Origin of the sequence: Planctopirus hydrillae (assembly GCF_001707835.1) — a bacterium.
Taxonomy (GTDB): Bacteria; Planctomycetota; Planctomycetia; order Planctomycetales; family Planctomycetaceae; genus Planctopirus; species Planctopirus hydrillae.
The window spans coordinates 57,672-173,014 of the sequence record NZ_LYDR01000039.1 but is presented as its reverse complement, the minus strand read 5'-3'; the positions used below and the strand labels follow the sequence as shown (position 1 = coordinate 173,014).

82 protein-coding genes (2 of these 82 cut by a window edge) are annotated in these 115,343 nt (G+C 54.3%); 44 read left to right on the top strand and 38 right to left on the bottom strand.

What is annotated here, in order from left to right; all coding sequences use genetic code 11:
• The 3 genes from A6X21_RS03840 to pilM form a co-directional block, all read right to left on the bottom strand.
• Window positions 1-178, bottom strand: the 5' end (the start) of a protein-coding gene (locus A6X21_RS03840) for a hypothetical protein (protein WP_068846177.1). 1,943 nt of this gene lie to the left of the window's left edge; 178 of the gene's 2,121 nt are visible here — the first part of the coding sequence; the start codon lies at window positions 176-178; its stop codon lies off the left edge, out of view.
• A gap of 105 nt (window positions 179-283) precedes the next feature.
• Window positions 284-2,026, bottom strand: a complete 1,743-nt coding sequence (locus A6X21_RS03835; protein ID WP_068846176.1) for a hypothetical protein — start codon at window positions 2,024-2,026, stop codon at window positions 284-286.
• Between the two features lie 117 nt (window positions 2,027-2,143).
• Complete coding sequence (gene pilM, locus A6X21_RS03830; RefSeq protein ID WP_068846175.1) at window positions 2,144-4,405, bottom strand: type IV pilus assembly protein PilM; 2,262 nt, start codon at window positions 4,403-4,405, stop codon at window positions 2,144-2,146.
• A gap of 1,059 nt (window positions 4,406-5,464) precedes the next feature.
• Between pilM and A6X21_RS03820 the strand changes: the two genes are divergently transcribed.
• On the top strand, window positions 5,465-8,503 hold the full coding sequence (locus tag A6X21_RS03820) for a glycoside hydrolase family 38 N-terminal domain-containing protein (protein WP_068846173.1): 3,039 nt from the start codon (window positions 5,465-5,467) through the stop codon (window positions 8,501-8,503).
• Window positions 8,504-8,915: 412 nt separating this feature from the next.
• Here A6X21_RS03820 and A6X21_RS03815 read toward each other — a convergent pair whose 3' ends face one another.
• Together A6X21_RS03815 and A6X21_RS03810 are read right to left on the bottom strand one after the other, a co-directional pair.
• Window positions 8,916-9,344, bottom strand: coding sequence for a carboxypeptidase-like regulatory domain-containing protein (locus A6X21_RS03815; RefSeq protein WP_068846172.1), 429 nt, complete (start codon window positions 9,342-9,344; stop codon window positions 8,916-8,918).
• A 128-nt stretch (window positions 9,345-9,472) separates the two neighbouring features.
• Complete coding sequence (locus tag A6X21_RS03810) at window positions 9,473-10,411, bottom strand: DUF1559 domain-containing protein (RefSeq protein ID WP_068846583.1); 939 nt, start codon at window positions 10,409-10,411, stop codon at window positions 9,473-9,475.
• Between the two features lie 854 nt (window positions 10,412-11,265).
• On the opposite strand from A6X21_RS03810, the gene A6X21_RS03800 reads away from it, so the two are divergent.
• The 15 genes from A6X21_RS03800 (at window position 11,266) to A6X21_RS03725 (ending at window position 30,721) form a co-directional block, all read left to right on the top strand.
• Window positions 11,266-12,096, top strand: a complete 831-nt coding sequence (locus A6X21_RS03800) for a diacylglycerol/polyprenol kinase family protein (protein WP_068846170.1) — start codon at window positions 11,266-11,268, stop codon at window positions 12,094-12,096.
• A gap of 172 nt (window positions 12,097-12,268) precedes the next feature.
• Entirely contained in the window at window positions 12,269-13,282 is a 1,014-nt protein-coding gene (locus tag A6X21_RS03795; protein WP_083233384.1) for an ABC transporter ATP-binding protein, read from the top strand.
• Between the two features lie 69 nt (window positions 13,283-13,351).
• The gene (locus tag A6X21_RS03790) at window positions 13,352-15,070 is read left to right on the top strand and encodes an SLC13 family permease (RefSeq protein ID WP_068846169.1); all 1,719 of its coding nucleotides are present in this window, start codon (window positions 13,352-13,354) and stop codon (window positions 15,068-15,070) included.
• 301 nt (window positions 15,071-15,371) lie between these two features.
• On the top strand, window positions 15,372-17,180 hold the full coding sequence (locus A6X21_RS03785; protein ID WP_068846168.1) for a zinc ribbon domain-containing protein: 1,809 nt from the start codon (window positions 15,372-15,374) through the stop codon (window positions 17,178-17,180).
• A 265-nt stretch (window positions 17,181-17,445) separates the two neighbouring features.
• Complete coding sequence (gene ftsH, locus A6X21_RS03780; protein WP_068846167.1) at window positions 17,446-19,590, top strand: ATP-dependent zinc metalloprotease FtsH; 2,145 nt, start codon at window positions 17,446-17,448, stop codon at window positions 19,588-19,590.
• A gap of 228 nt (window positions 19,591-19,818) precedes the next feature.
• Window positions 19,819-22,467 carry an MMPL family transporter gene (locus tag A6X21_RS03775; protein ID WP_068846581.1) on the top strand — a complete coding sequence of 883 codons (2,649 nt, stop codon included), beginning with the start codon at window positions 19,819-19,821 and terminating at the stop codon, window positions 22,465-22,467.
• Window positions 22,468-22,596: 129 nt separating this feature from the next.
• Entirely contained in the window at window positions 22,597-23,754 is a 1,158-nt protein-coding gene (locus A6X21_RS03770; RefSeq protein ID WP_240490152.1) for a M24 family metallopeptidase, read from the top strand.
• Window positions 23,755-23,975: 221 nt separating this feature from the next.
• Window positions 23,976-24,479, top strand: coding sequence for an acetyl-CoA carboxylase biotin carboxyl carrier protein (gene accB / locus A6X21_RS03765; RefSeq protein ID WP_068846166.1), 504 nt, complete (start codon window positions 23,976-23,978; stop codon window positions 24,477-24,479).
• 282 nt (window positions 24,480-24,761) lie between these two features.
• Window positions 24,762-26,108, top strand: coding sequence for an acetyl-CoA carboxylase biotin carboxylase subunit (gene accC, locus A6X21_RS03760; RefSeq protein ID WP_068846165.1), 1,347 nt, complete (start codon window positions 24,762-24,764; stop codon window positions 26,106-26,108).
• A gap of 117 nt (window positions 26,109-26,225) precedes the next feature.
• Window positions 26,226-27,260: a 6-phosphofructokinase gene (locus A6X21_RS03755; RefSeq protein WP_068846164.1), complete on the top strand. Its 1,035-nt coding sequence runs from the start codon at window positions 26,226-26,228 to the stop codon at window positions 27,258-27,260.
• A 157-nt stretch (window positions 27,261-27,417) separates the two neighbouring features.
• Complete coding sequence (larB, locus tag A6X21_RS03750) at window positions 27,418-28,272, top strand: nickel pincer cofactor biosynthesis protein LarB (protein WP_068846163.1); 855 nt, start codon at window positions 27,418-27,420, stop codon at window positions 28,270-28,272.
• The gene (locus A6X21_RS24535; RefSeq protein ID WP_068846162.1) at window positions 28,272-28,502 is read left to right on the top strand and encodes a hypothetical protein; all 231 of its coding nucleotides are present in this window, start codon (window positions 28,272-28,274) and stop codon (window positions 28,500-28,502) included. The genes larB and A6X21_RS24535 overlap by 1 nt, the downstream gene beginning before the upstream one ends.
• Window positions 28,442-29,134, top strand: a complete 693-nt coding sequence (locus A6X21_RS23600; protein ID WP_165603673.1) for a DUF2752 domain-containing protein — start codon at window positions 28,442-28,444, stop codon at window positions 29,132-29,134. The genes A6X21_RS24535 and A6X21_RS23600 overlap by 61 nt, the downstream gene beginning before the upstream one ends.
• A 287-nt stretch (window positions 29,135-29,421) precedes the next feature.
• Window positions 29,422-30,348: an ABC transporter permease subunit gene (locus tag A6X21_RS03730; protein WP_083233381.1), complete on the top strand. Its 927-nt coding sequence runs from the start codon at window positions 29,422-29,424 to the stop codon at window positions 30,346-30,348.
• A gap of 85 nt (window positions 30,349-30,433) precedes the next feature.
• On the top strand, window positions 30,434-30,721 hold the full coding sequence (locus A6X21_RS03725) for an FmdB family zinc ribbon protein (RefSeq protein WP_068846159.1): 288 nt from the start codon (window positions 30,434-30,436) through the stop codon (window positions 30,719-30,721).
• Window positions 30,722-30,772: 51 nt separating this feature from the next.
• On the opposite strand, the gene A6X21_RS03720 is transcribed toward A6X21_RS03725, so the two are convergent.
• Together A6X21_RS03720 and A6X21_RS03715 are read right to left on the bottom strand one after the other, a co-directional pair.
• Window positions 30,773-31,414 (bottom strand): RsmD family RNA methyltransferase, encoded by a 642-nt coding sequence (locus tag A6X21_RS03720; protein ID WP_068846158.1) that lies wholly within the window; start codon window positions 31,412-31,414, stop codon window positions 30,773-30,775.
• Window positions 31,415-31,536: 122 nt separating this feature from the next.
• A complete protein-coding gene (locus tag A6X21_RS03715) occupies window positions 31,537-32,319 on the bottom strand; it encodes an FHA domain-containing protein (protein ID WP_131818179.1) in 783 nt (260 codons plus the stop codon).
• Between the two features lie 456 nt (window positions 32,320-32,775).
• Here A6X21_RS03715 and A6X21_RS03705 point away from each other — a divergent pair, with 456 nt between their 5' ends.
• A complete protein-coding gene (locus A6X21_RS03705) occupies window positions 32,776-33,096 on the top strand; it encodes an HU family DNA-binding protein (protein WP_013108338.1) in 321 nt (106 codons plus the stop codon).
• 610 nt (window positions 33,097-33,706) lie between these two features.
• Here A6X21_RS03705 and A6X21_RS03700 read toward each other — a convergent pair.
• Window positions 33,707-33,931 carry an RNA-binding S4 domain-containing protein gene (locus A6X21_RS03700; protein ID WP_068846155.1) on the bottom strand — a complete coding sequence of 75 codons (225 nt, stop codon included), beginning with the start codon at window positions 33,929-33,931 and terminating at the stop codon, window positions 33,707-33,709.
• A gap of 236 nt (window positions 33,932-34,167) precedes the next feature.
• On the opposite strand from A6X21_RS03700, the gene A6X21_RS03695 reads away from it, so the two are divergent.
• The gene (locus tag A6X21_RS03695) at window positions 34,168-34,767 is read left to right on the top strand and encodes an anthranilate synthase component II (protein ID WP_068846154.1); all 600 of its coding nucleotides are present in this window, start codon (window positions 34,168-34,170) and stop codon (window positions 34,765-34,767) included.
• A gap of 515 nt (window positions 34,768-35,282) precedes the next feature.
• Here the strand turns inward: A6X21_RS03695 and A6X21_RS25310 are convergent.
• Window positions 35,283-37,355, bottom strand: coding sequence for a vWA domain-containing protein (locus A6X21_RS25310; RefSeq protein ID WP_068846153.1), 2,073 nt, complete (start codon window positions 37,353-37,355; stop codon window positions 35,283-35,285).
• A gap of 724 nt (window positions 37,356-38,079) precedes the next feature.
• A complete protein-coding gene (locus A6X21_RS03680; RefSeq protein ID WP_083233380.1) occupies window positions 38,080-39,087 on the bottom strand; it encodes a TPM domain-containing protein in 1,008 nt (335 codons plus the stop codon).
• Window positions 39,088-39,393: 306 nt separating this feature from the next.
• Between A6X21_RS03680 and dprA the strand changes: the two genes are divergently transcribed.
• Window positions 39,394-40,500, top strand: coding sequence for a DNA-processing protein DprA (gene dprA, locus A6X21_RS03675; protein WP_068846150.1), 1,107 nt, complete (start codon window positions 39,394-39,396; stop codon window positions 40,498-40,500).
• Window positions 40,501-40,535: 35 nt separating this feature from the next.
• On the opposite strand, the gene A6X21_RS03670 is transcribed toward dprA, so the two are convergent.
• Window positions 40,536-43,031, bottom strand: coding sequence for an efflux RND transporter permease subunit (locus A6X21_RS03670; protein WP_083233419.1), 2,496 nt, complete (start codon window positions 43,029-43,031; stop codon window positions 40,536-40,538).
• Window positions 43,032-43,416: 385 nt separating this feature from the next.
• Here A6X21_RS03670 and aroB point away from each other — a divergent pair, with 385 nt between their 5' ends.
• From aroB to A6X21_RS03640, 5 genes are all read left to right on the top strand, one after another.
• Window positions 43,417-44,541 carry a 3-dehydroquinate synthase gene (gene aroB / locus A6X21_RS03665; protein ID WP_068846578.1) on the top strand — a complete coding sequence of 375 codons (1,125 nt, stop codon included), beginning with the start codon at window positions 43,417-43,419 and terminating at the stop codon, window positions 44,539-44,541.
• 632 nt (window positions 44,542-45,173) lie between these two features.
• On the top strand, window positions 45,174-46,637 hold the full coding sequence (locus A6X21_RS03655) for an efflux RND transporter periplasmic adaptor subunit (RefSeq protein ID WP_068846148.1): 1,464 nt from the start codon (window positions 45,174-45,176) through the stop codon (window positions 46,635-46,637).
• On the top strand, window positions 46,634-49,882 hold the full coding sequence (locus tag A6X21_RS03650) for an efflux RND transporter permease subunit (RefSeq protein ID WP_068846147.1): 3,249 nt from the start codon (window positions 46,634-46,636) through the stop codon (window positions 49,880-49,882). The genes A6X21_RS03655 and A6X21_RS03650 overlap by 4 nt, the downstream gene beginning before the upstream one ends.
• A 224-nt stretch (window positions 49,883-50,106) precedes the next feature.
• Entirely contained in the window at window positions 50,107-50,349 is a 243-nt protein-coding gene (locus A6X21_RS03645) for a type II toxin-antitoxin system prevent-host-death family antitoxin (RefSeq protein WP_068846146.1), read from the top strand.
• A 2-nt stretch (window positions 50,350-50,351) separates the two neighbouring features.
• Window positions 50,352-50,762: a type II toxin-antitoxin system VapC family toxin gene (locus tag A6X21_RS03640; RefSeq protein WP_068846145.1), complete on the top strand. Its 411-nt coding sequence runs from the start codon at window positions 50,352-50,354 to the stop codon at window positions 50,760-50,762.
• Between the two features lie 142 nt (window positions 50,763-50,904).
• Here A6X21_RS03640 and A6X21_RS03635 read toward each other — a convergent pair whose 3' ends face one another.
• The gene (locus tag A6X21_RS03635) at window positions 50,905-52,260 is read right to left on the bottom strand and encodes a 3-keto-disaccharide hydrolase (protein ID WP_068846144.1); all 1,356 of its coding nucleotides are present in this window, start codon (window positions 52,258-52,260) and stop codon (window positions 50,905-50,907) included.
• Window positions 52,261-52,413: 153 nt separating this feature from the next.
• On the opposite strand from A6X21_RS03635, the gene A6X21_RS24240 reads away from it, so the two are divergent.
• The 4 genes from A6X21_RS24240 to A6X21_RS03620 all read left to right on the top strand — a co-directional run bounded on the left by A6X21_RS24240 (window position 52,414) and on the right by A6X21_RS03620 (window position 56,206).
• Window positions 52,414-52,614, top strand: a complete 201-nt coding sequence (locus A6X21_RS24240) for a hypothetical protein (RefSeq protein WP_131818178.1) — start codon at window positions 52,414-52,416, stop codon at window positions 52,612-52,614.
• An 18-nt stretch (window positions 52,615-52,632) separates the two neighbouring features.
• Window positions 52,633-53,427, top strand: a complete 795-nt coding sequence (locus A6X21_RS03630) for a class I SAM-dependent methyltransferase (RefSeq protein WP_068846143.1) — start codon at window positions 52,633-52,635, stop codon at window positions 53,425-53,427.
• Window positions 53,428-53,724: 297 nt separating this feature from the next.
• Window positions 53,725-54,894, top strand: a complete 1,170-nt coding sequence (locus A6X21_RS03625) for a UDP-2,3-diacylglucosamine diphosphatase (RefSeq protein WP_131818177.1) — start codon at window positions 53,725-53,727, stop codon at window positions 54,892-54,894.
• A 109-nt stretch (window positions 54,895-55,003) separates the two neighbouring features.
• Window positions 55,004-56,206 (top strand): BtaA family protein, encoded by a 1,203-nt coding sequence (locus A6X21_RS03620; RefSeq protein ID WP_068846141.1) that lies wholly within the window; start codon window positions 55,004-55,006, stop codon window positions 56,204-56,206.
• Window positions 56,207-56,416: 210 nt separating this feature from the next.
• On the opposite strand, the gene A6X21_RS03615 is transcribed toward A6X21_RS03620, so the two are convergent.
• Window positions 56,417-57,583, bottom strand: coding sequence for a BPSS1187 family protein (locus A6X21_RS03615; protein ID WP_083233376.1), 1,167 nt, complete (start codon window positions 57,581-57,583; stop codon window positions 56,417-56,419).
• A 117-nt stretch (window positions 57,584-57,700) separates the two neighbouring features.
• On the opposite strand from A6X21_RS03615, the gene A6X21_RS03610 reads away from it, so the two are divergent.
• On the top strand, window positions 57,701-58,585 hold the full coding sequence (locus tag A6X21_RS03610) for a 3'-5' exonuclease (RefSeq protein WP_240490151.1): 885 nt from the start codon (window positions 57,701-57,703) through the stop codon (window positions 58,583-58,585).
• A gap of 288 nt (window positions 58,586-58,873) precedes the next feature.
• On the opposite strand, the gene A6X21_RS03605 is transcribed toward A6X21_RS03610, so the two are convergent.
• The gene (locus A6X21_RS03605) at window positions 58,874-60,220 is read right to left on the bottom strand and encodes a hypothetical protein (protein WP_068846140.1); all 1,347 of its coding nucleotides are present in this window, start codon (window positions 60,218-60,220) and stop codon (window positions 58,874-58,876) included.
• 440 nt (window positions 60,221-60,660) lie between these two features.
• Here A6X21_RS03605 and A6X21_RS03600 point away from each other — a divergent pair, with 440 nt between their 5' ends.
• The 3 genes from A6X21_RS03600 (at window position 60,661) to A6X21_RS03590 (ending at window position 63,856) form a co-directional block, all read left to right on the top strand.
• Window positions 60,661-61,152 carry a thiol-disulfide oxidoreductase DCC family protein gene (locus A6X21_RS03600; protein ID WP_240490150.1) on the top strand — a complete coding sequence of 164 codons (492 nt, stop codon included), beginning with the start codon at window positions 60,661-60,663 and terminating at the stop codon, window positions 61,150-61,152.
• Between the two features lie 158 nt (window positions 61,153-61,310).
• Complete coding sequence (locus A6X21_RS03595; RefSeq protein ID WP_068846139.1) at window positions 61,311-62,288, top strand: 3-keto-disaccharide hydrolase; 978 nt, start codon at window positions 61,311-61,313, stop codon at window positions 62,286-62,288.
• Window positions 62,289-62,545: 257 nt separating this feature from the next.
• On the top strand, window positions 62,546-63,856 hold the full coding sequence (locus A6X21_RS03590; protein WP_068846138.1) for a Gfo/Idh/MocA family protein: 1,311 nt from the start codon (window positions 62,546-62,548) through the stop codon (window positions 63,854-63,856).
• A gap of 164 nt (window positions 63,857-64,020) precedes the next feature.
• On the opposite strand, the gene dnaN is transcribed toward A6X21_RS03590, so the two are convergent.
• The 11 genes from dnaN to A6X21_RS03540 all read right to left on the bottom strand — a co-directional run bounded on the left by dnaN (window position 64,021) and on the right by A6X21_RS03540 (window position 78,926).
• Window positions 64,021-65,154 (bottom strand): DNA polymerase III subunit beta, encoded by a 1,134-nt coding sequence (dnaN, locus tag A6X21_RS03585; RefSeq protein ID WP_068846137.1) that lies wholly within the window; start codon window positions 65,152-65,154, stop codon window positions 64,021-64,023.
• A gap of 187 nt (window positions 65,155-65,341) precedes the next feature.
• Window positions 65,342-66,244 carry a hypothetical protein gene (locus tag A6X21_RS03580; protein WP_068846136.1) on the bottom strand — a complete coding sequence of 301 codons (903 nt, stop codon included), beginning with the start codon at window positions 66,242-66,244 and terminating at the stop codon, window positions 65,342-65,344.
• A gap of 257 nt (window positions 66,245-66,501) precedes the next feature.
• A complete protein-coding gene (locus tag A6X21_RS03575) occupies window positions 66,502-67,329 on the bottom strand; it encodes a BPL-N domain-containing protein (protein ID WP_315851664.1) in 828 nt (275 codons plus the stop codon).
• A 53-nt stretch (window positions 67,330-67,382) separates the two neighbouring features.
• Window positions 67,383-68,354 carry a DUF1559 domain-containing protein gene (locus A6X21_RS03570; RefSeq protein ID WP_068846134.1) on the bottom strand — a complete coding sequence of 324 codons (972 nt, stop codon included), beginning with the start codon at window positions 68,352-68,354 and terminating at the stop codon, window positions 67,383-67,385.
• A gap of 84 nt (window positions 68,355-68,438) precedes the next feature.
• Complete coding sequence (locus A6X21_RS03565; protein ID WP_068846133.1) at window positions 68,439-69,410, bottom strand: DUF1559 domain-containing protein; 972 nt, start codon at window positions 69,408-69,410, stop codon at window positions 68,439-68,441.
• 692 nt (window positions 69,411-70,102) lie between these two features.
• A complete protein-coding gene (locus A6X21_RS03560) occupies window positions 70,103-70,816 on the bottom strand; it encodes a zinc ribbon domain-containing protein (protein WP_068846132.1) in 714 nt (237 codons plus the stop codon).
• A gap of 19 nt (window positions 70,817-70,835) precedes the next feature.
• On the bottom strand, window positions 70,836-71,009 hold the full coding sequence (locus A6X21_RS24530; RefSeq protein ID WP_165603672.1) for a hypothetical protein: 174 nt from the start codon (window positions 71,007-71,009) through the stop codon (window positions 70,836-70,838).
• 112 nt (window positions 71,010-71,121) lie between these two features.
• On the bottom strand, window positions 71,122-74,727 hold the full coding sequence (locus tag A6X21_RS03555; RefSeq protein WP_068846574.1) for a PVC-type heme-binding CxxCH protein: 3,606 nt from the start codon (window positions 74,725-74,727) through the stop codon (window positions 71,122-71,124).
• A 286-nt stretch (window positions 74,728-75,013) separates the two neighbouring features.
• Window positions 75,014-76,459, bottom strand: a complete 1,446-nt coding sequence (locus A6X21_RS03550) for a hypothetical protein (protein WP_068846131.1) — start codon at window positions 76,457-76,459, stop codon at window positions 75,014-75,016.
• Window positions 76,460-76,553: 94 nt separating this feature from the next.
• Window positions 76,554-77,549 carry a DUF1559 family PulG-like putative transporter gene (locus A6X21_RS03545; RefSeq protein WP_068846130.1) on the bottom strand — a complete coding sequence of 332 codons (996 nt, stop codon included), beginning with the start codon at window positions 77,547-77,549 and terminating at the stop codon, window positions 76,554-76,556.
• Window positions 77,550-77,675: 126 nt separating this feature from the next.
• Window positions 77,676-78,926 (bottom strand): cytochrome-c peroxidase, encoded by a 1,251-nt coding sequence (locus A6X21_RS03540; RefSeq protein WP_083233417.1) that lies wholly within the window; start codon window positions 78,924-78,926, stop codon window positions 77,676-77,678.
• 1,028 nt (window positions 78,927-79,954) lie between these two features.
• Here A6X21_RS03540 and hisS point away from each other — a divergent pair.
• Both hisS and A6X21_RS03530 read left to right on the top strand, forming a co-directional pair.
• The gene (gene hisS, locus A6X21_RS03535; RefSeq protein ID WP_369009485.1) at window positions 79,955-81,280 is read left to right on the top strand and encodes a histidine--tRNA ligase; all 1,326 of its coding nucleotides are present in this window, start codon (window positions 79,955-79,957) and stop codon (window positions 81,278-81,280) included.
• A 12-nt stretch (window positions 81,281-81,292) separates the two neighbouring features.
• Entirely contained in the window at window positions 81,293-81,655 is a 363-nt protein-coding gene (locus tag A6X21_RS03530) for an SUI1 family translation initiation factor (RefSeq protein WP_068846128.1), read from the top strand.
• Between the two features lie 566 nt (window positions 81,656-82,221).
• Here the strand turns inward: A6X21_RS03530 and A6X21_RS23590 are convergent.
• Both A6X21_RS23590 and A6X21_RS03520 read right to left on the bottom strand, forming a co-directional pair.
• A complete protein-coding gene (locus A6X21_RS23590) occupies window positions 82,222-85,857 on the bottom strand; it encodes a cytochrome c biogenesis protein (RefSeq protein WP_083233375.1) in 3,636 nt (1,211 codons plus the stop codon).
• Window positions 85,858-86,067: 210 nt separating this feature from the next.
• On the bottom strand, window positions 86,068-87,231 hold the full coding sequence (locus tag A6X21_RS03520; RefSeq protein WP_131818176.1) for a hypothetical protein: 1,164 nt from the start codon (window positions 87,229-87,231) through the stop codon (window positions 86,068-86,070).
• 944 nt (window positions 87,232-88,175) lie between these two features.
• On the opposite strand from A6X21_RS03520, the gene A6X21_RS03510 reads away from it, so the two are divergent.
• Window positions 88,176-88,505 (top strand): hypothetical protein, encoded by a 330-nt coding sequence (locus A6X21_RS03510; RefSeq protein WP_068846571.1) that lies wholly within the window; start codon window positions 88,176-88,178, stop codon window positions 88,503-88,505.
• Between the two features lie 109 nt (window positions 88,506-88,614).
• On the opposite strand, the gene A6X21_RS03505 is transcribed toward A6X21_RS03510, so the two are convergent.
• From A6X21_RS03505 to A6X21_RS03490, 3 genes are all read right to left on the bottom strand, one after another.
• Complete coding sequence (locus A6X21_RS03505; protein ID WP_068846125.1) at window positions 88,615-89,307, bottom strand: hypothetical protein; 693 nt, start codon at window positions 89,305-89,307, stop codon at window positions 88,615-88,617.
• Window positions 89,308-89,452: 145 nt separating this feature from the next.
• Window positions 89,453-90,202, bottom strand: coding sequence for a 3-keto-disaccharide hydrolase (locus tag A6X21_RS03500; protein ID WP_068846570.1), 750 nt, complete (start codon window positions 90,200-90,202; stop codon window positions 89,453-89,455).
• 388 nt (window positions 90,203-90,590) lie between these two features.
• Entirely contained in the window at window positions 90,591-92,138 is a 1,548-nt protein-coding gene (locus A6X21_RS03490; RefSeq protein WP_131818175.1) for a C45 family peptidase, read from the bottom strand.
• 396 nt (window positions 92,139-92,534) lie between these two features.
• Between A6X21_RS03490 and A6X21_RS03480 the strand changes: the two genes are divergently transcribed.
• A complete protein-coding gene (locus tag A6X21_RS03480; RefSeq protein WP_068846121.1) occupies window positions 92,535-94,166 on the top strand; it encodes a sensor histidine kinase in 1,632 nt (543 codons plus the stop codon).
• A 44-nt stretch (window positions 94,167-94,210) separates the two neighbouring features.
• Here the strand turns inward: A6X21_RS03480 and A6X21_RS03475 are convergent, their stop codons facing one another.
• The 3 genes from A6X21_RS03475 to A6X21_RS03465 form a co-directional block, all read right to left on the bottom strand.
• Window positions 94,211-95,545, bottom strand: coding sequence for an HD domain-containing protein (locus A6X21_RS03475; RefSeq protein WP_068846120.1), 1,335 nt, complete (start codon window positions 95,543-95,545; stop codon window positions 94,211-94,213).
• Window positions 95,546-95,738: 193 nt separating this feature from the next.
• Window positions 95,739-96,680: an FAD-dependent thymidylate synthase gene (thyX, locus tag A6X21_RS03470; protein WP_068846119.1), complete on the bottom strand. Its 942-nt coding sequence runs from the start codon at window positions 96,678-96,680 to the stop codon at window positions 95,739-95,741.
• Between the two features lie 96 nt (window positions 96,681-96,776).
• Window positions 96,777-97,109 (bottom strand): ArsR/SmtB family transcription factor, encoded by a 333-nt coding sequence (locus A6X21_RS03465; protein ID WP_068846118.1) that lies wholly within the window; start codon window positions 97,107-97,109, stop codon window positions 96,777-96,779.
• A gap of 492 nt (window positions 97,110-97,601) precedes the next feature.
• Here A6X21_RS03465 and A6X21_RS03460 point away from each other — a divergent pair, with 492 nt between their 5' ends.
• From A6X21_RS03460 to A6X21_RS03445, 4 genes are all read left to right on the top strand, one after another.
• On the top strand, window positions 97,602-99,311 hold the full coding sequence (locus A6X21_RS03460) for a UDP-N-acetylmuramate--L-alanine ligase (RefSeq protein ID WP_131818174.1): 1,710 nt from the start codon (window positions 97,602-97,604) through the stop codon (window positions 99,309-99,311).
• Window positions 99,202-100,080: a UDP-N-acetylmuramate dehydrogenase gene (murB, locus tag A6X21_RS03455; protein ID WP_068846116.1), complete on the top strand. Its 879-nt coding sequence runs from the start codon at window positions 99,202-99,204 to the stop codon at window positions 100,078-100,080. The genes A6X21_RS03460 and murB overlap by 110 nt, the downstream gene beginning before the upstream one ends.
• A 348-nt stretch (window positions 100,081-100,428) precedes the next feature.
• Window positions 100,429-101,817: a hypothetical protein gene (locus A6X21_RS03450; RefSeq protein ID WP_068846115.1), complete on the top strand. Its 1,389-nt coding sequence runs from the start codon at window positions 100,429-100,431 to the stop codon at window positions 101,815-101,817.
• A 69-nt stretch (window positions 101,818-101,886) separates the two neighbouring features.
• The gene (locus A6X21_RS03445) at window positions 101,887-102,906 is read left to right on the top strand and encodes a D-alanine--D-alanine ligase family protein (protein WP_068846114.1); all 1,020 of its coding nucleotides are present in this window, start codon (window positions 101,887-101,889) and stop codon (window positions 102,904-102,906) included.
• Window positions 102,907-102,960: 54 nt separating this feature from the next.
• Here the strand turns inward: A6X21_RS03445 and A6X21_RS03440 are convergent, their stop codons facing one another.
• The gene (locus tag A6X21_RS03440; protein WP_068846113.1) at window positions 102,961-104,418 is read right to left on the bottom strand and encodes a protein kinase domain-containing protein; all 1,458 of its coding nucleotides are present in this window, start codon (window positions 104,416-104,418) and stop codon (window positions 102,961-102,963) included.
• Window positions 104,419-104,496: 78 nt separating this feature from the next.
• Here A6X21_RS03440 and A6X21_RS25470 point away from each other — a divergent pair, with 78 nt between their 5' ends.
• The gene (locus A6X21_RS25470; protein ID WP_068846112.1) at window positions 104,497-104,751 is read left to right on the top strand and encodes a ferredoxin family protein; all 255 of its coding nucleotides are present in this window, start codon (window positions 104,497-104,499) and stop codon (window positions 104,749-104,751) included.
• 124 nt (window positions 104,752-104,875) lie between these two features.
• Here the strand turns inward: A6X21_RS25470 and A6X21_RS03430 are convergent, their stop codons facing one another.
• Window positions 104,876-106,183, bottom strand: a complete 1,308-nt coding sequence (locus tag A6X21_RS03430) for a Gfo/Idh/MocA family protein (RefSeq protein WP_083233373.1) — start codon at window positions 106,181-106,183, stop codon at window positions 104,876-104,878.
• Window positions 106,184-106,584: 401 nt separating this feature from the next.
• On the opposite strand from A6X21_RS03430, the gene A6X21_RS24525 reads away from it, so the two are divergent.
• From A6X21_RS24525 to A6X21_RS03405, 3 genes are all read left to right on the top strand, one after another.
• Window positions 106,585-107,661: a hypothetical protein gene (locus A6X21_RS24525; protein ID WP_165603671.1), complete on the top strand. Its 1,077-nt coding sequence runs from the start codon at window positions 106,585-106,587 to the stop codon at window positions 107,659-107,661.
• Window positions 107,662-107,936: 275 nt separating this feature from the next.
• Entirely contained in the window at window positions 107,937-108,644 is a 708-nt protein-coding gene (locus A6X21_RS03410; RefSeq protein WP_068846108.1) for a response regulator transcription factor, read from the top strand.
• A 55-nt stretch (window positions 108,645-108,699) separates the two neighbouring features.
• On the top strand, window positions 108,700-110,478 hold the full coding sequence (locus tag A6X21_RS03405) for a sensor histidine kinase (RefSeq protein WP_068846107.1): 1,779 nt from the start codon (window positions 108,700-108,702) through the stop codon (window positions 110,476-110,478).
• Between the two features lie 22 nt (window positions 110,479-110,500).
• On the opposite strand, the gene A6X21_RS23580 is transcribed toward A6X21_RS03405, so the two are convergent.
• The 3 genes from A6X21_RS23580 to A6X21_RS03390 all read right to left on the bottom strand — a co-directional run.
• A complete protein-coding gene (locus A6X21_RS23580) occupies window positions 110,501-113,101 on the bottom strand; it encodes a chromosomal replication initiator protein DnaA (protein WP_083233372.1) in 2,601 nt (866 codons plus the stop codon).
• 611 nt (window positions 113,102-113,712) lie between these two features.
• Window positions 113,713-114,684: a GNAT family N-acetyltransferase gene (locus tag A6X21_RS03395; protein ID WP_068846106.1), complete on the bottom strand. Its 972-nt coding sequence runs from the start codon at window positions 114,682-114,684 to the stop codon at window positions 113,713-113,715.
• Window positions 114,681-115,343, bottom strand: the 3' end of a protein-coding gene (locus A6X21_RS03390; RefSeq protein ID WP_131818172.1) for a HEAT repeat domain-containing protein. The gene runs 969 nt beyond the window's last position; only the last 663 of its 1,632 coding nucleotides appear in the window; the start codon falls outside the window, past its right edge; its stop codon occupies window positions 114,681-114,683. Before A6X21_RS03390 ends, A6X21_RS03395 begins: the two co-directional genes overlap by 4 nt.

The following is a 115,343-nucleotide window of genomic DNA, read 5'->3' as shown; positions in this document are numbered from 1 at the left end:
CGATATTCGTTTTCGAATTGGTGGCCTTCTTGATGATCTCATCCGGCGATTTCTCTGTCCGGCTCCAGGAGGTGGTTCCCCACACTCCTAACACCAGCAGGCCAATACCGGCCAATGCGATTTTCTCGCCATGATCGACCAGCAGCGATTTGAAATTCAAACCTTTGATACCTGCCATGGGATATCCCCTTGATCTTCAAAAACAATGTTCGCTGAAAAGTTGTCTGCTCGATAGTTGCTGGCGACGTTCTATCAAAGTTCAAAAACGAACCGACGTACAGGCTTAAGTTCCACCGGCTGGTGGAGCAGCAGGCACGGTTTCTCCAGTTGGTGCCGCTGGTTCAGCGGCTGGGGTGACTGGTACTGCAGGGGTTGCAGGTGCCGCTGGCGTTGCAGGGGTAGTGCTCGCTGGCGGAGTCGCTGCGGGATCTGCCGCTGCGGGATCTGTTGGTGCGGGATTAACAGGTGCTGCCGGTGTGGCGCCATCCACCGGGGAGGGTTCCGCTGGTGCCGGATTCGTCATTTCCGGAGTCGTCGCTTCGGTACCTGCCGGGGTTTCAGAAGTGGCTGGTGCTGCTGGTGTTGCCGTGGAATCTGCAGATGTCGCTGCTGCTGCGTCAGGGGCTGCCTGGGGCGGATTGTAAAGCGTGAAGTAACCGGCAATCACAACTTCTGCGATATTCGGATCAGTGAGTGCCGTTTGCAGAGCTGCATTCGCCGCCTGAATTTTGTTCATCAGCATCGGATTGTTGGCATCCTGGGGATTAATGCCCTGAGGCTGTGTCAGGAATTCCGGGGGAACACTGTTCGCTCCTCCGCCAGTGATCCCTTCGGATGCTGTTCCAAACGTAGGCGAAGAGCCGCCAAAACTCCCGGCTTCAGCGCCATAACTCGGCATGCCTGAGGCTCCGCCGCGGGCAAAGTTGCCGTCCTCATTTTTGCGAATCATCTGCACACGAACGATTTCCACTGGCCAGACAGAGCGTTCGTTACTGGTCAACTCCGCGATGAAATCGGGAATGCGGCGGTGATCCATCAGCACGGAGAGATAAAATCCTCGCGTGCGAAAGGGTGCTCCTTCATCATCATCAATATAACGGCGAGCGGCTGCCATCTGCGGAGCCCCGTCACCCAGCGCGGAGGGATCAGCGGCAAAAGAATCCGCCGATGATGAGCTGCCATTCAGGCCACCTTCGCCACCGGCTGAGCCAAACTCTTCCTTAATGGGGAAATCGGCACTGGCGGGTGGGGCAATCTTGCCACCACGCCCGCCACCTCCACTGGAAAAAGCATCGCCACCCATCGCCATGGGTGGGGAATAACCCTCGCTACTACCTCCTGATGGATCGCCACCCGCGGCGGGAGCATCAATCGGTTCACCACGCTTACCACCCATCAACTGGAGTTTCAGAATCTGATGAATGGAAGCATCCAGCCGATTGTTAGTCGTTTCACCCCCATTGAGTTGAGTGATCGTGCTCAGGAGCGAATCCAGGAGCCAGAGATCTTCCTGGGCATCCCACATTTCTTTCGAGGTGGGGGGCAGATCGCGCCAGTATTTCACCGGCATGGCCTGCAGCGGGAAGACAACGACGCCTTCGCCCGTCTGTGCATTAAAGGGGCGAACCTTCTGCCAGACAGAGGCAATGTCGGATGGTGAACTGGTGCGATAGATATCCCGGGCCAGAGGTGCAAATTCGCCGCGATAACCTGCTTCATCCGCATAGGGCTGAATATTCTTGGGCCATGCCATTTTGGCCCGCTGTTGATCCCAGAGCATCGTACGGGCGAGTTCGACCTGACGCTCCTGATAAGTGTTGATCGTCGAGAGTTTGTTCGAGTAATCCGCACTGGGGATATTTCCCTTGGGGATCTTGTCTTCAGCGTCTTTGATTTCTTTTGTGCGTGTAACAATTGTCGTCGCCAGTGAAGACGACGCCATCCACCAGCCAGCGAGACTTAAAATCACGACCAGCCCACTGAGGATCCAGAAGCGATTGCGAATGATGGGTTCCAGTTTTTCCATATCGATCTCCGCACTATTCATGGTCACAAGAAGTGACTTGGCGCTGTTCTTTGTTCGATCAATCCGCGTTCAATAAATTCGTTCGATTTCAATCGCCAGTTTCAAGTCGTATTTAAATTAAACCGCCGGCGGTGTCTGTGGTGTGGCTGCCGGGGCCTGACCATCCTGCGGTGCTGCTGCGGGATCGACTGGTGGAAGAGCTGGATCGACTTTGGGTCGATCTTTTTCAGGAGTCGGCTTCCAGACAAACTGCACGACAAAGTTCGTCATATGAATCTTGCGAGGCGTATTGATTTGCTCCGGTGGCAACTGCGTATCGATCACACGGCCTGTCCCTGTCCCGGGAATACCTGTCCCGGGAATACCAGGGCTGGGAATTCCCGGACTGGAAATTCCACCCGGTGTCGGTGGGGAATAGCTCGACTCGGCACCGGAACCGCCGGGATTGAATCCCGGCTGGAAGCCAGGCCTCAGGCCGCGAGCCGCACTGCTCGCACTGGCCATATCGGGACGACCCATCGGGTAGTAATCGATGAGCACGAAGGGATCCGCTTTGACAGTCGCGTAACTGATCCCGAGTTGACCGACAGGAGTTTCAATCACCTGACCTGTGACCGCATCTTTGCGAGTCACCTTAAAGCTCTGGAGATTTTTCAGCAGAGTATTCACGACATACCCTGTTCCCTGGCCTTTGACAGGATCTTCCGGTGCATGGTGAAAATGCACCCCATGCAGGGTGAAGACATACCCCGGGCCAGTGGGCCCTGTCTTGCGTGCCTCAGTTTTATCAAAGGGCGAAAAATATTGAGGTGAGACCTTCGCTAATTGAGCGTTATCGTTGTACCAGGTTGCCAGATCATCGTATTTTTTGGATGTCACTGACTTCAGCGAAATGCGGTTCATCAGCTCAATGCGGGTCTCATCGAGCTGTTCGGCACTTTCATCCCGGGGCAGGCATTCATCAATCGCCTTGTAAAGTTCCAGCCAGTTCGCACGGGAATCGAGTGCTTTGACCAGCTTTTCGCCACGCTCTTTAGCAGCCGCATTGCGACTTTCCTGTGCCTTGTAATCGCTGTCGAGCTTGGCGGCGTATTTGGCAACTTCATCAGCCTTGGTCTCAGCACCACCAAAGCGGCTCTTGCTCACCGATTGGGCGACACTGCCATAACCCGCCACTGATGTGGCCAGTCCGAAGAGCAGCACGGCAGCGGTGGCCACTGCCCAGGGCTTTTTGCGGCGAATCTTCCTGGCCACCACAATTTCGGGTGGCAAGAGAGAAGTATGAATCTGCGTCTGCCCGAGAAGCTGAAGGGCCAGTCCATAGGGTCCTGTGAACGTCAGAATGTTATCATGGAAGAGGGGCGCTGTCAGGACACTGTCGCCCACAGAACTCGGGAAGGTGTCGATTTTCTCGACTTCGTAGTTGAGGTTCTGCTGGAGAAATTTGGCCAGACCAGCCAGCTTGAAGCCATTTCCCAGACCGACCAGCTTCGTGATCTGAGCCGAACGATTCACGCTCGAAAAGAAGCCAATTGACCGCTGGATTTCGTTGACATAGTCGTTGAAGACCGGCCGCATGGCCTGAAAGACAGCCTTGGGATCAGGTGATTTTGTGGCGTTGCATTTGAGATGTTCGGCCTTGGCAAACGTGAGTTTCATTTCCCGCGTCAATGCCCGCGTGAAATGATTACCGCCAATCGGCACATTACGAGTCCAGATTTTCTTGCCATTGGTGACGATCAATGTCGTCTGGTCGCAGCCCATATCGAGTGCCACGACGTACTGGTCATCGGCCAGAGAATTCAATGACTGCTCAGGGTCTTTCCGCTGCCCCAGCCGGTCGAACCAGAGAAAGTTGTAGACAGCCAAAGGTGCAATCTGCACCAGTTCCAGTTCCAGCTTCCGCTGATTGAACGGATACATCTGGTGTTCAATATCGTCGCGCTTCATGGCGAAGAGGCCGACTTCGGCATCCAGCATGAATCCGCCTTCGACGGACGATGATCCCATGGGCTGGAAATCCCAGATCACATCCTCCAGCGGGAAAGGAATCTGCTGGCGGGCTTCATACCGCACAATCTCAGCGACCTTCGATTCTTCGACAGGTGGTAACTGAATGAACTTCAGCAGCGATTTCGATCCCGGGAGCGAAATCCCCAGCAGATCTCCCTGAATCTGATTGCGGCTCAAGAACGTTTTCAGAGCTTCGGAAATCAGTTCATCCGGATCTGCATCTGGCTGGCTCAACAGTTTGGGATGCGGCACATAATCAAATGCGACAGCAAAGACCTGATTCGAGGCCTCGGCATAGCGCAGCTTGATGGCCTTGAGACCAGCCTGTCCAATTTCGATCCCCCAGGCAGATTTCAATTCGGCCATAACGAAAACCCCTCTTGTCCATTCATCAAGGCGTTGTTTCAGCGTGTGGACTGATTGCGTATATCACTGATTGCATATGCTTCATGGTGAAGCAGGAAGTCACCTTTCTGCTTCACGATCTTTTCAAACCCAATACTCCGGACAGCCTGGTCGCCCAACTGCCCAGACTCAATCATCTCCTTCTATCGCACCACTACATTACGTTGAATTTCAGCTTTTCGCTGGATTTCTGACCAGACAGAAGACTACCACCCTCTTAGAGAGCCGTCATTTCATTCCTGTGACTTTCATTTTGCCGCGTCTTCCCCTCCGCAGAAATCGTCTGAAACATCGTTCTTCAAACGCAGTTTTTCTGGCGCCTGCTGAGACTGAATCAGCGCCGGCATACCAGTCGAAAAACCGGATTCAAACCCGTCAGGAAAGTTGTGGGCAATTGTCACGTTCTGCAAGAATATGCTCAAAAGAGAGGCGCTCGCGAGAAATCGCTGGGGCAGAATTGAAAAACACGCAAGGAAATTACGAATAAACAATCAAGTACTGAGACTACAGCCCCGACCCGAGAAAAGTCAATAAGTAGCGTCAGTCCAGAGAGTTAGGTGATAGAAACAGCCGTTTCTCACAAACTTGAGTGAACTGATGTCCTGCCTTCCCACGGAAAGGAGGCTTGTGGCATCCTGCAGGAACTGGCCCGTCATCCACCAGGATTCCCCATGATTTAGACTCGTGTTCGGCATTCGAGGTTCCAGAAGTTTTTCATGTCGGACCTGTCGATGCAAAAATCCTGTCAAATGAGATCCCTCTCGATCGCAACTCCTCCCAGACAAACATTTTAACGAACATGCAGGTTCCAGCGATTCGAGCGGTTATGTAAGCGTCAGGTATTGATTGAGCCGCCCGTAATTTCACAGGTCTGGGGAATTGTCGGCTGGTGGCTTGATCTCGCCCGCTCACGCCAGCAATGTGGCTGATGTAATTCGACTCGATCAAGCCCGAAAACGTTCTCGATCTCCTGGATCAATCCGCTTCAGTCAGCCAAACAGCCTGTAGAAACCTCCCGGTATGACGAAAACCTGCTCTGAAGTTTATGTGCTGATTCCATCGCATAGCCTCGAAGACTTTCCACAGGATCTGGGAGAAGAGGCTGCCGGCAGCCTGCTGGAAGCTTTTGCCATCGCCTGGCATCCGGCTCTCCTGGCGACGGCTGGTCGAATTCCACAATGGTACCGGGCTGATGCTCCTCCCGAACCCGCACCCGGGCAGCTACTGATTCTTCCCCAACCCTCGGAAGACTGGTTTCCTTACGACTGGCACGAGCGATTAGAGCAAGCCGGAGCGGGCTTACTCAAAACCGTGGCCCGCCGAGAAGAGAATCTGCAGCAACTCCAGGCGTGGCTCGAATCCGATGCCGACGATTCTGCAAAGGCGAGCGCGTTCTTTCAGCAGGAAGCGAAAAGCTGCATCGACGATTTTCTCGCCTTCGGAACCACAGTTCTGCAACTGGAACTCCTCTCCCGACAGATGCGGCACTTCAGCAGTCTGGATGAAATCATCTTGCAACAGCGAACTGTGGGAGCAGCCCGCTCGCTGGCTGCTGGTGAGTTTTCGCCATGCCGACAGCAACTGGCCACTGCCTTTGAAAATCTGCTCGAAACACGCGAGCGATTTTATCCCGGCGAAATCTCACTCTTCGACCTGTGCCTGGCACCTTCCGAGCTCGACATGCCCCGGTTGAAAGCAGCGCTGCATGGCTTCACATGGCCGATCAACGAGCCCTTAGGAAACCGGCCAGCCGTCAACTTTCTGGCGGGTTCACTCGAAACCTCTCCACTGCTGAAGCTGGTTGACGAACCATTGCCACTGGTGGCAACTCAGGAGCTTTCAGCACCATTAGACAATGCTCCGACCACCACTCTGAAAGAACTGCTGGCCCAGGGTGCTGTCGATGTTCTTGGTGGGGAAGCCGTCGAGCTTTGTACGCCGCTGATTTCGCCACAAATGTGGATCAGGAACTTTCAACATGGGCATCAACTCGCAAAAACTCAACTGGGAATTGTTCCGCGGGTGTTTGCCCGGCGGCTCTTTGGGCTGGTGCCGCAACTCCCCGGTCTCCTCTCACAGACAGGTTATGCGGGTGCGTTACACCTGCTTCTCGATGAAGGAAACTACCCGGATGAAGAGTTCAGCAGCTTCCGTTGGGAAGGTGCCAGCGGTGAGGCTGTGACGGCTTTCTCACGAATCCCACTCCCCGCACAATCCGCAGGGACCTTTTTGAGACTGGCCACCAGGCTGGGAGAGGCGCTTGATAGCGATGGGAACCCGGCTCTCGGTTTCGCTCGCTGGCCTGAAGTCGCGACTCCCTGGTTTCATGATCTTCAGCGAGCTGCCACGTTTGCCCCCGTCCTGGGGAAGTTCGTCACCTGCAAAGAGTTTCTGGAACGAGTGGAATACCCCGACCATGTGCGGCAATACCACGCCGGCGAATATCTTTCGTCGAGCCTCGTCTATGCCGTAGCTGCTCGCGAGAAAAACGCCATTTCGAGAGTCGCGAATGCCTGGAAACTGCAAGGAGAGCAAGCGGCCTGGCAGTTCTGCGAAGTCCAGCGCTCGCTTCTCTCTCGAAGTGAAAACGTACCGCAGCCTGTGGAAGGGCTCAAAGGTGGGGATCAACGCTGGGAAGATGAACTTCTCACCCACTTCCGCATGATGGGTGCCAGCGACAATCGCTCAACCACGGATCAAGCCGCAAGTGCCGACAAGGAGTGGTCGACAGCAACCGAACTCCAGCAGACCGCTCAACAGTTCGCGCATCGGCTCGGGTCAAAAGTTCAAACGGACGAGGCTGCGGCAAGTCCCGTCGGAACTTTACTGATCAATCCACTCCCCTGGGCGCGTCCTGTTCCCGAGGAAATTGCCGACGGAACCTCCTCGACCATTCCCCCTTGCGGCTATCTCTGGCTAGATCGTGACTCGACGAACGCCCAAAGTTCCGCACGCAAGGGCAAGCCCGTCGTCAAATTTACCGAAGGTGTCCTTTCGAACGATCTCTTCGAGGTCGTTTTTCATCCGCAGACGGGAGGGATCGCCCGGATTCGCCGGCACGAGCAGCGCGAAAACCGATTGAGCCTGCAGCTTGCCCGCCGCTTTCCGCGCGAGCGGGCCATTCGCCTCGGGCCGGATCCTGACGACGAAGTCATCAAAACGGCTTACTCGGAGATGCGCGCAGGTGAGTTATCAATCATCGCTCAGACGAGTCATTCCCTCACGGTTCGATCGCTGGGAGACCTCATTGATCAGGCGAAAGGGGAACGCATCTGCTACTACAAACTCGATGTGACCATTCGTGCCGGTTCGCTGAAAGTGGAGATCGATCTGCAGTTTCTCGAACTCGCAGCCTTCGATGGCGACCCCTGGAACAACTACATCGGGGCCCGCTTTGCCTTTGGCAACGAGATGTCGGCCATATCCCGCTCTGTCCTGGGAAGTGTCCATGTGGCAGGCAGCGAACGGTTTGAAGCTCCTGAGTTTGTCGAAATCTGCGATGGTTCCCTGCGGGCGACGATTTTGCCGCATGGCCGGCCCTACTTTCGCAAAACCGGCCCCCGCATGCTCGATGGCCTGATGGTCGTTTCGGGCGAGTCGTCCCGCCGCTTCCGCTGGACCATTGCCATTGATGACCCGCATCCCGCGAGGCTTGCCCAGGATGCAAGAGTTCCGCTTGTCCGGCTGGATCACATGACCCGGCCTTCGACGGGCGAGACCTCATTTTTCGTCCAATGCCCCGCCAGACAAGTGAGCATTCTGTCGTGGGAAGCGGGGATGACCGACTGGCCCATCGAAGCTCCAGCCGACCCTTCAAATTCTGAGGATATCGATACAGCTACGAAGGCGACGGTTCGCAAGAAGTCGTGCCGGGTGCGGCTGATGGAGACTGAGGGGCAGGCCAAAACCTTTTCGATGGTCTGGTATGCACCGCTGGTGGGGGCTCGCAAATTGGCACTGGGTGGAGCTCATGCTGCGTGGCTGAAAACAACGGGAAATGAAACCCGCGTCGCACTCAGTGCGTACGAATTCGCCGATATCGAGTTTGTGTTTGAATAATGGCCCAAAAAGATGACGACGGGTGGCTGAGGTGAAACGTCCTCGTTTGCCCCCAGGTCATTGCACTCGAGTCGTCTATGATCAATAGGCGATCAAGTTAGGAAAACATGTCGCGGAAGCGTTTGTGCTTTCAGCGCTGTGGAACTGGGGGTGGATAACGACAGCCGAGCCCAGCGACCCTTCCTGACATCAAATGTGATGTGGAAAGGGCTTAAAACCACGCCCTTACGCACTCTTTAATTCTTTAGGGGCTTCAGGGTCGTGCCACCCAAGGCTGTTTGAAAGATTGTGGCGAGTCATGCGCATGGCGCGGTCTCTTGTTGTCGTGGCTCTGCACGACAACCCGGCCACGAGTTGGCTAGGCCACCCTGGCGATATCAAGTTTGCCTTTGAATGACGATCCAGAGGTTGCTTACTTCTTCTCAGGTTCGAGGGCAAAATCTGCGGTATTCGCCCCTTCCTTGAGAGTGACCTTGAGTGGGCTGGTTTTGGCATTGCGGTATCGAGGTGGGATCTGATCCATCTCTTTGGGCTTCTGCACAGGGGGGCTGTTGGGGTTCGAGTTGTCTTCGATCATCGGGGGCACAATCAGCACCTGATATTCACCCGGCGGGAGTGGATCAACCAACACGACGGAAAAGCTGCCATCAGCCGAGATATTCGCCGAGGCCCCTGCTCCGCCACCCACTTTGGAGAGCTGCACAATCCCTTCGGGAACGGGCTGACCACTGAACGTGACTTTGCCCGTCAGTTGGGCCTGCGGCCCGCGATCTGCAGAGCCACACCCGGCATTCATCAACAAAGCACCGCAGACAAAGGCGGCAAAGATCGAGCGGAACATGCTGTTCATCCTCGGAAATGGAAGAGTCAATGGTGGGTTGCTGATCGAATGAGATCGACAACGTTGGAAAAAATGAGGGCCACCAGCAGCACTGGCAGCCCCCGATGTTCATGCACAATTGGCAGCGATTAGAATTCGCCGACAACGTTCCCATCAGCGCGGGCTGCCAGGAAGCGGAGCGTGTCGAAGTTCATATTCTCGGAAAGGAACTTGACCGTACCGTCACCAATGAGGACATGGGCACCGCCAGTATGGGCTGACTGAATCGGTGTGTTGCAGCTTTGTGAGTTTGCACCATTCAGAGAGACATTGCGAGTGTTGATCGGGTAACGAACCGTCGTTGTATTGAAACAGCGAGAGTCATAGCCCGTACCCATCCAAATTGAGTCGCCACCATCTGAACGATACTCAACGTTATTGGTGTTTCCCGCATCGCGGCCCCAATTCGATTGTTCGGCCACCATCACGATATTCGAACTTCCATCAGTCATGTCGCGGAAGTTGAAGTTACGGCTGCGTGTGAACATCCCGGAATCTGAACGAATGCCATTTGCAGTTGATACTTCACTGATACCCACAGCCCCTTCAATGAGCGTGTAGCTGCCGCGTTGCCAAGTTACTCCGCTTCGAGTACTTGAATCGACTAATGGCGACGAGGGACAAATGAATCCAGCCACCTTGAAACCATTGAAGGTTGGGCCCTGTGGACCGCCACTGGCTGCTCCGTGCCACCATGTGCCCGTCAATGAGAAATTGATTCGGTTGTACTGAGGTGCTTGATCGACATAGGGCAGGATGTGAACCCAAGCCGTCGGGCCATGGTTGTTGAGGGGTGAGTTCGGAATATTCCCCGGTGGGAACGTGTTGTGGGTGTCGTGGTAGTTGTGCAGTGCCAACCCCACCTGCTTGAGATTGTTCTTGCACTGGGTGCGGCGGGCCGCTTCCCGCGCCTGCTGAACTGCCGGCAACAGCAGTGCAATCAGGATGGCGATAATCGCAATCACCACCAGAAGTTCAATGAGTGTAAATCCAGAGCGACGGGTTGAACCGCCAAAAGCTTGTGCCATGAGAATGGCCTCCTTGAAAAGAAGTGAAAAGCGAAAAAGGACCGAGACAAGACATATCAGTATATGCACCTGCGAACATTCCTGGCAAGGAGCTTGACCATTCGCACGCTGTAAATTCTGCACGCAAAGTACTTCCAAGCCCAAAATAACCAGAAAACCACAGGAGGCCACCCTGTTAATACAGCACACAAAATCACTTACATATTCAGATTGTTAATGTATTTTACTATTTACACATACACTATGGAAATGCCTGCTGTGATCCTCACTGATCAGAGGCCGACGAACAGGTAGAACTTCGTATCCGCAGAGCACCGAGATCTTCTCAGTCGGCTGGCTGGTGAACGATCGCCGGTGGTCGCTGGGCCATCATGCCGACCGCATCATTGGGCCTCGGGCCACGAAAATTTTCCGGCAGTCATCCCCGTGTCGCTGACCCAATCCAGGGCTCCAGCATCACACCTCTTCAATGATTCAACCCAGGATCGTTTTGGGCAAACCCCAAGGTGTTGGCATGTTTTTCGCTGCCAAATCTTCTGGTCGCCGTTGGGTGCGGCCCGGTCAGTAATTTCGAACATCTCTGGATCGAGTCGAGCCTCAAACGCAACGTTTTCTGAGTTGACAGCCATCAATGACGGTCTGATCGGGCTGCCTGGCAGCCGGAGTGAACGATGCAGAAGCATCACAGTTCACTGTGAGATTTTGCCGATAAGACATTGTTGGAACTCGGGAGATGAATCCGTTCGCAGTTTTGCCGCAAGAAATGGAAGTTTGACGATTGTCGGGATGGAGCCGGGTCATCAGTGAGTCATTAAGACGTTGATGCGGAACTTGAATCCGCAGATAGGCAACCCATGGGTACCCAGATCTCGGAAAAACTACCGCCAGCGATCGATTTCCCCCAGCCTCGTCGGAGAGCTTTTCATTTCCAGCCCGTGGTGCCTGACGAAAGTCCGCAGACCAGAATCCAAAGGTCACAGGCGATTCCCTCCCGTCTCTCCAGTGAGACAATTGCCATCATTCCGAGGACAGATTTCACCAGCCCTGCCCATCAGCACGTCCCGATTTTCTGCCATCGAGTCCTGAGTCCGCAGGAATTCCGCCGCCGGTTATGGCACATGACACCGGGGCTGCTGCCCCTGTTGTTGTGGGTGATCCCTCATACCGATCCGTGGGGTTGGATTTTATGGAGTGTGGTGCTTGGTCTGACTTTAATGACGGCAACGGTCATGCTGAGGCGCTTTTCGAAAATTGCCCGTCCCGGTGAAGACCACGGTTATGACGCTGTGCTGGCGTATGCCGTGGTGGTTCTGGCGACATTGTGGCTTTTCCCTGGTCGGGAGGAGATCGGCATGATGACACTGGCGATTCTCGCCTTTGGAGATGGATCGGCCACACTCCTGGGGCTCAAGTTTGGCGAGCGAAAACTCCCCTGGAATGGCTGCAAATCGTGGGTGGGCCTCTCGGCCTTCGTTGCGATGGGGACACTGGCTGGTGCCCTCATGTTCTGGGGAGAATTCCGGCCTGGTGTTGATTTTCGCCTGGCACTGGGCGTGAGCTTTCTGGCCAGTTTGACCGCAGGACTGGTGGAATCTTTCCCATCGTTACGCAATGACAATCTCCGCGTAGGAATCGCGGCGGCCGGCACCGGAGCAATCGCGCATTTTCTCCTGATTCCTTCGTGATTTCGACGAATCCGCCAGATCCGCAGTTGTGACCGGCCCCCCGGCTCATGTTACGCTGCAAATTCTCACTCCGGTGCGTTTTCGCTGTTTCGGTCAGTGATGACGGCAACCGGTCCATCATTGCTCAACCAGACGACTGACATCCTGCTGACCGACTCTCGAAGGAATTCCCTTGTCCACTCCCTTTCTGGAAGCCCGGGGACTGAAAAAAACATTCGGTTCTCATCAGGCCGTCAAGAATGTCAGCTTCTCGATCATGCATGGAGAAGCGTTTGGTTTGCTGGGGCCCAACGGAGCCGGAAAATCAACCACCATCCGGATGCTGGCAGGATTGATGGCCCCGGACGCCGGTGAGGTTCTCCTGGAGGGGGAACCCGCCTGGAAGCATCCCGAAAAATGGAAACGGCAACTGGGTCTGGCACCTCAGCAACTGGCGCTGTACCCGGAGCTTTCCGCGATCGAAAATATTCGCTTCTTCGGTGGCTTGTATGGACTGAAAGGGGCGGCTCTTTCCCAGCGGACTGATGAGTTGCTCGAACTCGTGGGGTTGGAAGATGCGGCTCACCGGATTGCTGCCAATTATTCGGGCGGCATGCAGCGTCGGCTTAACCTGGCGATCACGCTAGTTCATAAACCTCGTCTGGTCATTCTCGATGAACCCACTGTGGGTGTCGATCCGCAATCCCGGGCTCACCTGCTGGAATCTGTCCGCCAACTGGCACGCGATGGGACATCGATCATCTATGTCAGCCACTACATGGAAGAGGTCGAAGCTCTGTGCCGGCGTGTGGCGATTATCGATCATGGGGTGGTTCTGGAATGCGGTGTTCTCGATCAGCTCTTAGGATCAGTCCCCACGCAACTGGTGCTGCATGTCCGGCCTGCCAACAGCGTCGATCCGGTGAGGACTGGCCATGACCCCAGTTCGTCATTCTCGGCACGATTGCAGCACATTGCCCGGCGTGTCGATCCTGAAGCCACAGGCGTCAAAGTGTCTGTCGGCGAGAATGCCGAGTCTTTACCCACCGTATTGATTGAAACCAGCTTTACCGAATGGCCTGATCGATTGCATCAGCTCTCGCAGGCGTTCCATGCCGATTCAATCCTGATCGATCGTGTGGAATCGAGACAGCAGAATCTCGAACGCTTGTTCCTGCAATTGACTGGAAGAGCCCTGCGTGCCTGAAAATCCTCATTTCTAACGCAAGAATCCTGAACTAAACATCAGCATGACAGGCAGCGTGGAGAGTCCCGAATGGCGGAAGGGGATGAAATTGATAGCGGCTGGGCCGGTCGATTGGGTTTATGGCTGGGCCCGCTGCTTGGCTTAGTGGTTCTCGTCGTTCCCGGCCCTGCTGACTTGCCACATGCCGCCCAAAGGCTGGCGGCAGTCGTCGTGCTGATGGCTGTCTGGTGGGCCACGCAATGCGTGCCTATGGCTGTGACCAGCCTGGTGCCGCTGATTGCCTTCCCGCTGCTAGGGATAGACTCAGCCAAGAATGTGGCCGGCACCTATCTGACCGACAGCTCAATGCTCTATCTGGGTGGCTTCATTATTGCCTTGGCGATTGAACGCTGGGGCCTGCATCGCCGGGTGGCCTTACATGTCGTCAAAGCCACTGGGACCAGCCCGCATGGGATTGTCTGGGGATTCATGCTGGCGACATTCCTCATTTCGATGTGGATCAGCAATACCGCGACCACACTGATGATGCTGCCGATTGCGATGGCTTTGATGACTTCGCTCGAAGAATTGCTTGGCTCCTTCAATGAGAAAGACCCAGACTTACAGACGACCCAGGCACTGGGAAGACTCTCTTGCCAGACGTATCTGGGTGTGGCTTATGCAGCCAGTATTGGCGGGGTGGCCACTCTGGTGGGAACTCCCACGAACATGGCGTTTGTGGGGATCTGGGAGAAACAGTTTCCCCAGGCACCACCGATTTCTGCCGGTCAGTGGATGGCAACCTGGTTGCCCTTCGGATTGGTTTACCTGGGACTCGCCTGGTTTGTTCTGACTCGAAAGCTGACGACACCTGCCGGGTTCTCTCGATTGAACCGAGACTTTTTTCGCGAGCGGCTGCATGACCTGGGGCCCATGAGTCGCCCCGAATGGCGGGTACTCGTGGTCTTCTCGCTGACAGCAATCCTCTGGCTGACAAGAACCGATCTTCCTCTCTCGGCTCACCTGATCATTCCTGGTTGGGGAGGTCAGGCTGAAGCTTTTCTCGGCTGGCTGATGGCTGATGCCCAGCCAGCCAGTTCTCACAAAGACTGGATCAACGATTCCACCGTGGGTCTGCTGTTCGCGGTACTGCTGTTTGTCATCCCCGCCGGTGAGAAGGATCGAGGGCAAGGTTCGCAACGCCTGATGGATTGGCCCACGGCCAATCGACTGCCCTGGGGCATTCTGCTGTTATTCGGCGGTGGATTTGCCATTGCGGAAGGCTTTCGGATCACTGGTCTTTCCCGCTGGAGTGGCGACCTGTTTGCCTGGTTTTTCATTGGCCAGTCGCCAGTTGTCACCGTGCTGGGTATCTGTGCGCTGATGATCTTTCTCACGGAATTCACCAGCAATGTGGCGACGGTGAATGCCGTTTTGCCAGTCTTTGCTGGAGCGGCCATTGCCCTGGGGCTCGATCCTCGGCTCGTCATGATCCCTGCCACGATTGCGACGAGCTGTGGCTTCATGCTGCCAGCCGGGACTCCCCCCAATGCGATCGCTTTTGGAACCGGCAGGATTCCGATTGGTCAGATGCTCAAATATGGCCTCTGGTTGAATCTCATGGGGATTGTTTTGTGTACAGCAGCGACCTGGGTGCTGCTGATCCCGCAAATGGGAATTCGCATCGGAGAAGTTCCCGCCTGGGCCATCCCCATCGAGAAATCCTCTTCAGAAATGGAACCCCTATCGACACCTTTGCAGAAGGCGCCCGCGACTCAGCTTAACCCGGCAGTCGAGGGGAAAAAATAAGTTCGGATGGTTCTTAAGAGGATTTGTATTCCTGCCATGAGTCACTCTTTTGGGCCTCAGATCATGAAGACTGATGAAATGCCTCACGAAAGACGCTAAATTCAATTTGGGTTCTTAATGTGAACAAGGCTCTGCTGGCACATGACAGCCCATTTCAATTGTCAAAATCTCGAATTCCAATCCCGTCGACGTGCCTCTCTTTGATTACCACCCGCTGATCAGACGGTATTCAACGAGCAAGACATGCGCCGGTACTCAACTGCACTTTTGCAAAAATTCGCACTGCAGGGATTAGCACCTTATGCCGCTGAAAGTTCGTTGCAAGGCTTGTGGGACAGTCGTCACGGCACCGGATGCGGCCCGTGGCAAGGCGATTCGCTGCCCCGACTGTGAATCGAAGATCCCTGTCCCCGCCGGCGATCAGAAAGCCACTGCCAGCAAAAAGGGAGCATCAGCCAAGTCGTCAAAATCGGCTGCGGGCGAGGATGGGCTGGCCAATCTTGATTTGAGTGATCTGGAAGATTCGGGGGCCAGCATCTGTCGCAAATGCGGGACAGAAGTTGATCCCGAAGCGACCGAATGCCCGAATTGTGGGATCGATCTGGCAACTGGCGGTTTGGGAGAAACGGCTCGCAAGAAGCAGATGAAAGGGCCAGACCCGGACAAATTCTACGAAAACCTCTGGTCGGAGAGCTGGAAGTTTGCGCTCAAATACAAGCTGTTTGCCTTCCGGACGATGATGTACCTGCTGGTTTCATCGACGATCATGTTTGGCAGCGCGTTCATGCTGCTCTGGGTTTCTTCGCCACCCCCTCGATACTTCTGGGGCTTGATTGCCGTCGTTTCAGTTATGGCCATTCCGGGCTGGTTCTGGTTTCTGGATACCGAAATCATCAAGGCGACGATGGAGCGGAAAGATAAGCTGCCGCGCATTAACTTCGACTTCTTTTTGTGCAGCTCATTAGGATTGCAGGCCGTGGCCTGGCAACTGGCGTTTGCACTTCCTTTGCTGGCGATTCCTTATCTTTTGGGGTGGTTTGTGATTGTGCCGATGGAGGGTTTACCGCTCTCTGTCAAAATCGCCTATTTCCTGGCATGGCAAATCCCGATTGCCTCACTGCTACCGGCAGTCATGTCGCATATGTCGATGCCGGTCTCTTATCCCGGGTGGATGTTCTGGAAGCTGTTGCCAGCTTACTTCAAGACAATCAAAGCATCGTGGACCTGGACAGGCATGTTCCTGCTCACGAATCTACTCCCGATCATCTTTCTCGGATTGATCATCGGGCTGTCGGCTGAACCGCTGGTCGAGCTGGCGAAAACGATGGATAACAACGGCCAGATTGTCTACGCCAAGTGGCAGGTGGAAAACAATCCCATCAAGGCAGATAAACCAGGTGGTGTGGCTCCGACTAATCCGTACGAAGCCAAGTCGAAAGAAGAGATCAAGCCACCAAACTATCTCTCATTGATCCTTCCGTCCATCTTCTGGGTACTGGCCTGTTTGAGTGCCAGCTGGACTGCCGTCTTTAACATGCGGACCAATGGTCAGTTTGCATACTTCAACAAAAATCGACTGGGGCTCATTGGTCGAGCCAAAGAGTACAAGTATGTCGCTAAAGAAAAGACCGATGAAGACGAGGTCGCCAAGCCGAAGGGTGTGGTCGATGCGGTGGCCGTTGTTATGGTCTGTGGCATTCTGGGAGCTGTCGGCGGCCTTGTCACTTCCTCATTAGCAGACCTGCCATTTCCAACGTTGCCCACGATGGCGTTTGGGGCTGCCTCTGGTTTTGCACTCGCCAGCTTTATTGGCTGGTGTGTGATGCTGGCCCCTGCCTTCCGGGCCAGTATGGCCATTGGCCTCTTGATGATTTTCTTTCCGTTAATCGGTGCGATCCTCCTCTACAACAAAGAGCCGGAAGAAACCAAGTTTGGTTTGACCGCCTTCCTGGGTGGAGCTTTGCTGGAAGGTATCGCCTTTGGTGTCTTCTTTGTGACTGCTGTTAAAGCAGTGATTGACGCGATTCCACCACCTGATCCAGCGGCTGGAGCAGCCCCTGCCCTCTGGCTGATGAATCTGTCGAGCCTGGGCCAGTGGTTCGGGTGCTAATCTCAATTCGAGTGAGCCTTCTGCAGATGTTATGAAGCTCCCCACAATCTCTTCGCAGGACGCGAAATCAGGGACTCGGTTTGACCCTTGGCAGGACGCACCCTAAAGTTCATAGAGTGAGTTTAAGGATGCCGGTCTTCTGAAATGGCTGGTGGTCAGTTCATGTACGTCGATATCGTGAAGAACTCACACAAAAAGTTCGACCGAATTCCCGTTGTCCAGACATTCCCGTTGCCCAGACCTGTGCGGAAAGTACTCGAGCGATATGACGGAACCTGAATCCTCTGAGAACCAGCCCACTCAGTCTTCAACGACCCCAAAGTCCGTGAAGCCAGAGATATTGAAGTCAGATCCAGTAAAGCCGGATCCCGTGAAGACTGAACCAGCGAAACCTCTGGGCACAAAAAGAAAAGCTGAAAAGCCAGGCTCTTCCAATCTGGTCTGGTATCTGCTGATCGCCATTGTCATTTCAATCGGTGTCTTCACACTGGGTGGCAGTGGTAAACGCACGACAGTCGAATTCAGCGACTTCAAACAGCGATTGAAACAAGGCTCGTTGACTGCCACGAATGTCTTCGAAGTGGAAATTGGGCCGACATCGATTCGCTATCAGGATCAGCCCGGCAACAAAGGCCGTGAAGCGACCTCCTCGAAGCGGGTGACTCCGGCTTACTTTGTCGTGCCGGTCGTTGGTATGCGCGATGGTGCCCAGACCAGCATTATTGAATTGCTGGATAAAAATGGCATCAACTACGGCTTCAGTGCCGAGCCCCCCGAATGGCAGATGATGCTTTATTATCTGGGAGTTCCCCTGATTCTGCTGGCTGTTTTTCTGTATGTCTTCCGGAAAATGGCGGGGCCCGGGGCGGCGATGTCCTTTGGCCGCAGCCGGGGTAAGCTTTATGCCCAGGAAGAGATTGGTGTAACATTTCAGGATGTGGCAGGGATCGATGAAGCGGTTGAAGAACTGCGTGAAGTCGTAGAATTCCTGAAAACACCCGAAAAGTACCAGGCCCTGGGTGGCCGCATTCCTCGCGGAGTGTTACTGGTTGGGCCGCCGGGGACGGGAAAAACCTTGCTGGCGAAAGCTGTCGCGGGTGAGGCGGGTGTCCCATTTTTCGGATTGTCAGGCTCTGACTTTGTCGAAATGTTTGTCGGTGTGGGAGCGGCTCGCGTTCGCGACATGTTCCAGCAGGCTGGTGAACGATCGCCCGCGATTATCTTCATCGATGAACTGGATGCATTGGGCAAAGTCCGCGGAAGTGGCATGCCCGGCGGACACGACGAGCGCGAACAGACACTCAATGCCCTGCTGGTCGAGATGGATGGTTTCTCCTCCGATCAAAGCGTGATCGTCATGGGTGCCACCAATCGACCAGAAACCTTGGATCCCGCCCTGATGCGACCTGGCCGGTTTGACCGCCATGTGCTGGTGGATCGGCCTGATGTCAAAGGCCGTGAAGCGATCCTGAAAGTGCATGCCAGCAAGGTCAAAGTTGACGATCACGTCAATCTGAAATATCTGGCCCGACTGACTCCTGGTTTTGTTGGTGCCGACCTGGCGAACCTGGTCAATGAAGCAGCACTTCTGGCAGCACGTGCCAACAAACCCAAAGTGACCAATATTGAGTTTGAAGAGGCTGTCGAGCGGATTGTGGCGGGGTTGGAGAAATCAACCCGGATCATGCCCGAGGAAGAGAAGAATCGCGTGGCGTGGCATGAGATCGGCCATGCGCTGGTTGCCTGTTCGCTGCCGCATGTTGATCCGGTCCATAAAGTGTCGATCATCCCCCGAGGTCTGGGCGCTCTGGGGTACACACTCCAAAGGCCTGAAGAAGACCGCCAGTTGATTACCAAGACCGAACTTCAGAACCGGATCTGTGTATTACTGGGTGGTATTGCTGCGGAAGACATTGTTTTCAACGAGAACTCCACCGGGGGTTCTAATGATCTGCAGCGGGCGACTGATCTGGCCCGCCGCATGGTGACTGAGTTTGGCATGAGCCCCAAACTGGGACGGGTGCATTACAGTGATACGTCCCGCTCCGCTTTTCTCGCGAATGCCACCACTGTCTCTGAGAGCGCACATAGCGAAGAGACGATTCGAGAGATCGATCTCGAAGTCCGACGAATTATTGACGCGGCCTACGAGACAGCTCACGAGATTCTCGTGACTCGTCGAGCCGCGATGGATCACCTCACGAGAGAGCTGCTGGAGATCGAGGTGATGGACGCGGAAAAACTTCAGCAGATCCTGTCTCAGTACCAGACCGGGCCACAGATTATGCCGGGAACGTCTGCACAGATTTCGCCGCACTCGACATCTTTGCCCACTCCTTCAGTTGCCCCATATCGACCGGGCGAGAGTGATGGCAGTACCGAAGGTGGAAACCCAGTGAATGTCGGCTGATTGCGGGGTTCGTTTTTCGCTTCAGCGACTGGTTAGTTACCCGTGTGAATTGACCCTCACTTCAACAAGGGCTAATTTCATCGTTTGAACTGGTGGAAATAGTCTGAAAGTTTGCACAGTCTAACAGTTGGAATCACAACAGGTTAAGTGCGAGCTGAATTTCAGAATCGACTGCGGGTCACACATCAACATGATTCACACCTCGGCTTAATGATCGAGACCGGCGATATGTTTCAAAGTCTCGGAAATTGGATCACACATCGCTGGTACCTGGTGATTGCGGGCTGGCTGTCCCTCGTCATTTCCATGGCGATCCTGGCGCCCCCTCTGGATGATGTGATCACCACCGGTGAGTTTGCTTTTCTGCCGGCGAACTTTCCCAGCCGCGTGGCTGAAGAACTCTTTGCCAAAGCATTCCCGGCTGATACCCAGCGGAGTGCGATTGTACTGGTTGTCCGCCGTGTGGGTGAGAATCGGGAGTTAACGGATCGAGATCTGCAGTTCGTCGACGACGGGGTCGATACCGATGACCCGGATCGGGATAACGAACTCCGGGAATTACTCCTGAAAATTGCGGATCAGTTTGGTGGCCTGGTCGGTCAACCTGATGATGAGTCTGCCGATTCAGGTTCCACCGAAGAATCCTCGACCGACGCCAGCGAGACTGCGGCCAAAGGAAACGACACGAACGTTCCTCGGTCTTCCGAAAAGGCCGCTACACCTGCCAAGCCCGCTGCTCCACTGGCACCTCTCGGGTTGGGCAACTCGCAGATTACGGCCATCCGTACCTACAAAGATCCCAAGATCGGCCGTCTCTTGCGCAGTGAAGACCAGAAGGCCACTCTGGTCATGGTTGAACTGACGAAAGACTTCATGGATGCCGCGAACAAAAAAATTGTTCGTGCCGTGGAGGAACTTCTCTCCAGCCGGGATTTCATGAAAATTGTCCCGCTGGGCCTGGATATCTCTTTGAGTGGTAACGCTGTTGTAGGCCGCGACATGCTGGTGACCGCCGATGCCAGTGCGAAAGCGACAGAGCTTTTGACTGTGGTGCTGGTGATCTTCCTGCTGATCGCGATTTACCGGGCGCCGCTCCTGGCGATCATTCCGCTGTTGACGGTGTTTGTTTCTGTTGAACTTTCGCTCTGCCTGCTGAGGCTTCTGGCTGATTACCGGTTCGTGGTGCTGTTTCAGGAAATCAAGCCTTATGTCACTGTGCTGGTCTATGGTGCTGGCGTTGATTACTGCCTCTTCCTGATTGCCCGCTATAAAGAAGAACTGGATGCGGGAGTCAATTACGAAGATGCGATTGCCAATTCTCTTGGCAAAGTCGGAGCGGCGATCACTGCCAGTGCCGGGACCGTGATCTGCGGCATTGCCATGATGATCTTTGCCCAGTTCGTGAAGTTCCACGAAGCCGGCATTGCGATTTCCACGGGGCTGATTATCGTCCTGATCGCATCATTAACATTCACCCCGGCATTGTTACGTGCTGCGGGGGCCTGGGCTTTCTGGCCACAAATGAAGCGAGAACGTCCCTCCAGCACGACAGGATGGTTGCCGGCAGCCAGTCCGCTGAAAGCCTTTACTGAAGCGTTAGGCGTCAACCGCTTCTGGTCACGACTGGCCGACACGATTCTTGAGAGGCCACTGACAACACTGCTCGTCAGCATTGCCGCAATGACTCCTTTTGCGATTGTGGGTCTGTTGTTCTTCTCGCATCTGAGCTACGGACTGCTCTCTGATCTCCCGGCGAATTCGCCCAGTGTGCTGGGGACCAAAGCTGTACAGGAACATTTTCCCGCTGGTGCGACCGGGCCAGTCACTGTTCTGCTGAGAAATAACAACATCGACTTCTCTCAAAGAACAGGTGATTCCCCAGGCGGAATCGATGCAATCAAAGAACTGACACTTGAACTTCGCAAGCATCTGGCGGATGCACAACTGGCCGATATCCGCAGCGTTTCCCATCCCTTTGGTGGCGAAGAAGACCTCGATTCGATCAAGCAGGTGGCTCGCCGCAAAATCACAACCGATCGGTCTGTAAAATTCTATGTGAGCAAAGAGCCCGGTTTTGACGGGCATTTGACGAGGCTCGACATTACGACGACAAACGATCCGTTTGCCCGGGACAGTATCGAGCAGTTAAGCAAGGTCGAACATCTCATTCAGCAAAGTCTGCCAGCAATCCTGAAGAACGGCACGACGATTTATATCTCCGGTTCGACCGCCAGTATTCGCGATCTGAAAACTGTAACTGACAGCGATCAGATCCGCATTGATGTCCTGGTGATCTCGGGAGTTTTCCTCATTCTCGTCATCCTGCTCAGGCAACCCGCGATCTGCCTGTATCTGGTCATTACAGTGCTGTTCAGTTATCTGGCGACACTCGGATTTACCTATGCATTCTTCTGGGCGATTGAACCTGATTTTGCAGGACTGGACTGGAAGGTGCCCATGTTCCTGTTCACGATTCTGATTGCCGTAGGTGAAGACTACAACATCTTTCTCATGACTCGAATTGAGGAAGAGCAGCACGAACATGGGCCTGTGGGTGGAGTGGTGCATGCTCTTTCACGCACTGGCCGTATTATTTCCAGTTGCGGCATTATTATGGCAGGGACCTTTGCCTCGCTGATGGCTGGTTCACTCAAAGGGATGACTCAACTGGGCTTTGCCCTCGCCTTCGGCGTGTTGCTCGATACCTTCGTGGTGCGAACGATTCTGGTTCCGGCCTATCTGGTGATGTTGCATGGGGGACGTTTTGGTCGACTCGGGCCCTGGCTGGGAGCCAAGCCAAGGGCCGATCAATCCCCCGCACAGACAACCCGCGACAAGTCGACAACCTCAGCAGAGATCCCACCCAATAGTGCTTAATGCAGCTTTTCCGCAGCATGACGAATCGCCTGAAAAATCTCTCAGGCTCCGCATGGCGCTATGCAGTCATCAGGTTCAATAATTGAGGCGTTGTGAATGGCAACAGAACGGCAGAAGCAGGAGCGTTCCGTGATTGATCAAGCATCTGGCGAGAAAGCCATCACAGGGAAACCCTTAGAGAAATCGGCGACTGATCGCCCCGCACAGCGTCGCAGCAAACTGTTGTCGCTCATCAAGAAAGCCGGTCTGCGCGGACTGCTGGTCACAAACCCGAAAAACGTGACCTACTTGACCGGCTTTTCGGGTGATGACAGCTACCTGGTGGTGACCCCTGAAAAGACGGTTCTGCTGACAGATAGTCGCTTTACAACACAAATTGAACAGGAATGCCCAGGTTTACCCTACGAAACAAGAACTGCCCGTAAGCCAATGGCAGAACTGGTGGGGGCATTTTTCAAATCAAGCGGAAGTTTGTCACTCGGGTTTGAATCTCAGCATGTCTCGTTCGCACTCCACCAGGATTGGGCCAATCGCCTGAAATCGATCACACTGGTACCCACCACAGATCTGGTTGAACAACTGCGCTGCATCAAGGATGCTTCGGAGATCGCCGAGACCCGCGAAGCGGTGCAGATGGCTCAGCGGGGTTTTGAAGTTGTGAAGTCACTCTTTGTTCCGGAGATGACCGAAGCGGCGATCGCTGCAGATCTGGAACATGCCATGCGGCGATTTGGTGCTGCGAAGGTCGCCTTCGACCCCATTATTGCCGTGGGGCCAAGAGCTGCCTTACCCCACGCACGGGCAGGAAACAGTCAGCTTTCCGAAGCGGGTTTCGTGTTGCTCGACTGGGGTGCCAGCACTCCTAAAGGATACAAAAGCGATATCACTCGCGTCGTGGCCACTGGTAAAGTCCCAGCACAGATTGAAAAGGCTTATCGAGTGGTGCTGGCAGCGCAACTGGCAGCGATTGCACTCATTCGGCCCGGTGCCAGTTGTCAGGCCGTCGATACGGCAGCTCGCAAAGTGATCGAAGATGCCGGTTATGGAAAATTCTTCGGCCATGGTCTGGGCCATGGAATTGGCCTGGATGTGCACGAGAATCCTCGCTTCAGCCCGATCTCGACCGATGAACTGAAAGTCGGCCAGATTGTGACTGTGGAGCCAGGCATCTACTTCCCGGAACTGGGTGGAATCCGAATTGAGGACGACGTCCTGGTGACAAAAGATGGCCACGAAGTTTTAACCAGCTTGCCGAAATCCTTTGAAGAATTTCAGGTGCGGCGATAAAACCGCCGCTTAACCATACATGTGTATATTATTCTTGTGTTGTTTTGGTCGTGAAACCCTCTGAATTGCCATCGCCGAGGTGTGAAACAGAGGGGAGTGAGTTGCGAAGATGGGCACGATTGACGAAGGTAAAGCGGGTTTTGGCAGGTGATCTCCGGCGCTATTCGCCCGGTCTCATCACTCATTATTGATATGTCCTAACTCTTCGAGGAATTTTCGGGATGTCCGAAGCATCACCAGCGAGCGGCGAGCCGTTCGATCTGCAGAAGCTCCAGCAGTTATTTGAACTCATGGAGAAGCATGATCTGAGTGAAGTCAATTTGAAGAACGGGCCAGAGCACATTCGTCTGCGCCGCGGCTCAAGCACGGTGACAGTGGCGGCTCCTGCTCCCACCTATCTCCCTGCTCCAGCAGCCCCTGTGGCCTCGGCTCCGGCAGCCGCTGCTCCTGCGGCGTCAGCCCCTGCTGCTCCCGCTGCGGAAGCCGGTCTGATTGACATCAAGAGCCCGACGGTCGGGACGTTCTATACGTCACCAACACCCGAAGACCCAGCTTTCGTAAATGTGGGTTCGACAGTTGGCCCGCAAACTGTGGTGTGCATCATTGAGGCCATGAAGGTCTTCAACCAGATTCCAGCCGAAGTCAGTGGCACGATCGCTGCTGTGCTTGTGAAGAATGGCGATCCCGTGGAATACGGTCAGCCACTGTTCCGTGTTCGACCATAGTTTCATCCGCATGATGGATCGCCCGGAGTACGTTGCCTGTTTGTGAGCGAACGCTGTGCAAAACGGAAGTTTCGACGCATTCAGGCAATTGGCTCTTACGCGGTCTCTCTTCATTTTGACAGTTCAACCCGGCTCAATTGGTCATATGTATCGATCAGGAATCGTTGTGTTGAGCGGGTTGTCAGAGAGCAGTTCTTAGTCAGAACGACTGAGGGCCACTCGAAACGAAGTAATCGCATCAGGTTTCGACACCTAAGTTTTTGCTGATGGACACGACCAGCCATGTTTCAACGGATTTTAGTAGCCAACCGTGGCGAGATTGCTCTTCGAATCATTCGTGCCTGCCGCGAAATGGGGATTCAGACAGTCGCTGTTTTCAGTGAGGCTGATCGTAATGCGGATTACATTCGCCTCGCCGATGAAGCCTATTGCATCGGGCCGGCACAATCGGCAAACAGCTATCTGCTGATTAATCGCATCATCAGTGCGGCAGAAGTGGGTAATGTCCAGGCGATTCATCCCGGGTATGGTTTCCTTTCCGAGAACGAACACTTTGCCGAAGTCTGCCGCAGTTGCAACATCGAGTTTATTGGCCCTCCGCATGAAGCCATGGCGAAGCTGGGTGATAAAGTCACTGCCAAAGAAATTGCGAAATCGGCGAAGGTGAATCTCGTTCCGGGAAGTGATGGACTGATTACCGACGAAGAGACCGCCATTGGTATTGCCAACAGGATTGGCTATCCAGTTCTGATCAAGGCGACCGCAGGTGGTGGTGGCAAAGGGATGCGTGTCGCCCGTAACGATATTACTTTGAAGGCAGGCCTTAAACAGGCAGCTCTCGAAGCCGAAAAGGCCTTCAACAACGCGGGCGTCTACCTCGAAAAATACATCGAGAATCCTCGCCATGTCGAAGTGCAGATTCTGGCAGATCAGCACGGTGAAGTGCTCCATTTGTGGGAACGCGATTGTTCGACACAGCGCCGTCATCAGAAGATGATTGAAGAATCACCAGCACCCAATTTGCCCCAGAACGTTCGTGAAGAACTTTGCAAGGCGGCTGTTCGTCTCGTGAAAACAGCAGGCTACACCAATGCCGGTACCTGCGAGTTCATCGTCGATAAAGACAACAACTTCTACTTCATTGAAGTGAATGCCCGTATTCAGGTCGAGCACCCGGTCACTGAGCAGGTAACGGGAATCGACCTCATTCGCCAGCAGATCCGTGTGGCGGCCAATGAACCACTGGGGATCAAGCAGAAGCAGGTTCCCTGTAACGGTCACGCCATTGAAGTGCGTATCAATGCCGAAGATCCGGATAACGATTTCCGCGGATCACCAGGGAAGATCACGAAGCTCCGTATTCCGGGTGGATTGGGCGTTCGCTGGGATTCCCATGTCCACGAAGGCTATGTCATCCCGCCTTACTACGATTCGATGATCGGCAAGCTGATTGTGCACAAGCCCACCAGGCTCGAAGCCATTGCCTGTATGAAGCGTTGCCTCGATGAACTGGTGCTCGAAGGTGTCAAAACCACAATTCCGCTGCTGAAGCGCATCTTCAATCACTCGGCATTTGTCGAAGGCAAGATGTACACCACGTTCGTCGAGCAGGAACTGGTTGGCAGATAACCAATGCTTTTGATCTGATAGAAACCGCTGCCAGCCGACGAAGTGTGACAGCTCATTGAACCATCATCCCTGATTTTGCAGCAGGCCATAGAGACAGCAACAGTAGAGGCAAATCGTATGAAAGTTGGAATTCTCACTGGCGGTGGAGATTGCCCCGGCTTGAATGCCGTCATTCGCGGTGCAGTCCGGGTGATTGGCAATGCAGGTGGCGAAGTCATTGGCCTGCAGCGCGGCTGGCGTGGTGCGATCGACGGGATTGGCACGCCACTGACACTGGAGAATACCGCTGACATTCTCTGGAAGGGTGGCACCATTCTGGGTTCTTCCCGTACCAACCCTTACAAGAACCCTGACGATGTCAAAAAGCTACTGGCCAGTTATGAGCGGCTGGGTCTCGATGCTCTGATTGCCATTGGTGGTGACGACACGTTGGGCGTGGCCAATAAACTCTACAACGACCACAAGCTCAATACGATTGGCTGCCCCAAAACCATCGACAACGATCTTTCCTGCACCGATGTGACTTTTGGTTTTGATACGTCCATTAACATCTGCATGGAGTCGATTGATCGCCTTCGAACAACGGCCGAATCGCACCAGCGGATCATTGTCGTAGAAACAATGGGACGCCACGCGGGCTGGATTGCCTGCGAAGCCGGGATGGCTGGCTCTGCAGACTATATTCTTGTTCCAGAAATCAAGGTCGATATCGAGGCCATGTGCAATGTCCTCAAGAAACGACGCGAAGCCGGCAAAATGTGGGGCATCGTGGTCGCGAGTGAAGGAGCGGTGATTGCACCCGAGGAAGGCTATGTAACATCGAATGCCAAGGTCGATGACTTCGGACATGTCAGCCTGGGTGGTGTCGGCGAACTGGTGGCTTCAATCATTGAAAAGCGGACGGGAATTGAAACCCGCCATGTGATTCTCGGGCATCTTCAGCGTGGTGGCACACCCTCGGCTTATGATCGTGTTCTCGGGACTCGCCTGGGTGTGGGAGCCGGGCGACTGGTCATCGCGAAAAAGTTTGGCCGGATGGTGGCTCTGCAGGGAACATCAATTGTCGACGTCGCACTGCAGGATGCCGTCGGCAAGCTGAAAACACTCGACCCGGCGTTCTATCAGGATGCTGCCGAGTTCTTCACAGTCTAGTTTCGTGTGTAGGGTGCATGAGAATGCACCAGTTGGGGTAAAGTACGACAACCATCGATTGGCAAAGTCGAGGGACATCCTGCAATTCGGCGAACGTCTTTTTTGCCATTCATCTTCGAACAAATGGTTGGGTAACGATTGAACGAGGTGAATAACCATGCCCGATTCGCCTCTGAACCCCACCCCGGTTTCTGATCCATCAACAGTATCTGTTCATCAAAACTCGTCATCTCTTCTTCCCCAGGAGAAAAGTCTGTGGGAGTTGCTCGCTACCTGGCGAAATGGTGATTTGAGTGATGACGATCTCAAAGCGCAATTGCCACTCCTCGATGCCTGGCGATTAAATACCGGCGGTGAATTGAGGCTCGATCTGGGCCGGTATTCGCGCTGCGGTGTTCCCGAGGTGATCTATGGGCCAGGCAAGCGGCCTGATCAGATCGTTGACGCTTTTGAGCTTCTGGCCAGAGCCCGGCAACCGGCCTTGGCGACTCGATTGACGCCGGATCAGGCCGAAGCGTTGCTGATGGCATTTCCAGCGGCGACTGTCAACAGCCTGGCCCGCACGGTTTCCCTGGGGAGCCTGCCCCGGCATTCTCAGACAGTCTGTGTGGTAACGGCCGGGACAAGTGACCGCCCGGTGGCGGAAGAAGCTGCTGAAACGGCTCGCTGGCTGGGAGCGCCGGTGGAGTTAATCTGCGATGTGGGAGTCGCCGGACCGCAGCGACTGCTCGCGGAATTGCCCCGCTTGCGACAGGCCGCTGTGGTGGTGGTGGTCGCTGGGATGGAAGCCGCTTTGCCTTCGGCCGTAGCAGGCTGGGTGGCGGTCCCTGTGATTGCTGTCCCGACGAGTGTCGGCTATGGCGCCAATTTTGGTGGTCTGGCAGCCGTCCTTTCGATGCTCAACAGTTGTGCTGCCAACGTCACCGTGGTCAATATCGACGCCGGGTTCAAAGGAGGGTACGTGGCCGGCTTGATTGCCCGGCCACACGCATCGATGAAGGCAGGAAACTGATGGATCCCACGTCTGCCGATTCAACCAGTTCACGACTCTCAACCGGTGATTGGCTGATTTGTCTTTTCTGCCAACTGGGTGGAATTTTGATTGGTGCCTCGCGCTGTGCCCTGGGACAATGGAAAAGTGGCCTGTCGATGATCGGCTTAAGCTTGGGAATGGCTCTGGTATGGAATCTCACCTACCTGTTCATGCAGATCCTTCCGGACATGCTCCGGAAGCTGGTGTAGAGAATTTCTATACCGAGCACACCAGTCAGAAGAATTCACAAGGCTCACTTTCTCTCGAATCGAACGCGGGATTGCGGCAACGAGAACACCAGTTTTCGCCAGCGAGACGACCTCGCCGACTTTCGGACTGGATACTGCTGATCCTGGCTATGGGGGCCCTGCTCCTGGCGCCGTGGTTGATTGCCAGCGAAGATCTCGCGCTACAAAATCCCCCACCGCACATGCAGGATCGATTGCTGGTCTGGATTCCTGCAGGGATAAGCCCGTTCGTACCCGATGTCGTGAACACAATCGATGGTCAAACTTACTGGCCATTTCCGCACACCTGCATGTCGAGGCGATTGTTCGATATCGATTGTCCTGGCTGTGGTCTGACTCGCTCGACGATCAAGACCTTGCAGGGCCAGTGGATGGCGGGGTTCAAACGACATCACTGGGGCTGGCTCGCGGCTTTAGTCCTGATCCTGCAGATTCCATATCGAATCCTCTCGCTGAGCGGGAGTTCTTTGGTAAGACAGGCCTGGTTGGAGCAATGGCTCGCAAAGAGTGTCACCTGGGGAATCCCGCTCCTGGCGATGGTCATTACCGGGGAATGGATCCTGCAGAAGACGATCTCTGCATTTCAAACATGAATATACGTTCAGATTCCGGCTTTTGTGTTGGGCATTTTTTTCGGAAAACGACGGCAAACGGATCGTGGAAACGCATTTGTTAAGGTCTTTTCTTACGGGAGACCAGCATTCAGTCACTGGCTGTCGTATCATGCGTGACGGTCGTGCCTTGTCCCTGTGATTTCCTGTGCAGAATGGTCATGGCGATCTGCTCGAAAGTTCTCCCGTTGATCGGGTAGGATCTCGAGGTCGTCGTTGGCTGAGTTGTGATTCCGATAGATTTCAGCGGTTGATATTCGAGGATTCTCATGGTGTTAATGGCCGCTTCAAGCATCGAGCTGGCAAACCAGTTGGGCAACTGGGTGCTGTTTGGCATTGGAACCCTGATTGTGATTGGGGGGCTGCTGGCTTATTCGTATGGCACGAAAGGCGGGATCATTGCCCGTGCCACGACCAAGGAAGCCGTGCGGCAACCCGTCTTCTGGCTTTCGGTCACAGCGACCATTGTGTTTCTATTGATCAACACCTGGCTGCCGTTCTTTTCGCTGGGTGAAGATCTCAAGATGCTCAAGGAATGCGGGCTCACCACCATTCTGATTTGTGGCCTGCTCATTGCGACTTGGACAGCCAGCACTAGTATTGCTGATGAGATTGAAGGCAAGACAGCGATGACGCTGCTTTCCAAGCCGATTACTCGCAGGCAGTTCATCCTCGGCAAATACATCGGTATTCTGCAGACCGTGCTGCTATACATGATTCCGGTGTCGATCGTCTTCGGACTGCTGATTTTCTACAAAGTCGGCTACGATGCCCGTGAATCGAGCAAAGAGATTCCCACAGCACTCCAGCGTCTCCCGGATGTCATTCAGATGTTCCCTGGTCTGGTGCTGACCTTCCTGGAAGTGGCCATTCTCGGGGCAATCAGCGTGGCGATCTCGACCCGGTTGCCTTTTGTAGTCAACATGGCGATCTGCTTCCCGATCTATGTGATCGGGAACCTGACTCCACAGCTCGTGCAGGCCGGAGCGATCAAGTTTGAGTTCGTCGCCTTTATGGCCAAGCTGATTTCGATTGTGCTCCCTGGACTCGAATGGTTCAACATGAGCACGGCGATTTCCACGGGAACGATGGTGCCACCAATTTACCTGGCGACGGCCACGCTCTACGCCCTGTGCTACATTGCTGCCAGTATTCTGCTGGCATTCATTCTGTTTGAAGATCGCGACCTGGCCTGATTTTTGGTTGAGCCTGATTTTTTGTTTAAGCAGAGTCTCTTCGTCAGAGATTGCCTGGAAGTTTCCCCGTGGAGGGAGCTGGATCATGCCACTGTATGTGTATGAAGAAGTGCTGCCGGATGGCTCGGGTGGTGACCGCTTCGAGATTCTCCAGTCAATTTCAGCACCAGCTCTGGAAGTGCATCCCGAGACAGGTCTCCCTGTGCGCCGCTGCCTGACATCGGCTGCCATCTCGCGACCTTGGAGTGCTCAGTCCGATTCGACAAAGCTCTCCGACCGAAATCTCGACAAGATGGGTTTCACCAAATACGTCAAAGGGAAGAACGGCTACGAAAAGACCTGTGGAGATGGCCCGGATATCATTCGCAAGTGATCCTGGCCTGCAGGCCGTCCTGCTCAACTTCCCAACTGTGATTCTTAGTTTTCAACACCCGGGTTCTTCATTTTCAACACCCGAATCGTCATCTGTCTGGTTCTCAGGCAGCGGCGTCGCATAAGCTTTGCGGATGAGTGCCAGCTCCATGCTCCCCACTTTCATCTTCCGTTCAATCTGCCAGCAGTCGGGAAGCGTGTACTCTGCACCTTCTGGCCCGCGCAAGACGACGAGCACATCCTCGGTCGTGATATCAGGTCGAGCCAGTCGCAGAAACATCCGGTAGAGGGGTTCGCCAGGCCGAACATCCTTGAGCATGACGTAGGGAGGGTCAAAAAATACCAGCCCGTAAGGGTACCACGGAGTCCCTTTCGGTTTCAGTGACGACTTGAGCGCACTGACACGCCAGGGGACAGCGATCTCTGTTGCACCGACATGGGCAATGTTTGCCTTCAGGAGTTCGAATGCCCGATGATCCTGCTCGATGAAGACACAGGTTTCCGCACCTCGGCTGAGCGCTTCCAGTCCCAGAGAACCCGTGCCACAGAAGATATCGAGGACACGCTGACCTTTGAAAAATCGTTCAATGTTGTCGAAAAGAATGACCTTGGCACGATCTGTAATGGGTCGCGTTGTGTTTCCCGGATTGGCCTGCAATGTTCGCCGACGAAATCGACCAGAGATAATTCGCATGAATGCCTGAAATTCCTACAGAATCGAATGTGAATCGACGAGCCAGAGAACCTGTGATCAGCCCATGAGTCGCATCACCAAAGATCTTCAACAATACACTGCTCATCTCTCATAATGCCCGCTCAAGAGCCAGGAGTGGTGTTTTTCCAATACTGCTGAATGATTCTTGCCGCCTGGGATGTCCATTCATTGGGCGGTAGAGCGGCCTCGCCTGAGAGTGCAGAAGGAACCAATTGTGGCGAGTCATCACTGGCTGGTGCCGTCGTGACAGAAGAAATCTCTGCATCATCCCGTAAAGAGGAGGGTGACCTGGCTTCGAGACTCTTTCGAACCGCATCAAGAACTTCGACACCAATCTCAGCCGTATCCTGACCCGAAAGATCTTTTCCGGAAAGATCCTGCCCCTGAAGATCATGACCGGGAAGATCAAGACCGTAACGATTCGGCGAGGCTCCGGGTTGGCCCGGCTTTTGTCCGGCTGGTAGAGACAGCCAATCCGTAATGTCAGATTCCGAAGGAGCGGCAGTCGCTGGGGGGCGAGCAAACCCGGTGCGTGCAGCCACAGGATCAGAGGTCGAGGTTCGTGAACCTGTCGACTCAGCACCAGCCAGCTCAAAGATCATGGCGCCAATCCGCAGTCTGTCGCCAGGTTCTAATGTTGTCGGTGCAGAAATAGGAACTTCATTGACAAAAGTACCATTCTGACTTTTGAGGTCTTCGACAATGACGGTCTCAACGCCGGGCCTGAGGATTGTTCCGGGGAGAATTCGACAATGTCTGCGGCTGACCAGTGATGAATTGAGACGGATATCGGCCTTGTCATCACGGCCGACGATCAATTCCCGGGCAGGAAGACTCAATTTGCGGCCGGTCGATGAGCCTGTGCGGATCAGGAAGTCGGCCATCCGTTGGTTCTCTTCAATCAGTGGAAATGGGGAAATCAATCAAGAATATTTGCTGTCTGATCTTGATTGGCAAGGGAGGGTATCAGAGGGATCTGGCGAGCCTTTTCCTGGCGAAAATGGCCTCGCAAGCAGAGCATAACGGAATTTTCGTCGCTCGCACAGAGGATGAAACTGGGGAGTTTCCGGGGTTTGAATTTCGGTTTTCTGCTGTCAAATGGGGGCAGAACGGGCATCAACAGGCCAGAAATCCAGAAAACTCCTGAAAAATAGGGGTTTTTGAGTCGGGGCGTCATTGACATTCAATTTTCACAGCAGTTAGATACCTTTCGTTCGAGGATATGGTTTATCCTCTCATCACAGCCAATTGCTCGCCAAAAATCTGGACTGACCAAACGTCAGTATCAATTGCGGAGTTCGACTGGCATTTTCAGATCTGACTGCCATCAGGAGAATCGAATGACAACCGAAGACAAAAAGCCCCTGTCCAAGACCGATATTTTCGCAGCGATTGCGGAATCGACTTCGCTCTCCAAGAAGGATGTACAGGCTGTCTTCACCGCCCTGAACGATCTCATCAGCAAGCAGGTCGGCAAGAAGGGCCCTGGCGTCTTCGCAGTTCCTGGCCTGCTCAAGATTCAGGTGGTCCGTAAGCCAGCCACCAAGGCCACACAGCGTGCTAACCCCTTCAAGCCTGGCGAAATGATGGTCGTGAAGGCCAAGCCTGCCCGTAACACCGTCAAGATTCGTGCACTCAAGAGCCTGAAGGACATGGTCTAATCGGGATATGGTCTGATTCAGACTCTCCAGGGTCTGACTCTCGCGGGTCGCAAGGCCTAGCCATAAATCGCTATCCATTAACGGATGAGATTCGGAGAGATTGAGACCAGACCAACTTGATGATCTTTGCCGCTGCCGATCGATGGATCGAGCAGCGGCTTGCTTTTGTATTGATTGTACTCTGTTCTTGATGGACTCTATGGGCATGCTCACCTGCTGTGTGCCATGCTTGCCAAGAGCTGTTGTCTATTTCACATAACTTCCACCCTGCGGTAGCCCGGCCAACTCGTGGCCGGGTCGTTGTGGCTTTGCACGACGACAAGAAGCCGCGCCATGCACATGCCCTGCCACCACTGTTGACTTTGTCTTGGGTGGCACGCTTTTGGGTGGCACGACCCTGAAGCCTCCAAAATCAAAACAGTGCGGAAGGGCGTGGTCTTCACGCTTTTCTAATTGATGTTTTCATCCCGTCAGGTAGCAGGGGTCGGATGTCTTCATCCGACACATAGATTCATGACTTTTCATCCTGTTCGTCAAAAACGATCAGAGTCCAAAGACCTAGGGGGCAAACGAAGGCGTTTGACCCCAACCACCCATTCGAGAGGTCGAATCAGGCCTCAGCGGCAGGCAGCGCACCAGCCCCTTCAGGCACTTCGGCTCGTTCGCCATTCCATTCCACAACATCGCCGACCCGCATTTTTCTGCCGCGACGGAGATCGACCTCGCCATTAACGATCACTTCCCCTTCCTGAATCACGAGCTTGGCATGGCCACCTGTCGCGACCCAGCCCTGCTGTTTCAGGAATTGATCCAAGGTGAGAATGGGCATAGGCATGATGATCGATTCTGCTGATCAGAAAAATTGATGACCGAAACAACTGACAATACTTGGCACACGAATTCAAAAGAACCCGAGTGAGCCAACTTGTGTCCAGAGGACGCGCTCAAGAACGGGACGTTCCTGACAGTACCCGTCTGGAAACTCCCTCGCTACAGTAACGGGGCCTTGTTTTTGACGATTGTTGGGCAGGCCGTGGAGATTTCAGACCAGTACCAGCCAGAGGAATGTGCATGCTCTTTGTCCTCGATAACTACGATTCATTCACCTACAACCTGGTCCAGCGGTTTGGCGAAATTGATTCCCGGATTGATCTGCAGGTCGTGCGGAATAATGAGATCACGGTCGCACAGGTGGCTGATCTCAATCCCCGGGCCATTGTCGTTTCGCCAGGCCCCTGCTCGCCGACTGAAGCCGGTATTTCGATGGAACTGATTCGAACCTTAGGGCCGATCATTCCGACTCTGGGCGTGTGCCTGGGACATCAATCGATTGCCCAGGTCTTCGATTCCGAGGTGGTTCGCGCTCCTCGATTGATGCATGGCAAACTTTCGAATGTGCATCACGACGGAGAGGGATTGTTCGCAGGTTTACCCAATCCGATGACCTGCACGCGATACCACAGTCTGATTGTGCCAGAAGCGACTTTGAGTACCGATCTGGAAGTGACTGCCTGGGTCGAAGATGCTGGTCATCCGCGCGAGGTCATGGGGTTAAGGCACAAAACCTACCCGATTCATGGCGTACAGTTTCACCCGGAGAGTTTTCTCACGCAGGGGGGCATCGACCTGCTCAAGAATTTCTTGAAGCTGGCTGGCGTGATTGACGGGTGAATCTCTCGATAGGGCATTACCTGAGCTGGTTGTTACCGGGACTTTCCATTTCCTTGCCAGATGGCCTCGTCGAACGCTTGAGCACATCGCTGAAATCAATGGAAAGTGAGTATCGATCCAGTATGTTTGCTCAGAGCCGCTGTCAACGACACACAACTTGGACAACGTGACGGTCTGCTTGTTGGTTGAAAATTGTGTGGCTGGGGTCAATCGTCCTCGTTTGCCCCCAAGGTCATAGGACTTCAATCGCTTTTTTCAATCACCCCGGTAAAGACCACGCCCTTTCGCAAAGCCTGCAGGGTCGTGCCACCCAAGACAAAGTCAAGAGTGGTGGCAGGTCATACGCATGGCGCGGCTTCTTGTCGTTGTGCAAAGCCACAACGACCCGGCCACAAGTTGGCCGGGCCACCCACCATCACTTTTGTTGGGGTGGGCTATGACACCAAGTTGTCAGTAATGGCAGCCCGGCGCCGCACGCATAGCGCTTCAATCACTGCAGAATGCTGGCAGCTGTATCAAAGTTTGGGCAAGACGGGTTTGGGCGGTGGCGGTGGTGCAGGAGTCTTGGGCTTGGGTTCTGGCGCAAACTTGGGTGCAAGTTTAGGCTGGGCCGGGGGCTGTGGCCTTGCAGAAACGGGAGGTGGTGGAGGAATAAACCGCTCCACCACGCGGATGCCAAAACCATCCTGTAACTCGCGTTGAGCCAGGAGCGCCCAGGGTGTTCCCGGGGCTTCGTCAATGACCATCTGCAGGAGTTTGCTGGCCTGATCGGCCGTCTTTTTGAAGATCGGGGCATATTGCAATTCAGGCTCAGGGCGGAAGATCCAGTGGTTGCTCCTTTTGGCAATGTCTTCATCGCCCATTTTGGTCTTCAGTTGAGCACAGGCCGAATTGTATTCGTAGGCTCTCACCTTCTGTGCCAGTAAACGGCCGTAGCCCAGCATGAAAGCCACACGCCAGCGAGGATGTTTTTCCTGGGCGAGAAACTTGTCAGCCCCCTGTCGCTCCATTCCCTGGGGATAGTTGGCGAGAATCCGCTCAATGGCTGCAGAAGTAATCGCGACCGATTCCTGAGCCCTCGTCAGTTGCTGACGGAAGTTCCCTGGTTGCACGCGAAACTCCATCGGTGGCGTTCCGAGCGAACGAATTTTCGTGGCCTGGCTGAACTCGGCTGCCGTCACCACGCTGGCTCGCAACGGGTTTTTCGAGAGCACTCGCAGCAGGTCTTGAGGTGTGCCGTAGCGATACTCGGGCTCGAAGGGTTTCATCTTCTGACTGTCAAACTCACCTGTGATCGATAAAGACTGAGTAGTGGTCAGATTGGTCATGAAGTAGATCCCACCGGTTTCATGAACCAGCCTGGTGAGTGCATAAGGGCCAAAGCCGCTGCTCAGATAGGTGTACTGCGGCCCGTCGTACCAGAAGGGAAGATCCACCCCTTCGGCAACGACTGTCTCGGGGCCCAGGTCAACTGGCAGTCGATAAGTGTTTCCATCTTCCGGAGCGACATAATCGACGAAGCCCTGCCGGCGCCCGAAAGGTGCGGCCGGGCCGACGACATAGGCTTTCGCTCCAAAGCTCCTGCATCGGTTGATGGCAAGTTCGAGCGGCGGGCCATGATCATCGCCCGCTTCATCGGTAATGACCAGAATCATGAGTCGTCGGTTTTGTGTGTGACGGTAGTCTCCCCACTGTGAAAGAACTTGAGAGACGGCCGTAAATGTATTCTCAACACCACTGGGGTCTGTCGGTGCTTCAGCGATGGCACGCGTCACATCATCGGCATTGTCGGTGGGCTGAGGTGTGATGAAGTTCGTCGAAGCTCCGAAGGTCACGACGCCACTGATCAGTGGTTGTGTCGCCCGGCCAAATTCACCTTTCTCATCAAGTGCATCCAGCTCGCTGTAGATGCGTTTCAAGCGACTGGCAATCTGTTGTCTCTGCTTGACGATACTGGCTGAAGCATCAAGCACCCAGACGACGAGGACTTTCTTCTCTTTGAGATTTTGAGCGATCTCCCAGGTGATCCGATCGAGTGCGGCATTCAACTGAACCATGGCCTGGCCGGTTGTTCCCGGTACGACGATTGTGTCACTCAGTTCAACACCTTCGGGAATATCAATAATCGGTGGAGCCGGTGGTGCGAGTTCAAACCGCTGGCGGAATTCGGCAGGGACGGCCAGCTCGGGGCGATCAGCAATGGCTTTTCCGACAGCCGTACTGTTCATGGCCATGACTTGAGGCAACTCACGATCATCCGGGTTGGCCAGCTCGAAGACAGGTGTCTCTTCCAGCACGATGGGGGGTTCGACCTCGGCAGAAAACCGGGTTTCAATCGAACTGTAGATCATTTCGAATGGTGAAATGATCTCGAGCCGAAACAACGTCATGAGCAGCCAGGCATGAAAAGCCACACTCAGAACAAAGCCCGCCGCATGACTGGGGCGGATTCCCAGCCACGAGAGGGATTCGTTGCCAGTCGGCGTGGAACTTTGAGCTGGCGAAGAGGCAACCGCGACCAACTTTTCGTTGGGCGCAGAAGATACGGCATGATCCGTCGCAGGAAACGTAGTGTGGAGAGTAGTCATCTCGCCTCCCGACCTCAATCGACCAGCAGCATCTGGGCAGATAATCCAGCCATAGCTTTCAATTCAGTATGCCATCAATCTGACTGCGGCACCATTTTTTAATCGGCAACTTGTGAAGTATTTCTTCCACGGAAAACGGGATTGAAGATGAGGGTTTTACCCCTTCTCCCGTTCCGACGGGAGAAGGTCGGGATGAGGGCAATTCGAACGTATTTGGGCATCTATTCACAACCAGCTCTATCGCGAGCTGTTTTTCATCTTCACTCTCTGACAGTCAATCAGCACCCCTTCGGATACCTCACCGACCGATACACATCGAACGGGAAGACCCTCACCCGGCACTTCGTGCCACCCTCTCCCACGCAGACGCGGGCGAGGGCTTTACCCCTTCTCCCGTTCCGACGGGAGAAGGCCGGGATGAGGGCAATTCGAACGTATTTGAGCCTTCAAGACTCCAGCGACGACATGGTGTGATGTTGGATGCTCAACCTCACTCAGGCAAGCGATCGTCCACGCTACGTCACGAAACATGAATTCACCATGAAGGTCACGAAGAGCACGAAGGTTGGGCAAGAGAATCAGGGAAATGGTCTTTGTGGGCTGGGGTTCAACGACGAGATTCATTGTCGAGTCAAAAGCAGGAGAGCCACTGCTGGCAATCCAGCAGTGGCTCTCAGAGGAGTGTCTGGTTGGCTAACTCCTGATCGGAAGCAGGAGTTGGCAATCAAAAATCGCCACCGCCACCAAAGTCACCACCGCCGAAATCTCCACCGCTGAAGCCGCTGGAATCACCAAAGTCGCCACCGGAGCCCCAGTCGTTGCGATTCGGGTCATCCATGCCGCTGGCGGCATCATTACCAAACGCACTGCCGTGGCTATGGTTGTTGAAGAATGTGTCATACAGATAGTGGCCAGCCATGGCACCGAACAGGCCTGTGAGCAATGAACCACCAAAGCCCATGCCACCGCCTCCACCCATCCCGGCACCAGCGCCGGCTCCGGCTCCACCACCGAAGAGAGCCCGCAGCAGTGACATGCCAATCATGACGATCAGCACCACGGCTCCGATGCCAAGCACCCATCCCCAGCCACCAAGATCACCTTCACCGGCTGGCTTTGCTGGTAAAGTATTGGCGGGAGCAGCAGCAGGAGCTTTGCCTTGCACTGGTGCTGCCGATGGAGAACGAAGTGAGCTGAACTCTTTCTCGATGAGATCGACGGTGGCGAGCAGGCCATCGTCATAATCTTTCGCTCGAAAACCATTGAGCAAAGTTTCCGCCACGGCATTCCGCTGGTTGGTCGTAAACCCTGCATTCCTTAAACGACGATCAGCAGCCACTTCCAGATGAGCCGGATCCTTCACCACGAGGATGAACAGTCCTTTCGCCCGAGCCAGTTGGCCACGATCTTTGGTGAAATCAACAAACACCCCCTGCTTGGGCTGACCGCTGGCGAGTTGACCTTTCCACGGTTCGGGGAGTGTGGCGACCGTTTGTAACTGAACTTCGTGCCCCGTCTTCGCTTCGAGAGCCTTGAGCCGACTGAGGGCGGTCTCTTTCGCAGCAGGGGAAAAGAAACTCGCTTCATCCTGTATCGACGTCTCGGCCCGGGCAGAGTTTGAAAAGCCCGTGAGGGAAATCAACCCCACGAGCAAGGGGGTGAAGAACAGTGAGCGATGGATTCTGCGCATGGCTCTCGAATTCACTTCCTGAGATTTAGAGATTTTGGGCATAAGACGGACTCCCTTGCGGTGAAGCTGCCACGTTGTGTCGTTCAATGAACTGATTGGCAAACAATTCAGTCCCGATCATCACAAATGCGGTGAGTTGAACCATTGGAATTCGCTGTGTGTGTCAGTTGTCAGTAACGGAGAATCGAGCGTGGAAGATCAAAAGGCTGGCAGAAAGCGCTTTGACGGTCTATAAAATGTGATCATTTGTGCGGTATTATTCATCTGGAAATGTTATGTTTTCGCGGTGGATTGTCGAAATCACGACGATCCAGGGGATGGGCAACGATCAGGAGAGAGTGATTCGGGATGACAGATGCTGCCCTTGTCGACGCCCTGCAACTGATGCTGATTCCCAAAATCGGCCCGGCCACATACGAGCGGCTCATTCAACATCTGGGGAGTCCGACGGCTGTGCTCGAAGCCAGTGCCGCTGTGCTGGAACAGGCGGGATTGTCGCCCAGTCTGGCCAGCAGAGTCTCTTTAGGGCGTGATCGGGCCGAAGCACGACAGACACTTCAGCAATGTGAAGCGCTGAACATTCAAGCCACTTGTCTCGACCGGGACGACTATCCGGCCCGCCTGCAGGAAATTGATCGACCGCCCCCGGTCCTCTTCATTCAAGGAACCGTGACTGCCGCAGACCAGTTGTCTGTCGCGATTGTCGGATCCCGCAGCCCGAGTGTGTATGGCGAGCAGATGGCAAAGAACTTTGCCGGCGGATTGGCTCGCGCAGGGGTCACTATTGTCAGCGGGCTGGCGCGTGGAGTGGATGGTTTGGCCCATCGGGCCGCCTTAGAGGCTGGTGGTCGAACTCTCGCTGTTCTGGGAGGGGGGATCAATCAACTTTACCCGCGAGAACATATCGAACTGGCCCGGAAAGTTGTCGAACAGGGAGCTTTGATCAGCGAATATGCTCCTGATGTCCCGGCGATTGCACCGCAGTTTCCTCAAAGAAATCGCATTATCAGTGGTCTCTCACTGGCCACGCTGGTGATTGAAGCCTCTGAAAAAAGTGGCTCACTCCATACCGCCCGTCACGCCATGGAGCAGCACCGCGATGTACTGGCAGTTCCAGGACGAGTCGATTCCGATGCTTCAAAAGGTTGCCTCAAGCTGATTCGAGATGGTGCCATCCTCGTGCGACATGTCGAAGATGTGCTGGAAGCCTTGGGACACCTTTCGGCTCCGGTGCAAAAGCCGGGAGGGCAGGTCGTACAGCAGCCTCGGGAACTGTTGCTGAATGATCAGGAGCAGAAACTGCTGCAACTGGTCGGGATTGAAGCCACGCCTGTCGATACGGTGCTGACACAGTGCGGTCTGGAGTATTCGCGCGCTTTGTCGACATTGACCGTGTTGGAGATCAAAAAGCTGGTGCGACGCTTGCCCGGGAATTTTGTCGTGCGGGTCAGTTGAGCCCGGTCTCGTTTGGTGAGCCAGGTTTCGTAGGGTCAAACTGAAGACGTTGGCTCAACAGGATTCTGCTCAGGGCCAGCAGTCTGCTCAGGGCCAGCAGTCTGCTCGGGGCCAGCAGTCTGCTCGGGGCCAGCGGTTTCTTCAGGGCCAGCAGTCCGGGCAGAGTCTGGTGCCAGGCCCAGCCAGGGTCGATCCACCAGTTGCAGGAGTGGAGGCAAGAGGAGCAGATTCACCAGTAACCCACCTGCAATGGCAGTGCTGACGAGAACTCCAAAGGTGATCAAGGGGACAAAGTGGCTGGTTGTCAGCACTAAAAATCCGAGGATTAAAGCCACGTTCGAATAGATGAGGGGCTTGCGGACTTCGGTCTGCACTTCTCCTAAGGCCCCTTGAAAATTGAGACCAGACCGTCTGGCCCGCAGGTAGGCCGACATATAGAAAATGCTGTCGTGAATGGTGAGCCCCATCGTATCGCTGGAAATCATGGCAGTACCAATATTGACGCGTAGACCGAGCCAGCCCATGGTTCCCAGGAGGAGCATGATGGGGAGCACATTGGGCACGAGGGAAACAAAACCCATGACAATCGAGCGATAGGCAATCGACATAATGGCAATCAGGCCGAATGCACCCACCATGAGATCTGTGCGCTGATCCTGCAGCAGGCTGTCGATCAGATAATTCAGGAGAACAAAAAGTCCGGTCACTTTGGCCTCAGGGAACTGTTCTCTGGCCAGTGTCTCGACGCGATCAATCAGTGCCTGTTTTTCCCGGGCTGATTGTCTCTCCAACCCGCGGAGCATGATGCGCATCCGGCCCTGTTCGGCATTGTAAAGACTGGGAACAAATTCAGGCTGGAGAGAGTTCAGCCAGCGTGATTGAGCTTGTGCATCAGGGATTAAAAACGGGAGCAAAGGGACAAGATCGAGCCCATCGGTCATCGCAACGACTTTGGTAAGACCTTGACCTTCGGCTGTGCCAATCAAGCCGCGCAGATTTTCGGCCAACAGCCGGACTTTATCGAGATGTTCGTCGGTCAGTCGATGAGGAGCTGGGAAATTGACTTCCCAAAGGCCCGCTCCTCCCAGGCGGGTCTCGAGAAAATCGAGCGACTTCACCACGGGACTGGATGAGCGGAAGTTTTTGGTGAAATCGGTTTCCACCTGCAACTGCATCAGACCCGCCATGCCATAGATCACAGCCGCCAGAGTGACGATCCCCATCCAGACGCGGTGCACCAGCACGAACTGGGTGAGTCGAGCCAGCCACTGACTGACCTGTTGATCGCCGCGAGGCTTTTGAGCACCGGCTCGATCCGGGCCCAGTAACATCCCGCCAGGAAGGACGAGCGTCATGGCCACCAGCACCAGCAATGACCCGAGAACCATGGTAATACCAAACGACTGCACGGGATGCAGATGACTCGAAAGTTGAGCCGCAAAGCCGGCTGCCGTGGTGAGGCAGACGAAAACTATATCAATGCCAATCACCTGCAGCATGCGGCGGAAGGCGGTTTCGCGATCCAGCGACTGTCGCAATTCGTGGTAATAGAGAGACATATAAACGACAGTGGAGACACCAATGATCGTCAGCAGTGAACCGAGGACAGAACTGACCATGGTGAGTTCGAGATGGGAGGCCCACAGGCCCGCTTTCGTCCATAGAATCGTCATCTGCACAATGACAAACGGGAGAATGACCGAACGAAGATCGCGTAGAAAAAAGAGCACCACACCGATCAATAGAGCCGAAGCGGCCCAGCCCATGAACTCGCCATCTTCCTGGGCATAGCGAAACATATCGTGAACGAGAATCGGCTCGCCAATCACGAACGTGGGGAAGGACTGCTTCTCGGCCAGAGCCCGTAGTTTGGCAATCGTCTGACCACGCGAAATGGGTTGACCATCGGAATCAACGGCCCGTTCACTTTCTTGAAGCCGGATGGCGATACAGGTTGTCTGATTGTCACTTCCCAGAAGGACACCCCGCGAAAAATCGAGCAACTCCTCTCGGCGTGAACGAAAAGCGGGGTGACGGGTCATGCGCAGATAAGTGGCCAGGCACTGCACGCTGGTAGGGATCACACCAGGCACGGCACTCACTTCGTCCGCCAGTTGTGAAAGACGGTTCTCACCAGCTTCTTCAAAGAGTTCGGGATCGTGATAAGCAATGAAGATAAACTCGTCGCCACCAAACCACTTTTTGCTTTCGAGGTAATCCCTGAGATGAGGATTGCCCGGCGCGTACATCGATTCGATCGACTCGTCAAACTTCAACTGGCCGGCAGGCCAGATGGAAATAGCCGTCAGCAGGCAGGCCAGTAATAGCCACCAGACGCGGTATTTGATCAATCCGTCAATGACCCAGTCGCGCCAGGGATTAGGCAGAATCACCGGTCCAGGATTCGAATGATGATTGGCTGGCGAAAAGCCCAGTGGTGAAGCCTGACTTGAAAGGGGTGTCTCAGCAGACCCCTGATGGGTCGTCTGTGATGGATCTGGTGATTGTCCGGATGAATCGCTGTCGGACACCGAAATCGACTCCCTCGTGGCAAAGCTGTCAGAACCTCCGTGAAGCTGACACTCAACAGCGGACATCATGACTTGACGCGTGGAAATTGTCGCCTGAAACAATGCCGATTCTTAACAAATCCTCTTGAGATGCCGGATATTCTGCTGATCGGTCTCCTTTTACGATTCAGGACGAACCTGAGCCCATGACCCACCAGAGTCTGTTGTTCGAATCGACATCATCGTTAATGCCGGGCGATCACTGAGGATCGCATGATTGCCCAAGCTTAAGGCCGGGCGATACCATTTCGAGAGATTCCTAGAGAGTTTCCATCGAGTCATTTCTCGAAAAGAGAGGTTGCCAGGTGGTCACCTCGTGACAATTCAGCGATCCAGAAAGTTCAGCATGCAGGATATTGATCGACCTTCGGCCGCCAGTTCGAAGCTCACTGTAGTGCCAGTCAAGCTGGGGGCACGCAGCTATCAGGTGCGGATTGGTGCGGGGCTGTCGAAGCAAGTGGCCATTGAGTTGGGCAATCCTGGATCGGCACTGGTGGTTTCCGATACGAATGTGGCTCCATTGGCTGGTGAGAAACTCGCTCGACAACTGGCCGAGGCTGGCTGGAATGCCCGGCTGGCTGTGCAACCAGCGGGTGAGACAGCCAAGTCTTTGCGTGAAATCGAAAAGCTCTATGATCAGTTGATCGCCATGCAGGCGGATCGATCGACTCACGTGATTGCCGTCGGTGGTGGTGTGGTGGGTGATGCAGCGGGCTTTGCGGCTGCGACTTATGCCCGTGGGCTTCCTTTCATTCAGGTACCGACCACACTCTTGGCGGCTGTTGATAGCTCAGTGGGTGGCAAGGTGGGTGTGAATCTGCCAGCCGCCAAGAACATTGTGGGGGCTTTTCATCAGCCGAAAACCGTCTTCATCGACACCGATCTGCTGGCAACCCTGCCGCCGCGAGAGTTTGCCGCCGGTATGGCTGAAGTCGTGAAGTACGGCATGATTCTCGACGAAAGTTTCTTTGATTGGCTCGAAGCCGAAGAGGCGAGGATTCAATCTCATGACCCCACTTGTCTGGCCCGGATTATTCAGCGCAGCTGTGAACTGAAGGCCCAGGTCGTGGAAGCGGATGAATTTGAAACGACGGGTCTTCGAGCCGTGTTGAATTTTGGTCATACGTTCGGACACGCTTACGAAGCACTCGCGAAGTACGGCACACTGCTGCATGGCGAAGCGGTTTCGATCGGCATGATCGATGCCGCCACGCTCGCCTGTCAGTTGGGACGAATTCCGGAAGACGTCGTTGCGCGACTGACGAAACTGCTGCAATCGTTTCAACTCCCGGTCTCACTACCATCTGAAACAAAACTCGACCCTCAACAGATCATTGCCACGATGCGGCTGGATAAGAAATCGGTCGGCGGCAAGCTGAGGTTGATTCTGCCCACGAAAATTGGCCATGTGGAAAGCGTGCGCGATGTTTCGGAAGCACTGGTTCTCAAGATCGTGGCCCGTCATGGCTGATCGTCAGGCCGGATCGACAAGATCGATCGGAAAGGCCACCCTGATTTTCAAAGGTCAGGGCTGAGGGCTTTTCGATCGATGCGAATCTCATGGATGCGTTTCACGATGAATTCGTGGCCTGCCCTGATGCAAAGGATGTGATCATACATCCTCTATTATATTTATCATTTCAATAAGTAAAATTAAGTTCACATCATTTTCTCACAAAACAACCTCTCAGCCCGGTGGATTTGAAAGTCACGCGTGAGGTGGGAATTCTTCTTCGAGTCCCTTGGAAACTCGACTCTCGGAACCCTGATTTGCTTAGAGTCTTTCTTCGTCCCGTTCGCATGTAGATGAACATAAAGTTCTATTGATATGCATGTTCGGCGATTTTTATTGCCAACGAGAACCATTCGCTGAAAGAGATGTCTGTCAGCCATGTAATGCAAAGACAGAGCACTCCTGGCCATTCCTCGCGATTGACTTGAACAATCGAGACATGGCTATTCGTTTCGTAAAGCGAATCAATACCTAAACGTGTATTGCTTTACAGATTTTGTGCTCTCGTCGGTAATTTCTTGAGACAGGGCGTCATGATGAGTTCTCGTTTACCATCCAGCACGAGGTTGGATTGCTTTGATCGAACCCTTATGAGCAGATGGACTTACGGCTCTCTCGCAGGCCTGCTGGTGTGCGGATTGCTGCCCTTGCTCTCGGGTTGCAAAGAACCCGTGGCTGCTGCTCCTCCACCAATTCCCCAGGTGATTGTGGCCAGCCCTCTCATTGAGCCCGTGGTGGAATGGGACGAGTATGTTGGTCGGTTTGAAGCGGTCGAGTTCGTCGAAGTTCGTGCCCGCGTCAGTGGCTACCTTTCGGAAACCCATTTTCAGGAAGGTCAGATTGTTCATCAAGGAGATCTGCTGGCCACCATCGATCAAAGACCTTTTATTGCCGAACTGAACAATACGGAAGCAGCTGTCAAAGTGGCTGAAGCAGCCATCGCGCAGACAGAAGCGGCCTATGCTCAAGCGAAAGCCGAGGCCACTTCCGCCAGTGCGAGATACGATCTGGCCAGACGCACTGTCGAGCGCTGGCGTTCTCTCGTAGCGAGGCAAGCAGCTCAGCAGGAAGATCTTGACACACGGGAAGCCGAACTGGCTCAGGCAAAAGCGAACGTGGAAGCGGCCGATGCTCGAGTTGCTTCGGCCGAGGCCGAAAAGATATCGGCTTTAGCCAACGTGGAGACTTCAAAATCTCTCAGGGAAATCGCCCGCTTAAATCTTTATTACACAGAGATTACAGCACCCATCACGGGTCGTATCAGTCGTCGAGATGTGACCGAAGGCAACTTGATCAGTGGTGGAACTTCGCAATCCACTTTGCTGACAACGATTGTCTCGCTGAATCCAATCCATGTGGTCTTTGATGCGGATGAAGCTGCGTTCTTGCGATACCGCCAGTTGGCAATGAAGGGAACACCACATTCCTCGGTGGATGTGCGAAACCCGGTCTTCGTGGCGTTAGGTGACGAGCATGGTCAGTTCCCACATCAAGGTCAGACTGACTTTATCGACAACCGCCTCGATCAGGAAACGGGAACGATTCGCACACGGGCTATCTTGCCGAACGAAGATTTCTCGTTCACGCCCGGTCTCTTTGCACGAGTTCGTGTGCCGGGGAGTTCGCAGTATCACGCGGTTTTAGTTCCTGATCAGGCCATTGGAACAGATCAGGCAGAAAAGTTTGTGTTGAAGGTTAATGAAAAAAACGAAGTCGTTCGTCAGTCGGTGACATTGGGGCCAATCATTGATCGCCTGCGGGTGATTCGCACCGGCCTGGATGGCAGTGAGAAGATTATTCTCAAAGGGATTCAGCGAGTCCGGCCTGGTGCTGTGGTCACCACGGAAGTCTCAAAAATTGAGGCCGTTGATGACGGTCTGCCAGACCGCTTCGAGCCTGTTCCTCAGGAGAATTGGATCAAGGTTCCCAGTAAGAAACCACTCACTTCCTGGAATCCTTTGCGACTCCCCGGTGAGCATCCTCAGCAAGTCTTCAGCGGGCGGTCTGAGCCATTCCGTTTGATCTCTTCCAGCAGCGATGAGGTGGTCGAATGAGACTGGCCCACTTTTTCATTGATCGCCCGATCTTTGCCACAGTGATCTCTGTGGTCATCATGATTCTGGGTGGTATCTCTTATTTGAACCTCCCCGCAGCGCAATACCCCGATGTGGTGCCGCCTACGATTGTGGTGAGAGCTTCGTATCCCGGGGCCTCTCCCGAGGTGATTGCTGAAACCGTCGCGACGCCAATCGAACAGGAAGTCAATGGCGTAGAAGACATGCTTTACATGTCGTCTCAATGTACGACAGACGGGGCGATGTCGCTGACGATCACGTTCAAGCTGGGAACAGATCTCGATAAAGCTCAGGTGCTGGTTCAAAACCGGGTGGCAGTGGCTTTGCCTCGGCTGCCTGAAGATGTCAGCCGCCTGGGTGTAACAACGGTGAAGACCTCTCCCGACATTTTGATGGTGATTCACTTCACCTCACCAGATAACTCGTTCGACCAGTTGTATGTGGGAAACTACGCCCTGATCCGGATTCGCGATGCGATTGCCCGTGTTGATGGCGTGGGGGATGTGAACCTGTTCGGTCTTCGCGAATACAGCATGCGCGTCTGGCTGGATCCCGAAAAGCTATCGCATCTGGCTTTAACTTCTGGCGATGTCATTACAGCCATGCGAGGGCAGAATATTCAGGTCGCGTCGGGTGTCATCGGGCAGCCTCCCACGCCGGGCGGCGCCGATTTCCAACTCCCCGTCAACACACTGGGCCGACTGGCGGAACCGGCTCAGTTCGAAAACATTATCATTCGTACCGGTGAGGATGGCCGCGTCGTCCGTGTGAAAGATATTGCCCGTATTGAGCTGGGTGCCCGCGACTATGCCGTCAACAGCTATCTCGATAACAAGCCAGCGGTAGCGACAGTCATTGCCCTCCGACCTGGCGCGAATGCCCTGGCCACTGCACAGGCCGTTCAGGCGACCGTCAAAACGCTCTCGGAAGACTTCCAGAAAGGCTTCGAGTATCGGATTGTCTATAATCCGACAGTGTTTGTCGAAGAGTCGATTGAGGCTGTGCTGCACACGCTTTACGAAGCCATCATTCTGGTGGTGATCGTAATTCTGGTTTTCCTGCAGAACTGGCGAGCCACATTAATTCCGCTGGCAGCAATTCCGGTTTCTCTGGTGGGCACGTTTGCCGCCATGTCGGCCTTTGGCTTTTCCCTCAATATGCTTTCGCTGTTCGGCCTGGTGCTGGCCATTGGCATTGTCGTCGATGATGCCATTGTGGTGGTCGAGAATGTCGAGCGGCACATGGCCATGGGGCTGTCGCCCCGCGAAGCTTCCTATAAGGCAATGGATGAAGTCACAGCGGCTGTCATTGCGATTGCGGTGGGTCTGTCGGCAGTGTTCGTACCTACCGCGTTTATCTCAGGAATTACCGGCCAGTTTTATCGTCAGTTTGCTTTGACGATTGCTGTTTCGACACTGCTGTCTGCTTTCAATTCGTTGACGTTAAGCCCAGCATTGTGTGCCATTCTGCTGCGACCACACAATGCCCCCAAAGACTGGTTTACACGCCTGTGGGATTTCTTCCTCGGCTGGTTCTTCAGCCTGTTTAATCGGGTTTTTGATGCGATGACCGCGATTTATGGCAGATCGGTCAGCATCATGGTGAGGTATGCATTTTTCCCACTGGCGGTTTATGTCGGGCTGGTCGCTGTCACGATTTACGGCTTTCGTGAAGTACCGACCGGTTTCATTCCCGCGCAGGATCGTGGTTACCTGATTACCGTTGTGCAACTCCCGGATGGAGCCTCACTGGAGCGAACAGATGCTGTAGTGAAACAGGCCACAGAAATTGCCCTCAAACATCACGCAGTGGAACATGCGGTTGCCTTCGTGGGCTTCTCAGGTGCCACTCGGGCGAACAGTCCCAATGCCGGCGCGATCTTCCTAGTGCCACGTCCATTCAAAGAGCGGCATCACGATGACCCGAATGCCAATCAGTTGCTGGCGGAAATTCAGGCCGAGTTCTCCAAGATTCCGGATGCGATGATTTTCGTGGTACCACCACCGCCCGTACAGGGATTGGGAACCTCGGGTGGTTACAAGTTTCTGGTGCAGGATCGTGGTGGTCACGGAGCGAAAGCTTTGCAGGAAGCCACCGATGAGCTGATTGCGGCCACACGCGCAGAACCCTCTCTGGCGGGAGTGTTCACCACCTATCGCGCCGGGACTCCACAGCTCTTTGCCGATGTCGATCGTGTCAAAGCGAGCATGCTCAATGTGCCGATTTCGAATATTTTTGAAGCGTTGCAAGTGAATCTGGGTTCATCGTATGTCAACGACTTCAACCTGTTTGGTCGAACATTTCAGGTGCGTGCTCAGGCCGACGGGAGCTATCGCCTGAATCCTGATGACATACTGCGGTTGAAGACACGGAATACGAAAGGCGCGATGGTGCCACTGGCATCGGTCATGCATGTGGATTGGAGAAGTGGCCCTGATCGCGTGGTGCGGTACAACATGTACCCTGCGGCCGAAGTTCAGGGCGATACAATGCCAGGCCATAGTTCCGGGGAATCGATTGCCGCCATTGAACGATTGGCAAAAAAGACACTGCCCGATGGGATGTCGATTGAATGGACAGAACTGGCCTACCAGGAAAAGATGGCTGGGAATACAGCATTGTATATCTTCCCGCTGTGTGTGTTGTTCGTGTTTCTGGTTCACTCGGCGGAATACGAAAGCTGGTCGCTCCCGCTGGCAATTATTCTCATCGCCCCGGTGTGCCTGCCGTTTGCTCTGGGCGGAGTCTGGCTGCGCGGGATGGATAATAACATCATCACGCAGATTGGTTTTGTTGTACTGATTGGTCTGGCGGCGAAGAATGCCGTGCTGATTGTCGAGTTCGCCAAGCAGCTCGAAGAGGAGGGCCGAGACCGGTTTGAAGCCGCTATCGAGGCGTGCCGACTGCGACTTCGTCCGATTATGATGACTTCGTTCGCGTTTATTCTGGGTGTCCTGCCATTAGCGCGTGCTCATGGTGCCGGTGCGGAATTGCGTCAAGTCCTGGGAACGGCTGTCTTCGCCGGGATGCTGGGGGTGACGATTTTCGGATTGTTCCTCACTCCAGCGTTCTATGTTGTCTTGCGAGGTTTGACAGATCGATTCTGGGGACCGCAGTTCGTTCATCATCAACCGACAGATCAGAGCTCTCACTCACCTTCCGGTTCAGAACCGAGAGCTGTCGCTCAAGCCTCCAGCGATGGTCATACTGCGGCAAAGCATTGAACCACGCGACGCCTCAGAGTGAATCCTTTTCTGACCGGTGCTGTTCGACAAGCGGCCTGCCAATCGATGATAGATTCAAGAACGTCATTGATGTGGTCTTTTTGACTAGTTAAACTAGTCAAAACCGAGGCATATTTCGATCGAGATTCAAACTCTCGTTGTCGAGACAACACGTTTTAAGCCACTTTGTTTGCACCAGCGAAGGCCTCATCAAAGGAACTGTTATGCCAAGTGTTTGGAGTATTGCTGATGCGAAAAGCAAGCTGAGTGATGTTCTCAACCAGGCAGAACGGGAAGCTCAGTTCATTAATCGTCGAAACCGGCAGTATGTTGTACTTGACGGCGATGAGTATCGACGACTGATTGGAAATCAACTCAGTCTTAAAGAGTTGATTCTTGAGGGGCCAAATCTGGAGGGGATTGATTTCAGTCGCGATCAATCAGGAAGCCGGGAAGTAAAGCTGTGAGAATGTTGATCGACACCTGCGTGCTCTCAGAAATTCAGCGCAAACAAGGCTCAGAACAGGTGCGCAGCCGAGTCGAAGCGATTCCGGCTGACCATCTTTTCCTGAGTGTGCTGACACTTGGCGAGTTGCGAAAAGGGATTGACAAACTGAAAGCCGGCGCCAGGAAAAGATCGCTTGAAGCATGGCTTGATCAACTCGTCAACTCTGCCCAGGGGCACATACTCCCTGTCGACCATGAAACGGCTCTCATCTGGGGAGAAGTCACCGCCCGAACTGAAAAACTCGGTCGGCCAATTCCTGCCATCGACGGGCTGATTGCCGCAACGGCGTTACAGCATGGGCTTCATCTGATGACGAGAAACGTATCTGACTTCGAAGCCACAGGAGTGCTTCTCGTGAACCCTTGGGAATAACGGCCACCATTGGCAGTCGATTCCCTGTTGGCGACGATGCTGAAACTCCTCCGTTTGCCTGTAAAAGCACATGACCCTCTCCCCTGACTGTAAAAAGGAGAGAAGGCCATGTGGTTATAAACATGTTTTCCCGAGGTTGTGCTTAATCAGCAAGTGGCTTGATCGAGAGGTTGCGGAACTCGACGGCATCGCCATGGCCGGCAAAGCCAAAGTGTCCTTTCACCAGATCTTTACCAGGATGTGGTGAATCGGCCATGTATTCTGTGACCTTCGAAAGGTCGGTATCCAGAATGACTGTGCCGTTGAGTTCGACAATAATCCGGCTGCCATTGATGGTGACTTCCTGGAAGTTCCATTCCCCTGTGGGTCGCAAGTAGCCACGCTTTGCAGCCGCCATGCCATAAGCCGAGCCATGGTATTGACGCACATCAAGCTTGGCATACTGAGGAGCATCGTTGTCGAGAACCTGGAGCTCTGTCATGCCTGAATAGGCTGGATTTCCTTTGCCGGGATAGCGTATGGCGAGGCCATTATTGCCACCGGGTGGCAGGCGGAATTCGAGCCGGGCGACGAAGTTAGCGTATTCTTTTTCGGTGTAAAGGTTACCCCCTTTGCCCTTCTGGCAACGAATGGCACCATTGACGACTTCATACTGATCAGCCGCACCAGCCCAGCCCGCCAGTGATTGGCCATCGAAAATCGATTCAAAGCCACTCTCTGACTTGCTGGCCAGAATTTTATTGGCTTCTTCGCTGCCGATTTCTCTGACGAAGATATTCCGCCAACTGATCTCACCGCCGTGAGTTTGCAGTTGAATGTAACCATTCTTTCGAAGAGGAGCCGATTTATCCCAGTAGTTGTCCATGATGGCGTGATCGACCACGAGCTGATCGTTGAGATAAATCGTGGTGCGGGCACCCACTTGAATGATGCGGAAGCGATTCCATTCTCCAAAGGGTTTGTCAGCTTTGGCCAGCGGATCTTTACCAGGATGGTTGGGAAGATTGTTCCATAGACCACCAGAGCCTTTATCGGCACCAATCGAAAACTTGGCCGTCTCAGTGCTGTCCCAGATCTGAACCTGAGGCGTGGTCCGGAGGTAAATGCCGCTGTCGGCCTTGGGAACCGTCTTGTAATCGATCAGTAGTTCGACATCACCAAAGGTCTTGTCGGTTGTGAGATAAAGTCCATGACCATCGTTGATCAGAATGCCATCTTTGACGGACCAGTGGCGGGCAATATCTTCGAGGCTTTTGGCTTTCATGGCCGCAAACTCGGCTTCGCTCATGGCGTCAAGTTTACGAGGATCAAATGTCCCTAAACCCCACCAGCCAGTGAGATCTTTTCCGTTGAAGAGGGCCGTAAAACCGGGAGGTGGATTGTTATCTTCCTGAGCCTGTGCAGGAGCGACGACAAAGAGCGAAAGCAGGCAGCCTGCGATGGAAAGCACAAGATACTCGGGAGAAAAGCGGGCAAGACGTGGTAAAGCATGCAGCATAGGTGTGTTCCTCGGCAGAGATCTGGCGGGTCATTCTGGCGACCGCTGGTCATTGTCCAGCGGTACGTTTCGTCAGCCTAATAGCCTTTTTGCGAAAATGCCAATGGAATTCCAGATGTTGGCCAAGGCCGTTCCCAATCCCGTGAAATGATCATGAACTCACCGAAAATTGTGCACCGGGCGGCAGGAATCATCTGTTCCAACGCGGTGCAGTCCGCCATAGGCAGAAAACTCACCTTGCGTCATTCCCGGACACCGACGAAGATCAAAGACTATTCCGTACTCTCACTTCACGAAATCATTCGCTGGAAGCAGACCGGATCAGCGACAGTTGTGACACAACGGCACCACTAGATAAGTTAAAGATCGAGCATGGACGCTCATACAAAGACCAGCCAACTGGTTTCTGAATCAAATACTGGTTCCGCAAAAGAGCCTTCTCTGGCGTATGGTGTCGATCCGACCCGGCCAGAAAAGTACAGCTTGAGGCAGGCGCGGTACCATGCCGTCAGTGAAGAGATTGCCCGGCTGATTCCCGAATTCAAGGCTTCTGGCCGTCGTCTCAAGATTCTCGATGTGGGGATCTGGAATGGCGTGCTCATGCGTTATGTCGAAGCTTTGCCAGGTTCAGAAATTGTCGATCTGCATGGAGTCGATCTCACTCTGCAACCGACCATTTACAAGCCGGAAAAGTGGGCCAGCCTCAATGCCGGCGATCTCATGGGCGGCCTCAACTTTCTGGAATCAAATCAGTTCGATCTGGTGGTCTGCGAGCAGGTGCTGGAACATCTTCCGACCGTTGATGATGCCATTTCGACTCTGGGCCGGGTGCTGGCACCGGGGGGATTGCTCATTGTCGGCGTGCCGATTTTCCCGGAAGGCATTCATCTCGTTCGCAAACATCTGGTTCCTGCTGTCGATAAACTGGTGGGCAAAAAGAAGCCACGTGGCCACCTCCAGGCTTTCAGCAAGCGGACATTTATTGGTGCAGTGACTCAGCATGCTCCAGTCAAGGTTGTCGCAGCCCGAGGTTTTCGTATTTTTTCGGGCGGATTACTCCGGCCATTGGAAAACCAGAAATGGTGGTGGCAATTGAATCGTACAGCGGGCGAGACATTGCCTTCGCTTTGCACCGAGATTCAGGTTCTGGCTCGCAAAGCCGCCTGATGTTCGAATCGGCTGTCAAAAATCGAGAGAAAAGTTCGATTTGCGAGAGAGATTCGCGGAACTTTCACCAGAGATTCATCGCGAAACCATGTTGTTTTGGATGATAAATGAAGCTGGGGAAGTTGATTTTGCTGCTCCCAAAGCGTGGATCGTGGCAATGCTGCCAATGTCGGCAGGCTCCTCCGGTGACAGGTAGCCAGAAGTTCTGGTCAGAGGTTTTCGTTCTGGGAGACAATCACCTCTGGCACAGTTTCGGGCTGAATCATCTCGCGGGTGATCCTGCAGGGGGCCTCGAAAATGCTTGTGAATTCCATGGCTGTCGGGCGAGAGTTTGCCAATGGCGAGCACCCCGGCAGCACGCCTGATGAAGGAAATCAAGGTCGATTTCTGTCATCCAGTCCCGAAGTTTCGTCCAGTTTGCCTGACGTTCACTCACTGCGAAATACGCACTTTTTGCCCGGTCGAGAAGCCCTTGAGCAACTCGAATGGAACTGGCGGCCAGCCGGATCCGGGCGTCCCGGGCCCAGACATCCAGGCGAGGATCAACAACGGGGAAAGGATCTCCTCGGCGAATTTCCGGCTCCTCGAGAGCGTGGTGTTTCGGCTGAAAGTCGTCTTTCGCCCGTCGAAGATCGACAGGAACGAGCAATCCGAACCGTCTTTGTCAGCGATACACATCTCGGTTGCCGACATGCTCACGCCGTCGAACTTCTCGATTTTCTACGAAGTGTCGAGCCCGAATCGCTCTATCTCGTGGGTGACATTATTGATGGCTGGAAGCTGAAAAAATCGTTCGCCTGGAAGCAGGTGTACAACGATATTCTCTCGCGGCTGCACGAACTGGCGGCCTCCGGCACAAAAATCTATCTCACTCCTGGAAATCACGATGCGTTTTTACGCCGGTTCCAATGGGGGTTTGATTTCGTCACGATCGAAGATGAATTTGTCTTCGAAGCGGCCGATGGCCGGAAGTATCTGGTCATTCACGGCGATAAATTCGATGTCGTCGAACAAAGCGCGCAGTGGGTCTCAGGCGTTGCCTCAATTGGTTACGACTTGCTGCTTTCGGCCAACTGGCTCTTCAGCCGGTGGTTCAAAGCTCCCGCCAGTGGCAGTTATTCGTTCAGCGGTCGCGTCAAACGGAGTGTCAAACAGGCTGTTCGATACATCAGTTCCTTCGAGCAACGTCTGGCCAGGTATGCCCTTGAACAAGGTTGCGAAGGGGTCATCTGCGGCCACATCCACACCCCCGCACATGATCACCGTCACGGAATCGTGTACTGCAACACCGGGGACTGGGTTGAGAATTGCACCGCGTTTGTGGAATATGCCCATGGAGAGATGGAATTGATCCATTACTTTGAAACTTTCTCCACGCGGAAAACGAGTGCTGCAGATTGCAGCCATGAAACTTCGGTGACGGACAACAGCTTGCCTCTGCCCATTCCTGCACTGGCCCATTCCTGAACTGGCCTGTGCCTGCAGTGAATTGGCACCACAGGATCTGGCTGCTGTCCCGTGCTGAAGCTTGCTCTGATTCCCGTGTGGCCACTATCAGCAACCGGGAATCCGACGGATGGTTGTCGAAAAGCTCAGCAAGACATGGTTTAACCTCGTCCATGGCCGAAATCTGGTCTACAACCAGTGCTGGGAAGACCCTCGCTTAGACCGGGTAGCCCTCGAACTGACTTCGAATGACCGTGTGGTGGTCATCACTTCCGCCGGTTGCAACGCTTTGGATTATGCCCTGGCCGGTGCCGGTCATGTCCATGCGGTCGATATGAATCTGCGGCAGAATGCACTTCTGGAACTTAAGCAGGCTGGCATTCGCAAGCTCGATTACGAAGACTTCTTCCAGATTTTTGGTTGCGGTGGACATCCCCAGTGGGACTCTCTTTACACACAAAAGCTGCGACCGGAACTGAGTGATACCACCCGCAAGTTCTGGGATCGCAAGAAAGCCTTCTTTACCGGCGATACCCGTCGCAAGTCGTTCTACTTCCACTGCACTTCGGGCACATTTGCCTACATTATCAATGTTTACATCGACCGGATTGCCAAGCTGCGTGACGGGGTCAATGCCATCCTGGCAGCCAGCAGCCTCGAACAGCAGCGCGATATCTTCAAGCAGTACAAGCTGGCCGAATCGCTCTGGCGGCCCTTCATCCGCTGGGCCATGCGGCGGGATATGACGCTGGCACTCCTGGGAGTTCCCAGGGCTCAGCGTAAGCAGATCGACGAGCAGTATCCCGGAGGGATTCTGCAGTTCGTGATGGATCGCGTCGAAGCGGTCTTCACCAAGCTGCCGATCAAGGATAACTACTTCTGGCGTGTTTACCTTACTGGCCAGTACACACCCGAATGCTGCCCCGAGTATTTGAAGCCGGAAGGCTTCGCACAGCTCAAGGCTGGTGCCGTCGATCGAGTGAGCACGCACACCAACCACATTCTTGGATTCCTGCAGGAGACGCCGCATCAGATTTCGCGGTTCATTCTGCTGGATCACATGGATTGGCTTTCCAAAGATCCCGCGATGGCCATCCTCACTCAGGAATGGCAGGGGATCATGGATAAGGCAGCTCCCAACGCCCGCGTCTTGTGGAGATCGGCAGGCCTCAATGGTGAGTTCGTGAACCCCATTCAGGTCAACGTGAATGGCCAGAAGAAAACTCTGGGTGAAGCGTTGGAATACAACCGCCCGCTGGCCGAAGAACTCCACACGAAAGATCGCGTGCATACTTACGGCAGCTTCTGCATTGCGAACATCAAGAACACATAGTCGCCGTTGCGGCCAATGATCGTCTTGAGACGAGACCAGCCAGCCACTTGCCCGGTTGGAATGGAATCGGGTCGAATCTGAACAGAATTGCCGCAGGTACAACCGGCGTGCATGCTTGTATTGCACAACCAGCCTCAAGCAACCTGGGGCCAACAATCACGTTTGACCCCAGGCAGTTTGTCTCTCACTGCTCGAATAAATTTCCCGCTTTTACTTCTGACCCTTCACTTGATGTTCGAGTGTGCAATCGGCTTCTGCGGGGACAGCCGGGCCTTTGCGATCGACCGGATGTGTGAACAGGTATTTCCAGACATCCTCATAGAGGTAAACACCCTTCGAATTTTTGGGAGATGGCCCGCCCGGGACGGAAGCACCGTGAGCCTTGTTGGCATCGTTCCCCACATTGGCATTAGTGACCAGTCGCCGGGTATTGCTGAATGGGGGTTTCGCATCATCGACATTCACAATCGGGCCAAAGTCATTGAGCCCCAGTAACAGCCACGACCGGCAGTAATGGTCCGCAGTCCAGCCACCATCCAGCACATGCGTAAAGCCAAAGAATCGTTCATGTGGCGTGGCTGAAGGAAGCTTGTACCAACCTTCCAACTGATCGCGCGGGCCGGAAAACATCACTACGCGATCCACCTTCTGATGGACGGCAAACCGGGCGGCTGTCGTCGAACCGTGCGAAATCCCGCTCATGATGACATCTTCCCAGCGGAGATCACCCTCTTCAGTCAGGAATTGTTCCCATTTTCCCTGGGGATTTTCTTTGGCCAGCCATTTCACAAACTGACGCGACCGTTCGGCCATGCCATCCGGGAGCGGGATATCAATATCGGGACTGAAATCCTCGCCTGTGGCGGCTTCAAGGCGAATTCGCCCGAGGTAGAGTTCATCGGGTGGTGGTTCTTTGTTGAGCTTGCCAAACCAGCCATTCGCATAATGAACTTGAATTCCATGCAATCCGTAGCCGGAGATCCGCTCAAACAGCCCCTGATTGTGGCCCATCAACCAGATCACCAGTTTGCCTCGGGGTTTGACGCGAGTATCGACGACGGCATGCTGCACATCCTGCGGCTTGCCGTCTTTGTTAAAGACAAAACCAATCTCAGGATGCTCCTTGGCTCTGGGATCGATCTGACTGGCCCGGGCGGTGAGGTCGTAGCGCTTCGGTGTTTTGTCGTTGTAAGCCGGGACGACTCGTACGGCAGCACTCTTCGTTGTATTGGGTGGTGAAGCACTGGTTCTGGAAGATTTCGACTGAGCCGCGGCTGGTTCCAGTGTGCCCAGCAGCAGCAGTCCCGACAGGCAAACGCCAATGGTTTTCCAATCCAGAAGAGAACCCCAATGCCTCGATACTTCGCAGATCTTCATCAGCCAACACTCCTCAAGTCATCAGTCTCCAGATGCAGGTTGTCATCAGGTTGTACCGGATCTTGATTCCCAAGGGGACATTCTTTTGGGAGAATCCTGATCGTGTGAAAGCGATCCATGATTCGGCTGTTCATGGGAACTGGTGGTTTATTGCGGGAAAGAAAGTTCGCCATGGCTGATGAAAAACGAACGGCCGTCAGTTATCTCGTGTTTGATATTGAAGCGATTGCCGATGGTGAACTGGTTTCCCGCATCCGCTTTCCCGGTGAAAATCTCTCGGCCGAGGCAGCCATTGCGAAATACCGCGCCGAGTTGATGGAAACGACGGGAAAAGATGTTCTCCCCGTCACCTACATGCTTCCGGTCTCGGTGGCTATTGCCAAGATCGATCCCGAGTTCCGCCTGCTCGATCTGGTCGTTCTCGATGCACCGGAGTATCGCCCACACCGCATTGCTCAGCTCTTCTGGCAAGGATGGCAGCATTACGGCTATCCCACACTGGTCAGCTTTAATGGCCGTTCGTATGACATGCCTGTGCTGGAACTGGCGGCCTTGCGGTATGGTTTCTCGATCCCCGCATGGTTCTCTTTAGAACTGAGATCTTTTGAGCAGCCCCGTAATCGCTACAACAGTTCATCTCACTTCGACCTGTGCGACTTCTTTTCGAACTTCGGTGCCACACGACTTTCGGGTGGCCTGAACCTCCTGGCCAATGTGCTGGGCAAGCCCGGCAAAAGTGGCATCGATGGTTCGATGGTGCAGGATTTTCATCATCAAGGTCGTGACGAAGAGATCAACGACTACTGCCGCTGCGATGTGCTGGATACCTATTTCGTCTTCCTGAGAAGCCAGGTTCTGCAGGGTAAGTTGACACTTCAGCGTGAACAACAACTGGTGGGTGAAACAAAAACATGGCTGGAAGATCAAGCCGCCACTTCACCCGCGTATCAGCATTATCTCTCGCATTGGGGTGATTGGCAGCCTCCACCCGTTAGCAGCTAATGCGAATTCCAGCACTCAACGGCTCTTTGTGTGCCATGCTTGCGGCTCGGAGTTACAATCGATTCCACACAGACTGGTACCACCGTCCACCATGGGTAGCCCGGCCAACTTGTGGCCGGGTTGTCGTGATTTTTCACGACAACAAGACGCCGCGCCATACGCGTCCCCTGCCACCACGCGTGAGTTGGTATTGGGTTGTACGACTCGGGTGACCTTGAATGACCAGGGGGGCGGATGAAGACATCCGCCCCTGCCATCGACCCGTCAGAAGTGAGTCACCAGAGAAGACTACTCCACGCGAGCCGTCGCTCGGGGTTCAAACTGCGGGATTTCTGTCTGTTGCAAGAGTGGCTGGCTCAATTGAGATCGGTCTTTAATCGGAGCTGAGCTGGAAAGGGCAGGCCCAGACTGCATGGCCTGCGTTGCGGCTGCAAGTGCCGCACGGGCTTCTGCCAGTCGCGGGTCAACCTCCTGAGCAGTAGCGGCTACATCCTTGATCTCGGTCGTGCGGAGATTTGCCACGGGGTCTGCCGGAATGTACCCCTCGTTCTGTACAACGCGACTGTTCTCGGGGCGATTGCCAGATGCAGTCGCTGCTGCAAGAACATCGGAAGTTTCGGTACGGTCCAGGATTGCGGCAGCCTGGCTGGTTTCTGGATTCTGGCCACGTACCCGCAGGTTATCGATATTCGAACTGGTGGCTGATCGACGCTCAAATGGTCGAGTGAGAGAAAATCCCCGGGGTTCGTTAGCAGTGCCTGGAGAATTGGAAGCCACGCTCGCCAGTGATGCCGGTGGCTGTGTTCGGGTGGCCTGAAGTTCGGGTGCAGACTGCGAATTGTTGCCAGCGAGCATTTCGCCTGGTCTTGTCGGCTGCCTGGGACAGCCAGCGAGTACCCAGCGGTCGTGTTCCTGTTCAATCTGCTCGACGTTGCTGTAGCCATAATGAGCTTGCAGTGCCTGATCCCATCCCCTTTCGTGAGCAGACTGGAGGAACTTGAGGTACTCGCCTTTGCTCGATTTGGCAATGAGATAATCCGCCAGCAGATAGCCTTGTGCATAGAGCGTGAGGACTTGTCGCTGATCCTGCGGATAGTTTTTCATCCCCAGAAGTGTTCTCAGAGGAATTTTGCGACGTCCACCCGTGGCTTCGATGGCGAGTTTTTCCAGCCGCATTCTTTCCGATTCGTGTTCGATGAGTGAGGCGGCGCCTTCATCGGCCCAGCGGGGGAGTGGTCGGCGAAAGTAGCAGGCGAAAATTGTGTGATTGACTTCATGCGGCAGAACCGAATCGAGAATTCGCTCGGGAGTCCCCTGAACTTCCATGTTCCAGCCATAGACTTCGCCACGATCAAAGTTAAACGTGGTGGCACCACCTGCCGGGTAGTTCCCCACCTTGCAGGAGATTGGGCAAGGCTTTCCCCAGCGGGGCATTTCGCGACCTGTCCAGGAGAGGCACAAGTCCCGGCGGAACTCTTCGGCGGCTTCTCCCACAACGCGAGCGAATTCATCGGTCGGCGCTGTGACAATAAAGTTGGGAGTGCGGTAGCTGGCCGCTTGTGCCGCGAGCGAAAGCAGAGAACAGTGAAGGAACGCAATCGCCCAGATGGCGATTCTGGCCCGTGTCGCATCCATGCGCAAACTTTCCGATCTGTGTTGTTCGTCCGGGGCTCGGAAATCGGTTCAGGACGATTTTGAGCCGGGTTTGGCACTGAGCATCCTGCTGGCGTGCCAAACTTCTGACGAGCGAATCATGCGCCACTTTGCCTTGATGCGCCTAGTCGAGTTATAACTCGATACCCTCGTTGGAGTTAACTGTTACAATCGCCCTGGGCGGTTCGAGAAAAATTTCCATTTTTCGGCAATTTCTGCCTGTAAAAGTTTCAATAAGGCTGCTCTGAATCGTCAAGAACGGCCACTTCGAGGTGATGAAGTCCGTGAGTCAGCAATCGGAAGTGGCTGTTGGTTTCGTGCTCAGGCTGCGGTTCTCATGTTCGAGCGGATGTGTTAATTCTGTCCTGCATGTTGTCCATGCGAGGCACATTGATCAGCGACGAAGTCGATAGGGCCAGGCCATGACGATCTCTCCCACCGAAGTGGCAACTTCAATGGCTGTCGGGCCCCACGCTCAACCTGCCTTGAGTGAAGTGGCCAGCCAGTTGATGCACCCCGCATCCCGGGTGATTTTGTTTTACGATGGTCAATGTGGGCTGTGTCAGAAGTCGGTGCAATTTGTTTTGAAACGACAGCCTCAAGGTTCGATTTTCTTTGCGCCTCTGCAAGGGACAACAGCAGCGGAGATGCTTCCCGCTGTTGATCGCGAGCAGCTCGATTCGATGGTCGTTGCCAAAAACGGCCAACTCTTTCGCCATTCCACCGCTGCACTGGTCATTGCCAAAGAACTTGGTGGCTTCTGGAACATGCTGGGCCATCTGGGGAGTCTCATCCCGAGGCCACTTCGCGATCTCGTCTATCGCGCTGTCGCCCGCAACCGATATCGCATGTTTGGAAAGGTCGACGCCTGTCGCCTGCCACAACCTGGTGAACGCGCTCGATTTCTCGACTGAACGCGGTTCGCCGCAGCGTTCTCAAGTTTTAATGGCCATTGGCTGACATTGCACCCTGCCAATGGATAAGCTGATCTCGATGAGTTTAGTTGCAAGTCGCGCAGAGCGACGACAACCTCTGCCCTCACCACCTGATCGACCATTCCAGGAGTTTTCTCATGCGGCACATGAATTTCAGTTGGCGAACAGTTCTCACTTTAGGATTAGCCGCTGGGGCCTGCTTTTTCGTGGACGCCACGTCGATGGCTGCAGACAATCCCAAGACGGCCTATCTCGATGGGGCTGCAGCAGGGCCAGATTTTGCCATTCAAGGCGAATATGCGGCTGATGGCTGGGGCCTGCAGGTGATTGCTGATGGCGATAGCAAGTTCCGTGGAGTTCTTTACCAGGGTGGGTTACCGGGAGCAGGCTTCGAAGGTAAGACCGACAAGTTCAAACTGAGTGGCGCCACAAAAGACGGCAAAACCTCGCTGGCTGGTAGCGACTACGAAGTCGTTATTGAAGGCACAAAAGCTGTTGTGAGGCACTCGGCCAAATCCGTCGAGCTCAACAAAGTCCAAAGAACGTCACCCACACTGGGGCAAAAACCACCAGCAGGTGCCGTCGTGCTGTTCGATGGCACAAATGTCGATCAATGGGACAAAGCTTCCATGACCGAAGACAAACTTCTGAATGTGGGGACTCGCACCAAGGAAAAGTTCGAAGACTATACCCTGCATATCGAATTTCGCTCACCTTACATGCCCTATGCCCGAGGGCAGGCTCGCGGCAACAGCGGGCTCTATCTGGGTGATCAGTATGAAACCCAGATTCTCGATTCTTTTGGCCTCGAAGGGGCTGATAACGAATGTGGTGGCATCTACATTAACTCGAAGCCTCGAGTGAATATGTGCTTCCCACCTCTCTCGTGGCAGACTTACGATGTCGACTTCACCTGCGCAAAGTTCGACGAGGCTGGCAATGTGAAATCACCTGCCAAAACCACAGTTCGACATAACGGCGTGGTCATTCACGAAAACCTCGAACTCAAGCCCACACCCGGCGGCGGACAGAAAGATCAGAAGCCAGGGGCCATTTACCTGCAGAACCACGGTGATAAAGTTCACTTCCAGAACATCTGGATTCTCAAGAAATAGCAGCCGAATCGCTGGAAAGACTTCATTTTTTCAGACGCCAGTTCGTAATGAAGTCTGAATGATCACAGTCCGAAGGATGAGTTCGGCTTTCGCGTGCAGTTTTCCCGCGACTGCGCTTGCCTTCGGCTGCAAAGCATGATCGACTATTGATATGTTTTATCGCTGAAGATCAATGGCGGGTCGGCCCCCCTATTGAGAGCGTGCTCACTCATGACAGCGAAGTTTTGAATCACGAAACGACCTCCGGAGAGTTAACTATGGATCAATTGAATGGATCACGTCGGGAGTTCCTCGCGACGACCGGTATGGTGGCAGGGGCGGCTCTGGCTGCACAGGCGGGCTTGGCCACAAGTGCCTATGCTCAAGGTGATGACGTGATCCGCATTGGCCTTGTGGGCTCTGGTGGACGCGGAACAGGTGCAGCACGCGATGCTCTCTCGACCGATCACAACGTCAAACTGGTCGCTGTGGGCGATGTGTTCGAAGATCGAGCCAATCGGGCCGTGGGAAGCATCAAGGGCGGGCTGGGCGACAAGGGAAGCAAAGTCGATGTTGCTCCCGACAAGGTCTTCTTCGGCTTCGATGCCTTCAAGAAAGTGATTGACAGCGGTGTCGATCTCGTGATTCTGGCAACTCCTCCAGGTTTCCGACCTCAGCAGTTCGAATACGCCATTAATGCCGGCAAGCATGTCTTCATGGAAAAGCCAGTTGCGACTGACGCCCCTGGCGTCCGTCAGGTGCTGGCCGCCAGCAAGCTGGCCAAAGAAAAGAACCTGAAGGTGGGCTGTGGTCTCCAGCGACATCACGACATTGGCTACATCGAAACCATCAACCGCATCAAGGATGGCCAGATTGGTGATGTGATTGCCATGCGGGCTTACTGGAACAACGCCGGTGTGTGGGAACCACCGCTCAAGCGCGAAAACGCCAAGAGCGAAATGGAATACCAGATGCGTAACTGGTACTACTACAACTGGCTGTGCGGTGACCACATCGTCGAGCAGCACATTCACAATCTCGACGTCTGTAACTGGGTGAAAGGTGATTACCCGGTCCGTGCCAATGGTATGGGTGGCCGACAGGTTCGCGTCGATAAGCGATATGGCGAAATCTACGACCATCACTGCGTCGAATTTGAATATAAGGATGGTTCCCGCACTTACTCCCAGTGCCGCCATATTCCTAACACCTGGAATCAGGTCTCCGAATTTGTGCATGGCTCGAAGGGAACTTCGAATCCTTCCGGTTCGATTACAGCCGCCGGGAACGACTGGCGTTATCGCGGGCCGCGCCCTAACCCTTACGTTGTCGAGCACGACGACCTGCTCAAGGCAATCAAGGGCGGTGTCGCTTACAACGAGGCCGATAACGGCGCCTACAGCACGATGACTTCGATCCTGGGCCGTATGGCGACATACTCCGGAAAAGTCATCGAGTGGAACGATGCCCTCAATTCACAGATCAGTCTCTTCCCCAAGGAACTGACCTGGGATGCTGACATGCCAGTGAAGCCCGATAGCGAAGGCAATTATCCCATTGCCACGCCCGGCGTGACCAAAGTGGTCTAACTCCGATATCGGATTTCCTCCTGGTGGTGAAGTTTCCGCCGGGTGAAAAACATAAGGTCAGGGGTCATGGAGAGTTTCCATGCCCCCTGACCTTTTTCATTGAACTGATACATCCTGCCGGCTGAGCCTGTTTCCAACCCGGGTGTGAAAACAGATGCGAACAATCAACTGTCGCGGCTGAGTGGCATGATCACATAGGTGTAATCGTCATCGGTGGTAAACACGCCGGGGCTTTCATCATTGATCAGCTTCAGATGGACTGTCGAAGACCCTTCCAGCACGCGCAGGAAATCTCCCACAAATCGAGGGTCAAAGCGAATCGTCAGTTCGCTCCCCTGATAGCCGATGGGCAATTCGATTTTCGATTGTCCAATGTCGGCAGCTTTACTGGCAAGTCTCAATGTCCCTTCCGCGAAAGTGAAGTCGACGCCGCGACTCTCTTCATTGGTCACCACCTGTGACTGCCTCACGGCTGACAGGAAGGTCGAAGCGATCAGATCAATTTCCGCCTCATATCGGGAGGGGATCACCTTGCGATAATCCGGGAATCGCCCTTGCACAAGCTGTGTGGTAATGGATGCTCGACCAGCCCGGATCGAAATATCATTGGTGTGGATCGCCAGGCAGACATTGGTGGCTTCATCCCCCAGTGACTTCTCAATGAGAGACATCGCTTTTGAAGGGACCACTGGCTGCTGGCTGCCACTGACCGGTTGACCCTCCACAGAACATGTTCCGACAGCCACTGCCAACCGGCGGCTATCTGTGGCGGCCATACGAACCTGATCCGCAGAGATCTCGACCAGCACGCCACCTAACGCGTAGCGCGTGCTCTCGGCATCGGTGGCAAAAAGTGTCCGCTTGATCAGCCGGCGAAAGACATCAGCAGGGACGACAAAATAGTCTTCTTCGACGAATTCTGGTGCTGTCGGGAAATCGGCAGGATCTTCTGCCGACAGGCGAAACTCACTGCCACCACAACGCAGCCAGACAGCATCGCCATTGACTTCCAGCGAGACCGTGTCGTCTGTCAGTTCCCGTAAAATCGAAGTTAGTCGCTGTGTGGGCAACAGGGCACTGCCACCGACTTTGCATTCCACATCTGTCAAATCAAAACGAATACTTGTGCCATCCCCATCTGTCCCCGTCAGTTGAGCAGATGAGGTCGCTCCCGGCCCGGAGGCGACGGCATCCAGCTTGACGTTTTTCAGAATTTCTCGCGGCGTCCGGGAAGGAACCACAGCACCTACCACGGTGAACGCTGCAGACAGCACAGCACGTGGACAAACCAGTTGCATTGAACTTAACTCTCGACTTGGGAATATGTTTTTTGAATCGACAGTCCAAAAACTGCCTTACAAAAGCCAGAATTGGCCCTATTCCGCAAGTGTACCTTGTCGACAGGTCAAATGTTGGGTTGTCCTGAGAAAAAATCATCAGCCAAGTTTCGCAGGCAAATTCGGCATTCACTCGACGAGTGCCGAGCTATCGACCCGCTGGGGAGGTTCCCCCCGCAGCCGCCTGACGTTGATCCGAGACGCCGTAGTGCTCTTTCAAAAAAGGACTGAGCCCTTTGACGAAATCTTTCGCCGTCTGCGGCAAAGCGGCAACGGAACGCAGATCGGCTCCGAACTCCATCTGAATGCAATCGATGCCGCCAGGATTCTGGCTGCCATGCGCCACGACAATTTCACCCCCATTGTACTCGACTTCCTGATTGGGAGTGGCTGTCGAGGGAGGAATCATCCGTAATCCTGCCTCTTCCATGACTTTCGAATACAACGAAGCCGCATCCTTGCCAGTACGTCGGTTCAAAGCACTGATTGTCAGACCATTGCGAGTGCCCCGATAGACGGCTCCCTTCTCCTTGCTTTGACCATGCACATCAATCAAAAGCCCTGAGCCGTGCTTTTCCAGAATCGCCTTCTTGAACTGCTCAATCGCACCATGGTACTCATCGTACACCACCTGAGCCTCGGGAGATTCATAGGCGTAATCGGCCTCGCGATTGGCATCAAGATACTTGCGTGAGACCCGCAGGATCACCAGATAAGGCCGCTGGCCAAATTCGGCTTCCAATTGATTGGCAATCGCTTCGGCCAATTCACTGGAACGGACATCGCGCACCGTCTGGAATCGACTTCCCCCACTTTTCCGATCTCGCGGCAACGAACCGGGTAAATCGAGTTCACCTCCATGCGGTGCCGATAAAATCACAGGCAATGTTCCCTTTTGAATGGTCACGAACTCAACTTTTTTAGGTTTTGTCGTTGCTGGCTTCTTGGTAACGGCTGGCTGATTTGATGCCGTCTGAGCTTTGGCAGCAGGAACAAATACTCCCATCGCCAAAACGAACAAAGTCGAAACCATGAATGATGAACGTAACATACAACAACGACCTTGATTGATCATGATCTGGCCCGGAAAGACGTTCGCTAAAAATTGAGAGCGAATTCGATGCAGTCACAAGCCAGATGAAGCACAATGATTCCGTGAAATCCCAGAGATCATCTGGTGAATGATGACCTGACGTTTATTAATGTGAGCCGCTGGTTGATGAAACCAGCGGCTCACAAGTACTTATTCAATATCAAGCCTGATTCAGCAGCAGATCGAATCCTTTGCGACAATCATGGCTATCGCAGTTAATCGACTTTCGTTGTCGAATCGGCACTTAACTTTTGTGGGGAAGCGACCGGAGCCGGTAGCTCATCAATCCCGGCTGCCCAGCGTACACCAGCCTTGATAAGATGGTGAGGACCATTCTTACCTTCGGGATGACAGCTGTAGCAGATGACCCGTCCATTCCCGTAATTGACTTTGGCAATCGCACTGGTACCCACCATGACACCGGAGGGAGCACCCTTCTTAGCGATCTCGGTGGCGTAGAGCGCTAATGGTTCGTAAGGAGGGAGTTCTTTGGTGCTTCCCGGGCTGAGCAGCGGACCCTGACCATAGTAGACACCCACCAGATCGCTGGATTCACCCAATAGGGTCTTACCAGATTCTTTCATCTCCAGTTCGACAGGGCCTGTACCACGAGCCCAGTGGGCCTTGTCGACCACCTTGGCATTCATCAAGCCGAGTGACCAGGAGTAGTCGGATGTCGCCAGATAAGCACCAGCGCAGATACCGACATAACCGCCGCCATTTTTCACAAACTCCTTGATCTTCGCACAGCCCGCTTCTTCCAGCTTTTTCGACTGAGCACTGGCACTTCCGCCGGGAATAATCAGCACATCGGTCTTGGTGAGTATATCGGTATCACGGATCTCTTCCGGACTGACACGCACACACTTAAAGCCATTTTCCTCAGTCAGAAACTTCATCAGATTCTTTGGCCCGTTGGCCGAACCATCCGAGTGATCATAGATTGATACTCGAATCGGCTCCGCAGCTTGAGCCACCGAAAGCGTCAAGCTGGATGCGGCAATACTGAACGCGACAAAGAGACAAAAGCCTGAAAACCTCATCAACATGCAAAAGACTTTCTATAAAACAGTCTATGGAATATATTTAGGTATTATCAATCCAGGCTGACAGTCAGCCCATCAGCCATTCCGGAAATGCGATCGGCAATATCCAGATCAAGATTCTCGCTCAGGAATCGCACCGATCCATCGGCCATGGCAAAGTGAGCCCCACCTGTATGGAAACTGCTGAATGCGTTTCCACCGTTGGGAGAGTTAATCCGACGATTGACAGCGCCAGTATTCGCGGGGATACAGTAGCCACAGAGCGAAAGTGCTGTATTGACGTTCGAGGTATTGTCTGACGACAACCCCATCCAGGTGCCGCCATTAAAGTTGACTGGTAATCCGGCAGAGTCGACGCGGAAAGACCCCAGTGCAATTTCACCAATCATCACAGTATTGGTGGTGCCATCTGTAATATTCTTGAATTGTGTCGAGGAGTTCGCACCGAAGATACCACGATTTCGGCCAATCCAGCTTCCGCGAACAAGTGCATCGGACCCTTCAACGGTATTGTCGAAGGCGGGGCCAAAGACGCCCAGGTAGTTCGATGTTGCGTAGTCTCCCCGATTCGGATTCAGTCGAGCACCGACATCACTCGGGCAGCGATAAGCCGCAATTGGCTGCTGACCCAAAACCTTGATCGGAGTTCCAGCAACCCCTTGAAAGGTGACAGTTGCAGTACCGTTCAAACGATTTGTACCGACATTCAACAGGTTGTAGAGGGGCGCCTGATCAATCTGTGGCAGAATCATTGTCTGCCAACCCCAACCGGGGGTTCCCGAAGTGGGAGTGGTGGTTGTATTCACGAAGGGCCAACCACGATAAAAACTGGCAGGAAAGCACTGATACTGATCATGATAATTGTGCAGTGCCAATCCCATTTGCTTGAGATTGTTCCGGCACTGCGTCCGTCGGGCAGATTCTCGCGCCTGTTGAACAGCAGGCAGCAGAAGCGCAATCAGCACTGCAATGATAGCGATGACAACGAGTAGCTCAATCAACGTAAATCCACGACGCTTCATAAAGCCCAATCACTCCTGAAAAAAGAACTGAATATAGTCATGCGTAATTAATAGTGTAGTTTTACAGGAGGCCGATAAAGGGACTTAATACTCTCCCACGACCTCAGCAGCTTGTGCAGATAAGAGTCTGGCCATGACCGTGATGCTGATATTCTCAGAGTTGAATCGCACACTGCCATCACCCATCAGGAAGTGAGCACCACCTGTATGGAAACTGTAATATTCTTCATGATTGGTACAGTTGATCGCGCATCGCCCGAAATTGGTTGTACTGCTAATATTCCGTGCTCCAGTCCCTACAGTTGAGCCAGCCATGCGGACCCCCTGGCGATAATCAGCCCAGCCACCGCCTCCGTCTGAAGTATTCAACATTCCAGTCCCAGGAATGACGCCTCCCGTCGGAACGCCACTGTTGTAACGAAGCGGCACTCCCCCCCGTTCACCCACAAAAATTGTGTTCGACAAGCCATCAATAATGTCGCGAATACGGCAGATTTTGTAATTGTCTTCAAAAGGACCATCGGGATTGTTGACTGTCTGTGCATCGACCAGACCACTGGCCAGTGTCAGATTCGTACTGACCCCGCCATTCTCCGCATAATCTGTCGTGGAACGCTGCAAGGTGCTGTAAGTCACTGAGTCCACTGTAAAGGTCGAAGTATCAACATTCGGTGTCGGATCGGAGGGACAAGTAAAAATGGCTAATGGAGTGCGAATGGCCGGCTCGTTCACTGGAAAATACCAGTGCTGACGGAAATCGTAAGTGTTGAAAAGGGCGGCCTGATCGATAAACGGCAACAGCCGCACGGGCATGCCATGTCGCTTGGAATCTGGATTTGCCGTTAATCCTGTGGTGCGAGTCGGATAACAGCCATAAGTGCTCTCGTAGTTGTGCAGAGCGAGGCCGATCTGCTTCAGGTTGCTGCGGCACTGTGTCCTGCGGGCAGCTTCTCGTGCCTGCTGAACAGCTGGCAACAATAAAGCGATCAATACGGCAATGATCGCAATCACCACAAGCAGCTCAATCAAGGTAAAGCCGCGACGACGAGGGAACATACTCTGACTTTCTCTAATAACGAGGCAAAGACGGTCGTACGAAAACAAGGTAGACGCCTGACCAGAACTCGCAGGCGAACTCAAATTTCCTGCAAAAATCCAAAGTCATGAACCTCCGGAAACACCCGGACTGTTGGCTGCCCAACCCGTGGGCGAAATATGCTCCTGCACTAGGCAATCCCCGACAGGTCATGAGTGTTCAATCTGCGTGAAAACAGGTTTTCTCGAACCAGATCAAAGTGCAACGAATCGAGAACTCATCATGAATTCACGAGTCTTTCACACGGGTTGACTTGAATGAAGGGCGCCTCACCGGCATTGACTCCATCAACCACCTTAAGTGAGATCCATCATGAAGTTCACAGAAATGCAAGGAGCGTGCCGTTGGGAAAGAATAGCTCCCATGCCGGATCACTCGATCTGTCCAGAGACAGCCGTAGAGATCAATGGCAAGGGTGAACAGCAACCTGAACCCGGATTTCTCGACGCCTCGCGGTCATCAGGCTGAATTTGCACGCACAACAGGTGCAGTTTTCGAGACAAGTTCAAGCCTTGCGATGAATTGGAAGCTGCCACCTGCATCATGAGACGGCAGCAGGGGCATGGGATCTGCATGTCCCCTTGGGATCGGCGATCTGAGACAGCCTCTCGCCAGATGGCGAGAAGATCGGTTCAAATCCAAGCGAGGAGAATTACTCGTCTGCCTCGGCATCGAGATAAATGAGTCGCCCACACGAGCGGCAGAACATGGGCTTCCCTGCACGCAGTTCCATGAAAAGTTGCTGTGTCAACTGCAGATAGCAGGCACTGCAGGAACGATTCTCCACAGGTGCCAGGGCATCGGCACCATGGGCCTGAATCTGTCGTCGGTAATCCGGGATAATATTCGCCGGCAGGCAACTTTCCGCACTGGCCAGTTGCTGAACGAGTGCCGCTTTTTTCGCTTCAAGGCCAGGTTTCTCTGCAGCGTACTCCGCTTCATACCGCACCAGTTCTACCTGAGCAGCAGCGACTTCTTTCTCACGCTCCGCAATTTCAAGCTGACATTTATCGATCTGCTCGAGCGTTTCAAAGATTTCATCTTCAAGGACGCTTTTCGACATCTCATCGGCAGCGATCTGCCCCTTGATAATGTCGTACTCGCGGTTTGAAGCCGCCGTATTCTGCTTGGCCCGATATTCGGCAATCCGGGCTTCCTGGGTCTTGAGCTGCAGATTCTTCTGATCAGCCAGCAAACGGGCCTGCTTCAGGCGATCTCTGGCAGCTTCATGATCGGCTTGCCGCTTCTGAATCAACTGCTTCTTGGCGAGAGTCTGCTTCGGGCCACGATCAATCAAGGCCTGAACATCACGCAATGCCAGATGAATTGTGTGAAGCCCCTTGAGCTGCATGCCTGACGAATCCATACTCTCTCCTCCCAGACCATCACTTGCCCCTGGCACTCAAAAATACTTCGGCAGCCACGGGGAAAGTGGATTCTTTCCGTATGACTTCGATAGTACCCGACTTGAGGAGCAGCAGAAAGTCAGTCCGCTCAAGTGGCCTGTTCGTACAGGCATGCGGGGCATCCCAGGCTGCGGAAGAAAGTCGAGCAGGCATACTCAATCGACTGCAAGAGGAAGCCCCAAGCGTCGCACGAGACAACGCTTGGACCGTCATCACCCATCCCCCACCGGAGTGAGAGATGGGCTCGCTCTTCCTGATCTGAAATCTAATTCCCAGCCTTCTTGAGAGTTTGCAGATACTCGACGAGATCGACAAGTTCCTGAGCTGTCATCAGCTTCTGGAGATCAGCGGGCATGAGCGAAATCTTCTGCTTCGTCAGTTCCTCAATGTCAGATCGTTTGACCGTCTTGATCAATCCGTCAGCGCTCTTCAGAGCCACTTCCTGATCGGTCTGATTGACGAGCAGGCCAATCACACTGGTCCCATCAGAGAGTTCTGCCACAAAGCTCTCGTAGTTGTGGCTGATCCCCGCACTGGGATAAAGAATCGATTCGAACATCGCCTCGCGGCTCAGCTTCGAACCAATCTCTGTGAGTGCCGGGCCGACATCTTTGCCCTCGGAACCAACCTGGTGGCATTTCGCACAAGTCCCCACACCAAAATAAACCTCTCGACCTTTCGCGATGTTACCTTTGTTTTTGATCAGTTGTGCCAGAGGTGGCAGAGGACTGTTATTGCGGGATGGTGGTGGCGGGAAGATCGCATCCACCTGCGATTTCAGCTTCGGATGGTTGGCCGCCTGGACGGCAAAGCCAGCAATCGCCAGCGAATCTCCCCGCAGCTTCTGTTCCTTTGCCAGATTGATGAGCTGCTCAGCTCCCTGCTGAGATTTGGCCAGACCACGAATTGCTTCCATACGAACTTCGACAGGCTGTTTGTCATCGAGTGCCAGCTTGCGAAGGAGCTTGATCGCTTCACCACCACCGGCATTGCCAATGGCCCGCAGAATTGCAGCTCCAGTGAAATCGCCCGGTGCTTTCGAAACAAGAGCCGCTTCGATAAGTGCCCCCTGATTCTTCGCGACAAGCACACGAGCCGCATCAACACCAAGCTGGCTATCAGCCTGGGCCTTTGCCAGTGCGAGCAGTCCGGGATATTCGGCCTGCATGTTGAATCGATCCACCAGCGTAATGTAAGCCGGTGTCCCGCGTGTCGTTTCGAGCACACGTGCCAGTGCCGCTTTGCGAGCAGGATTGCTTTCGGGATCAAACGATTTCAGTCTTCCCAGTGCTTCCGCCAGGATCAGCTTGTCGCGTCCATCAGGCATCGGCTGTGTTGCGAAAGCGAGTTGTGTAATCGCCTCATCCTTCGCGGGAGAGGTGAGGAAGTCGAACGCACGGAAGTAACGCGGCAGTTCCTCAGCAGGCGTCTGCGGATCCGAGATGATCTTCGCCAGCAGTTCCGGCGTCTGGGTGGCACGGGATCTCCAGAGGATATCCCTGCCTGCCAGCGTGTGGGCCGCGTTGGGATTCGCCTTGAGATAAGCACCCAGGCAGGCATCCCAATCCCCTTCAGCACCAATGCCCAAGGCTTCCAGATACCAGCGGTCATTACCACGATACTGACCTGCCAGTTGTGCCCATAATTCTGGCTTCTGAGGAATGACATGCATACCAGAGCCAAGCTGATCACTTGCTGCGGCACGGGCCGTGGCAAGAGCGACCAGACATTCACGCCTGACAGCGGGATTAGAATCATTCACTAAAGCGGCAATGGCTGCTGTGAGTGCCGCCGTATGAGGTGAATTGGAGGCTGGCTGATGAACCTGTCGGAACAATCGCAAGGCAGCAATGCGAATGTCGGGATCCTGATCCTTCAGCGCTTTCTGCAGGATACCGTCATTCGACTTGAGCAGCCCCAGAGCCCGTCCCCTCAGACGAGGTTCTTTGGATGTTTCAAAGAGCGAGATCAGTGCCGGCTGAGCTTTGGCACCCATCTTCTCCAGCACGAGATAAGCCTGCGACCGAGCCGACAGATTGGGGCTGGCCAGTTGAGCCATGGCACCTTCAACCGTGCTGAAATCGGGCTTGGGGAACTTGTAAGGAGCACCGGGAGGAGCCACCCGGAAAAGGCGACCTTTCTCCACATCGCCGGCACGGTGTCCACCAACACCCGGATCGTACCAGTCTGCAATGATCAATGATCCATCGGGAGCGACGCAGACATCGCTGGGACGGAACCACTGATCCCGTTTCCCTTCGAGAATATTGACCATTTCCGCCGAGTAGCCAGCCCCGTCAGGCTTCGTCACGTAAGCGCGCACAATATTCGGGCCGGCATCACAATGGATGATCTGATTGCGGAAAATTTCGGGGAGCAGCTTCCCTTCATACACGAGAATTCCAGTCGGTGAACCGGCCCCTGTCTGAAGCAGATTGGGCATGACCCCCGGATCGTTCAGGTGCCAGTGACGCAAAGGAATTTCTGATTCGATGTTTGTGCGTGGTTGCTGCCAGCCGGCACCTGTGAATTCGTCCTTGTAGCCGTAGTTGCCGAACTCCATGACGTAGTTGATGCGAACGCCTCGATTGCCGTCATCATCGTTATCGGATTGCCACATCGAACCCAGAGAATCGACACAGACTTCCCAGTTGTTGCGGAAGTTCCAGCCCAGAGTCTCCACATGAGAACCATCCCGATCACAACGGAAGACCATCCCTTCCTGGTACGGCTTCCGATGATCGTGGACTTCACGCCCACTGAGATCAATAACAACCTTGCCATGCTTGTCCTTGAGACGGCGGCCGGAGTTACCAATGTTGAAATAGAGCTTGCCATCGGGCCCCAGAACGACAGCATGAACTCCATGATCATGCTGCTTCCCTTCAATTCCTGTGAACATCAATTCTTTGGAACCGGGATCAGCCTTCAGATCACCATCGCGATCATACAGCGAGAAGATGCTGTCACCGGCCGAAATAATGACGCGATCACCGAGCACACAAATCCCGTGTGCCGAATCGACATCGTTCCCCTGATAAAAAACTGTTGTCTTGTCGGCAGCACCATCGCCATTCGTATCTTCGAGAATGAGAATGCGGTCACCCTCAGGACGCTCGCCATTGTGATGTCGATAGTTCACCACTTCGCAGACCCACACCCGGCCTTGAGGATCGATATCAATGTTTGTCGGGTTGAGCATCATCGGCTCACCGGCAAAGAGTGTCGCTTCAAGCCCTTCACCGGCATCCAGTTGATCAACCGCTTTGGCAAGTTCTCGGCTGCCGGCACCTCCCCCGGTCGCTTGAGTCGCTTTGGGTGATGGAGCCTGCGTGTAAACAGCGAATTTCACGGTGCTGCCACAGCCTTGATTGGCACCGCCATCATCAATGGCACCCCGGGCCTGGAAGCGTGTCGTCCCTTCGGGAAGTTTATAGGCAATCAGCGAGTTGGCATGAGTGCCAATACCAAAGGAAGGCTGCACACCTGCGACCATGAGTGCATCACCGCCGCAACTCTGGTTAAGTTGAACCTGCCCGAAGCCCGATTCTGCGCGACTCCACTTGAGATCCGTCAGCTTCACTTGACCTTGTGATGTGGTGAGGACCGGCTCGATCCAGTCGGCCCAATCGCAGCCAAAGCCATCACCGGCATCACTGACAACCAGGTAAAGTTCTTTCGCGCCATTCAAGGGAACATCAATGGCAACACTGTGGCCCTTTGTTTCAGCAGAGACAATCGGGCTTTCGTAAACGGGCTTGGGATCAGCAGCAAAGATCACGCCCGCCATCAGCACAGCCGGCGTCAAAACAAGTGGTGTCACACAGCGATAGCTGACAAGAATGCGGGCGATGTGGCGGAGAGAGAACATCAAGGTGCCTCGTACAAAACGCAGGAATGAAGTCATTACTGCACTCTACCTGAGGACACATCAAAATGCACGAGTGTTTTGATGGCAGGAATTCGCAGACTTTGCAGCTCTTTGTGTGCCCTCAGCACCACTGTCGCGCCTTCCTCTGTTCAGGGTGGCACGACCCTTGAGGCCCCAAAGTCAGAACACTGCGAAAGGGTGTGGTTTTTACGCACTTTAAAAGCACATCTTACGTCAGGCCAGGAGGCGAGAGCCGGATGAATTCTTCCGGCGGCAAGCATTATCTTTACAGCCCGTTGGTGGTTTTCTTGTAATCGAACTCAGCCAGCGGGAGTGGCTTGGCTCCCGCAGCCAGGCGATCTTTCAGGCGGGCAGTCACCACCGACATTTCAGTCTCGGCCAGACGGAAACGATGGAGCCGGTCGGACGTGGTTTTCCCCCCGGCATAAGACGAGAGCGAACGGATCCCACCGGGTGCCTGCTTCCCTGAGTTTTCGAGTCGATGGCAGAGCGTGCATTGAGCAGCAAAAGTCGTTTGCTTTGAAGTGCCATACTCAGGAAAGAGTGCCTGCTCGTCACCACTGACAAACCGATAGGTCGGTTGTCCCGCCTGTTGCGTTCCCGAACGAGATAAGTAGTAGAGCCAGATGGTTGAACCATCCCGCGACGTTGTCTCCAGGGGGGCGACCTGATCCTGCGGAGCATGCACGACACGGAAGCGGATTTCGTCGATCACAGGTGTCGCTACAGCCTGCAGATCGGGAGTAATGCCCATCAGCGACAGGACCATAGCCGTCTGCACCTGTCGATCGGGTTGCCAGTCGCGCGTCGTTCCCGATGTCGCCCACGCCTTAAGGAAGGCCTCGGTATCAGCACTGGTTCCAGCGGGATCAAGGGCCTTCATATAAATTCGCGAAGCACGCAGCGAGTGAGGGGCCACAAAGAGCTTACTTGAGCGGCGAGCGATCTGTTGCCAGCCATCCTGTTCAGCCAGAATTTCATCAGGACTGAACCAAGGCGTCTGATAACCCACCATTTTCGAACCCGCGAACTGGGCTTTGGCCTGTTCATAGCCATCGGGTAAGGAGTTCAGCGTTTGAGCCGGTTGTGCAAGATCGGTAATGAGTCGGGCCAGTTCCAGGAGAACTTCGGGGGGAGTTCCTTCAGTCTGTTCCAGACGCCACCAGACACTGAGCAGATCCCACTGCAAGGAGAGCTGCCTGAGAGGCTTCGGCCTCCGCTGAGGATCGGCCAGTGAAGCACGAACCTCGTTCGCAATGAACTGCAGTTTACCAGTGTTATCTTTGTTCCATTTGAGCAGTGGCGAAACTCGGACATCCCCGTCAAAGACCCGCTCATCAGCAGACGTCCCTTCACGCTTGCCGAAGTACCAGGGTCGTTTGGGATCGACCACGATCTCGGTTCCCGCAGGAGCAGGAACAACCGTACCGATTTCGACAGGAATGAGTTTGTCCGTGAAAAGCAGATACGTCAGAGCCGCGAAGGGATCCTGGAGATCTGCACCCTCTGACAGTCGTGAAGTCTTGTTGGCGATGGATGCCGTGTTACCTGCAGCCTCAAGCTTGTTCGTTGACGAGGGCCTGTCAACGGCAAACACAGAAATCGAGGGGAGCACTAACATCGCTACAAATGACAGCAGGCTCATGATTCTGTTACGAGGGAGAGTACGCTGCCTTGCAGGGAGAAACAGAAAACCGACAGATACAGACATGATGCAATTTTTCCGTGAGTAATGTCCTGACGAAATTCTGGTGTCAGAAGCGACTTTCTATGCGACGCGGATCGAGCCAGGAAAGCTGCAAGAATTAGAATTCGCCCAGAACTTCGTAACCTTCAATGGTAATCAAACCAGCCACGATATCGTTACTGACATTCTCACTGAGAGAACGAACCGATCCGTCGACCATCAGAATGTTCGCGCTTCCTTCATGAAAGCTGTAGATCTGAAAGTTATTTGTACAATTGACCATGCATGGGCCGCGCGTATCTGTGCCATCGGAGAGTGAACCTCGGAGTGCGCCGAGGTTGGCTTCTGCCCATGAGGAAATGGTGACGCAATTCGCATTTCCCACAGCCGCCGTCGCTGTGAGCATGGATTGATCGCAGTTACCGACCATATTTCCGAGGCGGTAAATGTGTGAACGACCGGCAGACTCGCAGACCATCATGGTGTTCGATGTGCCGTCAATAACGTCCTTGATTTTACGACCTGGCGTACCCGGCCTGCTCGAAAACAGGAAAACTCCGTCGGTATTCGTAGGGCGAGGTGTCGCCACGAATCCGTTGGTATACTGATTCGTCGAAATCGAGGAAACGCCCATGTAATCGCTGGAAGCTGCTCCCCATCCAGCCGCACCTGTGACAAATCGAAAATTACGCCGGGTCTCACCGGGAACACTCGGACAAACATGAAATGACAGAGGTGTTTCAACGGCTGTGCGATTCACTGCGTTGTTGTTCCGCTGTCGGAAATCATAGATTCCGGAAAGGGGCGATTGATCCATATAGGGCAGGATCTGTGCCCCCCATCCGTGGAACACACTGACTCCATCAATGGTGCCACTGATCGTTGAAGGAAAAGCATCGTAAGCCGAATGATGATTATGCAGACCTAAACCCAGTTGATGCAGATTGTTTTTGCATTGAGTGCGTCGGGATGCTTCTCGGGCCTGTTGAACCGCTGGGAGCAGCAAGGCAATCAGAACCGCAATGATGGTGATCACAACCAGCAGTTCGATCAGCGTAAATGCGGATCGCAGAGAATGACGATGTGCATTGTGAGGGCATGATGGAGATCGCATAGCCTGAAATCCTGAAGAAAATGACGAGACAAAAGGATTGAGTCGAACACTAGACGTTTTATGTGAAAGTCTCAGGATCCAGCTCTCAGGATCTCTGAGTGAGAGTACGTGCAAGACCGCCGCGTCTTACGAACTTTCATCCGCAGGGCGGCTGGCAGCTTTTTGGTTGGTTAATTCCCTCTGGGAATCAGATGCTGGAAGTTCGGGTGGTCGAATACGAATGCGAGGTTCGGCGAGCGCTTCCAGAAAACTGGTAAGATCATCAAGATCCTGACTGTTCAAACCCAAAGGCTTCAGCAGTGGGCTTTTGACAGGTAGAGGCTTAGTGCCGGAGTATTGACTGGATCGTGGAGTTTTGGAGTTGTCGTTGGCATGGGGAGTCCTGGGCATGCCGGCATTGTAAAGTGTCAGCAGTTCATCCAGTTCAAACAGGCCGGAATGCATGTAAGGGCCGGTCGCAGTGACATTACGCAGCGATGGCGTCCGAAACAGGCCCGAATCCTGAGCGACTCCGGTCACATTGTAACGCCCCAGATCTTCGCGTTTGTTGCCGTAATGACTGATATTCAGGCCATGAAGCTGACCATCTGAAAACGTCGGGCCATGGTGGCAGTTGATACAGCGGGCTTCGCGGCGAAAAAGGTCGAGCCCCACGAGTGCCGCATCAGAAAGCGCCTGGCTTTGCCCATTCATGAATCGATCAAAAGGACTGCGTCCCCCCAGAAGTGTGGTTTCAAAAGCAGCAATCGCTTGGGAAACTCGATCCAGCGAAACCGATTCGCTTCCGAAGGCCTCCTGAAAGAGGACGCGATACTCGGAGATATTCCCGAGCGTCGTAATCAGGTCGGCTTCAGTCGCGCCCATTTCTTTGGGATTCAAAAGTACCTGCCGGGCCTGATCCTCCAGATTGCGGGCTCGACTATCCCAGAACAATGCAGGTTGTAACGATGCATTCAGAATGCTGGGAGTATTGCGAGCCAGTACCACGCGCCCCAGACCGAAGGCCGACATGCGACCATCAGCCCATCCCAGATCGGGATCATGGCAGGAAGCACAAGCCATTTCCTTTGTCCTCGAAAGTCGAGGGTCAAAAAAAAGCACTCGACCCAGTTGAATCTTCGCGGGCGATGTCGGTGCCAGCGCAGAGGCCGGGGGAGCTTCAATCATCCCGAGTTCTCGCCACTTCACACCGGCATCGACAAACGGGGCAGGCCAGTTCGATGCGGGAAGTTGGTACACTTCTCGCAATTGCTGGATATGCCGCAGACGTTCATCGGCTGTACGAGCCGCTCTGGCTCTGGGCTTGAGTGCTAAAGGCGGTGAGGCGGTTGCCTCAGGCTCGTTATTCGTCGAACTCGCCTGGCAAGTGGATGGCATCTCCTGAGCCCATAGCGAAGCACCAGAACCTTGAACGATTGACGAAACCAGAATTAAGAGAATTGCGACGTTCAGAATCAAACTTCGGAGAACGTGGCAAAGTTTTCGAAACTTCTCGAGCGGCAAATGTGTTTCAGAAATGTGCTGAAGCAGATCTCTCCGAGCCCCCCACAAACTACGCCCTGCTCTGTTCGCATTTTCCGTGGAGCCATGATTCGGTTGGGATGGTGCACCTGTCTTGAATTCCACGACGCTTGTATCGGCGCATGGATCCTCTGCTTTCAGACAAACAGCGAGTTCCGAGTGAACCGAGCCTGAGCAGAGACTTGGAAAGACGAGACGGATCGGCATCAACGGACCTCGATTGATCATGGCCAAGTCGCAATACGACAGGCCCTGAGAATTGATGAGTCATCGGGTGTTGAACGCGTCGTTCTATCTTTCAATTCTGAAAGGTGTCGTCAATCCTTGGGAATCGTGTCTCCAGGGTTTTTGTTGAATCGACATTTAGTCTCAACCACGTCGTCTTGAAAACTCAAATGCAGTCTCAATATCTGCATAAAAAGAAGCCTTTTTTTGCACAAAAGTCTATCACTGAGTCCATGCATAGTGATGATTTGACGACCTGATGCGCGAACATCCTCGGGATGTGTTCACTGGTTTTGCTGTCACTTCCATGGATTAGTTCTTTAAGACTCTCGCAGGCATGGGCCACAAAGATGAAATCAGCTTTGCAGGCTCCTTTACGCGAAAGTGTCAGCCAACGTGGCATCGAAGCGTTCGACAGCGGCTGACATGCCAGGCTTTGCCAAGGTTGGTATAACAGTTGGTTCGCGGAAATCGCTGTTGTTTCAGATCGGATGAAGCAAATTTGTGAACCTGTGCTCAGGCTTTGCCTCTCATCGGTTCACAACAACTTCAACCATCTTCGGGAAGTCGCCTGATATTCTGTGCAGCGGCTTGTCGCCCACTGCGATTTTTGAACATTTCAACCTGATCTTTGCCTGAAAAGTGGATTTATGTCTGAGTTGATTACACCGCGTGTCCTGGGTGGATTTCGTGACTATCTGCCCGATGCCATGATGGCTCGTGAACGGCTGATGGAGACGGCCCGCCGGGTTTATCGCAGCTATGGCTTCAGCCCCATCGATACCCCTGTACTTGAATACAGCGAAATTCTGCTGGGCAAAGGTGGCGATGAATCGGATAAGCAGTTGTTTCGCTTCCGCGATAACGGCGACCGCGATGTGGCCATGCGGTTTGATTTAACCGTACCCCTGGCACGATTCTCTGCCATGCATGCGGGTGAATTGGGGCTGCCCTTCAAGCGATATCATATTGCTCCCGTCTGGCGTGGCGAAAAGCCGCAAAAGGGACGCTATCGCGAGTTTGTCCAATGTGATTTCGACACGATTGGCACACTCTCGAATGCGGCTGACATCGAAACCTTGATGGTGATCTACGATCTGCTGAGTGCGATTGGCTTTACTCAAAATGGTCAGCCCCAGTTTGGTATTCGTGTCAATAACCGGCTGATTCTCAACGGTGTGCTCGAGCAGTTGGGCGTGGCGGAAAAATCGGTCGGTGTCCTGCGAGCCATCGATAAGCTCCCCAAAGTCGGGCGGGAAGCAGTGCTGGCTGAAATGGTTGAAAAGGTTTCCCTCTCGAGCGATCAGGCGACGCAGGTCCTGGATCTGCTCTCGACCCGGGCAGATCTCGATCAACTGGAAGCTCTGCTGGCTGCGAATGCCAAAGCCAGTGAAGGAGTGGCCCGGCTCAAAGAGCTGCTTTCCGCAGCTCGGGAAGCGGGAATTCCAGCCAGTGCCGTGACGATTGATCTCTCGATTGCCCGTGGTCTGGATTATTACACCGGCACCATTTACGAGACCTTTCTGACAGCCCTCCCCACCATTGGAAGTGTCTGCTCGGGTGGTCGATACGACAATCTCGCCGGGCTCTTTACCAAAGAACAATTGCCCGGGATTGGTGCCAGCCTGGGCCTGGATCGATTGCTGGCTGCCATGGAAGAACTGGGCATGATCGGGCATGCCACAACCCCCGCAGTGGTCTTTGTGCCACAGTTCGATGAATCGAAGCTGGGGGCCTATATGCACCTGGCCCGCCGCCTGCGCGCGGCTGGCATCGCGACTGAAGTTTATCCCGAAGCGAAAAAACTGGGCAAGCAATTGCAGTATGCCGATCGGAAGGGCTTCCGACTGGCCGTGATTGCCGGGAGCGATGAGTTCGCCAAGGGGGAATGGCAAGTCAAAGATCTGCAGTCAGGGAGCAAAGAAATGATTACCGATGGGGTTCTGGAAGCCCGTTTGCTGGAGATTCTGGCTGCTGGAAAGTGAGTGTGACCTGCCATGACTCGTCTCTTTGCCGGAACTGCATTTGACAAGCCACCCACTTGTGAGGTGTGCCAGAAGCTGGAAGATGAGTGCGCTTGCCCGCCGGTCGTCAAAGCTCCCACCTGGGCCGACCCTAAAACTCAGACAGTGAAGTTGTTTGAAGAAAAGCGGAAGGGGAATCGATGGGTGACGATTGTGCGCGGCCTCAAGCGAGAAACAACAGACCTGGCCACGCTGCTCACAACTCTGAAATCGAATTGCGGAGCCGGCGGATCGATTGAGGAAGACGATCTCGTCATTCAGGGGCAGCAGTTACAGCGACTCACCGAACAGCTCAAGTCCCTGGGATATCGTATCGCCGGTGGAAAGTCGAAGTGATCGGATCGCACTGGCTGGTCACGTTTCACTCCCAACCCGGCCTTCTCCCGTTCCGACGGGAGAAGGAGCAAGTCCCTCGCCCGCGTCTGCGTGGGAGAGGGTGGCACGGAGTGCCGGGTGAGGGTCTTTCCTTTGGATATGCATGTTTCACAAAGGCTGCCGCAGGGGCGCCGATTGACTGCCCAAGGCCAGAGATGAAAAGTATCTCGCGATGAGGTCGTTCGTCGATTGAACGTCCAATACGTTTGCACTCGCCCTCATCCCGGCCTTCTCCCGTCAGAACGGGAGAAGGAGCAAAACCCTCGCCCGCGTCTGCGTGGGAGAGGGTGGCACGGAGTGCCGGGTGAGGGTCTTTCCTTTGGATATGCATGTTTCACAAAGGCTGCCGCAGGGGCGCCAATTGCCTGCCTATGGCCAGAAACGAAGAGCATTCTGCGATGAAGTGAAGTGTCGAATGTTTGCCCCATACGTTTGCACTCGCCCTCATCCCGGCCTTCTCCCGTCAGAACGGGAGAAGGAGTCAGGCTTGAGGCGGCGTCTGAGAGCGAGAACTCAAACTCGCAAAATTAACGGTCGTAATAGCCCAGGAGTTCCGGATGTCTCTGGGCGCTCCACCAGAAGACTTTAGGAACCAGCCCCAGCATCACGACGACCAATTGCGAAAGAACAAACAGACCCAGCCAGAAAAGAGTTCCTTCTTTGAACCCATAGGAATGCAGCCCGACACCCAGTTCGTTGACGCCGAACCACGACCAGCTCACCACGATGTTCCCCATCACAGCCAGAACTGCCAGTCCTCGTTCCTTAACCAGGCCTCCCCAGCGGGCATGCAATGCCAGCGCATTCCACAGCACAATCATCAGGGCGCCATTCTCTTTCGGATCCCATCCCCAGAAGCGGCCCCACGAGTCGTCCGCCCACAGTCCGCCGAGCACAGTCCCGACAAAGCTGAAGAAAATTGAGAAACACAACACGCCATAGGTCATGCGATACAGTTCGCGGTGCATGTTCGGAGTCAGCGAAGGAGTCAGCACGCCACGCACCAGATAGATCAGACCCAGGAGCCCCGCGATGTAGGTGGTCGCATAGCCCAGCGTGATACACGTCACATGTGTCGCCAGCCAGAATTGCGTATCCAGCACGGCCTGCAGCACATCGAAGGTATCTCCATCAGCCGCCAGACCCCAGGCAATCAGGAGTGTGGCATATCCAGCCGTCGCTCCAATCACATTGCCAATCCCATTGCGATAGATCGCTTCCAGCAAAATCCCCAGTAGCACACTGGCCCAGCCAATGAAGACTGCCGACGAATACAGATTCGTAACGGGTGGTCGTCCCGAAATATACATCCGGCCTGCCAGCGCGAGCGTATGGACAATGACGCCCAGGATCAGCAGCGCCAGTGCGGCTCTCCCGAGTGGCTTCTGCCAGAAGAGCCACGAAAGCATGGCCAGCACGAATCCCGCCAGGTAAACCACAGCCGCCTGGGTAAACCAGTCGACCCGGTTAAAATAGGCTTCAAAACGCAACTTTGTCAGCGAAACATCTTTGAGGTTCTGTGTCGCCAGCCAAGCTCGATAATCTGTAACCGCCTTATTGAATTCCTGAGGTTTATTGGCTGCCCACGAAGAATAGATTGTGACCAGATAAGACAGTGCCTGGCTGTCCTGCTCTTCGCGAGAAAGGACCGAACGGATAATGCCCATCGTCCAGGCGGAAGCAAATGTCTGCCATTTGTCTTCATCTGCAGCGGGTGGGACTGCCAGTGGTGGATGACGAACTTCCAGTGCCTGCTGACGACGAATCGCTTCACGCAGATCGTTCGCCGGGTTCTCCTGACCAATTCTTGGCAATCCAAAGGCTGCAGTCAGCAGATCGAGCTGGCCAATCTGGCGCTCAAACTGCAGCAGCTTCTTCTCAAAAGCCGTTAACTCAGTCGCAGGTTTTTCTCGAGCCAGATCTGCCTGACGGGCCAGTTCCGGCAACTTGTCAGCCACTTCCATCGGGCTGTAACGAAAACCAGGGCGGCGCTCCAGCCCCAGGAGTGCCAGCAGTTCGAAGTTCTCGATCCGCAGCACCCGGTGATCTCCACCCACTCGAGGCTGAGCCATAATATCGAGCAGCCAGCGGATGGCCGGTTGCGACTTGTCGTTGGCATCTGCATAGGTCGATTTACCACTCAAAACCTGGAGCGATGTTCTCGCCAGAGTATCAAATGGTTTGGTACGTCCTTGCGAAACGACAGGGAGTTCACCAAACGAGGCCAGATCAAACTCTGTGAAGGGTGTCGATCGCGGCATACTCTGGCCAGCGATGTAACCGCCAAAGACCAGCACTGCGACTCCCGCAGGAATCCAGCCCCAAACTCCCCACGTTCTGGGCTTGGGTTCGTCTTCGACGACAGGTCGCTTCGCAGGTCGCCGACGGGGATCATCACTGATCTCTGCTGTGCTCATCGCGGCTGGCTCAGGCTTCTGAATACGATTGAGAAACCGCAAGAGCGTGATCATAAACTGGGCTAACATCCCAATCGCGACAATCATGCAGCTGACATAAGGAATCATCCAGCCCTGATTCGCCACCACCGAGATCGTGGAGAACTCGGCCCCCGATTGCGGACTCTGGTGATAACCCGTCTGATACAGCGTATCCCCTGCAAATCGCAACGGATTATTCATCCAGACCTTCACATCGCGATCGACATGTCGCGCAGGGTCGTAGATATGGAGATCCGAAGAAAAGTCTTTCGGTGTACTGGTACCAATGTAGAGCTCACGCCGCACATCTTTGAGCGTGACCGAGTAAGGCTTGTAATGACGCTCAAATCGCAGTGCCAGTTGATACTTTTTCCCATCGACATCGACAGTGTCGATTTCACCCGATTCCGCCAGGAGTGCTGAAACCAGATAAGTTCCCAGCGAAGTCCCGTCATTCTTAAACAGTTCAATATAGGCCGCTGGCATATCGACTTTGCCACCGGCATCAGTCCCCTTGGATGTTTCAGCGGCGATGGCACCAATTTTGAGTCCATGGCCCGCTGTCGCGGGGTTTGTGGCAAACGATTTGGGATCTACGATCTGAGCATTGTTGTAGAATTTGTGAATCCGTATGCCAAAAGGCAAAGCGGGATTGGTCAACGTCTCATCGAGAGCTCCACCTGATGAACCACCACCCAGAAAGCTGGGGAGATAACGCTTCCAACCCCAGGGTTCTCCCAGGAGGACATTGCGAGGAATCACCGTCACCGATTCGCTTTTGTCGTTGAGCGGGTTCGAAATGGCGAGTTCAACAGTCCGCACATCCTGTACGAAGTTTTGTGTTTGCCCTTCCGAGAGCGACATTTGAGCTTCGACAGCTCGCGTGCCGACCAGGACTTCACTCAGCATCAGAAGTGCGATTCCGCCATGGAGCAGCACAATCCCTGCACGTTGACCGAAGGCCAGCAGACAGCCAGCGAGTAAGCATCCACCCGCCAGACCTCCCTTGGTCAATTGCCAGAGAATTCGCATTGAAGAGGGACTGGGAGTTTCACTATTCCCTGGGATGAACAACCAGATAATCCCAGCGATGGAAATTGCCAGACCTGTGGCCAGCAATCCCCAGGTCACAGGTTTTGAAAGTGGCACCCAGAATAATGAGGCAAAGAGCAGCACAAACGAAGCATAGACACTGACCTTCAGACACAGCCAGAGTTTATCGTAAAGCTGTTGATTCTCAGGGAGAATTCCACTGGCATTATCACCACTGATAATGACGACCCAGGTCATGGCTGCACCCAGCAGCAACACGCCGATTCCGGAAAAAAGACGCAGCCCCTTCGCCTGAAAGGTAAAGCGAACCGTGTGAGCTGCCAGCAGATTGACAGCCATGATCGTGCCAATGAGCCACCCTCCCGGGAAATAAAAACCACCCGGAATTTTGGGCATATCGGGAAAGAACGAAGGGGGGAAAAATATCTGAAACTTGATCCATGCAATCGGCGTACGGAAGTAATCACGGATCACCACCCAGATATCGTCTTCCACCTGGGCCAGAGTTCCCGCCAGCACAATAAAGATAGCCATGGCGAACAGCACGACTGTCAACTTTAGCGAAGCCAGAGGCATCAGGAGAGATCGAACGAGGCCCAGCAAGCCAGGTTTCGAAATCGCCGGAACATTCAGTTCGTTGAGCGCTGTGCGAGGGAGAAATTCAGTGGCCATATTGCATGATCCTGGCGTCGGCCCAAGAGCCGCTGGTTTGAAATGCAGGCGAATTCTTCAATGGTGGACATCATGGGCAGCCGCTGCGGGCTGAATGCAGAACTCTCTTAGATAATGACAACTCATGACGGCGATTTTTCGTTCAGAACGTAAACATCAACATATAGGACAACTCGCAAGAGGTCGTTTCCCGGGAGTCATCAAGCACTTCTAAGGTAAGGCACTGGTCTCCAGAAATTCCAGAAACCTGGCCTTCTCCTGCTGGGCCAGTGCTGTGCTGCCCTGAAGTTTGACAAACCACGTTCGATCTCCGCGGGGCAAAACAGCCCCCAGAATCGATTGTCCTTGGGAACCTTCAATCTCAACGAGCTGCGCTGGGCCATTGGCAGTCTTTACGTTTTTCAATTCCGAAGTGAGGGCTGCAAGTTCAATCGCTGGCATTCCCACCTGATCACGCCAGCGGTTGATGTTTTCCAGCAACCCGCCCGATTCGCCAGCCAGATCAATCACGGTGATCTCGACACGCTCATCCCCGCGTGTCACTTCATAAGCTGCCTTGCGAAAGGCATTCAACTTCCCGGGTTTCCATTCTGCGGGTGGAGAGAGCTTGATCTCTCCTTCCACCATCTTCTGCACCTCATTGACTGCCGGCGGCTTCGTCTGGCCTGTTTCTGCTGCGGGCCGATTCCCACCGGGAGCAGCCCCGGGGGCCGGCATACCACCCATCATCCCCTGGCCTTTCGCCCGGCTGCCCTGCATCAGCACGAACACGACCTCATCGTCCCCCTGCTTTTCGGTGGTCTGAGAAACCGAAGAACTCTCCATAGGCCCGATCCCCAGTTGACCTTTCCATCGGGAAAGATTGGCATCGAGCTGTGATTCCCACTGTTCGGGAGCACGAGGTAATGAAGAAACCGTCAACTCAATGGGGGCTCCCGCTGAATCTTTCATGACGAGTGTGGCAAAACGAAACTGATTCCCCGGGAGCTGTGACCAGCCATCTGGAAGCGTCCATTCGGGATTCCCTCCATCGCTGAACTTGACGCTGGCGACAAACTCTTTCCATTTCGTCGCCAACCCTGCGACCGCTTCCGGAGAAGCTGTCGCTTTAAAGAACCATGCCTGGTTTCCTCGTGGCCAGATGGCTCCCCAGGTTGTCGCAGGTTCAAGTTCCACCTGCGGTGCCTGAGGAACATCGACATTTCCCCGCTCGACAAATTCGGGTCTGGTCACTTCGTACTGGCGAATTCCCGGTGCCTCGGGGCAGCCTGCCAGTAAGCTCACCACCATGCAGAGAAAGATCCAGTGAAAGTACTTCAGCCGATGCTCAGCCTGCAGGAGACGATAAGCCATGTTCATAGGTGTTGAATTCATGTTGCGTAGGAGTCAGGTTGGCAAGGCGGAGGACAGCGATCACATGCCGGTGGCAAGTGAGACCGTGCGATTGTGGCAAGTTCAGGCAGGTTCAGATCACCCCCAAAATGACGCAGTCCTCATGACGAGGTCTTGCGAAGAGACTGGCGGAGATCCTCATTTCTTATAGAATTCTTGTTGGCGAACGTCTTCAGTCACTCACATCCATCAGGATGAATATCTCATCATCCCTCAGATCGGCACTTGCTGATTATAACCCTTCTTGCGGTCGCTCACCTACGGAACAAAGCCGCCCAATCCGGCAGATTCTCAAGAATGGGTTGTCATCGCGACAGGCTCCGTCTGGTCAAATGCTACGTAAAGTCGCAAAAATGAACAAAAGAGCACACCACTTCGACTTCACCCCTCTTCGAGCAGCCCTGTGAACACTGTTTGTGTACGAATCGCGAATCGTGGCGCTATACAAACTGTTGACACCTCTGAACAAGCCGCACCACAAATCGGCCATATGGCGTTTTTTGTCAACATTGCATGGTTGGCTGTAATTCGATTCAAAATAAAGACTTACGCGTTACCGACCGTTCCCGGATTCGCTTTTTGTGTGGGCCAATTTCAACACGCTGGCATCATGCGTGCATACCCATCGATGCGTCGGGTCGCCACGCCCGACACGCGGTAAGAACTCGCCTTTGCTTCAGTCGAAGCGACGTCATCAATGATGAAGTTTGCGGCTGAACCCTTTCGGACTTCAGAGAGTTCGCTCTCTTCTCGTCAATAGCTGCGCAGCGTGTGCTTTGTCGGCCGGCAATCACACAACCCGTTCGTCTGATTCTTGAGGTTGTGCCCTCGGGAATCGCAAACAGCTCGCCACAGTTGTTTGCAGCAGCGTGATCACACGCTGTGCTGGTGTCTCATCTCAACAGTTCACACAGAAAGTCTCACACATGCTTCGTAACCTGCTCAACGATGAAAACGGCGCCATCATCAGCGCTGAACTCGTCCTCGTCCTCACCATTCTCGTCATCGGCGTGATCGTTGGCCTCAGCGAAGTCGCTGTTGCTATCAACACCGAATTGAACGACCTGTCGAACGCTATCGGCCGTCTCGACCAGAGCTACTACTTCACAGGCTTCAAGGCCATTTCCCCTAAGTTCAAGAGTGCAACCGCTGGTTCACGCTACAACGACGAAGTTGATGATTGCGATCTCAACGGCACATGCGAAATCGTCTGCGGCGCCTCGACCGTTGCTACAACCGAAGGCGGTTCAATCTAGTTGAATTGCCTCTTCGTGAGGCGGTTTGCTGGAACACCAAAATTCACTGGCAGACAATTGTCTGTCAGTGGATTTTTCATTTGATAAGACAGTTTGCGGCACTTCGTATTCACGTGGCAGGTCGATCCCGGCGTGTATATCGCAGAGCGATCCACTGGCTCAGTTTTCTTACAGGCCGCAGACGTGAATGATGCCAGGCTCCCTCATGCAGCCAGCCGAATCCAAACAGGCAGCCGATCACACAAAACACGATCAAACCGCTCCGCAGGGACTGATCTGTCGCAAAACGTTCAATCCAGAACTCTCTCCAGGTCTGCGCGGGTGGTACTGGCAGTTGGGGAGCGGGTGGTTCTAAGGGATGTGCCAACAGCAGATCTTCGGGAAGTGGATAACGCTCTTCGTTCTTGCCGATCCCACCCAGTTGAGAACGGGCCAGTTCCGCTTGAAATCGCTCATCGTGCTCCAGGGCCTTGGCAATTTCCCGGAGAGATTGAGTCTGTTCCTGGAGAATGACCAATTCCCACAGACTCTGCTGATACTGCCTTGTCAGCACTTCCCTTCGATGGAGCTTGGGAGAGAGCACCAGTGTGGCAAACGAGAGGCTCACCAATGCCAGCAGAATCCAGAAGGCAAACGACATCAGAATGGATAACGCTCGCGGAGCTTCAATCATCGCCCGTGCAGCAGCAGCATCAAGGCCAGTTCCACCATTCAAACACTTAGCCTCGACCTGTGCCGCCTGTCCGGGCTCAGCAGGCTGTGGAAGATTTTCTGCAGAATTGGTGGCCTCAATGGTGCTCATTGGCAGACTGCTCGGCGAATTCGAGCAGTCTGCATGAGTTCAATTGACAGGCGTGGACATCACTTGCTGCGAATGTTGTGCAATGTGTCTTCTAGGAAAAGTTGACCGTCTGGCATGACTCCAGTTTTGGATATCACGCCGGTCTTCAGGGCAATTCGCGGATCCGGATATTGCGGAATTCTACGGGGGCCCCTTCCGATTCGAGGCAGAGAAATCCGGTCGCGGGTTCGCACTTCTCACCGCCCGAAACTTCCTCACCATTCACCCACAGGCGGATCTCGCCATTAATCGCCCGCACGTAGTAGTGGTTCCACTCGTTAATCCCTTTGCTGAGGTTTTTCCTCGGGAACGATCGCTGACCATTGGGGGCTGTGGGTGGAAAAGGCTTCATCTTCGATGAACCCACAGGAAAGACATCCCCATGCGAAGTAAACCAATCGGCCTTCTTTCCGGAAGACTTCTCATACTGCTCGGTATAGCCATGATCGAGGACCTGGACTTCAATACCGCCGGGGGGAAGTTGTCCCGGCTTGATGCTGTTCAGTGCCTGTTCGCTGGCCCATACGAAAATTCCTGAGTTTCCACCAGCACGCAGATGCTGCCACTCAGCCACCAGTTCAAAGTTCGTGTAGGGTTTGATCGAGCGAATGACACCCACCGGCTTGCCCGTGCATTTGACCAGTGAACCATCCCAGGCCCAGGTATCCTCGTAGCAATTTACGTTGGTGAAGTCTTCTTTGCCCAAAGCCCTCCAGCCCAGCCCAACGCCATCGATTTTCGCCACCACACCAGTGGTGGCGACTGTCTCCTCAGCCACAGCCGTTGGCAGATCCGAAAACATGATCCAGCCAGCCGCAATCACGGCACAGCGACCGATCACACTTTGAAAAATCATGCTTCGAAACCAGGGTGTATTTCTCACAAACTGCCCATCATTTCTGAAACCCAGGTGCCACAATAAAAACCAGTCAGGCCCATTGAACACAATCGAAAGAAGGTGGCTCCAGACTTCTCGGCCCTCTGGAATCTCGACTCAATACAAAATCGAACGAGACTGCACAGACAGACTGCCACACCTCGTGGACTAGAGCAAGAGGATTGATAAAAATCGTGCCAAAGAGAGGCGGGTTGACCAGGTTTCCCGTCCCGTTGAACACCACAGATCCAGAATCCATACGCAGATCAGTGTCCAGAACCAACCACAGATTTCACGGTCTGTCTATCAGGACCTGTCTCTCGGAGCCTGTGACAAGCAGAACTTACCATCCCACTGAGAAACCTCTTTACTCGCTCGTGGCACTGGTGGCAGGAACTGGCGGATTCAAAGGCGTGGCTGGCACGACGGGGACACTCTGGGCGGCCGGGAAAAGTTTTTCGGCTTGCCGCACCGCCTCCTGCAAAGCAGTCAAACCCTGCTCGGCTGCCTGCACATGGATCATCTGCTGAGAGATCGGGCTGACCCCTTTGGCACGCCATTGCGCGAGGAGTCTTTCGACACGTTCGATCACTTCATCTTCCTGATTCCAGACCGACTCCCAGATCGGCTTGAGCCCGGTCGTTTCAATCCCACTGATCCCGGAACTGACGGCACCACTGCTGCTCGATGCCCCTTCTTCGCGATCGGATTCTTCACTGCGTTCGGCAGGTCTGGCTTCACTCGCCACCTGCGATCCACTGACTGCCGATGTTGCAGTCGTTGATGCCACCGCAGTCGATGCCGCGACCGGAGTGTCGTTGGCCGTTGTCTGCTGGCGATAGTAGACCTGGCGCAGTTGACGGGCAGCGACGCCCACAGGCCCGCCTTCTTTTTCACCTCGCAGATCGGCACTCACTTGTCGTATGCCCACCCAGCAGGGGACAGCGATGGTGAACTTGGGATCTCCCAATCCCGCCCACATGGTCGTCAGCAGCGGGTTTTCTCCAGGCTTCACCCCATGAAATACGACAAACGACACAGTCGTCGTCCTGCTGATCGTATTTTTTGTTTCAATGAATGGAGGAAGTTCTTCCTCGGGCGAATTCACACTGCCCGCACACGGTGTTCCTGAAGCATCAGCGAGATCGCGGGCGACGTGCCGCAGCAGATAGCGTACATCGAGAGGACCACTCTTCTGATCGTCATGACTCTTAAAAGGCTCCTCCAGAAGCTCTCGTGCGCGAAAGTATCGCTCAGCCGAATAAACATCAGCGAGGTCAGCCCGTGAGGGATGGTCGCTTAATACTGGGCTGGAAGTTCCACTGCTGCTGAGCGATGCATTTTTTCCAGTAATGGAAAAGTTGGACCGCACCACAAACCCGTGAGGGGCGACCAGTGGATCATTCGCATCGAATTTGCGATAGCTGGCACGCGCTGTTTCAAACAGCACTGCGCCGCCCTGGGCATCGATCACACCGAAGTTTGCTGCCGTTGAACGACCGGATTGATTCGTCTCTTCAAGAAGCTTCTCAACATCTGCGACCGTGGCACAATCACGCAAAACTTTGAGCATGAAACTGCCATTTCCCAACCCCTTGGCAGTCTTGGGAAATGCCAGATCATTCGTGACCGAATTTTCTATGCACAGACCGGCACTGTTGACACCCATCCAGATCGATTGACGGGCGCCGGCATTCACCACAGCCAGCACCTTGTACCGGCCATCTTCGATGAAAACGAGCTCATTACGGAAATTGGGGGCATCACGGTTCTTCCACAGGAGTGGTCGCCCATCGCGTGTCGCTTTCCCGCTAATCACTGCCGTTGTGCAGGCCAGTGCTGTGGTTTTAGGCAAAACTGTCGCCAGGATCAGCACGCCTAAAGCCAGCCGCAGCCCTTTCAAAACTCGCTCCATTCCCGGATTCCTGAGACCCACTGGATTCAGGTGACTGTTCAACCGCCCACCTCGTTGCCGAAAGAAAAATTCAATCGCTGGAGATTTCAATATTCCCCGACTCAGATACTCAATTCCTGACGGCATAGAGGCCTCGATGAATGTGGCTGTATTCAGTGCAGAATTATGTATTCGTTCATATTCCCAATGAAACCATTCGCAACAAATCAAATGCAGCAAGGATTGTTCCACTTTCTCGGGGGAAGACTCTGTTTGTGGTTCTGATGAGCGTGGTGCCACTGCCAAGTTGCGCTGTTCTCAATCTCGACGATTCACTTCTGGCACCCGATCAATTTCTCAATTTTGCTGGATCCTCACTCTGCAAACTTGGCATGTCTGGCGGCGGCGTGAAACAATGTGCTCCGAGCATATTTCCCCACGACTGCACTTAAGCCAGGCATTACGATTTTGGCCAGCTTGTCGATCAACACCAGCCCTTTAAATTCAGCTACGAAAAATCGTGCTGAATTCCGAGGAGACGCGCTTTCACCCGCACCTGCCCCTCAACCCAGAGAATCGGTGCAGTGGCAACTTCTTAAACCACTTCTGGCCGTTCTCATCACGGGATTTTTCCTCGCCTCGCTGACAAATGCCTGGCTGGCCATTGTAACTGCCAGAGCCAACGAATCGGCCCGCATCAACGAACTCAGTGCCAGCTTGCAAAAAGCGTCATTTCCACTCAATGCCAGCGTCTTCAAACAATTGGAGGAACTGACGGGAGCCCGATTTGTCGCTTTCGCTGCTCCCTCGTCCTCACAGAATTCGATCATTTATCAAAGCTCACAACTTTCCCTCGAAACCAGTCCATTGATCATGGCTTCCTCTCCCTCCAATGGGCTTTCTTCCCGACCCCAAAACATCCATGCTGGAGGCGAACACTGGCTCACCCGTACGATCGAGCGGCCTGTCGGTCTCCCTCAAGGCCCTGCCTCTCAACTGATGATTCTTTTGCCAGTCGAGAGTTGGCAAAGTCTCTGGTGGCGAGCTGCGATTCCTCCTGTGCTGGCTGGGACTTTGGCCGCCTTTGTCTGCGTAGTGATTGTCATCTGGATCTCGAGGCGACTCACTGGCCCGCTGTTGGACGTGGCCTCCCAGACCACCCAGATCGCTCAGGGAAATCTATCATTACTCCCTGTTCCCCACCGCAATGATGAAATCCGTGATCTCATCGTTAATGTGAACTCGATGTCCCGGGAGTTAGTGCAACTGCATCAATCAATTCGTCATGGCGAACAGCTCAGAACATTGGGGCAACTGGGGGCTGGCTTCGCTCATCAATTGCGGAATGCCGCTCTCGGGGCTCGAATGGCTCTCGAATTCAGCGAACGTGGCGATTCGTCATCCAGCGATCTTGAATCTGTGCAGATTGCTCTGGCTCAACTGCAGCGCATGGAGTTGTATCTGGATCGCTTTCTAAGACTCAGTCAGCCCGATCGATCTCACTCCCCAGAGGAAAACTCGGGCCATGTTTCTACCAGTCAGACGATGATCCGCCTCGGCGGACTGGCAGACGGAGTACTGCAACTGATTGAACCTCTGGCGAGACACCAGCACGTGAAGCTGCATAAAGACACTTCAACATTCTGGGAAGTTGAAGTCCGAGGTGATCTCGTCTCGCTGGAGCAAATGCTGTCGAATGTGGTGATCAATGCTCTGGAAGCCGCCTGTTCGATGGAATGGACTTCAGAAGCCAAGGGCCAGCCTGGTGCTTCATTCAAGTTCCAACCGACAGTCGTTCTCAAATGTCTGGCCTCAGATCACGAAGTGGAACTTTGTGTCTGTGATAATGGACCCGGGCCACAGGCGAATGTTCAGCAAACACTCTTTCAACCATTTGTCACCACACGTCCTGAAGGATGCGGACTGGGCCTCTCTGTGGCTCAGGAAATTGCGACGGGTCATGGCGGTGAGATCACCTGGAACCGGCAACTGGAACCCGATGGCACCATGTGGACCATCTTTCGCATTCGCCTCAGGAAGCAAAGATAAACCTCGCCAGCGAAAACTTTTCTTACGGAGTGAACGCAGCGGATTCAGCTCGCTCGCGAGGCGGCAGCCAGCTCTTCTTCCAGACCTGCCAGATTCTTTAATATCGGTTTCCAATCGGCTTTCACAAACAGTCGCACACGTTTGACGAAATCGTCAAACTGCGTTCGCGCCAGAGCATCGACCACGGGCGAAACTTCCTGCAAAGGCTGGTAAGTGCCTGTTTTGGGCGACCAGATCGTCACTCGAAATTCGACTTCTTTATGCACAGGCGGCGCATCCAGCAGCAGATCTGTAGGGCCTAATGCCTGACCAGTTTTTGCAGAAAGCCTGTCGGTCAACCGCTCCATCACCTGAACCAGTTCTTCGTAGGGTCGGCCAGCCAGCATACGATACAGCTCAGGTGATTGATGCTCGCTGAATTCCAGCACACGCTTGTGCAATTGTCGGCGTGGTCCGAAGACACCTTCCATCAGTGGTGCCACAATTGTGCCCTTCGCTTTGGACCGCAGTTCCTGAGTCACTTCCCATTCGCTCTTCTCAAAAAATGCAGCCAGATCGAGCTGATGTCTCAGCTCATAGAACGACCGGCTGAACATGCACGTCGCCGACCTGACGGCATGGTGCCAGTAAACCTCACTGAACATCACATACCGCGCAAAGACCATCAGTTCGGCAGCCGTCCGGCCTTTGGCACTGATTGCCAGCCCATCGCCGGCCTGGTTAACAACCAAAGAGCGGATCAATCGTTGACGATCAAAGTTTCGCCCATAAGGGACACCGGCATGCAGGCTGTCCCGCTCCAGGTAATCCATCTTGTCGATATCGACCGGGCCGGAAAGGATCGACCTCAAGAGATTGAGTGCCGGCTCATCGGTTTTTTTGACTAACAGATCGAGCACTTCTTCGGGCTCAATCTTCCACTGATTGAGCAGGACCTGACCGATCTCTCGATCGCGTGAAAGAAACTGAGCCGCAAAATGCTCATGATGGGGAATATCCGGCAGGTCGAGATCTTCAATCGGGTGGCAGAATGGCCAATGCCCCAGATCGTGCAGCAAGGCGGCTGCCAGCAACATCTCGGCATGCCGGGGCGTGACAATCGCCTGGAAACGTTCATCGCGACCGAGTTGCCACAGGTATTCCAATGCGTTCTGGAAGACGCCTAGTGAATGCTCGAAGCGAGTGTGTGTGGCTCCCGGATAAACCAGCGATGAAAGCCCCAGTTGTGAGATATGTCCCAGCCGCTGAAACTCGGTGGTATCAACCAGAGCACGGACTCGATCTGTGAAGGGGACATCCTGCTGCATCGGGATACGAACCAGTGGCCCGCTTCCATGAAGCCCAGCCAGTTCTGGAATGTCGAGATAAGGATGTCGCATGGTCAACGATCACCTGAAATTCCCGAGGCAGTGTTCTTCAATTCGTAGGGTGCATGCAGTCCTCGGAATGCACCAATAACAGGTAGTGTTTGTAAGTCATAGTAGGGCAGGCTCCCGCCTGCCGATTGAGTATTTCTACAGTTCTTGACGTGAGGGAAGTGAGAATTGGTGCATTGGCATGCACCCTGCATGCCTACTCAACGGCTGGTTGGATAATCCCCATCTGGACCAGTTTTTCGAGGCATTCATCACGCTCTCGACTGCGCGTTAATCCGGCCCATGTAGGATCCTGCACTGCCAGAAAGTCGTCTTGCGAATAGGGTGGCACGAGCTTCATGGTACTGGCTCGTTCGGCCAACCGTTGAATCATGCCCACTTCGAGACGGCTGAGGAACATGCCCTCGAAGCGGTAATCCAGAAACGCTTCCCAAGCCACAGGAAAGAGGGGCCGAATGATCTGCTCGCCAATCGTTTTGGCAAACGTCCGGATCTCATACTGTGCATGAGAATCCATGCGTAATGAAAGAAAGCCCAGCAGATTGTGCAGATCGACTTTCCAGTAAGCCTCGGTGTAGGTGCAGAGCGGCAGATCTTTGCGAGCCTGCTCACGGGCCACACCCTGAGCAAGACGCGCTTCGTATAACTCGCGAGCCGAATTCTGAAACTGCTGCTCAGCCGCTGTGAGTTCGGCCCCAAGTTCAACTGGTAAAAAACCTTCGCTCCCCTGGCGATTCGAGGTGGATTGACTCCGCCACTGATCGGCAGGCGTGGTTTGGGCGGAATCGATCGCGACCGAATATCTTGTGCTGTACTCGTTGACATTGGCTGTCCGATGACGGATCCATTGTCTCCAGCAATCCATCGGGACTCGCACCAGCAACTTGACCTCGGCCATTTCGAAGGGTGTCGAATGGCGGTGCCGCATGAGATAGCGGATCAAAGTCCGGTCGTCTGAAATCCGTTTGGTTCCTTCGCCGTAGCTCACGCGGGCGGCCTGCACAATCGAGGAATCGTCGCCCATCACGTCGACGAGGCAGACAAACCCGTCATCGAGGACCGGAAACTTCTTCCAGCGGAGTTCTTCCAGAAGTGCAGTTCTCGAAATCTCGTCGGGGGTTTGATCGCTGTTCGCCATGAGTCTGTCTCTCCGCAATTGAAAACCTGGTCGCGGGAGTATGGCGAATCAGTCCGGGATTTTCATGCAGAGCAGGTCGTCATTTCCCAGCCCGTGCTATTCCGACGAAAGAATGGTCTCGGAGACCCCGAAGCGGCCTTCGACACATTTCAATAAATCTTTCAAATGTGGCTCGATGACGCGATAGAAAACTTTGCGCCCCGATTTTTCACTCGTCAGAAAACCGCACCTTTGCATCAATCGCAGATGTTCCGAGGCCATAGCACTGGGCAAGTCACAGGCCTGCGCCAGTTCGCTCACTGTAAAATCTTTCTGCAAAAGCATTTGCAGAATCCTCAAACGATGAGGATGAGCCACAATCTTGAGGCACTCGGCGGCCTCAGACAGTGCATCCAGCGGAGTGAGTTGAAGTGGAGCCTCAGTGGCCATGAGCAGGGCCTTCCATGAAACAAAACAAAAGTAAGTGTTGAAACGTATACAATAAAGGGGGCATTTTCCAGTCATTGAGTTCGAATTGAGGACGGGTCTTCGCAAACTATTTCTTCAATCCAGTTTTCACCGAACACCTGGCTCATCACTTCAGCACGTGAAATCCCCGCCTATCAGCCACCCCATCACCCAAAAACCACTATAACCATTGATCATTTAGAGACTTGCAAGCTGCAGCACTCTCTGTCGCCTGATTACCAGTTCCTCAGTTGTTCGACCTAGCCAAAACTTCATTTTTCTTCGATAACCCAACATGGCTGTCAATGACGCAGAACCCATCGTTCATGCTCACACCTGTTCACATTCCAGACAGAGCCATGTTATGAGCCAAGCGCTGATCGAGGCTCTCACTTAGTAGTTCTCTTAGCAGCGTCGCAATCTTTCAGGTTGTTTTCAAAATGTCTGCCCACGAGTGGGCCTGGTAACACGTTGTTGATCAATTCCTCGCACATTCCCGAGAAACTTCTGGCGAATCCATGGGACAAAGGTGGTTCGCCAGTCTGGATTCACCTGATTGGTGTTTGCGGCAGTGGTTTGCGCTCGTTGGCAGAGTATCTGCTGGCCCGAGGTTTTTATGTGACAGGTACCGATGAGCAACTGCCGACAGCCGGGCTGAGTGAACTGCTTCCACGAGGGCTGGCTTATACCCGCCAGAAACACTTGCCCCGGGCGGCCATTCATTCACCAGAGGCTGCAACGCTAGAGCCTGGCGTTTCCTTTCCCGAATGGGTGCGACTTACATCCCATCCGGAAAACAGGCTCCGTCAATCGATCGAGACCATTCCCGATCTGATCATCCACAGTGCCGCGATTCCATCAGCAGATCCCGGATTGCAGGCAGCCCAGCAGGCCGGCATCCCGGCGATTCCTTACCACATCGCGCTCGCTCACCTCATCAATGCCAGTCGCGGCCTGTGTATTGCCGGTACTCACGGGAAAAGCACCACCACAGCCATGGCGGCCTGGATGCTCTCCAGTTCGATCGCTCCTGAGACTACAGATTCAAAGGCCCGTTCCAATCATCCGTGGCGAGCATCCTTTATCATGGGTGGGGAATTGATCGCACCTCTCAGCTTATCAATGCCCGATGAGGCCAAGGCCACCTGGCATCGATCTGGCAGCTTTGTGGAAGGGGACTGGCTGATCGCTGAGGCTTGCGAGTACCGCCAGCACTTCCTCGCTTACGAGCCCGAACTGGCAGCAATACTCTCTTGTGAGCCCGATCACTTCGATTGTTTTGCCAGTGAAGCCGAACTTGTCGAAGCCTTCTCAAAGTTTGCTGCCCGTGTCAAACCAGGTGGCAGGCTCGTCACAGCGGCGGATTCTCCATTAGCACTTCAGGCTGCCGAGAATGCGCGAGCACAAGTCGAAACGTTTGGCCTCTCGATGGGGAATGCAAAATACCCTCACTGGCAGGCTCGCCAGATTCAACTTCTTGGTGCAAAGAGTCGGTTCGAGTTGTTTTATTGTGGTCAGCACCGGGCGAGCGTCCAATTACAGATTCCGGGCAGGCACAACATTCTCAACGCACTGGCAGCTCTGGCTGTGACCGAGCAGACGGGTTGCCCACTACCGCATCGCATACAGGCACTTGCCAGCTTTCAGGGAATTCGCCGCCGGTTCGAATGGAAGGGCCTCTGGCGTGGTATCCACCTGATCGACGACTACGCGCACCATCCGACGGCTGTGATCGAAACTTTGCGTACGGCGAGGCAGATCTTCGGCTCCCGGAGAATCGCTCTCGCTTTTGAGCCTCACCAGGTCTCACGCCTGCAGGCACTGCTCCCCGAGTTTGCTCAGTCGCTGGCTCTGGCTGATCAGGTGCTCATGGCCCCGGTTTTTGCAGCCAGAGAAAGCAATTCTGCTCTTCAGCACTCGTTGATTCAAGAACTTGCCCAACGAGTCCGTTCGGCAGGAATTCCTGCGGAAGTCTGCGGCACACTTGACCATCTGCGGTCATCCGTAGAGCATAAGGCGGGCACAATCGATGTGCTGATTACTGCGGGCGCTGGCCATATCGACCGGATTCACTATGAGCTTTCTCGAAGAATTCCACGACATTCTCAAACGCGACGAGCCACTGGCTCCTTACACCTGGATGAAACTGGGTGGCCCGGTGCAGTACTTTCTCGAACCGCGTAGCGTCGAAGAACTCGTCGCTGTGGTCAAAGCCTGTGCTGCCCAGCAGATCACAGTCCGCGTTCTCGGCGGTGGCTCGAATCTCCTCGTGCGGGATGAAGGCGTCAGTGGCGCTGTCATCAAGCTCACACATGAGGCCTTCCAGCAAATTAAAATCGAAGGCACAACGCTGGTCGCTGGCGGTGGTGCACTTCTTTCCAATGCCATTTCGCAGGCTGTCAAAGCCAGCCTGGCCGGGTTTGAAAATCTCGCGGGAATTCCTGGAACAATTGGCGGTGCACTGCGTGGCAATGCCGGTGGCCGCAATGGCGATATCGGCCAGTATGTCAGTTCCGTCAAAGTGCTGACGATCGACGGTGAAATCATCGACCGCTCGGACGATGAACTCTCTTTCGGCTATCGCCAGAGCAATCTCACGGAACTCATCATTCTTGAAGCCACGTTCCAGCTCATGGCTGATGCACCGGATGAAATTGTCCGCCGCCTGCGAAAAACCTGGATCATGAAAAAATCATCACAGCCACTCGCGGCTCAATCGGCAGGCTGCATCTTCAAGAATCCCCGCGGTCTTTCGGCCGGTTCCTTGATTGAACAAGCCAACCTGAAGGGAACCCGCGTCGGTGGAGCCGAAATCAGCGAGCGGCATGCCAACTTTATTGTCTCGAACGGAAATGCCTCCTCGGCAGACGTCCTGCGACTGATGGATCTCGTACGAAGCAAGATTTCCGAACAGTTTGCAGTCGATCTGGAGTCAGAAATCCAAATCTGGTAAATCTTCGTGGCTTTGGCAGTCGATGCGTGTACAGCCGTATGTTTTACCGGCAGTTCAAGCACGCCTGTTGGCCAATTGACGTTGATGACCAGTCTTCTTCGAGAGATTCATTTCGGCAGATTCTGCCACTGCTCAGCCTCTACTTTTGAGCAGTCAGATTTTGCAAAGGAAGAGTTTCAGCCGTACAGCCCAGGTTTGAAGATATGCGGGTTGGAAAGCATCGGAGATGGAAGACATCAGGGCTGGATGACATCGTAAGCAGAAATCGCTGTGCCAACATGACGTTTGCCAGCATGGGAAGAAGTTAGACTCAGGTTCGAGAGAACAAAGACTCAGGGAGGAGTCGGTATGGGAGTTTCCCAACCATGGATGGCAATCACCTCAGCCATGGCTCAGCATGGGGTTGACCTCTGCCTGGGCCGATGGGCAGCCAGACTGTTGGCGGCCAGCCTGTGGGGCGCGATCGCCTTCCATCAGCTTCCCGGTCTGTACGCTCAGGAGCAGATCCCGAGTCAGGAGCCGCCTGTCTCGGCATTAGGTGTCGAAAACAGCAACTCAGCCCCCCGTCGTCTGATGGGCCACGATTCGCTGGTTCCCCAGCCGGCAACAATCATCACCGCCTCAGGTGCCGCGCCGACGACTCCCACAAAAGCAAAACATTACATCTTTCAGGTCCAGGTCATCGAGGTGGATGAGCAGGGCGTACAAACTGTGGTGGCGACTCCCCGTATTCAAACAACAGGAACCCCCTCTGGTTTTGTCACCGAGAAGCCCGACGGCCAACGCTTCGAGTTCACTGTCGCGGTTTCCAACTCATTCAATCGCCCCGCAGAAGTTTCCACATTGCCAGCCGCCATACCACCTGCAGTCGCTGCTGCACCCGTGGGAAGCGTTCAGGCTCCCCGATCATTGGGAGGGACAGCTGAGCAATTCGCCGCCATGCCTCAAATCGGTAGTAGCCCGACTCCCGATGCAAATTCCACTCTCGAAACGGAACGAAGTCAGGCCAAAAATCTCGCGTTCCCTGATCTTCCCGATCTTCCGCCTTCTCCTGTCAACGCTGCTCATAGTCGCCCCAGGGCATTCATTCCCAATGATCAAGCGGCACCTCTGGCTTCAAGCGATGTAATGGGAAGCTCTCCCAGTTCTGCTTCCAGTCCAGGTTCTGTGGGCCGTGCTCCGGCTGGTCAAACCGAACCGGTGATTACTTCCGAAACAGTTCTTGATCGCTTGTCGAAAAAGATCACGGTCAGCCTCACCAACGAAACCCGCCGCTCGGCTCTCCGCAAAGTGGCTGAAGAAGCCGGAGTGAATATCGTCATCGACCCTGCGGCACTGGTTTCGTCCCGGCCAAAACTTGACGACACCGTCACCTTGAACATTGCTGATCAACCAGCCGATGAAGTGATCGAACAACTTGTCGCAGCGGCCGAACTGGCCTATGCCGTCAAACATGAAATCGTGTTGATTGGCCATGCAGAACAACTCCGGCCAAAACCGGAAGATTACTTCGTGAAGACCTATCCTGCGGGAGAGCTTGCTCCGCTGGTCAATGGTCAACCCGATTTCGATGCACTGGTCAGTGAGATTCAGGCCAGTGTCCAGCCGAAATCATGGAAAGGCCCCAACAGTGGCAGTATCCGTGTGTTTCAATCAACCGGAGCACTCGTCGTTCGACAGACAGAAGCGGGCCATTACGCACTCGAGAAATACTTAAAGAAACGGGCGATTCGCTGATCACCGTCGCCATGTGATCCGTGAGTCAAGTGATCTGATCGACACGCTTCTTTCCGCAAGGTGCTGGGAATGTCACGCGGGAACCTACAGTCTGCTGCCACGAACCCACCGCGATGGAACATTGCCTTGCTGGCTGGTGGTGATTCGGACGAGCGGACAATCAGCCTGAGAAGTGGGCAGGCCGTTTCTCAGGCCTTGCAGGAGCGTGGTCATTTCATACTGCCCATTGACCCCGCCATCGTTTCGCTCAAGGGAATGGATTGGAACGGCTTCGATGCGGTCTTTATTGCCCTGCATGGACGGTTTGGCGAAGACGGCGGTGTGCAGACATTGCTCGAAGAATCCGGAATTCCTTACACGGGGAGCAGCAGTCAGGCTTCCCGTCTCGCGTTTGATAAACGCATTGCCAAACAGAATTTTGATCGCATGCAGGTGCCGACTCCCGCATGGTGCGAACTTTCACCTCACGAGTCTTTCGACAGTTTGCTGATGAAAGCCCGGGAACTGGGTTGGCCTGTGGTCATTAAGCCCGCATCGCAAGGATCGAGCCTGGGCGTCTCGATTGTCCGCCAGCCAGAGCAACTTCAAACCGCTTATGAAAGGGCACGCCATTACGATGAAGCCCTGATTATGGAAGCGGCGATTGTGGGCAGCGAATGGACCGTCGGCCTGCATGACGACGAAATCCTGCCACCGATCTGTATCGAGACAGACCGCGAGTTTTTCGACTGGGTCGCGAAATACGAAGACGATCACACACGTTACATCTTCGATAAACCTCTCCCGGCAACATGCCGACAGAAGCTGGAAAACGCCTGCCGGGGAGCCGTCCACGCTCTGGGTGTGACTGGAATCTCACGAGTCGATCTGATGCTCGATGCGGCAGGGAACCCCTGGGTGCTGGAAATCAATACCATTCCCGGATTGACCGATCACAGCCTCGTCCCCAAGGCGGCTCAACAAGCCGGTTGGACTTTGGGAGAACTGTGCGAAGAGTCCATTTACCGCGCCATCCAAAGACGCCCCCGCAGACCTCACTTACTCAGGCGTGCTTCGTTCTCGACTCAGGCTCGGCAAAGGCCTCAATAGTCTTAGACGAAACAACCGGCCACGAAGTCTTGAGCGGGAGGTCAATCATAAACTCTAATCGCTCAAGCCATCGAGGAGTTCAGCAATCGACTGAGGGCGCCGTATGACAGCCTTCTTGAGTGCTCGGTTGACGACTTTCGCCAACCTGGTTTCTTCGGCAGTGGTTTGCGTTTCCATGATGACGACATCTTCTTCATCAAGCGTCTCGACTATCGATTGCTCGACTTTCTGGTGTGGCCCCCTGCCAAACAGCAGATAGAACGCGAGAGCACCGAGGGCATAGATGTCCGTCGCCGGAGTGATGTTTCCAAAGGCGGTCGAAATCTGCTCAGGTGCAGCAAAGCCAATTGTTCCGCCAGGCGAGACGAACTTTAAGTCGGCATTATCGCCCCGTGTTTTTGGATAACTTCTTTTGGCAAAACCGAAATCAGTGACAACGACACGACCATCGTGCGCAATCAGGATATTGGCAGGTGTGAGATCACCATGAATGACCCCTGACTGATGAGATGCTGCGACCGCGTCGCAAACGTTGATCAACCACTTCCATCGAGTGGAAGCATCTGCCATTGAACAATTCGTTAATGCGGAACCATCAATGTATTCGCTTAATAGATATGGTCCACCGTGAGGAGATCTTCCCCAGCCAAGATATCTGACGATGCCCGGATGACGAATCTTTGAAGCGAGATCAATTTCCCGGAGAAAGGACTCCTGAGACTCGGGTTGAGCCCATAGACTGCGGTGCATGAACTTCACAGCAATCAGTTGACCGTGAGGCTGCCATCTCGCTCGATAAACTTTCCCAAGAGCCCCCCTCCCGACAAGCTTACCAAGCACAAATTGTCGATACGTGATTTGAGGTAGCGAAATCAATCGATTGAACTGTGGTTCTTCAGCGGGGAATTCAAACTCATCTGCCCATTGTGCAGCGATCAGGTTTCGCAAAGTCGATAAGCGCCGGCGAATCGTCCTCTCATCGACAGCGCATTGCTGTGCAATTTCTTTCTGAGTCGCATTTTGCAGGAGAAGTTCAAGAAGCTGTGTTTGATTATCATCCAGTTGCGAGCGGAGATCGATCAGCAGTTCCTCAAGTTCATGAGAACCGGGCGAAGCTGGGAAGTTGTTTTCGACCTGCTCAAATGAGTATCGCCTCCACTGGCCACCTCTTTTGCTGGCGTCTTCCCGTTCAATTGCCCGGGATAACTTGCGGCGGGCAAAGAGAGCGAGAAGATCCCAGACAGATTTCGTTGATGTCGGATTGACTGGACACTTTTGTTGATCGCGAGTCGTACGGAAGAAGCTCACCAGTGCTGACTGCACAACATCCTCTGTCGCGATTCGGTGGCGATACTGAGCCGATAAGCGAGCACTGATCATGGCCATAAGTCGAATCTGATACCGCGCAACAAGTATTTGCGCAGCGTCTTGATTCCCTGAAGCCCAAAGTTTGACCAGTTCCGCACCAGATTGATCGTGCAGATCGATTTTCGGATTTTCTGATGCTGGCATGTCCGCTTTTTCGTCCAGTTTCTCATCTCCTGAGCAGACGGTTTCCAAGTCCCGAAGTTCGAATCGGAGAAACTCCCCATGACGATGGTTGTGACTGAACCTTGCATAGGTTGCAAAGACAAAGCCTGCCTTGTGGTCTGCCCATGCGACTGCTTCCATGAAGATGCGGAGATGGTCTACATCAACCCGGAAGAATGCATTGATTGTGATGCGTGCGTCGGCGAATGTCCCGTCTCTGCGATTTTCCACGAAGACAATGTGCCCGCACAATGGCAACACTTTGTGGAGTTGAATGCTCAGCGGTCACGAGTCTGTCCACCTGCGAAACCGTGACCAGATTTACAAATTGAAAAAAAGTCGACCCGCTTGGCCGGGCTGCGGTCATGCAATTTAAAACAGAGAGGCCCGACCAATCCGGCCAGGCCTCTCTCGAATTGCTCTGATCATCACCAGCCGTTTACAGCGTCCAGCCTTCGCGGTAAGGGCGGTTGATGATGGCGTCGGCTTCGGGAGTGCCGGGGCACTTGAGATTGACGGCATCCCAGGCAATGGGCTTCTGCATGCGATAAGCGAGGCAGCCCAGCAACACAGTCTCTGTCAGTGGCCCGGAGTAATCGAACGAACAGGTTGTCGGCTCGCCCGTTTTGCAGGCCCTGATCCATTCCTGATGGTGTCCAATGGAGCGAGGGATCGTTGGTGCGGGTGGTTTGAAATCGGCAAACTTCTCTTCGGGATAAAGCTTGTAGCTGCCGTAATCGGCGAACATTTCGCCTTCACTTCCCACAAATAAAACACCCGAACCAGGCACTTTACGACCACGAACTTCCTTGGGCGTCATTGTGCCGTCGTACCACTTGAGTTTGCACGCGGGCTGACTGCCCACCGCGGGGAATTCGTACTCGGCTGTCATGCCAATGGGTGCTGTCTGCAGATTCAGAGCTGGCCCTTCGGCTGTGATTTTCGTCGGGTGCTTCAGCCCCAGTGCCCAGAAGGGAAGATCCATGTAATGGCAGCCCATGTCGCCCAGCGTGCCATTCCCAAAATCCCACCAGCGGCGCCAGTTGGCTGGAACATAAGTGGGGTGGAATTCCCGGAAAGGTGCCGGTCCGACCCAGGAATTCCAATCGAGCCCTTCGGGAACCGGCGGAAACTCCTGGGGAAGCTCGCCACCACCCCAGCCTTTACCAACCCAGACATGCACTTCGGTCACCGGGCCAATGGCACCACTGCGGATGATTTCGACCACTCGCCGGTAGTTTTCACCGGCATGAATCTGCGTTCCCATTTGTGTGGCGACTTTGGCAGCGGCAGCCGTCTCCTGCAAAGAACGGGCTTCAAACAACGAATGCGTTAACGGCTTTTCTGTGTAGACGTGCTTGCCTTGTTTCATGGCAATCGAGGTGGGTGCTGCATGTGTATGGTCGGGTGTGCTCACCACCACTGCATCGAAGAAATCGGGCGTATCAAACAGTTTTCGATAGTCGGAAAACTTCCTGGCATTCGGGAAGAGTTCGAAGGCTTTAGCGGCGCGACGGAAGTCGGCATCGACAATCGCAACGATGTTTTCACTGGAGACACCCATGAGGTTCTCGTGCCCGCGTCCGCCCGGGCCAATGACGGCAATGTTGAGCTTTTCATTGGCAGAGCGCGAGGCTGAGAACGCCGGGCGGGAGGTGACAAAACAACCCGCTGCCAAGGCGGCAGAAAGCCCTAGAAACTGGCGTCGGGACGATCGAACCGATGGATTCATGGATGGCGAAGTCATGTGCTGTGGCTCCCAAGGTGAGGGCGGAGGTTCATCATACGGGCGGGTCGAGTTGTCCGATGACAACCGCGTGTGCAGATGGCGAGTGATACAACGAAGCGTTGGTACAAAGTTGCTGATTCGCTGTACTCGCAGAATCCTCTGGTTTGCCGACTTCAAAGTCAACAACTCTCTTGACGATTTACGACAGACAAACCATTCGCACCGGATCGCGATGGAGCTTCATTCAGGCTTCAGGATCGACCGCTACACTGCTGGCAGAGCGAATTCGTAACGCTCGAAATCACGTGGTGCAGGATTCTGACATCCAGACCTGAGAACTGAAAAATTCCTCAACACCTTGGCTCATCTCTGGTGTTGAGGAAAGACGTTGGTCGAGTCTTTTCAAGGAGTGACAACAGATGAGAAAATGGGCTGCCTCGATACTTCTGTTAACTGGCCTGGCTGTCAGTCTCCCCAGTTCCGGCCTGTCTTTTGCCTGGGGTCAACCACCTGAAGGTGATCGCCCAGCTGGAGATCGTCCGGCTGGAGATCGTCCGGGGCGTCCTCGCCCGGAAGGTGACAACCCTGATCGACCTCGTCCAGAACGTGGCGGGCCAGAACGTGGCGGGCCAGAACGGCCCCGTGGTGAACGTCCAGAAGGACGCGGGCCTGAAGGACGAGGACCAGAAGGCAGAGGTCCAGAGGGACGCGGCCCCGAAGGCAGAGGGCCTGAAGGACGTGTGCCCGAAGGTCCACACTGGCTTCAGGGAGAGGCTGTCACAGTCAAAGGCGAAGTCGCCCGGATTTCGGAGAACATTCATGGCGACGTTGATGGCGTGATCCTCAATGATGGGACTCGCATTGCCTTGCCGCCGCATGCGGGAAATCGACTCAAGGAGCGTCTGGCAGTCGGGACACTGCTCAAGGTCGATGGACACAAAGAACGCACACCACGAGGTACGGAGCTTGTCGTGGCTCGTGCTCTGACTCCTGGTGATGGTGAAACCATTCAGTTACCGCACCCCCCAACACCTCCTGGTCCTCCAGGTCGTGGACCGGAAGGAAGAGGCCCGGAGGGTCGCGGGCCTGAGGGTCGTGGACCTGGGCCTCGTGATGAAGCCGGTGGCCCTCCTCGCGGACCACGCGATGGTGGCCCGGAAGGGCGTGGGCCTGAGGGGCGTGGGCCGGGGCCTCGCGATGAAGCTGGTGGCCCTCCTCGTGGACCACGTGATGGTGGCCCAGAGGGTCGTGGGCCAGAAGGGCGTGGGCCAGAGGGACGCGGGCCGGGTCCGCGTGGAGAACGACCCGAAGGACGCGGGCCGCGAGAAGATGGTGGTGGGCCTCCACCACCGCGTGGACCGCGCGAAGAACGTCCCGGCCCTCGTGAGGGTGGTCCGGAAGTTCGACGTCCCGAGCGACCCGGTCCATCCACTGCAGAACTGCTCGAACAGATAGAACTTCTTCGAAAAGAAGTCGCTGAGTTGAAAAAACGCTAACCAGGTCCACTGTTCCAACCCACTGTCATGCCAGACATCCACCCTGAAGGGAATCGTTTCTCGAACGGGTGAAAACCGATGCCCGAATGTCGGTGGGTAGGAATCGTTCACATTCTCTGGATGCCATGTTGCATTGGTTCGACAGTTTGCCGGCTGATGGGTGCTGATCAAGAACTGCTGGCGGCCACTTTCCGCGTGTCGCCAGCAGTTTTTCTGTCATCCGCCCAAGGGAACCTCTACAACACATCCATGACCAGCCAGGAAGTTATCGCCGCATGCGTGCCTTGATTGTTGAAGATCAGCCAGATCTGCTGTTTGCACTTCGAGGAATGCTGGAAGACGAAGGGTACGCCGTTGATACGGCTGCCGATGGTGAATCGGGGCTGCATCGTGCACTTGTCTGGGAATACGATGTCATTGTGCTTGACTGGATGCTCCCCCGGCTTTCCGGTTTTGATCTTCTCAAACAACTTCGCGCGAAGAAATCAACACCCGTGCTCATGCTCACAGCCCGTGATGGTGTGGCTGATCGAGTGCAAGGTCTCGATCAGGGGGCCGATGATTACCTCGTGAAGCCTTTTGATCGTGGCGAACTTCTGGCCAGACTGCGGGCGTTAATCCGGCGGGCAGCGGGTGAATCCGAATCATTGCTCGAACTCGGGCAGGGAGTAACGATCAATCTGATTCATCGCAAAGTCTTCCGGGACGATGTCGAGATTGTGCTGACTGCCCGCGAATACTCGATTTTTGAATATCTGGCACTGCATCGGGGTCGTGTCGTTCCTCGTACTGATTTGTACGACCACATCTTTGACGAAAATGACGAATCGCTCTCGAACCTGCTGGATGTGCATATTTCGAATCTCAGGCGAAAACTTGGCCGAGATGTGATTGAGACCCGTCGTGGCTTGGGGTACATCATTCATAGTCAGGCATCTTCTGCAGAACTTGTGGATGATGCATCCCACGATTCTGCTTCGTAAACGACGGTTGTTCTCAAGGCCCGGGTCTCAAAAATTCTGCGCTGGATAATCTGTTGTGGTCGAATTGACTTCCAAACGATGGCTCGGCATTCCCGGCTTATGGAATAGGTTCGCTTCGCGGTCGATTCGCGGCAGTCTCGTCGTCTGGGTCACTCTCCTGCTGGGTGCAGTGCTGCTGTTCTTCGCCGTCGTGCTCTATGAAACCAATCGTCGATTAACGATCGAGCGCATCGAAAGTGAGCTCAGATCGTTTGGATTCTCGGTGCTGGCCAATGGCCGATTTGGCAATCGATTTCCCACAACCGATGGAGGAAATCGAGTTGATCGAGATCGCCACGGTCGTGATGGATTTGAACGGGAACGACCGATTGGTGAACCCGGCCCTCCCGGCATGATCCCTCCTGAGCAAAACTCAGATGCAGCAGGTCGTGAGGCAGGTAAGCCGCCTCTGCCACTCATTGCTGACCAATTTCCCCAGGAGCAACCCGAGCGAAGAAATGATCGCAATGGACCTAATTCACGGGGAGGGGGCAGGAATGATTTTCCACCGGGAGAGTCGTTTCTAAGGAATGCCGGGCCGCCCGACTTTGATCGTCGTGGCCCCCCGGAGCGGATGTATTTTTTTGTCCGCCGGGAAGAGACGGGTGAGATCATCGATCGGTCATTTGATCTGCCCGAAGATGCACTGGCTCCTTTTCCTGAATCGAAGCTGCGAGGCCCGGCCGCCATTCATGATCCGACCCAATCCCGCTCGGTGAATGGTCGCTGGGAAGTGAAAGTCTTCGATCCCAGCCGAACACGTTCGATTGTCGTGGGCCGATGGATTCAGCGAGAATGGGATGACCTGCAGCGTCTGCTGCTGCGAACCGGCTTGATTGCACTGCTTTCGCTGATCATCGGTATCGCCGGGACATGGCTGCTGGCCAGACGCGTGCTTTCCCCGCTCGACGATATTTCCAAAACGGTCGATAAACTGACGGCCAGCACACTCAATCAACGGATTGACGTGGCCCCACTGAAAACGGAACTTCAGGCATTGGCTGAAGTTCTGAATGCGACCTTTGATCGATTACAGGCCGGCTTTGAACGACAGGTTCGTTTTACCTCAGATGCCTCCCACGAATTGCGGACGCCGATCGCAGTGGTCCTGGCACAAACGGAACATGCGCTGGCTCGCGAACGCTCGGCACAGGAATATCGTCAGGCACTGAGTGCCTGTGGTCGCTCCGCTTCCCGCATGCGCACTCTGGTGGAAAGTCTATTGGCTCTGGCGAGAGCCGATTCGGGTCGATTGCAACTCAATTGTCAGCCCATCGATCTGTTGCCGGTGGTGGAACATGCGATCGAGTCGATCAAACCCAAAGCGGAAACCAACCAGTTAAAGCTGGCGGCGCAGCTCACTTCGGCCACTGTTTTTGGTGATGCTGTGTTTCTGGGTCAGGTCGTTACGAACCTGCTCAACAACGCGATTGAGTACAATGCCCCCGAGGGGATGATCTTTGTCACTGTCACCTCGGATACAGACTCGGCCCGCATCTCCGTCGTGGACACTGGACGGGGGATGTCGGCTGAAGAACGATCGCATTTGTTTGAGAGATTCTTCCGGGCGGATGCCGCTCGTTCGGCATCCGGTTCAACGGGCCATGGGCTGGGCCTGGCCATCTGTCGTGAGATTGTCGAGTTGCATGGCGGAAAGATCGATGTCTCGACTGAGCTGGGTCGCGGCAGCACCTTTTGTGTCGTATTACCGTTGTATCGCGAAGTAGCGGCAAAGATCACTACTGAGATTGAAGCAGATCCAGAGACAATCAATTCTCAAACAACGAGTGAATAACTCGGTATGGTCACAACAGCCTTCAACTGGCCAGAAGCTGTTGTTCGAGGGTGTCCATCAGTTCGCGAATGTTCCAGTCTCGTCCACCGAGATGAAGCTCACTGTTCGAATCGAGCCATTCGCCCACTTTTTTCTCGGCAGCCATCACGGTGCTGTGATTTCGCCCGCCAAAATGCTGGCCAATTTCCTGATAGGCCGACTGGGTGTGCTTTCTCGCCAGAAACATCGCGAGCATTCGCGGCTGACTCACTGTGCGGGCCCGGCTGGATGATTTCAGTTCACGAGGCCGAACGCCAAAGAGCGTACAGATCGTCTGCTCGATATCGGCCAGTCGGACGATCTTGAGACAATCGCGTTCGAGATCAGCCAGAATCTGCCGCGCCGTGGCCAGACCGACCCGCCGTTCGCTCATTGTGTACCACGTGTGGAGGCAGTTGAGAGCTCCTTCGAGTTCCCGCACATTATTGCGGAATTTTTGTGCCACCCACATCAGTGCTTCTTCACTGATATCCGTCCCCATGCGGGCGGCTTTCATCTGCACGATCCGTTCACGCGTGGCCTGATCAGGTGCTTCGACCCGACAGATAAGCCCCGACATGAAGCGTGTGACCAGTTCATCCCCCAGTTTCGAGAGGAGCTTAGGGTGCCGATCGGCTGTCAGCACAATGGCCCGCCCACGATCTGCAAGTTCGGTAAATGTATGGAGAAATTCTTCGCGTATCACCCGCGTGTTGTCGAGGAAATCAACATCATCAATGAGGAGGGCATCGACATTGCGAAACTTCTGCCGGAATGAAGGCAACGTTTTGTCACGCAGTGCCTGGGTAAAACAGTTGGCAAACTGTTCGGCAGTCATCATCAGCACATTGAGCCCGGGATGCTGTCTGCGCAATTGCCGGGAAATTCCTTCCAGCAGGTGGGTCTTGCCAATCCCCACATTGCCAAACAGATAAAGAGGATTGAATGGAGCCGGCACTTCGTCGCAAATTTTGCGGGCCGCTGCCAGAGCCAGTTCATTCCCTGGACCGACGACGAGATCACTCAGTTCCATCGGGCGACGCGACATTTTCGCAGTGTTTGTTCTCCCCAAAGAAGCTGGATGATGAGATCCCGCTCCTGAGTTTGAACGAGATTCGTGAGATGCTGAAGAGAACCCAGCCGCCTGGATGATTGGCGCCTGGTTCGTTGGTACATGATTGGCTGGTACCTGGTTCGCTATTACCTGAGCCATCGAAGAGACATAAGGTCCCCGGCGAGGACCTGCCATCTGGGAGACCAGCGGAGTTCGGCCTGGCACGCTGCCGACCACCTGATCATCAGCGACTTTATTCCCAACTGCCAATTGGCTTTTGGCCGAAGCCTTGGCAGCCAGTGGCAGGTTCTGGGAAACAGGATGGTTGGCCGATTCAGATCGCATCACGTCGAGATTGGCTCCCGGAAAATTGCTGACTGGAAGAACTCTCGACGACTTATTGACACTTGGTTTGTCGGCACACTGTCTATCAATACGCTGTTCAACAGCACCAGAAAACTGATCTGCTGTATGATGCTCAGCCGGTTGATCCGGGGAGGGGATTGTGGAGATTGTGGCTCCCAACTTCAAGTCAGAGACCGCCGACTTTCTCGGGTTCTCGGAAGGCTTGCGATTCTGTGCGGGAAGTTGTGTGATCGCTCCGGTATTTGCTGTGGAAATCTTTTCTGAGGGGTTCCTTGATAAAGTCTCTTCGTGATTTGTCGTATGAGCTGATGTGATCTTCGCAGAGGATGTGCTTTGACCAGGTGACGCATCTTCGCTGAATGAAACGGTACTGCCCTGCAGGCATTCACGAGCCAGTCGCTCCAGCAGGGGATGGTATTCGCGCCTCAGCCAGTTTCGTAAGAACTCGTCTTCAATTCGCAGGACCAGTCGCCCCGCCTGATGATGAGACGTTGTGGCCTCCACTTGCTGCCAGTCGAAAGTGACTTTTCGAGCAAAGAGCATCTCATATCGAGATGACCCGATGGCCTCGATCAATGCTTCCTGAAAGATCTGCAAGGCCCCTGCATCAGACATTGGTGCCGTATTGAACAATAATGCTTTGGCAGAATCCGGTGCCCCCTTGGTCAGGTCCGGCGAAACACTGGCCGTGGCCGCGGATCGTTTCGCAGGCGCCTGGTTCGGAACGATCGACGAAGACTGGTTCGCAACGATCGACGCAACAGAGACATCGCGGTCATCTGCTGATTGCAGCGATCCGTTGGTTCGGCTGGAAGTGGCGTGACAAAGACCTGCCTTCATCAGGACAGATCCTAAGGAAGCCGCTTCCTGCGGAAGTTTGGCTCTCGTGGGATGAGAGTCATGTTTCGCGGAGCGCTTTGGTGGAGAACTCGGTGCTGGAAAACCCTGTGCTGGAGAGTGTTGAGTCAGAGCATTCGGCCTGACGAGACTTCCCCTGTCGAAACTTCCAGCGAGCCGTACGTGGTTAACGGCCGTCTGAACATCAGATTCAGACTGTCCATCGGCACTCTCAGATAGAAGCTGTGGCACGCCTTGTAGTGGGGCGGCGGGAGCCTGAACTGTCTGTTGTTGATCTCGTTCATCATGATTGATTCCGGGGTTCGCCAGCATCATGCCGGGTTGCATCGTGCAGACCCTCCCATGCCCAAACCACTTTGTCAGGACGTACTTTCAGAGTGCTGGATGGAACACATTCCATCAGCATGGAGAAAGTCAGGCTTGAAAAGGGGAAAGAGCAGGCCGCCGTGGATTGTGGGGGACTCGTGGATTCCCGACTCGCTGAAGTGCTTGCCTCCGGATGCAAATTCCGAAAGAACCACTCGCATTGAGTCAGGGGTTTGAATGATTGAGAGAAACAAACACTGTGCATCGGTGGCAATGAAATGGAATGGAATGAGGTCTGGACTCTTCACGGAAACTGGATGCCCCGTGATGACGCACCATCTATCGAACCGCCATCTATCGAACCAATGAACTCGTTGATCTGACTTCGAGCAAAGTGTCGAGCAATCGAGAAGACTGAACTCCACCCGCCCTGAATCATTCAAAGCAGGTGCGATGCTACCCCCCGCCAGCGGGGAGTCAAACCCAAAGGGTTCATAAAAAATTGGCAACTCGCAGCCTCGTGCAGAACAGTCCGGATTCCACAGGAAAACTCATGTTTTGCCCGCCGAGCGCTGCCAAAAATGAACTCATTTCGACCGACAGACAATGTTCAAAAGCTGTCAATTTCTTTCTCAGGGAGTGTTTGGAAAGCGGATGAAAACCTCTCGCGAGAAGAGCGGCACATAGCCACAATCCTCGTAAAGTTTTATCGCAAAATGATTTGTGGCATCTACAGCCAGCATGGCCCAGCGCTGTCGCCTTGCCAGTGCCCGCAGTTCCATTTCTCTCAACAGTCGTTGCCCAAATTTCTGGCCCCGTTGCCCAAAGACAACGCCGAGGTACGACAATTCCACAGTCGCTCTTTCTGCATCTTCACACAGCATTCCCACAGCCACTGGTTGATTCTTCACAAATGCGATACGCGTCAGCTCATTGCAGAATCGAGGCGACTGGAGGTGTCCCAACAGCATTTGTGCACCACTACGGAAGCCGTCCAGGCAGGGGAGATCGAGACTTCCCTGCAAGGTGGAATCGAGAATGAGGGCGACTTCCTCTGGGGCCTGCATGTCGGTGAACGATAACGTTCGCCAGTTTTCATCGCCTTCCAAAAGTTCATGCAGTTGAGCCGGTTCTGCCAATTCTGGCGATTTTTCGTACCAGTACGTCCGCAGGTCTTTTCCATAAAAGAGAATGTTTCCGACCTGCTCAAACCCAATCCGCTTGAGCAACAGCCATCGATTCAATTCCTCCGGGTCGGCCAATGACTGGGCGTATGCCATGGGGCCACCCATCGATGTGCCTCGGGCATGGCTCAGTTCCATTCGTAACTGCTCCAGCAGGTGGTCTTCCACCTCTTGAGCGACCCGTTCAGAAGTACCCTCTTGAACTCGAGGGGGCCAGACCATGATCACCCCGTCTTTTCCTGGCAGGGCCAGGGCAGCACCGATCACGCTGGCATCATCACCTTCTGTCGACAACGCCAGCAGCCAGCGAGCCTCAGCACCGGCCGCCATGGCCTCAGCCTGAATGTCTGTTTCCAATGGAAACAGGAGTCTCGCTCCTGCAGCCTGACTGGATGAAGTGCTGGCCACAACCACCTTCATGGTGCGGGAACCTTCCTGGTTTCAACGGCTCGAAGTGCCGCTCGGACAGCCGCGATTTGCTGAGAAAGCAGTCGCCGCTGGTGAGTCGCTGCCTGCTGAACGACCTGACGATCTGCCACGCCATCGGTTCGTTGCAAGGTCTCCAGTCGCTGCTCGGCACCACGTTGTGCATGGATAGCAGAGGTTTGCCCTTCGACCTGCAGGGTCTGGCCTTGCAGGTCTTTCAGTAAACCCTCAAGCCAGGTCTGGCACCTGGCATCCCAGGGATACTTCTGAAAAAGCATGACTGTCGCCCGCCGCTCTTCCGGGCTTGAACTTAACAATCCACGCTGAATCACCGGCTGCCATTCGACACTTTCCAAGGCATTTGATCGCAGCAGGATCTCTAAGGCCATCAGGCTGACTTTCAGCGAATCACTTTTGAGGGCTGCCGCAAACCGTACTCGCCAGAGCTTCCATTGATTCAGTTCAGATGCAGCCGGCCGGCCGGCGGGATTCGTCACCCTCTGTGGCCAGTCTCTGGTACTCCCCATCAGCCGTAGGATCTCGAGTTGCCGCAGTCGTAAGGCAGCGAGCCTCAATGCCAATTCGGCCTGGAGTTCGTCGGCAATACGCCCGGAGATTGAAGCCAACGATTCCGACGACATGGCGGCTTCCAC

Coding starts and splice junctions, on each gene's coding strand:
- A6X21_RS03655 (WP_068846148.1), top strand. CDS start 45,174: ATGAGCAGATGGACTTACGGCTCTCTCGCAGGCCTGCTGGTGTGCGGA.
- A6X21_RS03650 (WP_068846147.1), top strand. CDS start 46,634: ATGAGACTGGCCCACTTTTTCATTGATCGCCCGATCTTTGCCACAGTG.
- A6X21_RS24530 (WP_165603672.1), bottom strand. CDS start 71,009: ATGCCTGCTCGACTTTCTTCCGCAGCCTGGGATGCCCCGCATGCCTGT.
- A6X21_RS23580 (WP_083233372.1), bottom strand. CDS start 113,101: ATGCAACCCGGCATGATGCTGGCGAACCCCGGAATCAATCATGATGAA.
- A6X21_RS25470 (WP_068846112.1), top strand. CDS start 104,497: ATGACGATGGTTGTGACTGAACCTTGCATAGGTTGCAAAGACAAAGCC.
- A6X21_RS03725 (WP_068846159.1), top strand. CDS start 30,434: ATGCCACTGTATGTGTATGAAGAAGTGCTGCCGGATGGCTCGGGTGGT.
- A6X21_RS25310 (WP_068846153.1), bottom strand. CDS start 37,355: ATGACTACTCTCCACACTACGTTTCCTGCGACGGATCATGCCGTATCT.
- A6X21_RS03630 (WP_068846143.1), top strand. CDS start 52,633: ATGGACGCTCATACAAAGACCAGCCAACTGGTTTCTGAATCAAATACT.
- A6X21_RS03705 (WP_013108338.1), top strand. CDS start 32,776: ATGACAACCGAAGACAAAAAGCCCCTGTCCAAGACCGATATTTTCGCA.
- A6X21_RS03500 (WP_068846570.1), bottom strand. CDS start 90,202: ATGATTTTTCAAAGTGTGATCGGTCGCTGTGCCGTGATTGCGGCTGGC.
- A6X21_RS03730 (WP_083233381.1), top strand. CDS start 29,422: ATGGTGTTAATGGCCGCTTCAAGCATCGAGCTGGCAAACCAGTTGGGC.
- accC (WP_068846165.1), top strand. CDS start 24,762: ATGTTTCAACGGATTTTAGTAGCCAACCGTGGCGAGATTGCTCTTCGA.
- A6X21_RS03540 (WP_083233417.1), bottom strand. CDS start 78,926: ATGCCATCCACTTGCCAGGCGAGTTCGACGAATAACGAGCCTGAGGCA.
- A6X21_RS03410 (WP_068846108.1), top strand. CDS start 107,937: ATGCGTGCCTTGATTGTTGAAGATCAGCCAGATCTGCTGTTTGCACTT.
- A6X21_RS03475 (WP_068846120.1), bottom strand. CDS start 95,545: ATGCGACATCCTTATCTCGACATTCCAGAACTGGCTGGGCTTCATGGA.
- A6X21_RS03605 (WP_068846140.1), bottom strand. CDS start 60,220: ATGGATGCGACACGGGCCAGAATCGCCATCTGGGCGATTGCGTTCCTT.
- A6X21_RS03790 (WP_068846169.1), top strand. CDS start 13,352: ATGGCGGAAGGGGATGAAATTGATAGCGGCTGGGCCGGTCGATTGGGT.
- A6X21_RS23590 (WP_083233375.1), bottom strand. CDS start 85,857: ATGGCCACTGAATTTCTCCCTCGCACAGCGCTCAACGAACTGAATGTT.
- A6X21_RS03440 (WP_068846113.1), bottom strand. CDS start 104,418: ATGCCAGCATCAGAAAATCCGAAAATCGATCTGCACGATCAATCTGGT.
- A6X21_RS03700 (WP_068846155.1), bottom strand. CDS start 33,931: ATGCCTATGCCCATTCTCACCTTGGATCAATTCCTGAAACAGCAGGGC.
- thyX (WP_068846119.1), bottom strand. CDS start 96,680: ATGGCGAACAGCGATCAAACCCCCGACGAGATTTCGAGAACTGCACTT.
- murB (WP_068846116.1), top strand. CDS start 99,202: ATGAGCTTTCTCGAAGAATTCCACGACATTCTCAAACGCGACGAGCCA.
- A6X21_RS03590 (WP_068846138.1), top strand. CDS start 62,546: ATGGATCAATTGAATGGATCACGTCGGGAGTTCCTCGCGACGACCGGT.
- A6X21_RS03550 (WP_068846131.1), bottom strand. CDS start 76,459: ATGTCTGTATCTGTCGGTTTTCTGTTTCTCCCTGCAAGGCAGCGTACT.
- A6X21_RS03490 (WP_131818175.1), bottom strand. CDS start 92,138: ATGGAGCGAGTTTTGAAAGGGCTGCGGCTGGCTTTAGGCGTGCTGATC.
- accB (WP_068846166.1), top strand. CDS start 23,976: ATGTCCGAAGCATCACCAGCGAGCGGCGAGCCGTTCGATCTGCAGAAG.
- A6X21_RS03810 (WP_068846583.1), bottom strand. CDS start 10,411: ATGGCACAAGCTTTTGGCGGTTCAACCCGTCGCTCTGGATTTACACTC.
- A6X21_RS03395 (WP_068846106.1), bottom strand. CDS start 114,684: ATGAAGGTGGTTGTGGCCAGCACTTCATCCAGTCAGGCTGCAGGAGCG.
- A6X21_RS03595 (WP_068846139.1), top strand. CDS start 61,311: ATGCGGCACATGAATTTCAGTTGGCGAACAGTTCTCACTTTAGGATTA.
- A6X21_RS03640 (WP_068846145.1), top strand. CDS start 50,352: ATGTTGATCGACACCTGCGTGCTCTCAGAAATTCAGCGCAAACAAGGC.
- A6X21_RS03575 (WP_315851664.1), bottom strand. CDS start 67,329: ATGAGGTTTTCAGGCTTTTGTCTCTTTGTCGCGTTCAGTATTGCCGCA.
- A6X21_RS03570 (WP_068846134.1), bottom strand. CDS start 68,354: ATGAAGCGTCGTGGATTTACGTTGATTGAGCTACTCGTTGTCATCGCT.
- A6X21_RS03450 (WP_068846115.1), top strand. CDS start 100,429: ATGGGAGTTTCCCAACCATGGATGGCAATCACCTCAGCCATGGCTCAG.
- A6X21_RS03555 (WP_068846574.1), bottom strand. CDS start 74,727: ATGTTCTCTCTCCGCCACATCGCCCGCATTCTTGTCAGCTATCGCTGT.
- A6X21_RS03785 (WP_068846168.1), top strand. CDS start 15,372: ATGCCGCTGAAAGTTCGTTGCAAGGCTTGTGGGACAGTCGTCACGGCA.
- A6X21_RS03505 (WP_068846125.1), bottom strand. CDS start 89,307: ATGAGCACCATTGAGGCCACCAATTCTGCAGAAAATCTTCCACAGCCT.
- A6X21_RS03695 (WP_068846154.1), top strand. CDS start 34,168: ATGCTCTTTGTCCTCGATAACTACGATTCATTCACCTACAACCTGGTC.
- A6X21_RS24525 (WP_165603671.1), top strand. CDS start 106,585: ATGAGAAAATGGGCTGCCTCGATACTTCTGTTAACTGGCCTGGCTGTC.
- A6X21_RS03755 (WP_068846164.1), top strand. CDS start 26,226: ATGAAAGTTGGAATTCTCACTGGCGGTGGAGATTGCCCCGGCTTGAAT.
- A6X21_RS03560 (WP_068846132.1), bottom strand. CDS start 70,816: ATGGATTCGTCAGGCATGCAGCTCAAGGGGCTTCACACAATTCATCTG.
- A6X21_RS24535 (WP_068846162.1), top strand. CDS start 28,272: ATGGATCCCACGTCTGCCGATTCAACCAGTTCACGACTCTCAACCGGT.
- A6X21_RS03430 (WP_083233373.1), bottom strand. CDS start 106,183: ATGACTTCGCCATCCATGAATCCATCGGTTCGATCGTCCCGACGCCAG.
- A6X21_RS03815 (WP_068846172.1), bottom strand. CDS start 9,344: ATGTTCCGCTCGATCTTTGCCGCCTTTGTCTGCGGTGCTTTGTTGATG.
- A6X21_RS03545 (WP_068846130.1), bottom strand. CDS start 77,549: ATGCGATCTCCATCATGCCCTCACAATGCACATCGTCATTCTCTGCGA.
- dnaN (WP_068846137.1), bottom strand. CDS start 65,154: ATGCAACTGGTTTGTCCACGTGCTGTGCTGTCTGCAGCGTTCACCGTG.
- dprA (WP_068846150.1), top strand. CDS start 39,394: ATGACAGATGCTGCCCTTGTCGACGCCCTGCAACTGATGCTGATTCCC.
- A6X21_RS03610 (WP_240490151.1), top strand. CDS start 57,701: ATGATTCGGCTGTTCATGGGAACTGGTGGTTTATTGCGGGAAAGAAAG.
- A6X21_RS03715 (WP_131818179.1), bottom strand. CDS start 32,319: ATGGCCGACTTCCTGATCCGCACAGGCTCATCGACCGGCCGCAAATTG.
- A6X21_RS03645 (WP_068846146.1), top strand. CDS start 50,107: ATGCCAAGTGTTTGGAGTATTGCTGATGCGAAAAGCAAGCTGAGTGAT.
- A6X21_RS03775 (WP_068846581.1), top strand. CDS start 19,819: ATGTTTCAAAGTCTCGGAAATTGGATCACACATCGCTGGTACCTGGTG.
- aroB (WP_068846578.1), top strand. CDS start 43,417: ATGCAGGATATTGATCGACCTTCGGCCGCCAGTTCGAAGCTCACTGTA.
- pilM (WP_068846175.1), bottom strand. CDS start 4,405: ATGGCCGAATTGAAATCTGCCTGGGGGATCGAAATTGGACAGGCTGGT.
- A6X21_RS03465 (WP_068846118.1), bottom strand. CDS start 97,109: ATGGCCACTGAGGCTCCACTTCAACTCACTCCGCTGGATGCACTGTCT.
- larB (WP_068846163.1), top strand. CDS start 27,418: ATGCCCGATTCGCCTCTGAACCCCACCCCGGTTTCTGATCCATCAACA.
- A6X21_RS03510 (WP_068846571.1), top strand. CDS start 88,176: ATGCTTCGTAACCTGCTCAACGATGAAAACGGCGCCATCATCAGCGCT.
- A6X21_RS03635 (WP_068846144.1), bottom strand. CDS start 52,260: ATGCTGCATGCTTTACCACGTCTTGCCCGCTTTTCTCCCGAGTATCTT.
- A6X21_RS03820 (WP_068846173.1), top strand. CDS start 5,465: ATGACGAAAACCTGCTCTGAAGTTTATGTGCTGATTCCATCGCATAGC.
- A6X21_RS03530 (WP_068846128.1), top strand. CDS start 81,293: ATGACTCGTCTCTTTGCCGGAACTGCATTTGACAAGCCACCCACTTGT.
- A6X21_RS03835 (WP_068846176.1), bottom strand. CDS start 2,026: ATGGAAAAACTGGAACCCATCATTCGCAATCGCTTCTGGATCCTCAGT.
- ftsH (WP_068846167.1), top strand. CDS start 17,446: ATGACGGAACCTGAATCCTCTGAGAACCAGCCCACTCAGTCTTCAACG.
- A6X21_RS03445 (WP_068846114.1), top strand. CDS start 101,887: ATGTCACGCGGGAACCTACAGTCTGCTGCCACGAACCCACCGCGATGG.
- A6X21_RS23600 (WP_165603673.1), top strand. CDS start 28,442: ATGGAATCTCACCTACCTGTTCATGCAGATCCTTCCGGACATGCTCCG.
- A6X21_RS03625 (WP_131818177.1), top strand. CDS start 53,725: ATGCTTGTGAATTCCATGGCTGTCGGGCGAGAGTTTGCCAATGGCGAG.
- A6X21_RS03565 (WP_068846133.1), bottom strand. CDS start 69,410: ATGTTCCCTCGTCGTCGCGGCTTTACCTTGATTGAGCTGCTTGTGGTG.
- A6X21_RS03620 (WP_068846141.1), top strand. CDS start 55,004: ATGGTTGTCGAAAAGCTCAGCAAGACATGGTTTAACCTCGTCCATGGC.
- A6X21_RS03580 (WP_068846136.1), bottom strand. CDS start 66,244: ATGTTACGTTCATCATTCATGGTTTCGACTTTGTTCGTTTTGGCGATG.
- A6X21_RS03680 (WP_083233380.1), bottom strand. CDS start 39,087: ATGCCCAAAATCTCTAAATCTCAGGAAGTGAATTCGAGAGCCATGCGC.
- A6X21_RS24240 (WP_131818178.1), top strand. CDS start 52,414: ATGAACTCACCGAAAATTGTGCACCGGGCGGCAGGAATCATCTGTTCC.
- A6X21_RS03800 (WP_068846170.1), top strand. CDS start 11,266: ATGGGTACCCAGATCTCGGAAAAACTACCGCCAGCGATCGATTTCCCC.
- A6X21_RS03720 (WP_068846158.1), bottom strand. CDS start 31,414: ATGCGAATTATCTCTGGTCGATTTCGTCGGCGAACATTGCAGGCCAAT.
- A6X21_RS03520 (WP_131818176.1), bottom strand. CDS start 87,231: ATGAATTCAACACCTATGAACATGGCTTATCGTCTCCTGCAGGCTGAG.
- A6X21_RS03615 (WP_083233376.1), bottom strand. CDS start 57,583: ATGAAGATCTGCGAAGTATCGAGGCATTGGGGTTCTCTTCTGGATTGG.
- A6X21_RS03600 (WP_240490150.1), top strand. CDS start 60,661: ATGACGATCTCTCCCACCGAAGTGGCAACTTCAATGGCTGTCGGGCCC.